Source organism: Collinsella tanakaei (assembly GCF_021531055.1).
In the GTDB taxonomy this organism is placed as follows: domain Bacteria; phylum Actinomycetota; class Coriobacteriia; order Coriobacteriales; family Coriobacteriaceae; genus Collinsella; species Collinsella tanakaei_B.
In genome coordinates this window covers 57,672-173,014 of sequence record NZ_JADYTL010000003.1, presented here as the reverse complement: position 1 = coordinate 173,014, position 115,343 = coordinate 57,672, and the positions used below count along the sequence as shown (strand labels likewise).

At 64.2% G+C, this 115,343-nt stretch carries 90 protein-coding genes, 8 tRNA genes, 1 other RNA gene and 1 riboswitch (2 of these 100 cut by a window edge); of the genes, 79 read left to right on the top strand and 20 right to left on the bottom strand.

Going from position 1 to position 115,343, the window contains the following annotated elements; translation table 11 throughout:
• The 3 genes in view from gatC to gatB are tightly spaced (each overlapping or abutting the next) and all read left to right on the top strand, a layout consistent with a single transcriptional unit that may run on beyond the window.
• Positions 1 to 154 carry the final stretch of an Asp-tRNA(Asn)/Glu-tRNA(Gln) amidotransferase subunit GatC gene (gene gatC, locus I6E04_RS04385; RefSeq protein WP_235421946.1) on the top strand. 158 nt of this gene lie to the left of the window's left edge, so 154 of the gene's 312 nt are visible here — the last part of the coding sequence; its start codon lies off the left edge, out of view; its stop codon occupies positions 152 to 154.
• Positions 154 to 1,668, top strand: coding sequence for an Asp-tRNA(Asn)/Glu-tRNA(Gln) amidotransferase subunit GatA (gene gatA / locus I6E04_RS04380; RefSeq protein ID WP_235421945.1), 1,515 nt, complete (start codon positions 154 to 156; stop codon positions 1,666 to 1,668). Before gatC ends, gatA begins: the two co-directional genes overlap by 1 nt.
• Entirely contained in the window at positions 1,665 to 3,350 is a 1,686-nt protein-coding gene (gene gatB, locus I6E04_RS04375) for an Asp-tRNA(Asn)/Glu-tRNA(Gln) amidotransferase subunit GatB (RefSeq protein ID WP_235421944.1), read from the top strand. Before gatA ends, gatB begins: the two co-directional genes overlap by 4 nt.
• A gap of 87 nt (positions 3,351 to 3,437) precedes the next feature.
• Here gatB and I6E04_RS04370 read toward each other — a convergent pair whose 3' ends face one another.
• Both I6E04_RS04370 and ssrA read right to left on the bottom strand, forming a co-directional pair.
• The gene (locus I6E04_RS04370) at positions 3,438 to 3,890 is read right to left on the bottom strand and encodes a hypothetical protein (RefSeq protein WP_235421943.1); all 453 of its coding nucleotides are present in this window, start codon (positions 3,888 to 3,890) and stop codon (positions 3,438 to 3,440) included.
• A gap of 968 nt (positions 3,891 to 4,858) precedes the next feature.
• Positions 4,859 to 5,227, bottom strand: a transfer-messenger RNA (tmRNA) gene (ssrA, locus tag I6E04_RS04365).
• A 242-nt stretch (positions 5,228 to 5,469) separates the two neighbouring features.
• On the opposite strand from ssrA, the gene I6E04_RS04360 reads away from it, so the two are divergent.
• From I6E04_RS04360 to I6E04_RS09855, 11 genes are all read left to right on the top strand, one after another.
• Positions 5,470 to 6,312 carry a tyrosine-type recombinase/integrase gene (locus I6E04_RS04360; RefSeq protein ID WP_235421942.1) on the top strand — a complete coding sequence of 281 codons (843 nt, stop codon included), beginning with the start codon at positions 5,470 to 5,472 and terminating at the stop codon, positions 6,310 to 6,312.
• 455 nt (positions 6,313 to 6,767) lie between these two features.
• Positions 6,768 to 10,109, top strand: a complete 3,342-nt coding sequence (locus I6E04_RS04355) for a DUF7601 domain-containing protein (protein WP_235421941.1) — start codon at positions 6,768 to 6,770, stop codon at positions 10,107 to 10,109.
• Between the two features lie 61 nt (positions 10,110 to 10,170).
• On the top strand, positions 10,171 to 11,583 hold the full coding sequence (locus I6E04_RS04350; RefSeq protein ID WP_235421940.1) for a SpaH/EbpB family LPXTG-anchored major pilin: 1,413 nt from the start codon (positions 10,171 to 10,173) through the stop codon (positions 11,581 to 11,583).
• Between the two features lie 124 nt (positions 11,584 to 11,707).
• Positions 11,708 to 12,526 carry a class C sortase gene (locus tag I6E04_RS04345; RefSeq protein WP_235421939.1) on the top strand — a complete coding sequence of 273 codons (819 nt, stop codon included), beginning with the start codon at positions 11,708 to 11,710 and terminating at the stop codon, positions 12,524 to 12,526.
• Between the two features lie 11 nt (positions 12,527 to 12,537).
• Positions 12,538 to 13,194, top strand: coding sequence for a hypothetical protein (locus tag I6E04_RS04340; protein ID WP_235421938.1), 657 nt, complete (start codon positions 12,538 to 12,540; stop codon positions 13,192 to 13,194).
• Positions 13,195 to 13,606: 412 nt separating this feature from the next.
• Positions 13,607 to 14,476: a patatin-like phospholipase family protein gene (locus I6E04_RS04335; protein WP_235421937.1), complete on the top strand. Its 870-nt coding sequence runs from the start codon at positions 13,607 to 13,609 to the stop codon at positions 14,474 to 14,476.
• A 489-nt stretch (positions 14,477 to 14,965) separates the two neighbouring features.
• Positions 14,966 to 15,409, top strand: coding sequence for a 50S ribosomal protein L13 (rplM, locus tag I6E04_RS04330; RefSeq protein WP_235421936.1), 444 nt, complete (start codon positions 14,966 to 14,968; stop codon positions 15,407 to 15,409).
• A 2-nt stretch (positions 15,410 to 15,411) separates the two neighbouring features.
• Positions 15,412 to 15,807: a 30S ribosomal protein S9 gene (gene rpsI, locus I6E04_RS04325; protein ID WP_235421935.1), complete on the top strand. Its 396-nt coding sequence runs from the start codon at positions 15,412 to 15,414 to the stop codon at positions 15,805 to 15,807.
• A 223-nt stretch (positions 15,808 to 16,030) separates the two neighbouring features.
• Complete coding sequence (locus I6E04_RS04320; RefSeq protein ID WP_235421934.1) at positions 16,031 to 16,528, top strand: PTS sugar transporter subunit IIA; 498 nt, start codon at positions 16,031 to 16,033, stop codon at positions 16,526 to 16,528.
• An 89-nt stretch (positions 16,529 to 16,617) separates the two neighbouring features.
• On the top strand, positions 16,618 to 17,361 hold the full coding sequence (gene nagB, locus I6E04_RS04315; protein ID WP_268830324.1) for a glucosamine-6-phosphate deaminase: 744 nt from the start codon (positions 16,618 to 16,620) through the stop codon (positions 17,359 to 17,361).
• A gap of 617 nt (positions 17,362 to 17,978) precedes the next feature.
• Positions 17,979 to 20,912 (top strand): AfsR/SARP family transcriptional regulator, encoded by a 2,934-nt coding sequence (locus tag I6E04_RS09855; protein ID WP_235421933.1) that lies wholly within the window; start codon positions 17,979 to 17,981, stop codon positions 20,910 to 20,912.
• Positions 20,913 to 20,929: 17 nt separating this feature from the next.
• On the opposite strand, the gene yhbY is transcribed toward I6E04_RS09855, so the two are convergent.
• Entirely contained in the window at positions 20,930 to 21,229 is a 300-nt protein-coding gene (gene yhbY / locus I6E04_RS04305; protein WP_235421932.1) for a ribosome assembly RNA-binding protein YhbY, read from the bottom strand.
• A 341-nt stretch (positions 21,230 to 21,570) separates the two neighbouring features.
• On the opposite strand from yhbY, the gene I6E04_RS04300 reads away from it, so the two are divergent.
• Positions 21,571 to 22,233: a hypothetical protein gene (locus I6E04_RS04300; protein WP_235421931.1), complete on the top strand. Its 663-nt coding sequence runs from the start codon at positions 21,571 to 21,573 to the stop codon at positions 22,231 to 22,233.
• Positions 22,234 to 22,241: 8 nt separating this feature from the next.
• Here I6E04_RS04300 and I6E04_RS04295 read toward each other — a convergent pair whose 3' ends face one another.
• The 7 genes from I6E04_RS04295 to gltB all read right to left on the bottom strand — a co-directional run bounded on the left by I6E04_RS04295 (position 22,242) and on the right by gltB (position 35,263).
• Entirely contained in the window at positions 22,242 to 22,724 is a 483-nt protein-coding gene (locus tag I6E04_RS04295) for a hypothetical protein (protein ID WP_235421930.1), read from the bottom strand.
• A 170-nt stretch (positions 22,725 to 22,894) separates the two neighbouring features.
• Complete coding sequence (locus I6E04_RS04290; RefSeq protein ID WP_235421929.1) at positions 22,895 to 24,259, bottom strand: PFL family protein; 1,365 nt, start codon at positions 24,257 to 24,259, stop codon at positions 22,895 to 22,897.
• 147 nt (positions 24,260 to 24,406) lie between these two features.
• Positions 24,407 to 26,929, bottom strand: coding sequence for a homocysteine S-methyltransferase family protein (locus tag I6E04_RS04285; RefSeq protein ID WP_235421928.1), 2,523 nt, complete (start codon positions 26,927 to 26,929; stop codon positions 24,407 to 24,409).
• A 40-nt stretch (positions 26,930 to 26,969) separates the two neighbouring features.
• Positions 26,970 to 27,782 carry a hypothetical protein gene (locus tag I6E04_RS04280; RefSeq protein ID WP_235421927.1) on the bottom strand — a complete coding sequence of 271 codons (813 nt, stop codon included), beginning with the start codon at positions 27,780 to 27,782 and terminating at the stop codon, positions 26,970 to 26,972.
• Positions 27,766 to 28,641 (bottom strand): methylenetetrahydrofolate reductase, encoded by an 876-nt coding sequence (locus tag I6E04_RS04275; RefSeq protein ID WP_235421926.1) that lies wholly within the window; start codon positions 28,639 to 28,641, stop codon positions 27,766 to 27,768. Before I6E04_RS04275 ends, I6E04_RS04280 begins: the two co-directional genes overlap by 17 nt.
• Positions 28,642 to 29,160: 519 nt before the next feature.
• A complete protein-coding gene (locus tag I6E04_RS04270; protein ID WP_235421925.1) occupies positions 29,161 to 30,651 on the bottom strand; it encodes a glutamate synthase subunit beta in 1,491 nt (496 codons plus the stop codon).
• Entirely contained in the window at positions 30,644 to 35,263 is a 4,620-nt protein-coding gene (gene gltB, locus I6E04_RS04265) for a glutamate synthase large subunit (RefSeq protein WP_235421924.1), read from the bottom strand. The genes I6E04_RS04270 and gltB overlap by 8 nt, the downstream gene beginning before the upstream one ends.
• Before the next feature lie 742 nt (positions 35,264 to 36,005).
• Here gltB and I6E04_RS04260 point away from each other — a divergent pair.
• Complete coding sequence (locus I6E04_RS04260) at positions 36,006 to 38,102, top strand: glutamine synthetase III family protein (protein ID WP_235421923.1); 2,097 nt, start codon at positions 36,006 to 36,008, stop codon at positions 38,100 to 38,102.
• Between the two features lie 172 nt (positions 38,103 to 38,274).
• On the opposite strand, the gene I6E04_RS04255 is transcribed toward I6E04_RS04260, so the two are convergent.
• The 3 genes from I6E04_RS04255 to I6E04_RS04245 form a co-directional block, all read right to left on the bottom strand.
• A complete protein-coding gene (locus I6E04_RS04255) occupies positions 38,275 to 39,681 on the bottom strand; it encodes an amidohydrolase family protein (RefSeq protein WP_235421922.1) in 1,407 nt (468 codons plus the stop codon).
• A gap of 27 nt (positions 39,682 to 39,708) precedes the next feature.
• Positions 39,709 to 41,022, bottom strand: coding sequence for a uracil-xanthine permease family protein (locus tag I6E04_RS04250; RefSeq protein WP_235421921.1), 1,314 nt, complete (start codon positions 41,020 to 41,022; stop codon positions 39,709 to 39,711).
• Between the two features lie 407 nt (positions 41,023 to 41,429).
• Positions 41,430 to 41,506, bottom strand: a tRNA-Glu gene (locus I6E04_RS04245).
• Positions 41,507 to 41,662: 156 nt separating this feature from the next.
• Between I6E04_RS04245 and I6E04_RS04240 the strand changes: the two genes are divergently transcribed.
• Positions 41,663 to 42,205 carry a biotin transporter BioY gene (locus tag I6E04_RS04240; protein ID WP_235421920.1) on the top strand — a complete coding sequence of 181 codons (543 nt, stop codon included), beginning with the start codon at positions 41,663 to 41,665 and terminating at the stop codon, positions 42,203 to 42,205.
• A 567-nt stretch (positions 42,206 to 42,772) separates the two neighbouring features.
• On the opposite strand, the gene I6E04_RS04235 is transcribed toward I6E04_RS04240, so the two are convergent.
• Positions 42,773 to 43,864: a hypothetical protein gene (locus tag I6E04_RS04235; RefSeq protein WP_235421919.1), complete on the bottom strand. Its 1,092-nt coding sequence runs from the start codon at positions 43,862 to 43,864 to the stop codon at positions 42,773 to 42,775.
• Positions 43,864 to 44,955: a hypothetical protein gene (locus I6E04_RS04230; protein WP_235421918.1), complete on the bottom strand. Its 1,092-nt coding sequence runs from the start codon at positions 44,953 to 44,955 to the stop codon at positions 43,864 to 43,866. The genes I6E04_RS04235 and I6E04_RS04230 overlap by 1 nt, the downstream gene beginning before the upstream one ends.
• A 386-nt stretch (positions 44,956 to 45,341) precedes the next feature.
• Between I6E04_RS04230 and I6E04_RS04225 the strand changes: the two genes are divergently transcribed.
• From I6E04_RS04225 to I6E04_RS04180, 10 genes are all read left to right on the top strand, one after another.
• Positions 45,342 to 46,556, top strand: a complete 1,215-nt coding sequence (locus I6E04_RS04225) for an iron-containing alcohol dehydrogenase (RefSeq protein WP_235421917.1) — start codon at positions 45,342 to 45,344, stop codon at positions 46,554 to 46,556.
• Positions 46,557 to 47,152: 596 nt separating this feature from the next.
• A riboswitch (FMN riboswitch) is annotated at positions 47,153 to 47,340 on the top strand.
• 7 nt (positions 47,341 to 47,347) lie between these two features.
• On the top strand, positions 47,348 to 47,938 hold the full coding sequence (locus I6E04_RS04220) for an ECF transporter S component (protein ID WP_235421916.1): 591 nt from the start codon (positions 47,348 to 47,350) through the stop codon (positions 47,936 to 47,938).
• Positions 47,935 to 49,788 carry an energy-coupling factor transporter ATPase gene (locus tag I6E04_RS04215; RefSeq protein WP_235421915.1) on the top strand — a complete coding sequence of 618 codons (1,854 nt, stop codon included), beginning with the start codon at positions 47,935 to 47,937 and terminating at the stop codon, positions 49,786 to 49,788. Before I6E04_RS04220 ends, I6E04_RS04215 begins: the two co-directional genes overlap by 4 nt.
• Positions 49,785 to 50,576 carry an energy-coupling factor transporter transmembrane component T family protein gene (locus tag I6E04_RS04210; protein WP_235421914.1) on the top strand — a complete coding sequence of 264 codons (792 nt, stop codon included), beginning with the start codon at positions 49,785 to 49,787 and terminating at the stop codon, positions 50,574 to 50,576. The genes I6E04_RS04215 and I6E04_RS04210 overlap by 4 nt, the downstream gene beginning before the upstream one ends.
• 86 nt (positions 50,577 to 50,662) lie before the next feature.
• Positions 50,663 to 51,100: a pyridoxamine 5'-phosphate oxidase family protein gene (locus I6E04_RS04205; protein WP_235421913.1), complete on the top strand. Its 438-nt coding sequence runs from the start codon at positions 50,663 to 50,665 to the stop codon at positions 51,098 to 51,100.
• Between the two features lie 45 nt (positions 51,101 to 51,145).
• On the top strand, positions 51,146 to 51,565 hold the full coding sequence (locus tag I6E04_RS04200; RefSeq protein WP_235421912.1) for a pyridoxamine 5'-phosphate oxidase family protein: 420 nt from the start codon (positions 51,146 to 51,148) through the stop codon (positions 51,563 to 51,565).
• Positions 51,566 to 51,836: 271 nt separating this feature from the next.
• Positions 51,837 to 52,907: an N-acetyl-gamma-glutamyl-phosphate reductase gene (gene argC / locus I6E04_RS04195; protein ID WP_235421911.1), complete on the top strand. Its 1,071-nt coding sequence runs from the start codon at positions 51,837 to 51,839 to the stop codon at positions 52,905 to 52,907.
• Positions 52,908 to 52,997: 90 nt separating this feature from the next.
• Positions 52,998 to 54,269, top strand: a complete 1,272-nt coding sequence (argJ, locus tag I6E04_RS04190; RefSeq protein ID WP_235421910.1) for a bifunctional glutamate N-acetyltransferase/amino-acid acetyltransferase ArgJ — start codon at positions 52,998 to 53,000, stop codon at positions 54,267 to 54,269.
• 108 nt (positions 54,270 to 54,377) lie between these two features.
• The gene (gene argB, locus I6E04_RS04185) at positions 54,378 to 55,331 is read left to right on the top strand and encodes an acetylglutamate kinase (protein WP_235421909.1); all 954 of its coding nucleotides are present in this window, start codon (positions 54,378 to 54,380) and stop codon (positions 55,329 to 55,331) included.
• A gap of 62 nt (positions 55,332 to 55,393) precedes the next feature.
• On the top strand, positions 55,394 to 56,677 hold the full coding sequence (locus I6E04_RS04180) for an aminotransferase class III-fold pyridoxal phosphate-dependent enzyme (RefSeq protein ID WP_235421908.1): 1,284 nt from the start codon (positions 55,394 to 55,396) through the stop codon (positions 56,675 to 56,677).
• On the opposite strand, the gene I6E04_RS04175 is transcribed toward I6E04_RS04180, so the two are convergent.
• Entirely contained in the window at positions 56,674 to 57,696 is a 1,023-nt protein-coding gene (locus I6E04_RS04175) for an acyltransferase family protein (RefSeq protein ID WP_235421907.1), read from the bottom strand. The genes I6E04_RS04180 and I6E04_RS04175 overlap by 4 nt on opposite strands.
• 163 nt (positions 57,697 to 57,859) lie before the next feature.
• On the opposite strand from I6E04_RS04175, the gene I6E04_RS04170 reads away from it, so the two are divergent.
• The 19 genes from I6E04_RS04170 to I6E04_RS04080 all read left to right on the top strand — a co-directional run bounded on the left by I6E04_RS04170 (position 57,860) and on the right by I6E04_RS04080 (position 76,423).
• Positions 57,860 to 57,935: transfer RNA gene (locus tag I6E04_RS04170), tRNA-Val, on the top strand.
• Positions 57,936 to 58,288: 353 nt separating this feature from the next.
• Positions 58,289 to 59,194 carry an HAD family hydrolase gene (locus I6E04_RS04165; protein WP_235421906.1) on the top strand — a complete coding sequence of 302 codons (906 nt, stop codon included), beginning with the start codon at positions 58,289 to 58,291 and terminating at the stop codon, positions 59,192 to 59,194.
• A gap of 18 nt (positions 59,195 to 59,212) precedes the next feature.
• A complete protein-coding gene (murI, locus tag I6E04_RS04160; RefSeq protein WP_235421905.1) occupies positions 59,213 to 60,097 on the top strand; it encodes a glutamate racemase in 885 nt (294 codons plus the stop codon).
• 153 nt (positions 60,098 to 60,250) lie between these two features.
• Positions 60,251 to 60,991 (top strand): ribonuclease PH, encoded by a 741-nt coding sequence (gene rph / locus I6E04_RS04155; RefSeq protein ID WP_235421904.1) that lies wholly within the window; start codon positions 60,251 to 60,253, stop codon positions 60,989 to 60,991.
• A 32-nt stretch (positions 60,992 to 61,023) separates the two neighbouring features.
• A complete protein-coding gene (gene rdgB / locus I6E04_RS04150; RefSeq protein WP_235421903.1) occupies positions 61,024 to 61,668 on the top strand; it encodes an RdgB/HAM1 family non-canonical purine NTP pyrophosphatase in 645 nt (214 codons plus the stop codon).
• Positions 61,665 to 62,114 carry a D-aminoacyl-tRNA deacylase gene (gene dtd / locus I6E04_RS04145; protein ID WP_235421902.1) on the top strand — a complete coding sequence of 150 codons (450 nt, stop codon included), beginning with the start codon at positions 61,665 to 61,667 and terminating at the stop codon, positions 62,112 to 62,114. The genes rdgB and dtd overlap by 4 nt, the downstream gene beginning before the upstream one ends.
• 246 nt (positions 62,115 to 62,360) lie before the next feature.
• The gene (locus I6E04_RS04140; RefSeq protein WP_235421901.1) at positions 62,361 to 62,657 is read left to right on the top strand and encodes a Veg family protein; all 297 of its coding nucleotides are present in this window, start codon (positions 62,361 to 62,363) and stop codon (positions 62,655 to 62,657) included.
• 1 nt (position 62,658) lies between these two features.
• Positions 62,659 to 63,555, top strand: coding sequence for a 4-(cytidine 5'-diphospho)-2-C-methyl-D-erythritol kinase (gene ispE / locus I6E04_RS04135; protein WP_235421900.1), 897 nt, complete (start codon positions 62,659 to 62,661; stop codon positions 63,553 to 63,555).
• A gap of 37 nt (positions 63,556 to 63,592) precedes the next feature.
• Positions 63,593 to 63,669: transfer RNA gene (locus I6E04_RS04130), tRNA-Pro, on the top strand.
• 508 nt (positions 63,670 to 64,177) lie between these two features.
• Entirely contained in the window at positions 64,178 to 65,374 is a 1,197-nt protein-coding gene (locus I6E04_RS04125; RefSeq protein WP_235421899.1) for a M20 metallopeptidase family protein, read from the top strand.
• Positions 65,375 to 65,494: 120 nt separating this feature from the next.
• Positions 65,495 to 66,955 (top strand): YfcC family protein, encoded by a 1,461-nt coding sequence (locus tag I6E04_RS04120; RefSeq protein WP_235421898.1) that lies wholly within the window; start codon positions 65,495 to 65,497, stop codon positions 66,953 to 66,955.
• A 254-nt stretch (positions 66,956 to 67,209) separates the two neighbouring features.
• Entirely contained in the window at positions 67,210 to 67,470 is a 261-nt protein-coding gene (tatA, locus tag I6E04_RS04115) for a twin-arginine translocase TatA/TatE family subunit (protein ID WP_235421897.1), read from the top strand.
• A 124-nt stretch (positions 67,471 to 67,594) separates the two neighbouring features.
• On the top strand, positions 67,595 to 68,068 hold the full coding sequence (gene greA / locus I6E04_RS04110; RefSeq protein ID WP_235421896.1) for a transcription elongation factor GreA: 474 nt from the start codon (positions 67,595 to 67,597) through the stop codon (positions 68,066 to 68,068).
• Between the two features lie 81 nt (positions 68,069 to 68,149).
• A complete protein-coding gene (gene lysS / locus I6E04_RS04105; RefSeq protein WP_235421895.1) occupies positions 68,150 to 70,132 on the top strand; it encodes a lysine--tRNA ligase in 1,983 nt (660 codons plus the stop codon).
• 217 nt (positions 70,133 to 70,349) lie between these two features.
• Positions 70,350 to 71,429 (top strand): helix-turn-helix transcriptional regulator, encoded by a 1,080-nt coding sequence (locus tag I6E04_RS04100; RefSeq protein ID WP_235421894.1) that lies wholly within the window; start codon positions 70,350 to 70,352, stop codon positions 71,427 to 71,429.
• A 425-nt stretch (positions 71,430 to 71,854) separates the two neighbouring features.
• Positions 71,855 to 72,754 (top strand): L(+)-tartrate dehydratase subunit alpha, encoded by a 900-nt coding sequence (ttdA, locus tag I6E04_RS04095; protein ID WP_235421893.1) that lies wholly within the window; start codon positions 71,855 to 71,857, stop codon positions 72,752 to 72,754.
• Complete coding sequence (ttdB, locus tag I6E04_RS04090; protein WP_235421892.1) at positions 72,751 to 73,371, top strand: L(+)-tartrate dehydratase subunit beta; 621 nt, start codon at positions 72,751 to 72,753, stop codon at positions 73,369 to 73,371. Before ttdA ends, ttdB begins: the two co-directional genes overlap by 4 nt.
• A gap of 220 nt (positions 73,372 to 73,591) precedes the next feature.
• Positions 73,592 to 74,959 carry a citrate:proton symporter gene (locus tag I6E04_RS04085; RefSeq protein WP_235421891.1) on the top strand — a complete coding sequence of 456 codons (1,368 nt, stop codon included), beginning with the start codon at positions 73,592 to 73,594 and terminating at the stop codon, positions 74,957 to 74,959.
• A 201-nt stretch (positions 74,960 to 75,160) separates the two neighbouring features.
• Positions 75,161 to 76,423, top strand: a complete 1,263-nt coding sequence (locus I6E04_RS04080; RefSeq protein ID WP_235421890.1) for an MFS transporter — start codon at positions 75,161 to 75,163, stop codon at positions 76,421 to 76,423.
• 465 nt (positions 76,424 to 76,888) lie between these two features.
• On the opposite strand, the gene I6E04_RS04075 is transcribed toward I6E04_RS04080, so the two are convergent.
• Both I6E04_RS04075 and I6E04_RS04070 read right to left on the bottom strand, forming a co-directional pair.
• Entirely contained in the window at positions 76,889 to 77,203 is a 315-nt protein-coding gene (locus I6E04_RS04075; RefSeq protein WP_235421889.1) for a hypothetical protein, read from the bottom strand.
• Positions 77,204 to 77,404: 201 nt separating this feature from the next.
• Positions 77,405 to 81,874, bottom strand: coding sequence for an acyl-CoA dehydratase activase (locus I6E04_RS04070; RefSeq protein WP_235421888.1), 4,470 nt, complete (start codon positions 81,872 to 81,874; stop codon positions 77,405 to 77,407).
• Between the two features lie 257 nt (positions 81,875 to 82,131).
• Between I6E04_RS04070 and I6E04_RS04065 the strand changes: the two genes are divergently transcribed.
• The 23 genes from I6E04_RS04065 to I6E04_RS03955 all read left to right on the top strand — a co-directional run bounded on the left by I6E04_RS04065 (position 82,132) and on the right by I6E04_RS03955 (position 101,130).
• Positions 82,132 to 83,052 (top strand): ribokinase, encoded by a 921-nt coding sequence (locus I6E04_RS04065; RefSeq protein WP_235421887.1) that lies wholly within the window; start codon positions 82,132 to 82,134, stop codon positions 83,050 to 83,052.
• Positions 83,053 to 83,321: 269 nt separating this feature from the next.
• Positions 83,322 to 85,949 carry an ATP-dependent Clp protease ATP-binding subunit gene (locus I6E04_RS04060; RefSeq protein ID WP_235421886.1) on the top strand — a complete coding sequence of 876 codons (2,628 nt, stop codon included), beginning with the start codon at positions 83,322 to 83,324 and terminating at the stop codon, positions 85,947 to 85,949.
• A gap of 381 nt (positions 85,950 to 86,330) precedes the next feature.
• Positions 86,331 to 87,368 (top strand): DNA integrity scanning diadenylate cyclase DisA, encoded by a 1,038-nt coding sequence (gene disA, locus I6E04_RS04055; RefSeq protein WP_419179987.1) that lies wholly within the window; start codon positions 86,331 to 86,333, stop codon positions 87,366 to 87,368.
• A gap of 1 nt (position 87,369) precedes the next feature.
• Positions 87,370 to 88,071, top strand: coding sequence for a 2-C-methyl-D-erythritol 4-phosphate cytidylyltransferase (ispD, locus tag I6E04_RS04050; RefSeq protein ID WP_235421884.1), 702 nt, complete (start codon positions 87,370 to 87,372; stop codon positions 88,069 to 88,071).
• 97 nt (positions 88,072 to 88,168) lie between these two features.
• Positions 88,169 to 88,660 carry a 2-C-methyl-D-erythritol 2,4-cyclodiphosphate synthase gene (gene ispF / locus I6E04_RS04045; protein WP_235421883.1) on the top strand — a complete coding sequence of 164 codons (492 nt, stop codon included), beginning with the start codon at positions 88,169 to 88,171 and terminating at the stop codon, positions 88,658 to 88,660.
• A 254-nt stretch (positions 88,661 to 88,914) separates the two neighbouring features.
• Positions 88,915 to 90,384: a cysteine--tRNA ligase gene (gene cysS / locus I6E04_RS04040; RefSeq protein ID WP_235421882.1), complete on the top strand. Its 1,470-nt coding sequence runs from the start codon at positions 88,915 to 88,917 to the stop codon at positions 90,382 to 90,384.
• A 170-nt stretch (positions 90,385 to 90,554) separates the two neighbouring features.
• Positions 90,555 to 91,448 (top strand): 23S rRNA (guanosine(2251)-2'-O)-methyltransferase RlmB, encoded by an 894-nt coding sequence (rlmB, locus tag I6E04_RS04035; protein ID WP_235421881.1) that lies wholly within the window; start codon positions 90,555 to 90,557, stop codon positions 91,446 to 91,448.
• 38 nt (positions 91,449 to 91,486) lie between these two features.
• The gene (locus I6E04_RS04030) at positions 91,487 to 92,170 is read left to right on the top strand and encodes an NYN domain-containing protein (protein WP_235421880.1); all 684 of its coding nucleotides are present in this window, start codon (positions 91,487 to 91,489) and stop codon (positions 92,168 to 92,170) included.
• A 96-nt stretch (positions 92,171 to 92,266) separates the two neighbouring features.
• Positions 92,267 to 92,341, top strand: a tRNA-Thr gene (locus tag I6E04_RS04025).
• A gap of 550 nt (positions 92,342 to 92,891) precedes the next feature.
• Positions 92,892 to 92,976 (top strand) — tRNA-Tyr (locus tag I6E04_RS04020).
• 6 nt (positions 92,977 to 92,982) lie between these two features.
• A tRNA-Thr gene (locus I6E04_RS04015) sits at positions 92,983 to 93,058 on the top strand.
• A 4-nt stretch (positions 93,059 to 93,062) separates the two neighbouring features.
• Positions 93,063 to 93,139: transfer RNA gene (locus I6E04_RS04010), tRNA-Met, on the top strand.
• An 88-nt stretch (positions 93,140 to 93,227) separates the two neighbouring features.
• Positions 93,228 to 94,418 carry an elongation factor Tu gene (gene tuf / locus I6E04_RS04005; RefSeq protein ID WP_235421879.1) on the top strand — a complete coding sequence of 397 codons (1,191 nt, stop codon included), beginning with the start codon at positions 93,228 to 93,230 and terminating at the stop codon, positions 94,416 to 94,418.
• 206 nt (positions 94,419 to 94,624) lie between these two features.
• Positions 94,625 to 94,774 (top strand): 50S ribosomal protein L33, encoded by a 150-nt coding sequence (rpmG, locus tag I6E04_RS04000; protein WP_079989048.1) that lies wholly within the window; start codon positions 94,625 to 94,627, stop codon positions 94,772 to 94,774.
• Positions 94,775 to 94,786: 12 nt separating this feature from the next.
• Positions 94,787 to 94,862, top strand: a tRNA-Trp gene (locus tag I6E04_RS03995).
• A gap of 75 nt (positions 94,863 to 94,937) precedes the next feature.
• Entirely contained in the window at positions 94,938 to 95,321 is a 384-nt protein-coding gene (secE, locus tag I6E04_RS03990) for a preprotein translocase subunit SecE (protein WP_235421878.1), read from the top strand.
• Between the two features lie 3 nt (positions 95,322 to 95,324).
• The gene (nusG, locus tag I6E04_RS03985) at positions 95,325 to 95,861 is read left to right on the top strand and encodes a transcription termination/antitermination protein NusG (protein WP_235421877.1); all 537 of its coding nucleotides are present in this window, start codon (positions 95,325 to 95,327) and stop codon (positions 95,859 to 95,861) included.
• Between the two features lie 121 nt (positions 95,862 to 95,982).
• Positions 95,983 to 96,411, top strand: coding sequence for a 50S ribosomal protein L11 (rplK, locus tag I6E04_RS03980; protein WP_235421876.1), 429 nt, complete (start codon positions 95,983 to 95,985; stop codon positions 96,409 to 96,411).
• 113 nt (positions 96,412 to 96,524) lie between these two features.
• Positions 96,525 to 97,232 carry a 50S ribosomal protein L1 gene (gene rplA / locus I6E04_RS03975; RefSeq protein WP_235421875.1) on the top strand — a complete coding sequence of 236 codons (708 nt, stop codon included), beginning with the start codon at positions 96,525 to 96,527 and terminating at the stop codon, positions 97,230 to 97,232.
• Positions 97,233 to 97,818: 586 nt separating this feature from the next.
• On the top strand, positions 97,819 to 98,169 hold the full coding sequence (locus I6E04_RS03970) for a PadR family transcriptional regulator (RefSeq protein WP_235421874.1): 351 nt from the start codon (positions 97,819 to 97,821) through the stop codon (positions 98,167 to 98,169).
• Positions 98,166 to 99,353, top strand: a complete 1,188-nt coding sequence (locus tag I6E04_RS03965) for a permease prefix domain 1-containing protein (protein WP_235421873.1) — start codon at positions 98,166 to 98,168, stop codon at positions 99,351 to 99,353. The genes I6E04_RS03970 and I6E04_RS03965 overlap by 4 nt, the downstream gene beginning before the upstream one ends.
• A 254-nt stretch (positions 99,354 to 99,607) precedes the next feature.
• Positions 99,608 to 99,961, top strand: a complete 354-nt coding sequence (locus I6E04_RS03960) for a PadR family transcriptional regulator (RefSeq protein WP_235421872.1) — start codon at positions 99,608 to 99,610, stop codon at positions 99,959 to 99,961.
• Entirely contained in the window at positions 99,958 to 101,130 is a 1,173-nt protein-coding gene (locus I6E04_RS03955) for a permease prefix domain 1-containing protein (protein WP_235421871.1), read from the top strand. The genes I6E04_RS03960 and I6E04_RS03955 overlap by 4 nt, the downstream gene beginning before the upstream one ends.
• Before the next feature lie 83 nt (positions 101,131 to 101,213).
• Here I6E04_RS03955 and I6E04_RS03950 read toward each other — a convergent pair whose 3' ends face one another.
• Positions 101,214 to 102,257 (bottom strand): threonine aldolase family protein, encoded by a 1,044-nt coding sequence (locus I6E04_RS03950; RefSeq protein ID WP_235421870.1) that lies wholly within the window; start codon positions 102,255 to 102,257, stop codon positions 101,214 to 101,216.
• Between the two features lie 779 nt (positions 102,258 to 103,036).
• On the opposite strand from I6E04_RS03950, the gene I6E04_RS03945 reads away from it, so the two are divergent.
• The 9 genes from I6E04_RS03945 to I6E04_RS03905 all read left to right on the top strand — a co-directional run bounded on the left by I6E04_RS03945 (position 103,037) and on the right by I6E04_RS03905 (position 113,274).
• Positions 103,037 to 104,572: a 2-isopropylmalate synthase gene (locus I6E04_RS03945; protein WP_235421869.1), complete on the top strand. Its 1,536-nt coding sequence runs from the start codon at positions 103,037 to 103,039 to the stop codon at positions 104,570 to 104,572.
• A gap of 93 nt (positions 104,573 to 104,665) precedes the next feature.
• Positions 104,666 to 105,931: a 3-isopropylmalate dehydratase large subunit gene (gene leuC, locus I6E04_RS03940; protein ID WP_235421868.1), complete on the top strand. Its 1,266-nt coding sequence runs from the start codon at positions 104,666 to 104,668 to the stop codon at positions 105,929 to 105,931.
• A 92-nt stretch (positions 105,932 to 106,023) separates the two neighbouring features.
• Positions 106,024 to 106,524, top strand: coding sequence for a 3-isopropylmalate dehydratase small subunit (locus I6E04_RS03935; RefSeq protein ID WP_235421867.1), 501 nt, complete (start codon positions 106,024 to 106,026; stop codon positions 106,522 to 106,524).
• A gap of 109 nt (positions 106,525 to 106,633) precedes the next feature.
• On the top strand, positions 106,634 to 107,746 hold the full coding sequence (gene leuB / locus I6E04_RS03930) for a 3-isopropylmalate dehydrogenase (RefSeq protein WP_235421866.1): 1,113 nt from the start codon (positions 106,634 to 106,636) through the stop codon (positions 107,744 to 107,746).
• 157 nt (positions 107,747 to 107,903) lie between these two features.
• Positions 107,904 to 108,344, top strand: a complete 441-nt coding sequence (locus I6E04_RS03925; protein ID WP_235421865.1) for a helix-turn-helix domain-containing protein — start codon at positions 107,904 to 107,906, stop codon at positions 108,342 to 108,344.
• Between the two features lie 127 nt (positions 108,345 to 108,471).
• Positions 108,472 to 110,253: a serine/threonine-protein kinase gene (locus I6E04_RS03920; RefSeq protein WP_235421864.1), complete on the top strand. Its 1,782-nt coding sequence runs from the start codon at positions 108,472 to 108,474 to the stop codon at positions 110,251 to 110,253.
• Between the two features lie 477 nt (positions 110,254 to 110,730).
• Positions 110,731 to 111,579: a hypothetical protein gene (locus I6E04_RS03915; RefSeq protein ID WP_235421863.1), complete on the top strand. Its 849-nt coding sequence runs from the start codon at positions 110,731 to 110,733 to the stop codon at positions 111,577 to 111,579.
• 12 nt (positions 111,580 to 111,591) lie between these two features.
• Positions 111,592 to 112,146: a hypothetical protein gene (locus I6E04_RS03910; RefSeq protein WP_235421862.1), complete on the top strand. Its 555-nt coding sequence runs from the start codon at positions 111,592 to 111,594 to the stop codon at positions 112,144 to 112,146.
• Between the two features lie 30 nt (positions 112,147 to 112,176).
• The gene (locus I6E04_RS03905) at positions 112,177 to 113,274 is read left to right on the top strand and encodes a DUF6591 domain-containing protein (RefSeq protein WP_235421861.1); all 1,098 of its coding nucleotides are present in this window, start codon (positions 112,177 to 112,179) and stop codon (positions 113,272 to 113,274) included.
• Positions 113,275 to 113,276: 2 nt separating this feature from the next.
• Here I6E04_RS03905 and I6E04_RS03900 read toward each other — a convergent pair whose 3' ends face one another.
• A complete protein-coding gene (locus I6E04_RS03900; protein WP_235421860.1) occupies positions 113,277 to 113,492 on the bottom strand; it encodes a helix-turn-helix domain-containing protein in 216 nt (71 codons plus the stop codon).
• An 82-nt stretch (positions 113,493 to 113,574) separates the two neighbouring features.
• Between I6E04_RS03900 and I6E04_RS03895 the strand changes: the two genes are divergently transcribed.
• Positions 113,575 to 115,343, top strand: the 5' portion of a protein-coding gene (locus I6E04_RS03895; protein WP_235421859.1) for a DUF4839 domain-containing protein. Its footprint extends 124 nt past the window's final position; only the first 1,769 of its 1,893 coding nucleotides appear in the window; its start codon is at positions 113,575 to 113,577; the stop codon falls past the right edge of the window.

Here is a 115,343-nt window from a genome sequence, read left to right as displayed (position 1 = left end):
CCATCCGATCGGCGACCTTGCCAACGTCATGCGCGAGGACGCGGAGCTCGCCGCGCGCGACCTGCCGCTCGACGTGGCGCTTTCCAACGCCGCGAGCAGCCGCGACCGCTTCTTCCGCGTGCCCTCGATTCTAGGCGAGGGAGGTGAGCGCTGATGGCGACGAACCTCGACACCCTGACCGCCGCACAGATCGCCGCGGGTATCGCCGCTGGACAGTTCAGCGCGCGTGAGGTCGCGACCGCTTCGCTCGACGCCATCGCCGCACGCGAGGGCGCGGTCCAGGCGTTCTTGCAGGTATCGCCCGAGCTCGCACTCGCCGTGGCCGACCGCATCGACGCCGACCGCGCCGCCGGCAAACCCCTGCCACCGCTTGCCGGCGTGCCGCTTGCCATCAAGGACAACATGAACCTCGTGGGCACACGCACCACCTGCGCCTCACGCATGCTCGAGAACTACGAGAGCGTCTACACCGCCACCTGCGTGCAGCGCATGCTCGACGCCGGCTGCGTACCCGTGGGCAAGGCCAACATGGACGAGTTCGCCTTCGGTTCGTCCACCGAGAGCTCGGCGTTCCATCCCACCAACAACCCGTGGGACGTCGCGCGCATCCCGGGCGGCTCGTCGGGCGGCTCGGCCGCCGCGGTCGCCGCGGGCGAGGTCCCGCTCGCGCTCGGCTCCGACACCGGCGGCTCGATCCGCCAGCCTGCGGCGCTGTGCGGCGTGGTGGGCTGCAAGCCGACCTACGGCGCGGTGTCGCGCTACGGCGTGGTCGCGTTCGGCAGCTCGCTCGACCAGGTGGGCCCGTTCGGCCGTACCGTGGAGGACGTGGCGCTCGCCATGAACGCGCTCGTGGGTGCGGGCCGCGACCCCTATGACGGCACGAGCCAGGACTGCGCGGTGGACTTCACCGAGCATCTGGCCGATTCCATCGAGGGCCGCCGGGTGGGCATCATCCCCGCCTTCATGGAGGCCGAGGGCCTGACCGACGAGGTTCGCGACGCGGTCCAGCAGGCGGCGCGTGCCCTCGAGGCCGCCGGTGCCGAGCTCGTCGAGGTCGACCTGCCGCATCTGGACGCCGCCATCGCCGCATACTACGTCATCGGCCCGGCCGAGGCGTTCTCCAACCTCGCGCGCTTCGACGGTATCCGCTACGGCTACCAGGAGCCCGACTGCCCCAACCTCGACACGCAGAGCTCGCTGTCGCGCGCCCACGGCTTCGGTGACGAGGCCAAGCGCCGTCAGCTGCTCGGCGCCTACCTGCTGTCCAGCGGCGTGTACGACAAGTACTACTACGCCGCGCAGAAGGCCCGCACGCTCATCACCGCCGACTATGCGGCGGCCTATGAGAAGTGCGACGTGATCCTCATGCCGGCGAGCCCGCGCACCGCGTGGCGCCACGGCGAGATCTCCGATCCCACGCAGATGTACCTGTCCGACCTGTACACCATCTCGATCAACATCGCGGGTAACGGCGGCATCTCGGTGCCGCTGGGGCTGGGCGCCACCTCGCGCCTGCCGGTGGCCGCGCAGCTCGTGGGCCCTGCGTTCAAGGATCGCATGCTGCTCATGTTCGCCGCCGCGCTGGAGCGCGCCTTTGCCGGCGCCGACGGTACGCCCGCGCTCGGCGTCGCACCCGATTGTGCCGGGAAGGGGGGTGAGCTGGCATGAAGGAGCTTTCCGAGGTCCTGCGCGACTGGGAGGCCGTGATCGGTCTCGAGATCCATACCGAGCTCACGACGCTCGATACCAAGATGTTCTGCAACTGCAAGCTCTCCCACGATGACGAGCCCAACGCCAACGTCTGCCCGGTGTGCCTGGGCTTGCCCGGCGCGCTGCCCGTGCCCAACAAGCGCGCCATCGAGAGCATCGTGAAGGCCGGTCTTGCCACCAACTGCGAGATCCAGAAGCGCTCGATGTTCTACCGCAAGCACTACTTCTATCCCGACATGGCCAAGAACTTCCAGACCACGCAGGGTCCGGTTGCCTTCTGTATGCACGGTCGTCTGGACCTGGAGGTCACGGGTCGCGGTGCCGCCGAGCGCCCCGATTGCGCCTTCGGCGAGGCCGAGGCCGCGAGCTTGGCGAGCGCGTCGGCCAACGCCGAGGGGCTCTCGACCGCCATGGCTCAGCAGATGCGCGCGGGCGGGGAGTCCGCGGGCGCACTGTCGGCCATGAGCGGATACGACACCGCCAACCTCGCCCTGCCCGAGCGCCACGAGGACGGCTCCTACACGGTGCCCATCCGCATCCTGCGCATCCATATGGAGGAGGACGCGGCCAAGATGGTGCACGTGGGCGGCGAAGAGGGCCGCATCGCGGCGGCAAGCGAGTCGCTGATCGACTACAACCGCTGCGGCACGCCGCTGATCGAGCTCGTCACCGAGCCCGACCTGCGCACGCCCGAGGAAGCGCGCCTGTTCATGGAAAAGCTGCGCCGCATCTTCCTCACGCTCGGTATCTCCGACTGCTCCATGGAGCACGGTTCCATGCGTTGCGACGGCAACGTGAGCCTGCGTCGTCGCGGTGAGACCCGTCTGGGTACCAAGACCGAGCTCAAGAACCTCAACTCCTTCAAGGCCCTGCACGACGGCCTTGCCTACGAGATCTGCCGTCAGGCCGAGGTGCTCGAGGAGGGTGGCATCATCTACCAGGAGACCCGCCATTGGGAGCCGGGCCGCAAGCGCACCGTGGTCATGCGCGTCAAGGAGACGGCCGACGACTACCGTCTGTTCCCCGATCCCGACCTCGCGCCGTTCGATCTGACCGACGAGTTCATCGAGCACTGCCGCGCCGAGATCCCCGAGCTGCCCGACGCCAAGCGCGACCGCTACGAGGCCGATTTCGGCATCAAGCGCGCCGACGCCGAGCAGATCGCCGGCGATCCCGAGACGGCGGCGTTCTTCGAGTCGTCCGCGGCGGGGCTTTCGGGCAAGCCGGCGCAGGCCGTGGCGAACCTGATCGTCAACGAGCTCGCCGCCTACCTCAAGGGTGTGGACGGCGGTCTGGCCGACAGCGGCATCGCGCCCGCGCAGGTGGCATCGCTCGCCAAGCTGCTCGCCGAGGACGCGATCAGCTCCAACCAGGCGCACGAGGTCTTCGGCCTCATGGCCGAGAGCGGCGAGGACCCCGAGAAGATCGTCGACGAGCGCGGCATGCGCCAGGTGAGCGACGCCGGTGCCCTGCAGCCGATCGTGGACGATGTGCTTTCGCGCTGCGCCGATCAGGCCCAGCAGTACCGCGACGGCAATCAGAAGGTGCTCGGCTTTTTGGTGGGCCAATGCATGAAGGCGAGCCGAGGTCAGGGCAACCCCAAGCTGTTTAATGAGCTGTTAAGGCAAAGCCTGTCATAGGCGAACGCTCCAAGATACGGAAAAAGGGCGGCACCGTGCACGTTGCGCGGCGCCGCCCTTCCATCAAGAGGGGTATCCGGGTAGAGGCTACAGCGTTTCCACGGCGGCCTTGATGGCGCGGACCTCGGCCATGCGCGCGGCGGCGTCCAGGTTGCCGTTGCGCTCGATGGCGGCGAGCGAACGGTACATCCAGGCGTTCACGCTCGGATTGGTGTCGGTCTTGGGCTTCATGGCGATCGCGAGATGCTTGAGCTCGTCGAGCAGCTGCGTCTTGATGCCACCGAGCTCGAGCACGTCGGCGATCTGATGCGCCGGCACGCCGCGCTTCTCGCTCACGTGGTCGATCAGGCCGGTCACCGAGGAGACCTGCTCGGCGCGCTCATCGTCGGACAGGGAGTCGTCGAGCGACGCGAGGCCGTTGATGACGACCGACGCGGGGTGGCCGCAGGGGACGAAGTCCTCGATCTGATCCATTGCCTGCGTAATCGTAGCGCCGAGTCCGACCAGGGCACCGGCGAGCTGTGCGTTCTGCGTGTTCATGTGTAACCTCCTTATGAGGGCAACCAAAACGTTGGATGCACCTTAGCGACTGGTGTGCCCCTTCGGCAAGGCTTTTAGACGTTTTTTCACGAGTGTGGAGATGTCCTGAAACGGCCAAAACGATAGACTTTTGGCAAAACTGCTGGTGGAGGCAAGTAAATACGGAATCGATTCCACATACCGTTCGCCGATTAAACATCTACGTCGACCGGACATGTTCATCTTTCTGAGTGGTTTGACATGCACAAATGCTATACGCCGTTATGCCTGTTGCGATACCGTCCGGCGGCCGATCGCGCCTGGTGGTCTTCTGCCGCATCGATCTCGTTGCGGGTGGCAGGCGGATAGGCGCGGACGCCTTCTTTGGTAACGGCAGGCCCCCTTTGGTGGCCACGAGCGTCCCCCTAATGAACGTTGCATAATTCCGTGCATCATCGCAGGAAAGTGATGCGGCGGTGCATAAAAAACGGAAACGGCACCCCGCGAAAAACATGCAACCCTTCTAGGGCGCGATTTTTCGGTGCCCTTTGCCACCTATGGCTATATACCTCGATAACGCCGCAGGAAACAACTGGGGTTTTGCAAGGGCTCTTCGGACGATGGGGGAATCGCACCGAAAAATCGCGCCCTAGAGCGATACATGGTTTTCGGGCGTAGCGGGCTGTCAGCTCTGTCCGTTGCGTCGAGTGCATCTCGCTCGAAGGCCCGCGCTTCGCGCGGCAAAAATGCGGACGTGGCAGCGTATGCCATCGCCCGCATCAGAATAGGTGGTGGAGGCGCGGAGAATCCCGCGTGCCCGCTTCGCGAACACGCATCCGCTGCGGCGGCTTTGCCGCCTTGCGCGCTGCGCTGGAAAAGACGCTTGCGCGCTTTTCTCAGCTTCGCGCCCCGCTCGGAGTTCGATTCTCCGCGCTAAGAAACGAAAATGCGGACGTGGCAGCGTATGCCATCGCCCGCATGGGAATAGGTGGTGGAGGCGCGGAGAATCGAACTCCGGTCCACGAAAGCCCCCTGATCGGCATCTCCAGGCTCAGTCGCTGTTTTGGTCTCGGATGCGTTGCGCGCAGCGACACGCTCGCGGCATCCCAACCGGTTCGATCTTAGCCCGCGCCATACCGATTACGTGCGCGGGAGCATTCCCCTCAAATGACATCGGACCCGGGTCGGGGAACCTCCCGAGTGCGACGTGCTGCTAATTAATTAAGCAGCAAGAGCCAGCTGGGGCTCGTAAGAAGAATTCTTGTCAATTCATTTTGACGGTACCCCTGTTTAACGTGGCGAGGAGACCACGGCCTGCTTCCTCTCTCAGAGCTATCGTGTCGAAACCAGTCGCCCCCGAATGGGAGGTCATGGGCGCATGAGCGCTCGACCTGTCAAGGTTCACACGGCGCGCGGCCGTGGGATAGGTATTCTACCACGTCGGTGCATTCTTAAACACACGTATTATCTGGGGAGATTGCGCGCACGCGCACCGGTCGGACATAGACGCGCCCGTGCGCGGGCATGGCTAAGACGGCGACGCGTCCGATGCGGACGCGTCGGGCCATCCGCCGTACACCACGATCCGTAAGGAGGAACCATGGCCACATGCGGAAAACTCAGCGCGACGGTGCTCGCGCGTTTTGAAGAATACCTGGTTCGTGACGTGAAGAGCGAGGCCACGATTGAAAAGTACCTGCGCGATGTGCGCGCCTTCCAAGTGTACCTCGCGCATCGAGCCGTCTCAAAGCCGCTGGTCATCGAGTACAAGCGATACCTGATCGAGCGCGGTTACGCGATGCGCTCGATCAACTCCATGTTGGCAGCCGTCAACAGCCTGCTGCGGTTCATGGGTCGCGAGGACTGCCGCGTCAAAAGCCTCAAGATCCAGCACAAGCCGTACTGCGCCGAGGACCGCGAGCTCACGCAGGCCGAGTACCGGCGCCTGCTCGAATCGGCGGGCGGCAAGCCGCGGCTACAGCTTGTGCTGCAGGCGATCTGCGCGACGGGCATCCGCGTGTCCGAGTTGCGCCACTTCACGGTCGAGGGCGTGCGACGTGGCGAGATCACCGTCCGGTGCAAAGGCAAGGTGCGCACGATTCTCGTGCCGCACAAACTTCGCGTCAAACTGCTGCGATATGCGCGAGCGCGCAATATCGAGCACGGGATGATCTTCATCACCAAGCATGGTCGTGCGCTCGACCGCAGCAACATCTGGGCTCAGATGAAGGCGCTCTGTCGCGCGGCGTCGGTGCAGGCGAGCAAGGTCTGCCCGCATAACCTGCGCAAGCTGTTCGCCCGCGCGTTCTACGCGGTCGAGCACGACATCGCCAAACTGGCCGACATCCTGGGGCACAGCAGTATCAACACGACGCGCATCTATATTATGAGTACCGGAGTGGAGCACCGACGTCGGATCGAACAGCTCGGATTGGTGCTGTGAGTCTGTCGGTGAACGAGCGTTTGAGGGGATGACTACATAATTTTCATTATGTGGTTGGCGGATCTTCGAAAGGAGACGACCGTGTGATTCGAACCGTTCCAGCACGATAACGCTATTGTCGCCACCGCCCGCCGACGGCACCGAGTGCATCGACCCACCTACCGCCGAACAATTCCTGCTTTTGATTACCCCCCGGACGTGATACATTGTAGGGGTTGTTTTGTATGCAGCTGGAAAGGCAAACCATAAGCTAGCCATATAAGACGACAGGTCGGCTCGCGGGACGGGAAGCGGAGTCAACTACATAATGAAAATTATGTAGTGCAGCGGCGGTGCCATATTCGGGAAGCACCCCCTGCGGACACGGCGCTTTGGAGCTTCATCCGAGGTCGGAGACGTTTCTCGCCTTGATCCTGCCGATTGGTACACAAGGTCGAGAAAGGTCGGTGACGCGCATGAGAAACGCGTTTCCCAAGCGCAAACGTGCTGGCGCCTCCCGCATAAAGAGCCGCTGGATCGCAGCGGGCGCATGCTGCGCCGTCGCGGCGACGCTTTTCGCTGCGTATTCGTTCACATCCCCCACGTTCACCGTCGCGGAGGAATCCGCGGACGCCGCCGGGGCCGTCGACACCTGGACGGCTTCGCTGCCCGCCGATATGCCCACCGCGTGGGACGAGGCGGTCGTCGCGGTCGCGAACAGCCAGCTGGGATATCGCGAGAGCGCCGACGACGTCGTGATCCTCGATGGCGGCGAGCAGCGCGGCTCCACCCGCTACGGCGAGTGGGCCGGGGATGCGCATGCCGCGTGGAACGCGCTGTTCGCGTCGTTCTGCGTGGAGAATGCCGGTGTCGAGGGCATGTCCTCCGACGCGGATGCCCAAGCGTGGCTCGAGACTCTGCAGACGAGCGAGGACGGGCTGTACGCGGCCGCGGCCGAGCATGTGGCGGAGCCGGGCGACCTGGTGTTCACGCAGGCGGTCGAGGATGATGAGGACGCCGTCGAGGCGGACGCGGCCGTCGAGGACGAGGCTGTTGAGGCCGATGCCGAGACCGAAGCTGAGGCCGACACCACCGAGACTGTCTCCGACACTGCCGACAAGATCCGCGTGGGCGTGGTAACCGAGGTCGCCGCTGCGACCGAGGAGACCCCCGCGCAGCTCACGGTCGTCGAGGGCGATGTCGATGGCGAGGTCGCCAAGGTGACCTATGCCGCCGACGACGAGGCCATCGTGGGATACGGCCTGCTGCCCGAGCAGCCGGTCGACGATGAGGCCGCCGAGACCGAGGATGCCGACGTCGTCGACGAGGCGACGGGCGCCGTCGCCCTCGACGATACGTTCACCTATGAGACCGAGAACTACACGATCGACGTGACGGTGTCGGGCGATGCCGCTCTGGCGGACGCCTCCGAGGATGCCGTTGCCGACACCGATGCGAGTGATGCCGCCGAGGCGGAGGCCGCGACCGACGCCGAGGGCCTCGCGATGGATACGACCGAGCTCGGTGCCGACGACGCCGCTTATCAGGCTGCCGAGGCTTACGTCGACGACAGCGATCCGGAGAGCGTGCTCAACATCTCCGCGCTCCGGTTCGCCTTCACCTACAACGGTCAGGCGCTCGATGTCTCCGGTTGCGAGGTGACCGCCGAGGTCACGCCAGGCGATGCGCTGCAGAATGCCGCCAATGCCATCGAGACCGATGACGATACGGTCGAGGATGCCGAGGTCGGCGTGACGCTGACCGCGCTTCAGAGCGTCGAGGACACCGAGGCCGAGGAGCTCGACACCGTGCTGGTCGAGAAGGACGCGACCGAGCGCCCGACGATGACGCTCGCGCTCAACGCCGCCGCGCCCGCGCTGCAGCTCGTTGCGCGCGACGCGCTGAACCCCCACTTCACCGTGCAGTACTATGCGAATCTTGAGGTCACCGATCGCGATTCCGGTGGATATCTTGAGATCCTGAACACCGACAACGGTGGCAACAATCAGGGCGGAAAGCTCCCCACCAACGGAGGCAACACGCCGACTACCGGCCTGTATCTCGTCGATGCCGGCAACGGCAAGCGTGAGATTCGCACGCACATGGAACTCACCGAGCTCTACACCGCGAACGAGTACGACTACTTCGAGGCACCGAGCCTTCCGTACGTGAACATCTTCCGCGAGAACGGTAACTACACCGCCAACGAGGTGTGGGTGCTCAAGGAAGGAAAGGAGGACGCCTCGAGCACGAACGAGGCCGACTGGGAGGTGCACAAGGGTATCGTCGGTGCGACCGAGCTGCACTTCACCAACAACCCGAACAAGGCCGATGAGCCGAACACCATCCTCATCGAGGAGGGGACCGTCATCCGTCTTGTCGCCAACCAGACGACAAGCGACTACGACAACGCTGCGACGTTCTATGACTACAACATTACCGATGACGGTAAGACGACGTGGGATGCTACGAATGGATCGCATGGCATCAACAGCGGGAGCAACTACGAGGACAAAGAAGGTGCCAAGCTCGCCTTTGGTAACGCCAATACGGGCATGGGTCTTCACAATGAGTCTTGGAACGGCAATACGCTCAACCAGTACAACCGCTCCGGTGGCGGGCTTCAAGGTTGCACGTTTGGACTGGTAACGGGCCTCGATAGTGAGGGACATATTGTCTACGCCGATGGTGTTGCCGCTCCCAACCTGTTCGATGACGGGTCTGCAACGGGTAAGGTTACGTATACGGACATGTCGCTCGATTTCAATCGCGCCGGCGACACCTATACGTTGAGTTCTGTTAAGGGCGCGAATCTCGACGGTCTAGAGTACTTCAACAATCCGCAGACTCCTGGTAAGGATCCTTATACCCACATCTGGACCAACAACTTCTGGCCGATGGACGGGCGTCCTAGCACGGATGGTCTTACCGGCTACTACAACGATCGCGGAGACTATTCCGGCTACGATGGCAATAAGCTTTACCCGGTCAGCGATGATGGCCAGGATCACAACAGCATGTTCGGCATGCAGTACACGGTCGAGTTCGAGCTGACTGAGGACTACGTCGGCCCGCTGGAGTACTACTTCTTCGGCGACGACGATATGTGGGTCTTCCTCGACGGTCGTCTCGTCTGCGACATCGGTGGCGTCCACAGCTCTGTCGGTGCGTACGTGAACCTCTGGGATTACATTGCCAAGGGTGATGCGGGCAAGCACACGCTCAAGTTCTACTACACCGAGCGCGGCCTTTCCGGCTCCACCTGCTATATGCAGTTCACTCTGCCGTCTGTTTCCTCCGGCACGCCGCAATACCAGAACGGCCAGCTTAAGGTGCAGAAGCAGGTTGTGGGCACCGCCGATCCCGACACCGAGTTCAGCTTCGACATCAACATCTGGTCCGATGACGGTTTGGCGCAGGGTTCCGACTACTCCATCGTCCGCTACAACGCCGACGGTACCCAGCGGATCGAATCCTCGCTGCTGACCGATGGCTGGGGCACGTTCAAGCTCAAGGCCAACGAGTACGTGATCATTGATTACCTGCAGCACGGTACCCACTACACCATCAAGGAAACCAACGTAGATGGGTTTACCGTCAGCAATACCATCGATAACGGCACTCCTAACCAGTCGGCTGAGGTGACGGGCACGACTCCGATTGGTAAGAGCAGCATCGTACTATTCACCAACACAGCTCGACCAAAGCTGCCCGACACTGGCGGGCCGGGTACAGTCGCCTTCACCTTGGCGGGCGGCGCGCTCGTGGCCACTGCCACCTACCTTGGATTCCATCGGCGCAAGAGCACGTCACGCTGATTTTGAATCGTCTGTATCTGCAAGTAAGTACCAAATGGGAACGAACGAGAGGATGTAACCCATGAGGCATTTGAAGAAGCTGCTTGGCCTGGTCATGGCCACAGTCATGGTCTTTGCCATGACGGCAACCTCCGCCTTCGCGGCGCAGGGCGCCAATGACAACAGCGGCTCGATCACCATCAGCAACGCTGAGGTCGGCCACACCTACAAGGCCTATCAGGTGCTCGTGCTCGAGAGCTACAACACCGATGCCAAGGCCTACTCCTACAAGGCGAACGACGATTGGGCCGAGTGGCTCAAGTCCCAGACCCAGTACGTCAGCATCGACGACCAGGGCTATGTGACGTGGGTCAAGGATGCCGATGTCGCCGCCTTTGCCAAGGCCGCGCTCGCGTACGCCGAGGCGAACAGCATCAGCCCTGCCGCCACCAAGACCGCAGATAACGCTACGGTCCAGTTCACCGGCCTGAACCTCGGTTACTACCTCGTGGACACCACGGTCGGCTCCCTCTGCTCGCTCGACACCACGATTCCGAACGTCGAGATGAAGGAGAAGAACAAGGTTCCGCCCGTTGAGAAGCAGGTCCAGGAGGATTCTAACGGCAGCTGGGGCGACAGCAGCACCGCTGAGATCGGTGATACGGTTCCGTTCAAGACGACCATCACCGCTAGCGAAGGCGCGCAGAACTATGTTCTGCACGACGATTTGTCCGCCGGCCTTACGCTCAACAAGGATTCCATCAAGGTGACCGGCCTGACCGAGGGCGAGGACTATACCGTTACCACCGAAGGTCTCAACGACGGCTGCGACTTCCACGTCACGTTCACCCAGGCTTACCTCGACTCCATCAAGACTGAGACCAAGATTGAGGTCACCTATACCGCCGTGCTGAACGAGAACGCCTTGATCGCTGACGAGGACAACCCCAACAAGACCCGACTCGAGTACGGTGACGGGATTTACACCGAGTGGGACGAGACCAAGACCTACACCTATAAGGTCGACGTCGTGAAGACCGACGGTAGCAACGTGGTCCTCGACGGTGCCCAGTTCAAGCTCTTCAACGCCAAGACCGGTGGCAACGAGATCGCCCTCATCAAGGTGTCCGACGGCGTGTATCGCCTCGCCAAGGACGGCGAGAAGGGTGTCGAGTACATCACCACCGTCAACGGCCAGCTCAGGATTTATGGCTTTGATTCCGACACCTACTGGCTCGAGGAGACCAAGGCTCCCGACGGATACAACAAGCTTGCCGAGCGCGTTGAGATCACTATTAAGGATGCCAACAACGAGGCAACTGTCGATGGCGGTATTTGGGATCACGGCGGCGTCCACGTCGTCAACAAGGCCGGTTCCCTCCTGCCCACCACTGGTGGCATGGGCACCACGATCTTCTACGTGGCCGGCGGCATCATCGTCGTTGCGGCTGCCGGCACGCTCGTGTACCGCAAGCGTTCCGCGAACATCAAGTAGTTTCGTCCATCCGCCCATAGGGGCATGGCGTCCCAGTCGGGAGGGCGAGCGTATCGCCCGCCCTCCCGGTTCGGGGACACGACCAGACACGTGCCGCTTGGCACAGCGGCAAGGAGAGCCCAGCGTGAGAAAGACCAACCGGATCAAGGCATCCAACATCGTCCTGATCGCGCTGCTCGTCGTTGGGTTGTCCTTGCTGCTGTATCCGACAGTCAGCAACTTGTGGAACTCGTTCCACATGTCGCAGGCGATCGTCGACTACACCGAGCAGGTGTCGGAGCTTGACGAGGAGCGCTACGACGAGCTCTGGGAACAGGCGGAGCAATACAACGCCGAGCTTGCCCAGGACCCGGACCGCTTCGAGATGAACAACTCGGAGCGGGCGCTCTACGAGAACGAGCTCAGGGTTTCCGACACCGGCATCATGGGGTATCTCGACATCCCGCGGCTCGGCGTTTCGATGCCGATCTACCACGGTACGGAGGAATCCGTCCTGCAGGTGGGCGCCGGTCACCTCGAGGGCAGTTCGCTGCCCACCGGCGGAGTGGGGACGCACTGCGTCTTGTCGGGCCATCGCGGCCTGCCGAGCGCGGAGCTGTTCACCGGCCTCGACAAGCTCGAGGAGGGCGACACGTTCACCCTGACGGTTCTCGACAGGACCATGACCTATGAGGTCGATCAGATCCTCGTCGTCGATCCGTACGACATGGACGCGCTCGCCATCGATCCCGATCGGGATCTGTGCACGCTCGTCACGTGCACGCCCTACGGGATCAACTCCCATCGCCTGCTGGTGAGGGGGCATCGCGTCTCCGGCGTGTCCGCCGAGGTCGCGACATCGCCCATCACACCGCAGACGGTGGCGCTCGTCGCGTTGCTACTCGGCGTCGCGGCGATAGGAACAGGAATCGCGTTGCGCGTCCGTGCGCGCAACAGGAAGTAGGAGGGCATCGCATGAAGCTTCTCAAACGTGCGTCTCTGCTTGCGTTCACGCTCGTCGTGATGTGCGCGGGCGCCGTGAGCGCCTATGCGCACGATGTTCCCGACACGTCGCGCACCGGTACGATCGCTGTCGATATGACGTATGACGACGTGGCGGTTCCCGGCGGAACGCTGGCGCTGTACCGTGTGGGCGACGTCGTGTCCGATGACGGCAACTATCTGTTCGCGCTCGGTGACGACTACCGGGGCAGCGGCGTGATTCTGGACGATCTGCAGTCGCCCGAGGCTGCCGAGGCGCTCGCTGCGTGGGCGGACGATCACGGCTTGCGCGGAACCACTGTGGCCATCGATGATGAGGGGCACGCGGTGTTCACCGATGTGGAGCTCGGCCTGTACCTCGTGGCCCAGCATGAGCCGGCCGATGGCTACATGGCGATCGATTCGTTCCTGATCGGTATGCCCAACACCGTGGACGGCGCGTACGTGTACGACGTGGACGCTACGCCCAAGCTGGAACTCGTGCAGGCTCCTGAGCCGCCCGTGACGCCCGAGGAGGACATCCCGCAGACCGGTGACAACATCCTGCCGTTCGTGATGGTCCTCGCCGGTGGCGTGCTCGCCTGCGGTGCCGGTTTGGCGCTGCGTGCTCGCGCCCGTCGTGCTTCGTAGAGTGCGCGGGTTTTGATGACCCGTTTGCAGTGACCCCGATATGTTCGGCGACCTTGCATGGCGCACGTCCGGCGCCGATGCATGTCGTCCGGCCTGTAATCCATAGTGGCCATTCCGGACTTTTGTCCGAATGAGCTGCGTCGCGTCTTTCATCTCCGACTCAGATAGGCGTGACGTACGGTACCTGTCACGACTTCGACCCTGCTGACAGGCACCCTTCGCCCGGATCCAGCCTCGACCCCTGGATCCGGGCACTTTTTGTTTTGATGCGGTTCGCGGGCGTCGTGCGAGGTGCCGTGTCGTTGTGCGGCTCGCGTATTCGTATGTTTGCATGCCGGTCCTTTGTGGTAGAAGAACAGAAGCAGCAGCCGGGCGTCGAGGCGTTCGGTGGTTATTCGAGCGGGGGCGGCGTATGGACGAACGGGCACGCAACGCGGGCAAGACGGCGATCATTTTGGAGGGCGGCAGTTTCCGAGGCCAGTTCACGGCTGGCGTGCTGGATGTGCTGCTCGAGCATCATGTGCAGCCCGATGCCTGCTACGGTGTCTCGGCGGGCGTGCTGAACGCGCTGAGCTACAAATCGCGTCAGATCGGTCGGCCCAACCGCATCAACCTCGCCTTCTGCAATGACAGCCGCTACATGGGCGGCAAGTCGCTTGCTCGCAACGGCAGCGTGATCGGCTATGATTTCATGCTCAACGACGTGCAGGATCGACTCGATCCCTTTGATAACGAGACGTATCTGGCCAATCCCATGCCGCTTATCGCCACCGCGACCGATATCGTGTTCGGCACGGCCGCCTACATGGAGGTCAAAAACGCCGTGCTCGATATCGACGTCGTACGCGCCTCGACCTCGCTGCCGCTCATGGCGCCGCCGGTTGAGATCGACGGGCATCTGTATCTGGATGGCGGCGTGGCCGATTCGGTACCGGTCGAGCATGTACTTGAGGATGCCGGATTCGACCGTGCGCTCGTGGTGCTCACGCAGCATCGTTCCTACAAGAAGGGCCCGTACGAGCTGATGGGGCCCGCGAAGGCGCGCTACGGTGCGTATCCGTACCTGCTCGAGGCGATCGCGAGCCGACATGAGCGCTATAACGAGCAGCGTGAGCATATCTGGAGCTATGAGGAACAGGGGCGTGCCCTCGTGCTGGCGCCACCGCGGCCGGTGGAGGTCGGGCATATCGAACACGACGCCGCCAAGCTGCTCGACCTGTACATTCAGGGTCGCCAGGAGTGCGAACGGCATCTGGCTGAGATCGAGGCCTTCTTAGGCTGACGCCCACGTCTTGCAACATGGAATCGCCGGGAAGCGTCCGCCGGATTTCGGCGACGTTTGAGGGTGGATCGAGCCGGTAATCACGGCGCCACAGCGCTGGTTTGGGCAATCTGTTCAGATATGAAGGTTTCAGGTGGCAAACTGATATCGTCTGGTATTGTCTCGTCGCTTGGATGCTCGCGTTGGTAGTTGAAATAAGGCCAAATCGGACAGCTTGAGTTGCGTTTTTCAGGCCTGCGACCCGATTCTTCCGCTTAAAGCTCAGGCGAAACCTTCATATCTGAACAAATTGCCCACGTTGAGCCGAATGTCCCAAAAAGGGCCAGGAGAAAATTGGGACATTACTCGTGGGTCGCGACATGTGCAGAAAGTCTGGGAGAAGCAAAAAGCCGCGTTGACCTTGCAGGCGGGCGCGCTATAATTCTACGGTCATTTGCAGAGCCCCGTGAATCTCTGTTAAGACACACGTACTGTACATGGAGGAGTCAAGTGATTCAGAAGTCGACTCACTACGCCAAGCAGGGCGAGGTCGCCCGTAACTGGGTCCTCGTCGATGCCGAGGGTGCTGTCCTGGGCCGTCTGGCCACGCAGGTCGCCATGATCCTGCGCGGTAAGAACAAGCCTCAGTTCACCCCGAACTCTGACTGCGGTGACTTCGTGGTGGTCATCAACGCCGATAAGGTCCAGCTTACCGGCAACAAGGCCGACCAGAAGGTCTACTACCGTCACAGCGGCTACAATGGCGGCCTCAAGGCCGAGAGCTTCCGCCAGGCCATGGCCAAGCACCCCGAGCAGGTCATCGAGCGCGCCGTCCGCGGCATGCTCCCCAAGACCACCCTCGGCCGCGCTCAGCTCAAGAAGCTCAAGGTCTATGCGGGTCCCGAGCATCCGCATGCTGCCCAGAACCCCGTTAAGATCGAGCTGGAGGCTTAAAGATGGCTGAGAACACCGTTGTTTACTACGGCACCGGCCGTCGCAAGAACGCCGTTGCCCGCGTCCGCATCGTCCCCGGCACCGGCAAGGTGACCGTCAACAAGCGTGACGCCGCTGAGTATTTCGGCCGCAAGCAGCTGGTCGATAACGCGCTCGCTCCCTTCAAGGTGACCGACACCGCCGGTACCTTCGACGTCATCGCCCTGTGCGACGGCGGCGGCATCACCGGCCAGGCTGGCGCCCTGCGCCTGGGCATCGCCCGCGCGCTGCTCAACGCCGGCGATTACCGTGCCGACCTCAAGCGCGCCGGTTTCCTGACCCGCGACGCCCGCGTCGTCGAGCGCAAGAAGTACGGCCTCAAGAAGGCCCGTCGCGCTCCGCAGTTCTCCAAGCGCTAATCGCTTCGAGTCATATGTACGCGCAAGCGGGGCCTACCTTCGGGTGGGCCCCGCTTTTCCTTTGCCGCGGCGTTTGTCTGAGGCGAAACGGTGCCTGACGCATTCCACGTGCGCGTGGAATATACCGTCGTGCGACACGAAATAGGACAAAACGACACTCTCTCATCCTGTCGTTTGCGGTACGATACAGACGTGGAAGCTTCTACATGCCACAAGGGGGAACATGTTCAACAGGCTTATCAGTTCGTTTGGGTTGCGCAGGCGCTGCAACGTGCTGCTATCGCCTATCGCGGGCAAGGTCATCCCCCTGTCCGATGTCAACGACCAGACGTTTGCCGCAGGCCTGCTGGGACAAGGCGTCGCGATCGAGCCGTCGGGCAACAAGGTCGTCGCGCCGTCCGATTCCAAGATCGAGGCGATCTTCCCGACCGGGCATGCGTTGGCCCTTCATACCAAGGAGGGGCTCGACGTGCTGATCCACATCGGATTGGATACCGTCAAGCTTGATGGGCGTCACTTCAACGTGAAGGCCGAGGTCGGCCAGACCGTCAAGAAAGGCGACGTGCTGATCGAATTCGACCGCGACGCCATCCAAAGCGAGGGCTATGACGTGACCGCGCCGATTTTGATCTGCAATTCCGTCGAGTACGCAAGCATCAAGGGGAACGTGGGCGATACCGTGTCCGAGCTCGATCAGCTCATCACGGCACGCGAGCGATAACGTTGGTAAGGCGGCCTTTCCGCGCGAGCGGGAGGGCCGTTTGTATGGGAGACCGGGAAAAGGGAAACCGGAAAGGAAAGAGGTCCACTATGATCACGATCGTCAAGGCACGCGACTACGATGATATGAGCCGCAAGGTCGCCAACATCATCTCCGCGCAGGTGATCCTGAAGCCCCGTTGCGTGCTGGGTCTTGCGACGGGCTCCACGCCGATCGGCGCCTACAAGCAGCTGGTCGAGTGGTACAAGAAGGGCGATATCGACTTCTCGCAGGTCGTGAGCTACAACCTCGACGAGTATCGCGGCCTTTCCGGCGACAATCCGCAGAGCTACCGTTACTTCATGAACGAGAACCTGTTCGACCACGTGAACATCGACAAGGCCAACACGCATGTGCCCGATGGCATGGCCGAGGATTACGAGGCCGCCTGCGCCGCCTACGACGAGGCCGTCGCTGCTGCCGGGTACCCGGATCTGCAGCTGCTGGGCATCGGCAACAACGGTCACATCGGCTTCAACGAGCCCGACGACCACTTCTCCAAGGGCACCCACTGCGTCGATCTGACCGAGTCCACCATCCAGGCCAACAGCCGTCTGTTCGACAGCATCGACGATGTGCCGCGCCAGGCCTTCAGCATGGGCGTGCAGACGATCATGTTCGCCAAGATGATCCTGGTCGCCGCGAACGGCGAGAAGAAGGCTCAGGCCGTTCACGATATGTGCTTCGGACCGGTCACGCCGTCCTGCCCCGCCTCGATCCTGCAGCTGCACCCCAACACGGTCCTCGTGGCCGACGAGGCCGCGCTGTCGCTGTGCGGTGACGAGCTCGCATAAGCGAGGTTCGAGCACGCCTGCGCGCGATGATGCAGGTTGCCTTTGATGAGCGCCCCGGGCTTTGCCGCCTGGGGCGCTTTCGTGTGTACGGGTGGGGTGGGACGCTATACGGGTGTTGGGCGACGGTCTGAGTGTCGCGGTTCGATGCGGCAGCGCACAGGAGGACCGGACGTCCGACAGCGTGCGGACACGGAGCTCGGGGGCATCCGACAACGGGGCGTAATGTACCGAATAGGACTTGAAATCGGAAAGTCCATATCTGAAAAGTATTTAAGAACAATATAAAACAGCTAGAAATGTAAAGTATAGTCGACACCATGCCTATGAACCCGTGGGAGAATGAGCTATGGGCGGAGCGATTGTCCCCAACGGGAGGCGCTGCGGTGCTGTTTTGTCGCGAGAGGTCGCAGGCTCCGACAGTACGTAAGGCAGACGCTTACCGCGATCCGACAGCGCGGACGAATCGGAAAGATTCGCCGTCGTCGAGGTCGCATCCGTGCGTATCGTTGGGAAGCAACCGACGGAAGGTGGGCGAGACGATGGCGGTCGGGCGGCATATCGAAACGGATCAGGTCGATCGACTGGAGACAGCCGATCACGAAAAGGCAGCAATCGGCGTGTACGCAGGTCTTATCGTCAAGCGCGATCGGCTGCTGCACGATCTTGCCGCGAAGGGGAAAAGCGCGGGTATCACCATCATCAGCGCCCCGAAGGGGTTTGGGAAAACGGCGCTCGTGCTCCAATACATCGCGGTCGTGCAGACCGATCCCACGCGCGGATATGCCCAGATCATCGATGCGGACGGCATGACGAAGCATGAGCTTGTGCGTCGTCTGGACGAGATCGGGCAATCCGCTCCGTCGGGCGTGGGGCCGTTGGTCGTCATCGACAATCTCCCGCTGTACGGGACGGCGAAGATCAAGGAGGTCGTCGAGGTCCTACGCGCGATGCGCGGGCAGGGGTTCGAATTCGTCGTGACCTGCCTTCCGACGAATCGCGGCTTCGTGGCGGCTATGGGCGACTCGGCGCTGGTATCTTCTCAGGCTCTAACGGTGCAGCCACGCGAGTATCCGGATTGGGTCAGGGTGTTCACGATCTCGCGTCGTTTGGACGTCTATGCGCTGACGCAGGGCGTTCCGGCCCTCGTTGCCCTGCTGCATGCGGCGACGGAGCGGCAAAACGAGGTCGATCTGCTCGAAGCGGGCATCGTGGAGCTGTACGGGAGTATCTTGCGGGAACTCCGACGGGAGCGCGACGCCCTGTATCGGATCGTGTGCACGCTGATCCTGATGGGATCGGGCAATCTGGGGGATTTGGAGCGAGGCGGCATCAGGTTGCGACGCGATACCATGTCGCGCCTGATCAAAGCCTACCCGGTGTTCGGTATCGACAGTGCCGATCGGGCGTTTACGTGCCTTGGGGCGACCGGGCGGGCACACGATCGGCTATGCAGCGATATCGCTGCCAGGCGGCCGGCGTTTGCCGATCGGGCCGTCCGCATCCTCATGAAGAGCGGACGTACGGACGATGCGGTCGAGTTGGCACGACTTACGCTGTCGCCTCGGGATTCGCTGGTGTTGGCGACGGACTACCCTGTGCAGTTCGCGCTTGCCGGTCATGCGACATTCATCACCGAGGTGTTCGCGGACGGAGGTGCCACGCCGACGGCGGGGATCGAGGTCGGTGCGCTGCTGGCTGTCTACGTGGCGTCGCTGACGCTCGGCAACTACCGTACGGCGCGGACGAGCGCCCATGAGCTGAGGAAGCGCGCAGATGAGATCTCCCAGCAGGTCGATCCGAGTGATTGGGATTGCGCCTGCGCGGTTGACGAGATGTGGGCGTCGTGCAGCGGGGTGAGGCTTCCGGAGATGCCGCCAAGCTTCACATCCGGCAAACAGCGGCGCGATGCCGAACTGTTGCGTCGCCATGTGTCCGTGTACGGAAAGCTGATCGGTGGGGACGGGCGCGTATCTTGGGAAGGCGACGACAGGCCCCCGATGCTCCATGGTTCCGAGATGGACATCCCCGCTTTGCTGCTTCATGCGGACCGCTGCCTCGATCGGGCGCTCCATGGGAAACAACTCGAGCGGGCGGAACTTGACGACTTGGAGGATATGACCGAGCGGTTGCTGCGCAGAAGGCTCTTGCCCATCGCGGCGCGGATGCGCATGACGGTGAACACCTGTCGGCTTTCCATGGGGTTGCCGATCGTGGACGAACGGGGCTTCATCGACGCGGGGACGATCGCGGTGCGCGAGTCCGATCTGCCGACGCAGCTGTATTGCCTTGCGGCGGAAGGCTGGCAGGCGCTCACCTTGGGACAGACGGCGAATGCGCGTTTCCGCGGTCAGCAGGTGCTCAAACTCACAGGGGATGGCGAGGGCTTTCTGCGTACGTGGGCACACCTGCTCGAGCGGACGGCGTACCTCCGTGAGACTTCCCGTGTGAAGATCAGGCAGGATGCCGAGGCTCTCGACCTCACACAGGAGGGGTGCGATGCGGCGGACGCGTGGTCGGTCGCGCTGCACCTGTCCGCGGCGCGATTCGACTCGGAACTCGCCGCGTGGTATTCGCTCAACAAGACCGTGATGCTCGATCCGTGGATCATGCCGACCATACGGCGGGTGATGGACCTTTTGGGTCCGCGATGCGAATCGCTGCGGCAGATCGTGCCGCGCGAGCGAGGTTCGTTTGCCGAACCGAACGGTCGGCAAGAGCCACCTTCCGAGACGTTGCGCGAGCTGCTGGCGGGCGAGCGCATAGCGGAGGCGGGGGAGGTGATCATCAACCTGTTCGGTGGCTTCCATGCCGAGCGCAACGGGCATGTCTTGACCGAGTCGGCGTGGCGGCGCAAGAAGGCGGCGGTCATCGCGGCGCGACTGGTGCTCAATTTGGGGACGTTCGTGAATCGGCGGACGATCATAGACGAGTTATGGCCGACTGCGGAGTACGCGAACGGGAGGGAGTGCCTGTACGTGACCTTGTCGTCGCTGCGGCAGGCGCTCGGCCAACATGGCGACGGCCCGCAGTATCTGCTTGCGCAGGGGGAGGGCATCGCACTCAACGCGGAATACGTCTACACGGACATCCGGAGCTTCGACGTTTTGGCGCGAACCATCCTGTTGGGAGGTGAGGAGTCATCGGCGCAGCGCACGATCGAATCCTGTCTGAAGCTCGAAGAGCTCTATAAGGGTCCGCTGTATATTCCCGATTGCGGAAACACGTCGTATTTCGTGCGGATGCGCTCGCTGTTCGCCACGCGCTTCATCGACTGCATGATCCGGGGGATCGACGCGGCATTGCACGTGGACAACCTGGCATGTGCGTCATGGCTTGTCGAGTCCGCGCTACGGCAGGCGCCGACGCGCGAGGACCTCTTGCGACGGGCTATGGACGTGTACAACCGCAGCGGGCGCAGACGAGAGGTGGTCGCGCTGTACAACGGGCACCTTCACTATCTCAAGCGCGAGGGAGGAGGTCTTCCGGAGAAGGAGACGGCGGCGGTCTATGCGCGGATCATCGACGAGAGGAGCGATCCGGTGATGCTGTGACGTGAGGGGAGATGATGCTAGACGAGCTTGATCTTCTCGACGTCGGTGCGGGAGGTCTCGCGATACAGCGCGAAGCGATGACCGATGACCTGCACGACGTCGGCGCCGGTGCGCCCGGCGAGCTGCTCGGCTGCCTCACGGCAGGTGAGGTCGGAGCCGTCCTGGACCGCGCACTTGATGAGCTCGTGCGCCTCGAGGCTCTCCTCGGCCTGGGCGACCACGCCGTCGTTGACGTCGCCGCGGCCGATGTGGACGACGGGCTCGAGGTGATGGGCGAGGCTGCGAAGCTGACGGACCTGTTTGCCGGTAAGTGCCATGGAGGAAAGCTCTCTTTCTGGAAATGAGGTGATATCGCCGGTCAACGATATAGCACGGGGCTGGTAAATGCCACCCTTTGCGTCGGCTTCCCCCGTTTTTTCATGGAGGCGTGCGATCGCGGTGAGAAGGTCGCACGCGACGGGCATACGGTAGGATGATTTGCGGCGGTGCATGCGCCGCCGGGTCGACCGTGGATATCGGAGGGTGTTTCGTGGCGGGAAATCGAGATGACCGACGTACGGCGACGACGAATGGGCGCCGACTCGCGAATACCCGCATGGGAACGGGCCATGGCGGTCGAGATACGACGTCACCTACGGTACGGCGGCCTCTGAACGCGGTGGACGCCGCGAAGCGGGCCGCCCGCGCCGATAATGCTGCCGACGAGGAGCGATTCCGCAGTGCTGCCGCGGGCACGCATGCGCGTCGCGTGACGCATGCGTCGTCCGACGCGCGAGCGCAGCGGCGTATCCGTGTGGCAGCATTGTCGATCGGGGCGATGCTGGCGGCGCTCGCCTTCTATGCGGTAAGCCAGGCGGTCGTTCGCGTGATGATCTATTCCGACAGAGGCGAGGCCGCCGTCGAGGAGGCGACTGCCGTGGCAGGCGATGCGACGAGCGCCCGCGCGGTGACCTTCGATGGGGGAGCTTCTGACGGGCAGCTGCGCGTTGGGCGCTTCGTCTATCGCGCACAGTCCGATGGCGACGGCCGTGTCACCATCGTACGCGGCGATGTGGACTCAGGCGCCGCTGACGGTATCGGGATCTTCGAGGTCATCGGTGATGTCGTCGGTATGGCGTATGCCCATGGTGTGCTGTACGTGGCTGCCAACGCGGACGACGGCTACGAAGTCTGGTCCTACATCGATAGCCAGGGAACTTCGGCCGAATCGGTGCTCTCGGGCGAAGGGGCGATCGATGCCATCGAGTGCGGGGAGCATGCGATCGAGGTGATTACCGAGGACGGTGGCCGAGCCGTCGTGGTCCGGCTCGACGAGGAGTAGGGGGCCGTTTACAGATAGGACAGGAACGACAGGTAGGACTGCGCGCTGTCGGGTACCGAAAGGGTCATGCTCTGGCCGAGGGCGTCGATGGTGACGTAGGAGGGGTCGTCGTAGGTGGTGACGGTGGCATCGGTCTGCTGGTAGGTGGTGTGGACGCTGCCGGTCGCCGTGGCATCCTCGGGCAGCTCGGTGACGCTCCATGAGGAGATGGCGAGCTCGTCGATCGCCTGGTCGACCTGCTGCTCGGACATGCCGGTCGTCGCGGCGATGGCGTCGACGTTGTCGCGCAGGGAGTTCTCGACGATGCCTTTGACGCCCGAGGCATCCAGCGCGGCGTTTAACGCGGCGTATTTCGCGTTGCCGCCGATGCCGAGTAGGGCCTGCGAGATCGGAGTGCCGGCGAGCACCGTGTTGCAGAGGGCGGACAGGATGCCGAGGATGATGACGATCACCGCGAGCGTTCCTGCGATCGCGCGCGTGAAGTTGTTCATGGAAAAGCTCCTTTGCGATGGTGGAGGATGACCACCATATGCCCGACCTGCCGGTAAACAACGCGGCAACGTCCCGTTCGGGCGTTCTCCACAAGCTGCCCAAAACAGCGGCGGGGGTCGTCCGGATATTCGAACGACCCCCGCACGGCGGCTTTGATGCTGTCTGTCGGCTAGTTCTTGAGCGAGTTGAGCGGGGCGGGGAAACGGCCTCCGCGGTGCGCGAACACGGTGCCGGCGTGCGGGTTCACCGGCATGATGGGCGCGCGGCCGAACAGGCCGCCGTAGTCGACCGATTCGCCCAGGCCCTTGCCGATGGCCGGGATGATGCGCACGGCCGTGGTCTTGTTGTTGATGACGCCGATGGCCATCTCGTCGGCGATGATGCCGGCGATCGCCTCGACGCTCGTGTCGCCGGGGATGGCGATCATGTCGAGGCCGACCGAGCAGACGCAGGTCATGGCCTCGAGCTTTTCGAGCGAGAGCGCACCGGCCTCGACGGCGGCGATCATGCCGGCGTCCTCGGAGACGGGGATGAAGGCGCCGGACAGGCCGCCGACGCTGGAGCTCGCCATGACGCCGCCCTTCTTGACCGCGTCGTTGAGCATCGCGAGCGCGCAGGTGGTGCCGGGACCACCGCAGGTGCCCACGCCGATGATCTCGAGGATGCGCGCGACGGAATCGCCGATGGCGGGCGTCGGGGCGAGCGACAGGTCGACGATGCCCTTCTCCACGCCCAGGCGACGCGCAGCCTCGCGGCTCATGAGCTCGCCGGCGCGGGTGATCTTGAAGGCGGTCTGCTTGATCTTCTCGGCGACCTCCATCATGCTCGCGGAATCGGGCAGCTGCTCGAGGGCGGCGGCCATGACGCCGGGGCCGGAGACGCCCACGTTGATGACGGCGTCGGCCTCGCCGGAGCCGTGCGTGGCGCCCGCCATGAACGGCGAGTCCTCGACCATGTTGGCGAAGACCACGAACTTGGATGCACCCACCGAGTCGGCATCGGCGGTGAGGCGCGCGGCGTCGAGGATGGTCTGGGCGACCATGAGCACGGCGTCCATGTTGATGCCGGCGCGCAAGCTGGCGACGTTGACGCTCGAGCACACGCGGCTCGTCTGCGCGAGGGCATCGGGGATGCTGGCGATCAGGCGGCGGTCGCCGTCGCCGATGCCCTTATGGACCAGGGCGGAAAAACCGCCCAAGTAGTCGATGCCGAGTGTCTCGGCCGCACGGTCGAGCGCATGGGCGAGCGGCGTGAGGTCGGCGTCGGGGCAGGCCGCGGCGATCTGGGCGACCGGCGTGACGGAGACGCGCTTGTTGACGATGGGGATGCCGTATTCGCGCTCGAGGGATTCGGCGGTGGGCACAAGGCGCTCCGCGGTGGTGGTGATGCGGTCGTAGACCTTCGTGCACATGCGCTCGAGGTTCTCGTCCGCGCAGCCCATGAGCGAGATGCCCATCGTGATGGTGCGGATGTCGAGGTGTTGCTCGGAAACCATGCCGCGTGTCTCGGCGATTTCGGCAGGCGTGATTGCCATGGGCGCTCCTTCGTTCGTTGCGGTGCATGCGATGCTTGCATCATTCTAACCAACTGGCCGCGTTCGCGTGCGAACGCGGCGTGAATGTGGACGGTTGCTGCCGCGCGCGGGGCGTGCGCGCCGAGCATTCCGGCAGGGGCGATTCGCTTAGCTCCCGAAGACCTCCTCGGCGATGCGCGCCGCGGCCGCCGCGTCCTTGGCGTAGAAATCCGCGCCGATCTGCGCGGCGTAGTCGGGCGTGAGTACCGCGCCGCCCACGATGACCTGCGCGTCCGGTGCCTCAACGCGCAAAAGCGCGATGGTTTCCTCCATGGCGCGGACCGTGGTCGTCATCAGAGCGGACAGGCCGACGAGCTTGACGCCGCGGCTCCGCACGGTGTCCACGATCGTGTGGGGATCGACGTCACGCCCCAGGTCGTAGACGGTGAAGCCGTAGTTCTCGAGCAGCATCTTGACGATGTTCTTGCCGATGTCGTGGATGTCGCCCTTGACGGTGGCCAGGCAGATCTCGCCCTTGCGTGCCATCCGCTGGGATCCCATGCGCTCGCGGATGGTGTCGAAGCCCACGCGCGCCGCCTCGGCCGACGCCATGAGCTGCGGCAGGAAGTACGTGCCCTTGTCGAACAGGATGCCGACCTCGTCGAGCGCGGGGATGAACCGCTCGTTGATGAGGTCGAGCGGATCGTGGTCGGCGAGCAGCGCCGTCGTCGCGGCGGCCATATCGCCCTTGCGTCCGGTGAGAATGAGGTGGCGGATGGGGTCGGCGGCGTCGGCATCGTCGTCGGTCGGGGAGACGCTCGTGCTGCCGTCCTGCCCGGGCGCCGGTCGCGCATCGCGCTTGTACGGGTCCGTCCAGGCGCCGAAGCGCTCGATATACGCCATCGACTGCTCGTCCTCCGCATTGAGGACGCGAAACGCGCGGACAGCATCCATGTAGCGCTCGGAGCCCGGGTTCATGATGGGGGCGTCAAGACCCGCGCCGAAGGCGGCGGCGAGGAAGGTCGCGTTGAGCAGCTCGCGGGCGGGCAGGCCGAAGCTGATGTTGGACACGCCGAGGGCGCATTTGACGCCCAGCCGCTGCTTGCAGGCGGTTACGGCGTCGAGGATCTCGAGCGCCTGCGCTTGGTTGGTCGATGCGGTCATGACCAGACAGTCGATGAGGATGCGCTCGGGCCCGATACCGTAGCGCGCGGCTTCGCTTACGATGCGCTCGGCGATGCGCACGCGCGCCTCGGCGGTCTCGGGGATGCCGCTCTCGTCGAGGGTGAGGCCGATGATGTTCGCGCCGTAGTGCGCGGCGATGGGCAGCACGGCATCGAGACTCTCGCGCTTGCCGTTGACCGAGTTGATGATCGGTTTGCCGGCGTAGCGGCGGACGGCCGCTTCGATCGCACGCGGATCGGTCGAATCGATCTGCAGGGGTAGCGAGGTCGCCGCCGAGAGTTGCTCGCAGAGGCGGGGCAGCACATCGACCTCGTCGATATCGGGCATGCCGACGTTGACGTCGAGGACGTCGGCGCCCTGCTCCTGTTGGGCGATGCCCTGGCCGACCGCGTAGTCTAAGTTGCCTTCGCGCAGCGCCCGCTGCAGGCGCTTCTTGCCGGTCGGGTTGATGCGCTCGCCCACGACGGCGATTGCGCGGCATGCGGTGGGAAGGCTCACGGTGCGCTGGGCGCTCGTGACGGTGAGGGCGGGCGCGACGCGGTGCGCGGTGGGGGTGCGGTCGGCGACGATGTCGGCGAGTAGGCGGATGTAGTCGGGATTTGTGCCGCAGCAGCCGCCGATAACCCCGACGCCGTCGTCGACCATGGCGCGAACCGCCTGCGCGTAGGCGTCAGGCAGGATATCGTAGACGGTGGCGCCGTCCTCGACGCGGGGAAGTCCGGCGTTAGCTTGCACCATGACGGGCTTTTCGGTCACGGCGAGCATGCGCGCGGCGAACGGGCGGAGCTCCGCGGGTCCGAGCGAGCAGTTGATGCCTACGACATCGGCGCCGAGCGCATCGAGCGTGATGGCCGCCACCTCGGGCGAGGTGCCCAAGAACGTGCGGCCGTCCTCCTCGAACGTCATGGTGGCGAAGATCGGCAGGTCGGTGTTCTCACGACAGGCGAGCACGGCGGCGCGGATCTCGGCGAGGTCGGTCATGGTCTCGATGATGAAGAAGTCGACGCCGGCGCGGGCGGCGGCGCGCGCCTGCTGGGCGAACAGCTCGTAGGCCTCGTCGAACGTCACGGTGCCCATGGGGCGCAGCAGCGCGCCGAGCGGGCCGATGTCACCCGCCACGTAGCGCGCGCCGCTCGCGCGGGCGCACCGCACCGCCGCATCGAACACCTCCTCGACCGTCGCCGTGTCACCGAGCTTTCGGGCGTTGGCGCCGAAGGTGTTCGTGGTCACGGCCTCGCTGCCGGCGGCGACGTAGGCGGCGTGGATCGCGGTGATCGCCTCTGGGTCGGTGAGGCACAGCAGCTCGGGCAGCTCGCCGGCGGCCAAGCCCGCCGCCTGCAGCATGGTACCCATGCCGCCGTCGAGCAGGAGGTGGCGCGTGCCTTCCAGCACACGGTGCAGATCGTCGTCGGCGATGCGCAGTGCGTCGAGCGTGCGTGGGCAGTAGGTGCCGCCGGCTGCGAGCGCGGCGGTCACGGGGGCGATCGGGTCGAGCGTGTAGTCCATGGCGGTCCTTCTCAGCGTGGGAAACGTGCGGCTGGCCTCATCATAGTGCGGAATAGCAGGTGGTGTCGCGCTCGCGGAACGGGCAGGCGCCGTGCAGGCGGCAAATCGAGCACGACGGGCGGTCGTTTGCCGCGTGCGGCTCGCCATCGAACAGGCCGAAGACGGCGGTGACGCTTTTGGAGGGGAGCAGCAGGTCGTCGTCGGTGACGGTGAGGCCGATGAGGCGCCCGGCGTTCAGCGCCGCCACGATCGGGCCCTGCGCGGAAAGCGGGCAGTCCCCGTAGCCCGGCGAGAAGCGCCAGTTGGCGGACAGGCCGCACGCTGCCGCGTCGCGCATCGCCTCGCTCTCCATGGCGCGCACGGTCGCCTCGATCGCGGCCGAAGCCGCAGCGTCGAGCAGCGTCGCATCGAGCGGTCGTTGGCCGGCGAGCGCGCGCAGGCGCCGCTCGCTTTCCATGCCGAGCGTGCAGGCGAGCACGACGCACAGGCGGGCGTCTTTGAGGTGGCGGAAGATGTCGCTGCCGTTCAGCTCCACCGTACTGCCGGCAAGGCGGATGCAGGGCATACCGTTCTCGTTGCGTGCCGCGGCGTCGATTGGGAAGACCCGCCGCACGCCGCGCGGAGCGAGCGTGCCTTCGAGTTCGGCTGCGGTGCTCTCGATGCGTTCGGCGAGCGCGTCGTCGATCGACTGGCCGGCATAGCCGAGGTAACGCAGCATCTCGGCGCGATCGATGGTCGGGCCCTCACCGGGAGCGGGCCGGTAGAGCACGGGGCTTGCGAGTTCGGCCGGCACGGCGGCGGGGGCCCCGGACGCCCTCGCGTCGGTTTGCGGGTTGCTAGCGGCGCAGGACATGCATGGCCGCCTGGGCGACGTCGGCGCGGTTCATGGTGTACACGTGCAGGCCGTCGGCACCGTGGGCGGCGAGGTCCTCGAGCTGGCGGCAGGCGTATTCGATGCCCGCCTCGCGTAGGCTCGCCGGGTCGTCCTCGTAGCGCGCGAGGATCTTGATGACGGGCGCGGGCAGCGACGCGGCGCAGGTGAACACCATGCGCATGATCTGCTGTTTGCTCGTGAAGGGCATGATGCCCGCGGTGATGGGGACGGTGATGCCGGCGGCGTCTGCGAGCTCGCGGAAGCGGTAGAAGTACTCGTTGTCAAAGAAGAGCTGCGTGACGAAGAAGCTCGCACCGGCGTCCTGCTTTTGCCGCAGGTGCTTGACGGAGGTCGGCAGGTCGTCGCAGGTGAGGTGCCCCTCGGGGTAGGCGGCGCCGCCCACGCAGAAGCCGGCGTCCACGAGCGCCGGCACGAGGTCCTTGGCGTAGGGGAAGGCGATGTTCTCGGCATCGGCCTCGCTCATGCCGGCGGGAAGGTCGCCGCGAAGCGCCAACACGTTCTCGATGCCCGCGGCGCGGAACTCGTCGATCTTGGCGGCGAGCGTATCAGGTGTGAGCGAGATGCAGGTGAGGTGCGCGACGGACGGGATGCCGAACTCCGTGCTGATCATCTGCGCGATCTGCGCGGTTGCCGCGGAGTTGCCCGAGCCGCCTGCAGAGTAGGTGACGCTCACGAAGTCGGGCGCGAGCGGCGCGAAGCCCCCTGCGACCTCGCGTGCCCGCTCAAGCGTGAGCTCGCCTTTGGGCGGGAACATCTCAAACGAGACGGGCTGGGCGCCTGCGGCGCGGGCATCGGCGAAGATCTGGTCGACTCTCATGGCGTCCCCCTTCGGTGCGCAAGGTACGGTGGGGGCATCATACACCGCTGACGGTGGGAGTCGATCGAGTGGTCAAGTCGAAACGTGTTGTTCACGGGATGCGCGGGATGCTCGGAAGCCGGTGGGACTGGCACGTCGCCAGGGTGATGAAGCGCTCAGCCGTTTCGCCGGATTCGTTTCATGGAGCGGGCTGTTTTGATCATGCGGGAGAGGTCGTTTTGACCGTTGTTTTGGCCCGCGCCTGCGTGCCCGCTGCTAATGTGGACAATCTGTTCAGATATGAAGGTTTTGCCGGAGCTTCGAGCGGAAGAATCGTGCCGTAAGCCGGGAATTCGGAGTTAGAGCTGGCCGATTTGGCCGAATTGCAACGCTGCACTGGAGTTTCTGAGCGACGAAGTAATACCAAACGATATTAGTTCGCCATGTAAAACCTTCATATCTGAACAAATTGCCCAAAATCGTGCCGAAGTCCCGAAAAACAAGGCGGGATGGGGGGAGCGGACCCCCATCCCGCCGGTGCTAGAGCCTGCAGGCTGCTGCGAGTTCGCGAGCGCAGGCGACGCCGTCGGCAATTGCGTTCACGACGAGCGAGGCACCGCCTCGAGCATCGCCGCATGCCCAGATTCCGCCGCTTGGCTCGTGTGCAGCTCCCGTGCATACACAGCGGTGCGCAGGCTGCGTACCCATAATCGGCAGGGGCCGTCCTGCGCCCGGTTCGGGCATGGCCACGCCTAGGGCGTCGAGTGCGCCGCGCTGGGGCCCGGTAAAACCGCAGGCGATCAGGACGAGCTGAGCGGGAACCTCACGTTCCGTCCCTAAAACGGGTGCGGGCGAGCCGCTGGACCAGTCGACGTCGACAATCTGCAGCGCACGCACCCGCCCATCGTCGTCAACCAGCACTTCGCGCGTGTCCGCGGACCAGGTGCGCACCTCGCCATCCATGAGGTTGATCGCTTCCTGCTGGCCGTAATCGGTCTTCTTGACGTTAGGCCACTGCGGCCAGGGGTTGTCCGGCAGGCGATGCTCGGGCGGTTCGGGCATGATCTCGAGCTGGCGAACGCTCGCCGCGCCCTGTCGCACCGCGGTGCCCAGGCAGTCGTTGCCTGTGTCACCGCCACCGATTACCACGACGTCGAGCCCGCGCGCATCGATTGCAGGTTTGCTGCCGCTCAACACCGCGCGCGTGCTCGCGGCAAGGTAGTCCACGGCAAGCACGACGCCGTCCGCGTGCGCGCCGGGGACCCGGAGCGTGCGGGCCTCACCGGCACCCGTCGCGATCACGATGGCGTCGAACGTGGCCGCCAGCTCCGCTGCAATCGCAGAGCTGGCGGCATCGGTGTCCAGCATGAAGGAGATGCCGCGCTCCGCCATGAGCTCGCATCGGCGTTCGACGACGTCTTTGGGGAGCTTCATGTTGGGGATGCCGTACATGAGCAGGCCGCCCGGTCGATCGGCGCGTTCGACGACGGTCACACGGGCTCCGCGGCGTGCAAGCTCCCACGCACAGGCGAGCCCCGCCGGCCCCGAGCCGATCACGGCGATGCGCGGCGCGTCGGCGGCTGTCTGCGGGAATGCCGCCGGTCCGCCGTGCGCCCATTCCCAGTCGGAGATGGCGCGCTCGGTATCGTGGATCGCCGTGGGCTGTCCCTCGACCGAACCCAAATTGCAGGCGGCTTCGCACGGCGCCGGACACACGCGGCTTGTGAACTCGGGCATTGGGCTGGTGAGCGCAAGACGTTCGGCTGCTTCGCGCCAGCGACCGCGCCAGACCAGGTCGTTCCACTCTGGGATGAGGTTGTGCAGCGGGCAGCCGCTCGAGCGCGCATGCCCGAAGGGGTGTCCTGCCTGGCAGAACGCCACGCCGCACATCATGCAGCGGCTCGCCTGGATGCGCCGCTCATCCTCGTCGAGTTCCCGGTAGAGCTCGTCGTAGTCGCACACGCGCTCCTCGATGGCGCGCAGCTCGTGCGTTTTCCGTCCATACGTCAGAAACGCGCCCTGCCTACCCATGGCGCTTCACCTCCTTCGTGCCCGTGACGACGGCGAACGCCGTCTCGAGCGCCTCCTCGTGCGTCGCGCCGCCACGCTCCTCATCGGCCACGATGGCCATCACGCGTTCGTATTCCACCGGAACCACCTTCACGAAATGCGCCGCGATGGCATCGAAACGGTAGAGCATCTTGATGCCGAGTGGGCTTTGCGTGGCGCGCGCATGCTCGACGATGAGCTTGCGGATCTGGGCGAGCTCATCGTCGGTCGGCTGGCGCAGCGCCACGGTGTCGAGGTTGCAGCGGCCGGCGAGCGTCCGGTACTCGTCGTACACGTAGGCGACGCCGCCCGTCATGCCGGCGGCGAAGTTGGGTCCCACCTCGCCCAGGATGAGCGCGCAACCGCCCGTCATGTACTCGCAACCGTGCGCGCCGACGCCTTCGACCACCACGGTGGCGCCGGAATTGCGCACGCAGAAGCGCTGACCGGCGCGGCCGTTCACAAAGCCGCGGCCACCGGTGGCGCCCATGAAGGCGACGTTGCCCACGATGACGTTCTCGTCGAATTTGTAGCTCGCCGTCTCGGACGGGCGGACCGAGACGGTACCGCCCGAGAGTCCTTTACCGAAGTAGTCGTTCGCGTCGCCTTCGACGTTGAGTTCCACGCCGCGCGGCAAAAATGCCGCGAAGCTTTGCCCCGCCGAGCCCGCGCAGTCGATGGTGATGAGCCCCTCGGGCAGGCCATCGGGGTGCGCCGCGGTAACGGCGTGGCCCAGCATGGTGCCCACGCAGCGGTTGACGTTGGCGATGTCGGCATGGAAGCGCTGGCGGGTGAGGTGCCGGCGCGCGTCGGCGGTGTAGGGGATGAACAGCGTGGCGTCGAGCGTGCGGTCGAGCTCGACGTCCGCGGCCATCTCGGGCAGGAAGTGCGGGCAGTCCGCGCCCGGTACCTGCGTGCCGAACTCGCACGTGGCGGGGGCGAGCACGCAGGACAGATCGATGCATCCGGTCTTCCAGTTGCCGTCGACCTCGACCTGACGGAGGTATTCGGGGTGGCCCACCATCTCGTCGACGGTGCAAAAGCCGAGTCGCGCCATGACGTGCCGCAGCTGCTCGGCCACGAAGAGCATGAAGCGCTCGACATGCTCGGGCTTGCCGGCGAAACGTCCGCGCAGGCGGCAGTTCTGCGTGGCGATGCCTGCCGGGCAGGTGTCGCGCTGGCAATCGCGCTGCATGAGGCAGCCCATGGCGATGAGCGGCATGGTGGCGAAGCCGAACTCCTCGGCGCCCAGCAGACATGCCACCGCGACGTCGGTACCGTCCATGAGCTTGCCGTCGGCCTCGAGCACCACGCGCGAGCGCAGGCCGTTTCGCAGGAGCGTCTGCTGCGTCTCCGCCAGGCCGAGCTCGAGCGGCAGGCCGGCGTGCCAGATGGAGTCGCGCGGTGCCGCGCCCGAACCGCCGTTGTGTCCGGAGATGAGGATCTTGTCGGCCGCGCCCTTGGCCACGCCGGTGGCGATGGTGCCCACGCCCGCCTCGGACACGAGCTTCACGCTCACGCGGGCGTCGGGATTCGCGCACTTGAGGTCGAAGATGAGCTCCGCCAGGTCCTCGATGGAGTAGATGTCGTGGTGCGGCGGGGGAGAGATGAGTCCGATGCCCGGCGTCGACTGGCGCACGCGGGCGATCCAGGGGTACACCTTCCTGCCGGGAAGGTGTCCTCCCTCGCCGGGCTTGGCTCCCTGGGCCATCTTGATCTGCAGTTCGATGGCCGAGGAGAGGTAACGGCTCGTCACGCCGAAGCGCCCGCTCGCCACCTGCTTGATGGCCGAATTCGCCGAGTCTCCGTTCGCGAGCGGGGTCTCGCGCCGTGGGTCTTCGCCACCCTCGCCGGAATTGGAACGGCCATGCAGGCGGTTCATGGCGATGGCCATGCACTCGTGCGCCTCCTGGCTGATCGATCCGTAGCTCATGGCGCCGGTGTTGAAGCGCGTGACGATGCTCCGCGCGTCCTCGACTTCGTCGAGCGGCACGGGTGTGCATCCGCGGTCATCGAAGTCCAGCAGGTCGCGCAGGCGCACCGCGCGCCCGGGCCGGCGAAGGTGCGCGCTGTAGGCTTCGAACGTCTCGTACGAATCGGTACGCACGGCCTGTTGCAGCAGGTAGATGGTATCGGGATCTATCAGATGGTCCTCGCCGTCCTGCGGGCGCCACTTCGTGAGGCCGAGGCTCGGCAGCGCGCCAGGGACGGCTGCGGCGAGCTGGGCGCAGGCGGCGTCGTAGCGCTCGTTCAGTTCGCGCTCTACGCCGTCGACCGCAAGACCGCCGACGCGCGAGACGGTGCCGCCGAAATAGCGGTCGATCATGCTCGGCGCCAAGCCCACCGCCTCGAAGATCTGCGCGGAGTGATAGCTCTGGACGGTCGATATGCCCATCTTGGACATGATCGACACGACGCCCGCCAATGCGGCGCGGTTGTAGTTGTCGATCGCCTCGCGTGCGTCGAGCTCGTGCCCGTCGGCGGCGATGAGGTCGCGCTCGTCGGCCATGCGCGCTACGAGTGCGTGGGCCATGTAGGGGTAGATGCCGCTCGCCGAGTAGGAGATGAGCGCCGCGAAGTCGTGGGCCGACAGCGCGTCGCCGCACTCGACGACGATGTCGGCGAACGTGCGCAGGCCAGCGCGCATGAGGGCGTTGTGGACGGCTCCCACGGCGAGCAGCGCGGGTATGGGCACCTCGCCGGTCTGGGTGCGATCGGACAGCGCGACGATGTTCACGCCTTCCCGTACAGCCTCGATGACCTGCGAGGACAGATTCTTCAGTGACCGTTCGAGGGAACCCGGGGCATCGTCGCGTCGGTAGGCGGCGCGGAAGGTGCGCGCCTCGAAGCCCGCGCGGTCGACGTTGCAGATGCGGCGGAAGCCGTCGCGGGTGAGCAGGGGGGATTCGAGCTTGATGAGGCGGCAGGAGGCGCGACAGTCCTCGAGTAGGTTGCCGTGGTTGCCCAGGTACAGCACGGTCGAGGTGACCAGATGCTCGCGCAGCGCGTCGATGGGCGGGTTCGTCACCTGCGCGAATAGCTGGAAGAAGTAGTCGTAGAAGGAGCGGGTTTTGAGCGAGAGGCAGGCGAGCGGTGCGTCGATGCCCATCGAGGCGAGCGGGGTCGACCCGGTTGCCGCCATGGGGCGCAGCACCTCCTGGATGTCGTCCCAGTGGTAACCGTAGCGCATGGCGTCCGCGGGGCGGGGCGCCGGTTCGAGATCTGCTGTGCCTTCTTCGTCCGCGTCGAGATCGTCCAGTTCGAGGGTCTCGTCCGCGATCCAGTCGGCGAAGGGCTTGAGCTTGGCGAACCCGTTGCGGATCTCGTCGTTGTAGCGGATGCGCGCATGCTCGAGGTCGACCTCGAGCATCTCGCCCGGACCCAGACAGCCGCTTGTGAGCACGTTGGCAGGGTCGATTTCGAGTGCGCCGACCTCGGAGCACAGCAGGAAGCGATCGTCGCGCGTGACGATGTAGCGAGCGGGGCGCAGGCCGTTGCGGTCGAGTGCGGCGCCGAGCGTGCGACCGTCGGTGAAGGCGATCGCGGCGGGTCCGTCCCATGGCTCCATGAGCATCGACTGATAGGCGTCGTAGGCGCGTCGCGCGGGCGTGAGGGTGTCGTTTTCGTCCCAGGGCTCGGGCATGAGCAGCGATACCGCTCGGGTGAGCGGGCGGCCGTTCATGACTAGGAACTCGAGCACGTTGTCCAAGATGGCTGAGTCGGAGCCCTCACGGTTGATGATGGGCAGTACACGCTCGAGGTCGTGCTGGAAGATGGGCGAGTACAGGTTCGGTTCGCGGGCGCGAATCCAGTTGACGTTGCCTTTGAGCGTGTTGATCTCGCCGTTGTGGATGATCAGGCGATTAGGATGCGCGCGCTCCCAGCTCGGGGTGGTGTTGGTGGAATAGCGCGAGTGGACAAGTGCCACGGCGGTTTTGACAGCGGCGTCGTTGAGGTCGATGAAAAAGCGACGCATCTGCGTTGCCACGAGCATGCCCTTGTACACGATCGTGCGCGCGCTCATGGAACACACGTAGAAGATCTTGTCCGCGAGCGCGTGTTCGGCGGCGGCGCGCTTCTCGACGGTGCGACGGCACACGTACAGGCGTCGCTCGAAGGCGTCCCCGGGCTCCGTGTCGGTGGGTCGACCCAGAAATGCCTGCTTGATCGTGGGCATGCACGCGCGCGCGGTCTCGCCCAGGTCGTGCGCGTCGACGGGTACGTCGCGCCAGAAGAGCACGGGGATGCCTTCCTGCGCGCAACCTTCCTCGAAGGCGCGAACGGCTGCGTGGACACCTTGCTCATCCTGCGGGAAGAAGAGCATGGCCACGCCGTAGTCGCCTTCGGCGGGCAGAAGCTGGCCGCACCGCTGCGCCTCCTTGCGGAAGAAGCGATGGGGGATCTGGAATAGGATGCCCGCGCCGTCGCCGGTGTTGCGCTCGAGACCGGTGCCGCCGCGGTGCTCGAGGTTGACCAGCACCGAGAGCGCATCGTCCAGGATCTGGTGACTGCGCGTGCCGTCGATCGAGGCGAGCGCGCCGATGCCGCAGGCGTCGTGTTCGAATTCGGGTCTGTAGAGGGTCTGTTCGCCCATGCGTCCTCCCCTGTCGGATCGAGGCGGGAATACATGCACGCGTGTGACGGTGCGCACGGGTGCGGCGACCCATGGTAGACAGCTGCGGTTGCCGCGGGTTTTCCCGCCGGTTTCCGTGTGGTTTCGATTTGACGGCCAAACGAAGTCGCTGCAGGACAGGTGGCGAAACGGGGCGGATCGCGTGTGATTGCGCGCGACAACGGGATGCGCCGCTTTGCGGTTTTGGCGCAGTGTCGGTCTGGCGGAACGGCAAATGTGCCGGATTGTCCGGCCTTCATATGTCGCGCGGCAGCAAGGTGGGCAATTTGTTCAGATATGAAGGTGTCGACGGAGCTCCGAGCGGAAAAATGGGGGCGCAAGCCCGAAAAGTGGAGTTCAAGCTGACCGATTTGACCGCATTGCGACCTTAAGCTGGGTTCTTTGAGCGGCGAGATAATAACAAACGCTATTAGTTCACCAAGTGTAACCTACATATCTGAACAAATTGCCCAAGTCGGTCTCGGGACGAGGAAATACGAGGCCAAATCCGTCGCTAACCGGTCGCTGAACGCTGCCCGTCGCCCATTTTGGCAGAGCCGTCATGCTTTCCGGCGGCTCCCGTTGGCGGCGTTCGTGGTGTTTTTCGTTTCAACCTAGCAACACGGCGGTAATTCCGACGAAACGCACGCCGCGTAACCTACAATGCGTTCGTTGGGATAACGCGTCGATGTGTTCCGTCGGCGCGCATATGAAGGGAGTCCCTATGGCCGATACCGAACTCACCAGTCGCTTCGGCACCATGGTGTTCTCGGAGGACGTGATGCGTAAGCGTCTTCCCAAGGACATCTACAAACGCCTGTCTGCGACGATCGATCGAGGCGCCCCCCTCGACTTGGACGTGGCGAACGCCGTGGCGCACGCCATGAAGGAGTGGGCGATCGAGCACGGCGCCACGCACTACGCGCACTGGTTCCAGCCGCTGTCCGGCATCACGTCCGAGAAGCACGACAGCTTCCTGGAGCCCAACCACGACGGCACCGCCATCACCAAGTTCACCGGCAAGGCGCTCATCCAGGGTGAGCCCGACGCGTCGAGCTTCCCCAACGGTGGCCTGCGCGCCACGTTCGAGGCCCGCGGCTACACCGCCTGGGACCCCACGAGCCCGGCGTTCATCAAGGACGAGGTGCTGTGCATCCCCACCGCGTTTTGCGGCTACAACGGCGAGGCGCTCGATAAGAAGACGCCGCTCCTGCGCTCGATGAAGGTGCTCGACACGCAGGCCAAGCGCGTGCTGGCGCTGTTCGGCAAGCACCCCAAGCGCGTCGTTCCGAGTGTGGGCTTGGAGCAGGAGTACTTCCTCATCAAGAAGGACGCCTATCGCCATCGTCGCGATCTCGTCATCTGCGGCCGCACGCTGTTCGGTGCGCCGCCCTGCAAGGGCCAGGAGCTCGAGGAGCATTACTTCGGCGCGATCCGCCCGTCGGTGTCCAAGTACATGAAGGCTCTCGATGACGAGCTGTGGGCGCTCGGCATTCCCGCCAAGACCAAGCACAACGAGGTCGCGCCCTGCCAGCATGAGCTCGCCCCGGTCTACACCGAGCTCAACGAGGGCGTCGACAACAACATGCTCGTCATGGAGAAGATGAAGCTCGTCGCCTCGCAGTTCGATCTCACCTGCCTGCTGCACGAGAAGCCGTTCGAGGGTATCAACGGCTCGGGCAAGCACAACAACTGGTCGATCGGCACCGAGGACGAGAACCTGTTCGATCCGGGCGACACGCCGCTCGAGAACCTGCAGTTCGTGGTGTTCCTCACCGCGGTCATCGAGGCGGTCGACAAGTACCAGGGTCTGCTGCGCATGTCGGTGGCCGGCTGCGGCAACGACCATCGCCTGGGTGCCAACGAGGCGCCTCCCGCGATCATCTCCATCTTCCTGGGCGACATGCTCACCGAGGTCGTGCAGAAGATCATGGACGGCAAGGCGTCGGTGCACGCGCGTCACGGCGTGCTCGATCTGGGTGCCGACGTGCTGCCCAACCTCGAGCAGGACAACACCGACCGCAACCGCACCTCGCCGTTCGCCTTCACGGGCAACAAGTTCGAGTTCCGTGCCGTCGGTTCCGAGCAGAATCCGTCCGATGCCAACCTGGTGCTCGACACGGCGGTGGCCGAGTCGCTCAAGGCGTTCGCCGATGCGCTCGAGGGCGTGCCCGCCGATGAGTTCGCCGATGCGGCGCTCGAGTACTGCAAGAAGACGCTGAACGAACACCGTCGCATCCTGTTCTCGGGCGACGGCTACTCCGAGGCGTGGGAGCAGGAGGCCGAGAAGCGCGGGCTGCTGAACCTGCGCACGACCGCCGATGCGCTGCCGCAGATGGTCGCGCCCGAGAGCATGGCGCTGTGGCGGGGCATGGGCGTGCTGACCGAGACCGAGGCGTTCAGCCGCTATGAGGTCAAGCTCGAGAAGTACAACAAGCTCATGAACATCGAGGCCACGACGATGGTTCGCGAGGCGCGCCGCACGTACCGCCCCGTGATTACCGCGTACGCCACGAAGGTCGCCAAGGGCCTGGAAACCATCCGCGCCGCCGGCGCCGAGGCCGCGATGACCTGCGAGCAGAACACGCTCAACAAGCTGTGCTGCGGCATCACGGAGATCAACGAGGCGATCAAGGCACTCGACGCGCTGCATCAGAAGGCCGAGGCGCTGGTCGATCCCCAAGAGCAGGCGAACTGCTACGCGCACGAGGTGGCTCCCGCCATGGAGACGCTTCGCGGTGCCGTCGACGCTATGGAGGAGATCGTGGCGGCCGACTACTGGCCGGTGCCGACCTACGACGAGATCCTGTTCTACGTGTAGAACGGCGGCACCTGGCTTCATGTCCCAAAAGGGGCCAGGAGAAAATCGGGACATCGCGCGACTGTTCGTCGCGAAAACCGAAAGCCCGGCTGCCAGTGCGGCAGCCGGGCTTTTATCGTTGTGACCTGGGCAACATCGGGGCGGAAGCGCTGTCCGCCCCGCCGTGCGACCGCTAACGCTCGATCACGAGTTTGCCCTGGCACCAGACCTGACGGATGTTGTCGGGGGTCGCCAGGTAGAGGATGCGGGCGAGCTTGTCGCCCGGTTCGTCGAAGACCCCGAAGCCCGTGAGGTCCGCGTACGGGCGACGCGTGTCGATGGCCTGCGCGTCGAAGGCGCGACCGACCTCGAAGGAGCCGGTCGCCAGGCCGAGTCCCTCCGCGCCACCCTTGGTCGCGAGGTACAGCGCCTCGGGTGCCGAGATGCGCGACGGACGCCCGGCGCCGCGGCGCTCCTGCGGCACGAGCGCGTCGACGCCTTCCTCGAGCATGCGAGACGTCATGACGGCCTGGCGGATGTCGTCGTACATGCTCGGTGAGAACCCGCCCGAGATGTCGGTGCCCATGCCGATGCGCACGCCGGCCTCGTGCATGCGGCGCACCGGGCAGGCGCTGTTGGCGAAGTACGCGTTGGAGATGGGGCAGTGCGCCACGACGGTGCCCGTCTCGGCGAACAGCGCGGTGTCGCCGTCGTTCATGAACGTGCAGTGCGCCATGATGGACTTGGGTCCCAGCAGCCCGAAGCTCGCGAGCGCTTCGGCGTCCGTCTTGCCAAAGCGCTCGATCGCCACGCCGTGTTCCCACTGGCCCTCGTTGCAATGCGACTGGATGTAGGCGTCATGCGCGGCGGCGATCTGGCCCAGGCCGGCGAGTGCCTCGTCGGTGCAGCTGGGGATGAAGCGCGGCGTCACGGCGGCATAAGCGCCCGCGAAGCGCGGATCGGCCGCGCGGCTTTGCGCGTCGAGCGTCTCGACGCGCGTGAGGAACTCCTCGGTATCGACGAGCGCCTGCTCGGGCGTGGCGTCGCGGTAGAAGTCGTGGTTGGCCGCCGGGTCGTCCATGACGACCTTGCCCACGATGGCGCGCTGGCCGGCTTCGGCGCAGGCGCGCGAGACGGCGTAGCTGCCCTCGAGGTGCGCGCTGGCAAAGTACAGCACCGTCGTGGTGCCGCGCGACAAGAACGTGCGGGCCAGGTCAGCGCCGACGGTGTAGGCGAACTCGGGATCGGCGAAGCGCGCCTCGAGCGGGAATGTGCGCTGGTCGAGCCAGACGTTCAGCGGTTCGTCGAGGGCGACGCCGGCCTGCGGCCACTGGGGCGCGTGGACGTGCAGGTCCACGAAACCCGGCAGCATATAGGTGTCGGGTGCGAGCTCCATAAACGAGCCGGGCTCGCGCTCGCCCGCCGTGCGGGCGGCGGCGACGTGCTCGGCGTAGGCCGCGTCGTCCGGACGGGTGATGCGCTCGATCACGCCGTCGTCGTCAAGCTCGATGAGGGTGCGCTCCAAAAGCTCGAAGCCGCCGTAGACCGGCGTGTGGAAAAACGAGCCGAGGACGGCTTTCAGGTTGGAGACTGTGGACATGGCTGCTCCTTTCCGAGGCGCGATTGGCTACTCCTCGCCGTTTGCCGCAGGGTCTGCCGGCAGCAGCAGGTTGAGCACGACGGCGATGATGCCGCCGACGGCGGTGCCGCTGCTCACCAGGTACTGCAGCATGACGGGGAACTCGGCCTTGACGTCGGCGGACAGCACGAGGCTGCCGACGGTGAAGATGAGCGACAGGCCGATGACCAGCATCTTCTTTTGGTCGAGCTGGGAGTTGATGATGATGCGCAGGCCGTTGACCACGAGGATCTGGCACACGACGAGCAGCACGCCGCAGATGGCGGCCTCGGGCACCGAGGAGATGACGGCCATGAGCTTGGGGCACATGCCGAGCACGACGAGGATGATGCCGGCGACCATGACGACGACGCGGCTCGCGACCTTGGTGATGGAGATGATGCCGGCGTTGGTGGAGTAGCCGGTGAGCGGGGTGCCGCCGAACAGCGAACCCACGAGGCAGCCCAGGCCCTCGCCGATGACGGCGTGGTTCAGGCGCTCGTCGGTGAGCTCCTCGTTGGTGACGTCGCCGACGGTGAACCACACGCCGGTGGTCTCGATGAGCACGATGAAGTAGATGAAGGTCATGAGCACGATCGAGGGGATGTCGAAGACCGGCATGCCGAAGTGGAACGGCATGGGCATGGCGAACCACGCGGAGGTGGCGACGGTCGAGAAGTCGAGCACACCCACGATGGCGGCGGCGACGCAGCCGACAGCGAGCGAGCACAGGACGGACAGGACGCTCACGAGATGGTGCTTGTAGCCGGTTTTGTACGCGATGACGTTCATGATGACGAGCGTGATCATGGCGGCGAGGCCGGGCGCCAGGTTGGCGGCGAGGCCGCCATCGATGCTGAAGACGCCGCCCGCGGCGGTCGGGGTGAGCGACAAGCCGACGATCACGATGATGAGGCCGCCGATGTAGGGCGGGATGCAGCGACGAACGATCTTGGCGAACAGCTTGGTGACGCCGAGCAGGATGAGGATGATCGCGCCGGGGATGATGCTGCCGACCATCATCGCCATGCCGCCGTTCGCGCCGATGGTCGCGAGCGCCGACAGCGCGACGAAGCTCGCGCCCTGGACGACGGGGAGCTTGATGCCCAGACCCGTCTGGATGAGGGTGGCGATGCCCGCCGTGAAGAAGCAGATCTGGATGAGCTGGTTGGTGCCCTCGGTGTCGAGACCGAGCATCGCCGACAGGACGATGGGGCATACGTAGAGGTCCATGGCGAGGACGTGCAGGAATGCGAGGCCCACCGCCTTTAGCGGCTCAACGCGATCGTTGACGCCCAGGACGAGGTTGTTACCGGATGCCATGTGTTTCCTTCCCACGCTTTTGACATGACAGGTATGAGCATAGTTCAAGGAGCGGGCCATTGTAAGGTACGTTATGTCATGTTCCACAAGGCCGATGCCCCTGCCCCAAAAGGGGCCAGGGGAAAATGGGACGTTTGCGCAGCCTCGCGACCCCACCGGGTTCGAATCCCGGCGCGCGGCAGCAAAAAGCCCGGCACGCAGGCGTACCGGGCTTGGGAGGTCGATGGTGCCCCCAACGGGATTCGCGTCCGCCTGCGGCGTCCGCGGCTTCGGGCGCTGGCGCGCCCTCGCACGCTCGCTGGCAAACGCTCGCGCGTTTGCGCAGCCTCGCGACCCCACCGGGTTCGAATCCCGGCGCGCGGCAGCAAAAAGCCCGGCACGCAGGCGTACCGGGCTTGGGAGGTCGATGGTGCCCCCAACGGGATTCGAACCCGTGATCTTCGCCTTGAAAGGGCGACGTCCTAGGCCGCTAGACGATGGGGACAGCGCAGTTGAGTATAGCAGAAAAATACCCGTATGCCGCGCGCACGCTGGAACACGGGGAATACACGAATCCGCCGGCCCCGCACCGTGGCCGTTGCTATACTGGGCGCGTCGCGCCGTCTGCCGACGGCACCGCCGTCTTCCATGGGAGGAAATCATGAACACCCGCCAGATCGCATACGTTGGCGTCTCGGTTGCACTGCTCGCCGTCTCGGCGTGGATCACGCTACCCATCGGTCCGGTGCCGTTCACGCTGCAGACGCTCGCCCTCGCCATGCTGCCTGTCGCCCTCGACCGCACGGGCGCATGTGCATCCGTCGCCGTCTACCTGCTGCTGGGAACGATCGGCCTTCCGGTGTTCTCGGGCTTCTCCGGCGGAATCGGTTCGATCTTCGGACCGACCGGCGGCTTTCTGTGGGGCTTTTTGATCGGCATGCTGGTCGCCACGACCGTCAAGGGCCTGTTACCTGAGCGCCTGCCCCTGTTCACACGTGCACTCATCGCCGACATCATCCTGCTGCTCATCTCGTATTGTTGCGGAACGTTCCAGCTCATGGTCGTCGGCTCGATGGATGTCGTCGCCGCACTGCTGATCGCGGTCGTGCCCTTCGTGGTTCCCGATATCGTCAAACTTGCCGTGGGCGCGCAGGTCGGTTGCGCCGTCGCTCGCGCCACAGGCCGTCTGTCGCCGCACGCCTGATCGCAGGTTTGCTCAAGCTCGGGCATTGCTTTTCGTGTCGCCGCATCGGTTTTGTCATCGATGAGGCGACACTCTTTTGTTTTCGTCCTTTGCCCTCACGCGTCATGATTGGGACTCAAGCGAGCGGATACCCTCATCGCTACGGTTTCCGCATGGCTGCGATGGCGGATGGGGCCGCGCTTTGAGCGCTTTCGTCTGAGGCAACTTGCTAAATTTGCACTTTTAGGGGGTTTCAAGTCCCGTCTGTGACAAGTCCGTTTTGGCAAGTAATAAAACCGCAGGTAGATGGCAGCGGCAAAAACGTCAGAACTCCAGTAATCCGTCGCGCTCTTCCAAAACCCCCGAAAAGTGCAAATCTAGCAAGTTGGCGTCTTCGGCCGTCGCGACACCTCCGGATAGGGCACTTCAAAATCCGAGCGCCTTGCCACGTCGGTGATCGCAACGTCTGCCGAATCGGTAGTCGAGTCGCCGGCCGGACCGGCGCTCGGATCGCCGGGCAAAGCCGGTGTTGTCAGGTTGAACCTTTGCTGACGGACAAAACCCGCGCCGCCGCCCCGTGCCGCCGGGCTAGAACCCGTATTGGCGTGCGAAGTTCTCGGAGATGTCCTCGATGCCCTCGACCTGCGCCGCCCAGGTGCAAAAATCGGGCGTGTCCACGATGATGCCGTCGGCTTCCCACACGGCTTGATGCGAGAGCTCCCATACCTCGCGCACCGGTGGCCTCACGGGCAGATACGGCGTCAGGTACGTAGGGTTGAGCAGGAAGAACGCGCCGCCTTCGCAGCGCGCGGCAAAGTCCTTGAGCGCACGGCGGGCGTTTTTGCGCCGGCCGAGCTTGAACAGCAGCAAGGTGCGTCCCAGCAGGTACCACGGGGAATCCTCGACACTGTCGGAAAGTCCCGGCTCGCGCGACGCCACGTCGGTCGAGCCTGCGTCCGCATCGGCGCCGGCATCCGCGGCTTTGTCCGCTTGCCGTGCCGCGGCGAAAAAGCCGTCCTCGTCCTCCAAGCGCGCCAACGCCAGAAGTACGGTGCCGTATGCGCGGTTCGCGTACCCTCGAGCACGCATGACCTTTTGCGCGTACTCGGCGGACGCCCGGTAGCGCGCGCTCGCCATGGCGAGCTGCGAGATCGCCTCGAGCGTGTGCAGCCAGCCGATCATGACGGGGTCGGTGCGCGTGCGCTCGGCACAGCTCATGCCGCCCAGGCGATCTTCGCGCCAATAGCCGGGGGCGTCATCGTCGAACGCGGGGTCGGCGGCAAGATGCTCGTGAATCTCGCCCTCGAGCTTCATCAGGTCGTTCAAGCACGCATCGATCGGCACGTTGGCGAGCATGATCTCGACCAGCCGCGCATCGATGCACAGCCGATCGGCGCGGGCGATGTCGTGCAGCGCGCTGCGGGTCTCGGCGAACAGCCGGTCGCGACGCTTCTCGAATTCCTGGTCGGTCAGTTCCTCCATGCGTTCGAGCTCGAGCATCAGGTGCTCATGGGCGCGTGCATAGGCGACAAGCGCCTGCGCGTGTTCGGTCGTGGCATAGCGTGCCGGGTCGCGTTGGATCTCCTCATGCACGAGGGAGCGCGCCGCGGGCGTGAGCCCTTCGTGCGAGGCGAGGTATTCGCGCTCAAGATAGGCGGGGATGTAGTCGCGCGGTTCCATCAGTTGTCGCCTCCCGCGGTACTGCGTCCGGGGGCACCGGCTGGCCCGGAGGTGCTTGCCGCGCGCTCCTTTAAGGCGCGCTGCACGAGCTCATGGCCGGCGAGCCACGACGAGAAGCAGGCGTTATCGGGCGTGCCGATACCCTCTTGCAAAAGCGGGGTCGCCTCGCTGATGGCGAGGATGAGCTCGTCTTGGCTGCCGGGCTCCACGTTCACGCGCGCGTAGATGCCGTCGGGGAACTCCGCCTGATAGAACAGGGCCTGCGCGGCATCGGGGTAGACGCGCATGAGCATGTGCAGGGCGCGGTCGGCGCCATGGTAGTCGAAGGAGCGGTACGCGACGCACATCTCGGCCAGCAGCGTCCAAGCGTCCGGCGACTTGTCGGCCACATGGTGACGGCGACGCAGGGGCCCCGCGATCTGGTAGGCGATGGCGTGGCGCGAGCGGTACTGCTTGATGTCGTGGGCGTTCGCCTCGAGTTTGGCCATGGCGAGCATGCCGGTGTGACGGATGTCGGCGGGGTCGGCCGGTGCGATGCCTAGGCTTTCCTCGGTGACGGTGAGGGCGAGCCGGTACTGCCCAGCGATGACCGCACGCGACGCCAGCGCGGCGAGCCAGCGCAGCAGCGGGCGATAGGCCAGGTCGCTGGCGTATTCGCGGCTGTAGACGTCGTCGGCCGCCTCGATGGTGGCCATGACGTCACGCTCGACGGCCTCGCGGTTGTCGAGCAGGTAGCTCACGTAGGCATCGTTGGAGGGCGCCCGAAGCGCGTTGAGCATGCGGTGCGCGTCCCAGTTGCGCTCGTCGAGGGCGGCAGCCTCGCGCAGGTAGTTTTCCGCACGGGCCTCCTCGTGCTCGATCGCGGCTTCGTCCTGTAGAAACGGGACGCGATAGTCCAAGATCTCGGTTGCGCGCGCCATGAGGTGGAACGAACGGTCCACGTCGCGGGTGATGAGCTGCGCGGGGTCCTCGCGGAAGCGCTCCATGCCCCGCTCGATGAACAGTGCGTCGTCGAGCGGGTAGACGCGCTCGCGGCGCATGGCCTCGAGGATGAGGCGCAGGCAGTCTTCTTGTATGGGGTCGAACGCCACGGCGCCTCCTTTCCGATGCGAATGGAATCTCTACAGTGTAGCGCTCATCGTGTACGTGGGGGAGTGCCTGCGCGAAGGGATGAAACGCACACGGGCGGCGCGGGCTGCCGGCGGCGTTCCGAGCATGCGCACTCGGCGCCGCGGACGCCCCGAAAATACCGACACCCAGGACGTCGCACGCGCTGTCGTTTTGTCCGCCTCGTCGAGCGAAAAATGCGCCCAAACTGTTTCGAAGATGTTTTCAAAGCGTTAAAATAACGACGAGCTTTCGGGCTCCGCGCCGCGGCCTTCGGGTGCGCGACGGCTCCTTTGGTCCTAACGGGGACATCGGGTGCCCCGTTGTATGTGCAGGCCGAACGGTCGACCTGCAGATTTGGAGGCAAAGAATGGGACGTTTTACCAATCCTCGCGATCTGTACTTCGGTGAGGGCGCTCGCCACGAGGTCAAGAACCTCAAGGGCTCCCGCGCCATGATCGTCACCGGCGGCGGTTCCATGCGTCGCGGCGGCTTCCTGCAGGACGTCGAGGCCGACCTCAAGGAGGCCGGGTTCGAGGTCCAGATCTTCGAGGGCGTCGAGTCCGATCCTTCCGTCGAGACCGTGAAGCGCGGCGCCGAGGCCATGCTCGAGTTCCAGCCCGACTGGATCATCGGCATTGGCGGCGGCTCGCCGATCGACGCGGCCAAGGCCATGTGGCTGTTCTACGAGTATCCGGAGGAGACCTTCGAGCAGGCCATCGTCCCGTTCAGCTTCCCCGAGCTGCGCACCAAGGCCCACTTCTGCGCCATCGCCTCCACCTCCGGTACCGCTACCGAGGTCACCGCGTTCTCCGTCATCACCGACTACGAGAAGGGCATCAAGTACCCGCTGGCCGACTTCAACATCACGCCCGACGTGGCCATCGTCGACCCCGAGCTTACCTACACCATGCCGCAGAAGCTCTGCGCTCACACCGGTATGGACGCCCTGACCCACGCCATCGAGGCCTACGTCTCCACCGCCGGCTCCATGTACACCGACGGCAACGCCCTGCATGCCATCCGCGAGATCGTCGAGTGGCTGCCCAAGTCCTATCAGGGCGATCATGAGGCCCGCCAGCACATGCACGACGCGCAGTGCATCGCCGGCATCGCCTTCTCCTCGGGTCTGCTGGGCATCGTGCACTCCATGGCCCACAAGACCGGTGCCGCCTTCACCGGCGACCACATCATCCACGGCTGCGCCAACGCCATGTACCTCGGCAAGGTCATCCAGTTCAACGCCAAGGACGCCCGCGCCAAGAGCCGCTACGCGTTCATCGCCAAGGACATCCTGCACCTCGAGGGCGAGACCGAGGATGAGCTCGTGGCCGCGCTCGTCCAGTGCATCCGCGACCTCAACGACAAGCTGGACATCCCGCAGGGCATCAAGAACTACGGCAAGGGCGGCGTGAAGGCCGACGAGTCCATCATCGACTACGCCGAGTTCGAGGCCAAGAAGGCCGACGTGGCCGCCAACGCCATCCTCGACGCCTGCACCGGCTCCAACCCGCGTCAGCCGTCCCAGGAGGAGATGGAGAAGCTGCTCGAGTGCGTCTACAACGACCAGGACGTCGACTTCTAATCTCGCGCGCGACATCGCACGCGTGACATCACGTCAGACGTATTTCACGTTCGTGAGAAAGGCCCCCGATCTGTTCGGGGGCCTTTTTGCGTTTACGGTTCGGTTTTAGGGGTGCGTGCCGAGCAGGGCGGCTCCCGTGTGCATGAGAACGGCAGGTAGACGGCTTGGCCTTTTCGGGTCTACTCGGATGGGCCTCTGAAAAGCGAACCCTAAACCGCATCTTGCTCTCCCGGGCGCCTCAGGCGGAAAACGCCGGACGTGATTCCGCGAATCGGGTGGGCCGGCGCCATGGACGGGCAATTTGTTCAGATATGAAGGTTTGGGACCCCGGAATCGGGTTCCAGGAAATAGCATCCGCCGCAAGCGCTTTCGCAAAACGACAAGAACATATCCTTCTATAATGCGCATCAAAGACCGGTGCGCGCAGACGGCCCGATTGCCCCGGATTTCGGCCTTCCGAACCTTCATATCTGAACAAATTGCCCACCTGCGGTTCCAAACCGTCGCCACAGCTGAAATAACGTCACGTAGGTGAAGAAACGTCAGTCGTATTTTCACGCCCCGGCGCGATGCGGGCAAAACGTGCTAGGATGAAGTCGCTGTTTCAGGGCGAGGTGGAATTCCTCACTGGCGGTGAGCCGGCCGGGCGTGTGCCCGGGCGCCGGGCATGGGGCCCGAGCGCGGACCGGTGAGCCCGCGAACCTGTCAGGCATTGGGTTGTCTGCAGGCCGATCCGGTGGAAATCCGGAGCCAACGGTCACAGTCCGGATGGAAGAGGCAGGTGATTTCCCATGGCGGAGCAGCCCACGCATATCCATTTCGAGAATACGAACAGGTGGAGCACCGAACAGCTGGTGACCATGGCGCTTATGTGCGCCGTGAGCGCCCTGCTCATGTTCCTCCAGATCCCCATCATCCCCGCGGCGACGTTTTTGACCTACGATCCGTCGCTCGTGCCGGCGATGGTGGCTGGCTTCGCGTACGGACCGGGCTCGGGCATCGCGGTCGGCGTGCTCGCGGTGGTCATCCACGCACTCACGACCGGCGATTGGGTCGGCGCGCTCATGAACATCGTGGCGACGGTCTGCTACATCCTGCCCGCGGCGCTGGTCTACCGCAAGCTGCACACGTATCGTGGCGCCATCATCGGCCTCGTGCTCGGCGTCGCGCTCGCCACCGCCGCCTCGATCGTGTCCAACCTGACGATCGGCGTGTGGTTCTGGTACGGGTCGGCCGATGCCATCCTGCCGCTCATGTTGCCTGCGGTCATCCCGTTCAATCTGGTGAAGACCGTGCTCAACTCGGCGCTGACGCTCGTGGTGTACAAGGTGGTCTCCAACCTCATCGCGCCCGAGAAGGACCAGGTGAAGGGCCGTCCATGATCACGTGCGAGAACGTCTGCTATTCGTACGACGGCCGCACGCGCGCCCTCGACGGGGTGAGCTTATCGGTTGCCGCAGGCGAGTTCGTGTGCCTGTTGGGCGGAAACGGCTCGGGTAAGTCGACGCTCGCCAAGCATCTGAACGCCCTGCTTGTGCCCGACGAGGGCCGCGTCGTGATCGACGGGCTCGATACGCGCGACCCCGAGTACGTGTACGACATCCGCGCCCGCGTGGGCTTCGTGTTCCAAAACCCCGACGACCAGCTGGTCGCCACCCTTGTCGAGGACGATGTGGCCTTTGGGCCCGAGAACCTCGGCGTGGAGCCCGAAGGACTCGTCGAGCGCGTGCGCGAGGCGCTCACCGCCGTGGGCCTCATGGACTTCGAGCGCCGCGAGACCCACGCGCTGTCCGGTGGTCAGAAGCAACGCGTGGCGATCGCCGGCGTGCTTGCGATGCGTCCGCGCGTCCTCGTGCTCGACGAGGCGACCTCCATGCTCGACCCGCGCGGACGCAGCGGGCTTATGCGCGTATGCCGCGAGCTGCGCGACCAGGGCATGACGATCGTCATGATCACGCACGATATGGAGGAGGCTGCCGCGGCCGACCGCGTCCTCGTGCTCGAAGCCGGGCGCGTGGCGCTCGAGGGAACGCCGGAGGAGGTCTTGACGCAGGTCGAGGTGCTCGAGCGGTTGAACCTCGAGGTTCCGCCGGCGTGTCGGCTGGCGCTGGCACTGCGCGCGCGTGGCGTCGATGTGCCGGTGCACGTGGACGAGCGCGCGCTGCTGGACGAGGTCGCCGGCGCGGTGACGGGAGCGGGGGCGCATGCCGGCTCGGATGGCGCCACCGACCTAGGCACCGCTGTCGGCTCGGATGCCGTTGAGAAGGAGCGCGCCGGAGCCTCATTCACTTCGCAGCCGCGGACGGACGAGGTCCTCCTGTCCTTCGAGCATGTGAGCTACAGCTACGAGCGTTCCGTGCGCGAGCGCGCCCGCAAGCGCCGACGTGCACGTCGCGCACGGCAGGCGGCGTGGGGCAACGACCCCGACGAGGTCTGGGCGCTCCACAACGTCGACCTCGCGATCCGGCGCGGCGAGTTCGTGGGGCTCGCCGGGCATACCGGTTCGGGCAAGTCGACGCTTATCCAGCACATGAACGGGCTTGTGCAACCGACCATGGGGCGCGTGCGTGCCTTCGGCCGCGATCTGGCCGACCGTGGCGCGGACGCCTCGGTCAAGACGAAGGTCGGCCTGGTCTTCCAGTATCCCGAGCATCAGCTGTTCGCGGCCACGGTGTTCGAGGATGTGGCGTTCGGTCCGCGCAACCTCGGATGTTCCGCCGATGAGGTGGAGGAGCGCGTGCGTCGGGCGCTCGATGCGGTCGGGCTTTCCCGTGCCGATATCGCCGACAAGAGCCCGTTTTCGCTGTCCGGCGGCCAGCAGCGCCGCGTGGCGTTCGCCGGCGTGCTCGCCATGGAGCCCGAGGTGCTTGTGCTCGACGAGCCCGCCGCCGGGCTCGATCCCGCGGCCCGCCGCGACTTTCTAGGGCTCATCGCGCGGCTGCATCGATCGGGCCTGACGGTGGTCATGGTGTCGCACAGCATGGACGACCTCGCGGCGCTATGCGACCGCGTCGTCGTGCTCAACGAGGGCGCGGTGCTGCTCGACGGCACACCCGCCGAGGTGTTCGAGCGCGGCTCGGAACTCCATCGCGTGGGCCTGGGTCTGCCTGCGGCGGCGCGGATGGCCCGCGAGCTGGCGGATCGCGGTGTGGCGTTGCATAGCGATCGCCTGTACGACATCGACGGTCTGGCGGCCGAACTCGCCGGCATGGAGGAGGGGGACGCGCGATGAACGAGGTGTTCTCCTTCGGAAGCTATTATCCGGGCGACGGTGTGCTCCACCGGCTCGACCCGCGCACCAAGTTGCTGGGCGGTCTGGCGTTTTTGATCATCTCGCTGCTCGCGGGCTCGTTTGCCGCACTCGGCGTCATCGCGGTGTTCGTCGGCGTGCTGTACGTGCTGGCGGGTGTACCGGCGGGCCGCGCCGTGCGGTCGCTGGCGCCGCTGCTCGCGATCGTGGTGATCGTGTCGCTGCTCAACCTCTTCACCGATCAGGACGGTGCGGTGGTGGCGCAGTTCGGGTTCATCCGCATCTACGAGGGCGGTATCCACGCGTTCGCGTTCATGGGCGCGCGCATGCTGCTCATGATGTGCGCGATGAGCCTGGTGACCATGACGACCATGACGCTCGATCTGACGCATGCCGTCGAGCGGTTGCTCGCGCCGTTTTCGCGTGTGGGGTTGCCCGCCCACGAGCTGGGCATGATGCTGGGGATCGCCCTGCGCTTCATGCCGCAGTTCGCCACGGAGCTGCAGGTCACCTACCGCGCGCAGGTGAGCCGTGGCGCGCGCGTGGCGTCCGGTCCGCTGGGCGCGGTGCGTATGCTGTCGAGCGTGTCGATCCCGCTGTTCACGAGTATCTTCCGGCACGCCGAGACGCTGTCGGCCGCCATGGATGCCCGCTGCTACCATGGCGAACAGGGCCGTACGCGGCTGCACCCGCTGGCGTTCGCCCGCCGCGACGCGATCGCCGCGGCCGTCTTGACCGAGCTCGCCGTCGCCGTCGTGGCGTGCGGTTAGGGGGCGACAAGATGGTGCCGGGTACAAACTTGTCGCCGTCCGGGGCATTGCGGCGGGCGTCCCCTTTGCAAGATAAGGAGAAATGTATGGAGCGCATCGTATACGGAGAGGCCTCCGAGGGTCTGCTGACCGCCCTGGAGTACCTCACGTCGATTCCCGCGTGGTACCTCGCGACCAGCGTGGACGGTCAGCCGCATGTGCGGCCGTTCTCGTTCGCGGCGGTGCAGGATAACAAGCTGTGGTTTTGCACGGCGACGACCAAGGACGTGTGGGACGAGCTGCTGATAAACCAGCGTTTCGAGGCGACCGCATGGTGGCCGGGCCACGGCTGGCTCATCCTGCGCGGCGTGGCGGGGCTGGAAGACCGTGCGTGTCCCGAGATCCGCGAGGCGGGGTGGCGACACCTCGAGGGGTTGAGCGAGCGGTACGAGGGGCCCGACGACCCGACGCTCGTGTTTTTCAGCGTCGAGGAACCGCATGCCTGGATCTGCGACCACGACGAATGGAAGCCCCTCGATCTGTAACGGACCGAAGCCCAGACCCGACGCTGGGACCGAAAGGAGCGGACTATGGACGAGATCGTCGCCTACCTGCGGGGGATCCCCGCGTGGTACCTTGCAACCATCGATGAACACGACCCCGGTCAACCCCGCGTGCGGCCGTTCTCGTTTGCCTGTGCCGATGCCGGCAAGCTGTGGTTTTGCACCTCGCGCGACAAGGACGTCTGGCGCGAGCTTTCCGTGCATCCCAAGTTCGAGCTGTCGGGCTGGAAGCCCGGCGCGTACTGGATCGTCGTGTCGGGCGAGGCCGATCTTGCCGACGACGCGCAGGTGAGCGAAGCGGTTCGGCAGGCGGGATTCGAGCACATGGTGGGCATCGGCGAGCATCACGACTCCGCGCATGACGGACGCCTCGCGTTCTTCAGCGTGAGGTGCGGCCAGGCGCGTTTCTGCGACATCGACGGCAGCGAGCGCCGACTCACGTTCTAGGCTCCGCGCGGGCAGATCGGGGGACGGGCACCGGGAAAATGGGGACAGGCGCTATTTTCCCAGGCCTGGGAAAATAGCGCCTGTCCCCATTTTCCCGGTGCCTGTCCCCGGTTTCCCGCGGGGGGTCCGTGTTTCGGGTTGGGGCCTTTCGCGAATAAGGCTTGCATCTGTATATCAAGAGGGGTATTCTCTCAACCTGTTCAATGAATCGGCTCAATCGTGCGTCTGTATGCATGATTGAGCCGAAAAAATACAAATGGGAGATGGAGCTATGTCTTATCGCGTCGGAGTCGTCGGAGCTGCCGGATATGCGGGCGTCGAGCTCGTTCGGCTGCTGCTTTCCCATCCCGAGTTCGAACTCGTCGCCATCACGTCCAACGCCGATGCGGGCCAGGCGCTCGCGAGCGTCTATCCGTCGTTTGCCGGCGTGAGCGACCTCGTCTTCACGACGCACGACGATCCGCAGCTCGCCACCTGCGACGCCGTGTTCCTCGCGGTGCCCCATACCGCCGCGCTCGCCGCGGCGCCCGGGCTCCTGGCCGCCGGGGTGTCGGTGTTCGACCTGTCCGCCGACTACCGCCTGTCGGATCCGGATGTCTACGAGCGCTGGTACAACACGCCGCATACCTCGCCCGAGCTGTTGGCGACGCGCGCCTTCGGTCTGCCCGAGCTGTTCGCCGACGACCTGGCAGCCGCTGCGTCTCGGCGCGACGAAGGATCCTCGGTGCTCGTCGCCTGCGCGGGCTGCTATCCCACCGCCACCTCGCTCGGCGCCTACCCCGCGATCGATGCCGGCTGGATGGCCGAGGGCGGCGTCGCCATCGTCGACGCCATCTCGGGCGTGACGGGCGCCGGTAAATCGGCCAACGCGCGTACGCACTACTGCAGCGCCGACGAGAACGTCGAGGCCTACGGCGTGTGCAAGCACCGCCACACCCCCGAGATCGAGCAGATCCTGGGCCTGCCCGATCATGTCGTCTTCACTCCGCACCTGGCGCCGCTCAAGCGCGGTCTGCTCTCCACGGTTACCATCCCGCTCGCGCTCGAGGTCGCCTCGACCCTCACGGCCGAGCAGGCGGTCGAGCGCTACCGCGCCTTCTACGCCGGTCGTCCCTTCGTCCGCGTGCTCGACGCGGGGCAGCAGCCCAAGACGAGCTCGGTCGCCGGCTCCAACGCATGCCAGATCGGCCTTGCCGTCAACGCGCGTGCGGGCATGCTGGTTATCACCTCGGCCATCGACAACCTGTGCAAGGGTGCCGCCGGCCAGGCGATCCAGTGCGCGAATATCGTGTTCGGCCTCGACGAGCGATGCGGCTTGCCGCTGTTCGCCATGCCGGTGTAGTCGCGGGTGACCCCGTCCGGCGCGCCCGTGTATCCGGGCGCTGCGCTACACTGTTCCAACACGTATCCGCAAACTTCCAGGGAGCATCCGATGGACATCGAGGCCTTTGATACCAAACTCCGCGCCGTCGCGGACGGCGGCGTGACCAGCGCCCGCGGTTTTCGCGCGGCGGGCATTCACGCCGGTTTTCGCAAGAACCCCGAGCGCGCGGACTTCGCCCTCGTCGTGGCCGATGAGCCGGTGAGCGCGGCGGGCGTGTTCACGACCAACCGCTTCTGCGCGGCGCCGGTCACGGTGTGCCGCGAGCATCTCGGCGGCGCGTCGTGCGGCTCCGGTCGCGTGCAGGCGATCGCCATCAACTCCGGCAACGCGAACGCCGCGACGGGTGAGCCCGGCTTGGCGCTCGCGCACGAGACCTGCGACATCACCTCGCAGGTCGTCGGGTGCGCACCCGAGGAGGTGCTCGTCGCCTCGACGGGCGTGATCGGCCAGCAGATGGAGATCGCGCCGTTCGAGACGGGTATCCCGGCCGCCTATGAGCAGTTGTCGCACGAGGGCGGCTCGGATGCTGCCCGCGCCATCATGACCACCGATACCCATCCCAAGGAGTTCGCCGTCTCGTACGAGAGCGGCGTGCTCGACTATGTGGGCTGCCGCTTCACCGTGGGTGGCATGTGCAAGGGCTCCGGCATGATCATGCCCAACATGGCCACGATGATCGCCGTGATCACCACCGACGCGCCGGTCGAGCCGGCGACCCTCCATACCCTGCTCAAGGCGTGCGTCGACACCACGTTCAACAAGGTCACCGTCGATTCCGATACGTCAACCAACGACACGTGCATCATGTTGGCGTCCGGTGCGGCCGCGACCGACGAGGCGCCCATCTGCGAGGGCACCGAGGCCTACGAGGAGCTCGCCTATGCGGTCCACGTGGTCTGCGAGGCCCTCGCGCGCGCCATCGCCGGCGACGGCGAGGGTGCATCGCGCCTGGTGACGGTCACGGTGACGGGCGCCCCCTCCGACGAGGATGCCGATACGGCGGCTCGCGCCGTGGCCAACTCGCCGCTCGTCAAGACCGCCATCGCGGGGCGCGACTGCAACTGGGGACGCATCGCCATGGCGCTCGGCAAGTGCGGTGTCGTGTTCGACCAGAACGACGTATCGATCGACATCATGGACATCCCCGTGTGCCGCGACGGCCTGACGGTCCCCTTCGACGAGGATGACGCCCTGCGCCGCTTCGAGGCGCCTGAGATCACCATCTCGGCCGACCTTGGCGCCGGCGAGGGCATCGCTCGCGTGTGGACCTGCGACCTCACGCACGACTACGTCTCGATCAACGGGGATTACCGCACGTAATCGCCAGTGTGGAGCCGTGCCGGAGTCCGAGTCGGCGCGGCCCGCCTGCCGCTGGTTGACGCACCGCGGCTGCTCCGATTCGTTCCGCGTTCTCGAAAGGCGCCTCCCATGAAGTACGCACGCGACTCGCGTTCCCCTCAATCCACCGAGCAGACCGCCAAGCTGCTGTTCGAGGCGCTGCCGTGGATCAAGAGCCTGACCGGCAAGACGGTCGTCATCAAGTACGGCGGTGCCGCCATGGTCGACCCTCGGCTGCGCGCCGACGTGATGAGCGACATCGTGCTGCTCAAGATCATCGGCATGAAGCCGGTCATCGTGCACGGCGGCGGCAAGGACATCAACGCCGCGCTCGCGCACTACGACATCCCCGTCGCGTTCAAGGACGGCCAGCGCGTGACCGATGACGCGACGATGGAGATCGTGCGCCAGGTGCTCGTGGGCAAGGTGAACGAGGACCTGGTCGCGGCGATCAATGCGCACGGCAATCTGGCTGTGGGCGTGGCCGGCGCCGACGCGGGCACCATCGTGGCCGAGCAGCTCGACCCCGACCTGGGGCGTGTGGGCAAGATCAGCCGCATCAACGCCGATTACCTCAACAGCCTGATGGACAACGACTACATCCCCGTCGTGGCGACGGTCGCCCAGGGCGAGGACGGCGGGTTCTACAACATCAACGCCGACGTCGCCGCCGGGCATATCGCCGCCGCGGTGCGCGCGCACAAGGTGATCTTCCTGACCGACGTCGACGGTCTGTACGAGGATTTCGCGGACAAGGATTCGCTCATCTCCAACCTGACGCTCGAGGAGACGCAGACGATGCTCGACGAGCAGAGCGTCGACCGCGGCATGATCCCCAAGCTCGAGAGCTGCGTGCACGCGCTCGCCGCGGGCGTGTTCCGCGCGCACATCATCAACGGTACGACGCCGCACTCGCTGCTGCTCGAGCTGCTGACCGACGCGGGTGTGGGTACGGTGATCCACTCCACCCAGTACGCCTACGAGCAGGACACCCATCCCCACCCGCTGACGACGTTCGCCGCGCGTCTGTCCGAGAACATCTAGCGCACCCGCACCCACACGGCGCCTTTGCGCGCGCCGTGAACCGACGAAAGGATCTGATCGCCATGTCCCTTGCCCTGCAGCAACAGCTCGAGTCGTCCTATGTGATGCACACCTTCGGCCGTTCGGCGGTCGACTTCGTGGGCGGGCACGGCATGACGCTCGTCGACGACGAGGGTCGCGAGTACCTGGACTTCCTCGCCGGTATCGGCGTGTGTTGCCTGGGACATGACGATCCGGTGCTGAGCGCGGCGCTGCACGATCAGGTGGACCGCCTGCTGCACGTGTCCAATTACTTCTACATCGAGCACCGCGGCGAGGTGGCGGCGATGCTGTCCAAGCTCGCGAGCGGCGATATGGCCGGCGCGCGCGCCGTGGCCGAGGCCGTCCGTGCGGGCGATCCCGAGACGGCGGCTGCCGCGGCCGTGCCCGCCGAGGATGAGCAGGTGTGGGAGACGTTTTTCGCCAACTCGGGCGCCGAGGCCAACGAGGGCTCCATGAAGCTCGCCCGCCTGTACGCCAGGCGTGTCGGCAACGGCGGCAACACCATCGTGTGCCTGCGCGGCGGTTTCCACGGGCGCACGCTCGAGACCATCGCCGCCACCATGCAGGATTGGCTGCAGGACAGCTTCAAGCCGCTGCCTGGCGGCTTCGTGGCCTGCACGCCCAACGACGTCGACGAGCTGCGGGCGATCTTCGACCGGCTGGGTGGCGAGATCTGCGCCGTCATGTTCGAGCCCATCCAGGGCGAGTCGGGCGTGCATCCGCTCACACCGGAGTTCATGCGCACCGCCGCCGAGCTCGTGCACGGTGTGGGCGGTCTGCTGATCGCCGACGAGGTACAGACGGGCATCTTCCGCTCCGGCAAGCCGTTCGCGTTCCAGACGGTCGGCGTCGAGCCCGACATCATGAGCCTGGCCAAGGGTATCGCCGGTGGCGTGCCGTGCGGCGCATGCATGGCCAAGCGCGAGGTCGCCGACGTGTTCCGCCCGGGCGACCATGGCACGACCTTCGGTGGCAGCTGCTTGGCCGTCGCCGCGGCCTCGGCGGTGCTCGCCGAGCTGATCTGCGGTGCCTACGACGAGCATGCCGCCGAGGTGGGCGCCTACTTCGCCGAGGCGCTGGCAGGTGTGCCGCACGTGGTGGAGGTGCGCGGTTCGGGTCTCATGGTGGGCTGCGACGTGGATGACACGGTCTCCGATGCGCACGATGTCGTTGCCGCGATGCTCGACGAGGGCTTCGTAATCAACGCGACCGGCGCTCACACGCTGCGCTTCCTGCCGCCGCTCATCTGCGAGCGCGAGCATGTCGACGCGCTTGCGGCGGCGCTTACGAAGGTGCTGTCCTAGCGCTTGGACTGCGGCTGCAGCTGCGGGATCCAGGGGCGGCGCATCAGGAAATCAAGGGGCTTATCCAGCGGGATCGCCATGCACAGCAAGGTGATGGCGATGCTCGCGACGATCGCGATGAGCATGCCCCACAGCGGGTCGAGCAGGATCGGTAGCTTGTAGAAGCCGAGCCGGTAGACCATCGCGGCACGGATCAGGCGATGCAGGATGTAGACCTTGAGGGTCGCCTGCCCCAAACGGCTCAGAGGCAAGACCCCCCCCTGTGGGGTGAGTTTGATGGCGGCGACCGAGAAGACGACGGCGATCGCGGTGGCGACGGTCTTCTCGACCATGCCGTTCACAAACCCGTGCTGATAGGGGGCATCGCCGTAGGCGCGCTGGAAGAACCAGTCGAATACGCGGGGATCGGCGATGCGCGCCGCCGCGATGACGGCTGCGAGTGCGACGGCCGCCCACGCCCAACGTTTTGCCTTGATGTGCGTGACGCGCATGGGATCGAGGTAGTAGCCCGCGGCGAACCAGGGCAGAAACTCGATGGCGCGGCTGATGGCGAACAGGCCGTTCGAGAGGTCGACCGGACCCCAGAGCAGGGCGACGACGTAGCTTGCGCCGATGCCGACCGCCGGGTGGACGCGGGCGAGCAGCGGCGTTGCCGCGTACCACCACGCCATGGCGATCATGTACCACGGTGCCGAGCTGAACAGGAAGATCTTCTCGAGCATCTTCGATGAGCCGTTGACCGCCAGGATCGCCTCTTGGAAGACGATGCCGAGTAGCACGAACGAGATGATGCGGTTGATGTCGAGCCGGCCGTTGCGGTAGGCGCCTTTGGCGAACAGGCCGGACATGAACACGAACAGCGGCATATGGAACAGGTAGATGAGGTCGAACACGGTGCTCATGGCCGGGTTGTCGTTTTGGATGGGGATCATGACGTGGCCGAAGACCACGAGGAAGATGAGCACGCCTTTGATGTTGTCGAACAGCTCGATGCGCGGACGCGGGGTGGTGGATGGCATACGCAGGTCAGCTTTCCCATGGAAGGTGCGGTACGGGCGCCCCATTGTACTCCTGCGTCGTCGCTCGCGCGACAGGTTTCAGGGGGTGGGTAGACAAGAATCCGCCCATCGCGAACCTGTCCTGTGCCTCGCGCGGCGCTTTACGCTATACTTGTCCGCGCAAGGGCGATTGGCGCAACGGTTAGCGCAGGTGCTTTACACGCACAAGGCTGGGGGTTCGAATCCCTCATCGCCCACCATTGAACGATTTACGGCACCGGCAACGGTGCCGTTTCTTGTCAGCGCCCAGTGCAGAGGGATTCGAACCCCCTGGGGCGCGAAGCTGAGAAAATGCGTTGAGCATTTTCCAGCGGAGCACGCAAGGATGCCGAAGGCATCCGCAGCGTCACCGGCGCGCGCAGCGCGGCGGTGATATCCCTCATCGCCCACCATTGCTTAGGTAACGGCGTCGCGGCGGTACCGTTTTGACAAGAATGAACCCGGGCCCATCTTGTCACGGCGACAAGAATGTACCTGGCACCATCTTGTCGGGCGATTCGCGCGGTTCGGGCTACAATGGTGCGCGACGGTTCCCCGCGACCAAGGAGGGCCCATGCCCCATACCGTGCTGCCCGATATTCCCACCGGCGAGCTCCGTGAGCGACTCTCCCGCGTGCGCTACGTGTTCACTGACCTCGATGGCACCATGCTCGCGCCGGGTTCCTGCGCGCTCACCGATGCTGCGGGTAACCCGAGCCTCGATCTGGTCGCCACGCTCGTCGACCTCAAACGCGCCGGCGTCGAGGTCATCCCGTGCTCGGGGCGCAACCGCTCCATGCTGCACGAGGACTCGCGCGTGTTCGGCCTCAACTCCTATATCGGCGAGATGGGCGGCCTGCTCATGCTCGACCGCGGCGACTCGCGCTGGGAGTACTTCTGCGCCGACATGCCGTTCAATCCCATTTGGGGTTATTCGCCGCACGAGTGCATCGAGGCCACCGGCATCCTCGACGAGTTCTCCAACCGCTGGCCCGGCCTGCTCGAGTACCACAACGACATGTCGACGGGCTACAAGCACCGCGAGGTGACGGTCGGCCTGCGCGGCGAGATTCCCGACGAGGAGGCGTGGGAGATCATCCGCGCATCCGGTGCGGAGCTCGATTGGGGCGACAACGGGTATCTCAACTACATCTCCGCTCCCACGACGCTCAAGCTGCCCGAAGGCGTTAAGGGCCGGGCGTTCAACATCATGCCGCGTGGCCTCAACAAGGGGCGCGGCATCGAGCGGTTCTGCGAGCTGCGCGGCATCGACCTTGCGCAGACGCTCGCCATCGGCGACGCGACGTCCGATTTTCTCATGGCGGATTACGTGGATACGTTCTTCTTGGTCGAAAATGGTCTCAAGAACCCGACGGCCGAGGAGTTCCTGGCGGCCCACGACAACGCGTTCGTCACGCGCGGGCGTATCGTCGACGGTTGGGTTCAGGGCATGCGCTGCCTGCTCGCGGCGCTCGCGTAGGAAGGGGCGACGGGGTCTATGGCGGATTTGGGAGACAATCGGCCCATCGGCGTGTTCGATTCGGGCTTGGGCGGCCTGACGGTGGCGCGCGCCATCGCGACGACGCTGCCGCACGAATCCATCTACTACGTGGGCGACACCAAGCGCTGCCCGTACGGCGTCCGCACCGAAAGCGAAGTGCGCTCGTTCGTCCTGCAGGCGGGACGGTGGCTCGCCGCGCGTGACATCAAGATCATGATCATCGCATGCAACACCGCGACGGCCGCCGGCCTGCGCATCGCCCAGCAGCTGCTACCGATTCCGGTCATCGGCGTGATCGCGCCGGGTGCCCGCGCGGCCATCAACAGCACGCGTACGCGCAAGGTCGGCGTGCTCGCCACCGAGCTCACGGTCCGTTCCGGCGCGTACACCCGTGCCATCCGCGATCTGGATGCCGGCGTGTCGGTCTACGGTTGTCCCGCGCCGAGCTTCGTCGAGATCGTCGAGAACGAGCTTGCGACCGGCGCGCACTTGCAGGAGCGCTGGCTGCAGGACGGCGACGTGTTCGACACGCCCGAGAACCGTGCCGAGGTGGCGCGCACGCTCAAGCCGATCATCGAGTCCAACGCGCAGGTCGATACCGTCGTGCTGGGCTGCACGCATTTCCCGCTGCTCGTGAACCCGATCCGCCATGCGCTCGGACCGTCCGTCCGCGTGGTGTCGTCGGCCGAGGAGACCACGCGCGAGCTCATCGACATCCTCATGCGCCGCGAGCAGCTGGCGGGCGACGACGTGGTGCCCGAGCATCGCTTCGCCACGACGTCGGACAACATCGCCGAGTTCGCCGCGGCGGGCAGCTTCATCTTCGGGCAGCCGCTCAAGAGCATCGAGCACATCAGCCTGGACGAGCTCGACCGGTCCTAATGGGTTGGTTGGGGACGAGTTCCATCCAACCCATGGCTGGTTGGGGTTGGTTGGGGACGTGTTCCATTCAACCCATTCAACCCATCAGATGGGTTGAATCGAACACGTCCCCAATCAACCCATCGAGATTCACCGCAAAGGAGTAGACGGATTATGGAGCATATGGAGATCAACCGCGCGAACGGGCGCGCAGCGGACAGGCTGCGCCCGGTCAAGCTCACGCGCGAGGTCATGAAGCACGCACTCGGATCGTGTCTGGTCGAGTTCGGCGACACCCGCGTGCTGTGCGCGGCGACGATCGAGGAGGGCCTGCCCGCATGGCGTCGTGCGAGCCGCCAGGGTTGGGTGACGGCGGAGTACGCCATGCTGCCTGCATCCACCAACCGCCGCAGCAAGCGCGAGACGGGCTCGCGCAAGGGCCGCTCCATGGAGATCGAGCGCCTGATCGGCCGCAGCCTGCGCACGGTCACCAACCTGCGCGCGCTCGGCGAGTACACGGTCACGGTCGACTGCGACGTGATCCAGGCCGACGGCGGCACCCGCACGGCGAGCATCACCGGCGCCTGGGTGGCGCTGCACGACGCGCTCATGACCTGGGTCGAGGCCGGCAAGATTCCGCGCCTGCCGCTCACCGGCCAGGTCGCCGCGGTGTCCATGGGCGTGGTCGACGGCGCCGAGCTGCTCGACCTCGATTACGTCGAGGATTCCCGTGCCGAGGTCGACATGAACCTCGTCGCCACCGACACCGGCGAGATCGTGGAGATCCAGGGCACCGGCGAGCGCACGCCGTTTTCGCGCGAGCGCCTGGGCCGCCTGCTCGATCTGGGCGACGCGGGTATCCGCGAGCTTATCGACCTGCAAAACCAGGTCACGCTGTTCCGCGACGACGACTAGACGCCGCCGCGCCGAAAGGAAGGGAGGGCGCGATGGCCCTGGAGAAGATCGATATCGATACGCTCGACCCGGCGCGCACCATCGTGGTGGCGACGGGCAACATGCACAAGCTCACCGAGATCGAGGAGATCCTGTCGCGCGTTCTGCCCGATGTGGCGTTCGTTGCCTTGGGGCAGCTCGGCGAGTTCGACGACCCGGAGGAGACGGGCACGACGTTTTTGGAGAACGCGCTGATCAAGGCGCAGGCGGCGGTCGAGGCGACGGGCCTTCCCGCCATTGCCGACGACTCGGGCCTGGCGGTGGACGCGCTGGACGGCGAGCCGGGTGTGTACTCGGCGCGCTACGCGGGCGTGCACGGCGACGATGCGGCCAACAACGCCAAGTTGCTCGACAAGCTCGCCGACGTGGACGATTCCGAGCGGACCGCGCGCTTCGTGAGCGTCGTGGCGCTGATCGACGTCGACGGTCTGGTGACCTACGGCGAGGGGACCTGCGAGGGCACGATCGCCCATGAGGGACGCGGCGAGAACGGCTTCGGCTACGATCCGCTGTTTTTGCCCGATGACACGCCCGGCAAGACGATGGCCGAGCTCACCCCGGACGAGAAGAACTCGATCAGCCATCGCTTCCATGCGCTGCAGGCGCTGTCCGCCAAGCTTTCGGGCGAGGACGCATGAGGGCGGTCGTCCAGCGCGTCACGCGTGCGAGCGTGACGATCGACGGCGAGGTGACCGGCCGGATCGGCGCGGGATACGTCGTGCTGCTTGGCGTCGGGCAGCACGACACGCGCGTGCAGGCCGATACGCTGTGGGGCAAGCTGCGCGGCTTGCGCATCAACGAGGACGATGCGGGCAAGACCAACCTGTCGCTTGCCGACGTCGACGGTGAGGTGCTCGTCGTGTCGCAGTTCACGCTGTACGCGAACTGCCGACGCGGGCGGCGGCCGTCGTTCACCGATGCGGCGGACCCCGCACTCGCCAACGAGCTGTACGAGTACTTCGTGGGTCTCGTGCGTGCGGACGTGGAGCGTGTCGCGACGGGGACGTTCGCGGCGAACATGCAGGTCGAGCTGGTCAACGACGGGCCGTTCACCATCGTGCTCGATACCGATCAGCTCGCGTAGCGCAGCGCCCGGCGCCCTCCATGGGCTTGCCGTCCGCACGCGTGAGATTCGAGAACAAAGCGGCGTGCCCCCGTGTCGGATGCGGCACGGGGGCACGCCGCTTTGTCATGGCGTGACGGAGACCTGGGGTTATTGCGTGCTCCGTCGCGCTGTCGTGCAATATCGATTTCAGCCTGCTATACTCGGTGCGTTTGTGAATACAGTGGGGTTATTCTGTGCATTTCCGCCCACGCACGAGGAGGCGCTATGGAAGAGCTCGAAGTCAATCATGTGGACGAGATCCACGAGAAGCTGTCGGATATGATCGGTCAGCGTGTCAAGGTCAAGGCCAACATGGGCCGCACGCGCGTCGTGGAGCGCATGGGCTGCATCAAGACCGTCCATCCGTCCGTGTTCATCGTCGAGGTCGACGAGCGTCGCGGCCGCAAGTCGCGTCAGTCCTACCAGTACGTCGACGTGCTGACCGGCACCGTGGAGCTGTTCGATCCCGAGTCGGGCGAGCACCTGTTCACACCGCTCGGAAACCAGCTCGAGGAGCACTAGTATGGATCGCGCCGCGCGCCTGCAGGTGACCGCGCCCGCCAAGGTCAACCTGTACCTGGGTATCCATACCGTAAAGGATGCGCGCGGCTACCACCGGGTCGATACCGTCATGACGGCGCTCGACCTGGCGGATACCTTGACGTTCACGCCCTCCGGTGCGCTCGAGGTGACGACCGTGCCGGATGCCGGCATTCCCATGGAGCGCCACAGCGTGTACCGCGCCGCGCTCGCCATGGGCGAGGCATTCGGGCGCGCGGTGGATTTCGCGATCACCGTGGAGAAGAACATCCCGCTGCAAAGCGGCCTTGGCGGACCTTCCGGCGATGCCGCCGCGGCGATCGCGGGCATCTGCGCGTATTGGGATGTCGAGCGTACCGACCCGCGCGTCGTCGATGTCGCCCGCGGCATCGGCGCGGATGTCCCGTTTTTCCTGTACGGCCCGCCCGCCTACCTCGCCGGTGCCGGCGATGAGCTCGTCGAGGTGTTCGAACCTGCAGGGGAGCTTCCCGTGGTGCTCGTCAAGCCTCGGAGTGGGGGAGTGTCCACGGTCGAGGCCTACCGCACGTTCGATGCCACGCCGCAGCAGCTCGGCGACCTGCCGCGCATGCTCGATGCGATGCGTTCGCGCGATCGGGATGCGATCGTCGCCGGTGTTTTCAACAACCTTGCCCCCGTTGCGATCGAGATCCTGCCCGTCATCGGTGAGATCCGCTCATGGCTGCGCGGACTGCCCGGCGTGCGCGCAGCGGAGGTGTCCGGTTCGGGCGCGACGGTCTTTGCCATCTGCGAGACCCGCGAGGATGCCGAACGTATCGCGTGCCAGGCGCGCGACCGACACGATTGGTGGTCCTGCGCGACAAAGATGGAGAAGTCGGGACCGAAGGTAACTGTGTGCTAGCTTTCGCGCGCGGAGTGTGTTAGGATAATCGAGCTTTCGGGTTGTGGCTCAGTTTGGTAGAGCACCGCGTTCGGGACGCGGGGGTCGCTGGTTCAAATCCAGTCAACCCGACCAGTGAATGTGAACAGGCCAGTGCGGCTTCCGCACTGGCCTGTTTTGCTATGTAGCGCGAGGAATCACGTCTGACGCTCTTGCACATGGGCCCACGCGCGGGGCAAGGTGGGCAATTTGTTCAGATATGAAGGTCGGCAACTGATTTGGCTTGAGAAAAAAGCTAACTTAGCAATAGCTTGTTTTGTGCACTCTGGATAGCGAGTCGGCAGAGTTCGCTGAGAAGCCGCAAGACGGTCAAAACGACAGTGTTTTAAGGGTCCGCACAGGGCCGAAACCTTCATATCTGAACAAATTGCCCTAAAGGGGTGGCTGCGTTCCTCACAATGCGGTCCGAATCGCCGCGGAGGCCGTGGGAATCGCCCTTTTGCGCCGCGCGCCCGGGCAAGAGGATCCCCTTGGCATACCGAAACGGTGTGAAGCAGAAGGCCGCCGCCCCACGCGTTTTGCTCTACCATAGTACCGTGTACGAATCGAGCCGTCACACCGCGACACGATGGGAGCGTGAACCATGAAGACCATCATCGACGAGGCGAAAGCCCTACAGGAGACGATCGTCGAGGACCGACGCTGGCTGCACAGGCATCCGGAGATCGGTTTCGACCTGCCCCAAACCCAGACCTATGTCCGCGAGCGTCTGGAAGCCATGGGCTACGAGGTGAGCGTCCCGTGCGATGGTGGCCTGCTCACCCAGGTCGGCGACCCGGCGAGCGGTCCGTGCATCCTACTGCGTGCCGACTACGACGCGCTACCCGTCGAGGAGGAGACGGGCCTGCCCTTCGCATCCGACAACGGCAACATGCACGCGTGCGGTCACGACACGCATGCCGCCATGCTGCTCGGCGCCGCGCGTATCCTCAAAGATCACGAGGCGGAGCTCAAGGGTTGCGTCAAGCTGCTGTTCCAGCCCGACGAGGAGGGCTGCGCGCCGGTGGACATCTGCGGCGGCGACGCGGTGCTCGCCGGCGGCGTGCTCGAGAACTCGCACGTCGATGCCGTAACCGCCCTGCACGTCCAGGCGATCGATTTTGAGAGCGGCGCGCTGTACACGCGCGAGGGCACGATCTTCTCGTCCATCGACGACATCGACGTCGAGATCACCGGCAAGGGTGCACACGGTTCCACGCCCCATATGGGCATCGATCCCATCAACATCGCCTGCCATATATACGAGGGCTTCCAGAACCTCATCGCCCGCGAGGTCGACCCCACGCAGGTCTGCGTGGCCACCTTCGGCAAGATCGAGGCCGGCCGCGCCGCCAACGTCCTGCCCGAGACGGCGCATATGCTCGGCACGCTGCGCACGCAGGACGCCGAGGTCCGTCAGGGCTTCAAGGAGCATGCCGAGCGCATGGTCGCGGGCATCGCGGACGCCTTCGGCGGCGAGGCGACCGTGCGCTTCCTGCGCGGCGTGCCCAACACCTACAACGATCCCGAGCTTACCTGTGAGCTGTCCGGATACGCCGACGAGCTGTTCGGCGAGCCGGTGCAGACGCTTGCCAAGCCGTTCTCGGGCACCGACGACCTGGCGATCCTGTCGCAGGTCGTGCCCACGACGTACTTCATCCTGGGCACGGGCACGCTGCCCGGCCACGAGGGCTGCGGCATGCACCATCCGAACGTCGACTTCGACGAGTCGGTCTTCTGGAAGGGCGCGGCGTTACTCGCCAACAGCGCGATTGAGTACCTCTCGCATCGCACCGAGTAGATCGCTACCGCCGATGCCAAGGCGATGCGGCGCCGGCCACCACGTCCGAGTTTCGGGACGCGTCCGTCGCGGGCATCTTGCCCGCACGTGGCACGTCCCCTTTAAAGAGGGAGGAACCTTATGGCGGAGAAAGCGAAGAAGAAACGGGGCATGCCCACGTCGTTTACCATCCTGTTCGGCTGCCTTGTGTTCGTGGCGCTGTGCACGTGGGTCGTCGCGGCGTTCACGCCCGACGTGACGGGCGCCACGCTCGCGCAGGTCATGCAGGCGCCGTTCGCGGGCTTCAAGAACGCGATCGACGTGTGCCTGTTCGTGATCGTGCTCGGTGGCTTTTTGGCTATGGTCAACAAGACCGGTGCGCTCGACGCGGGTATCGCCACGCTCGTGCGCAAGCTGGGCGATCGCGACACGCTGCTCATCCCGGTGCTCATGCTGGCGTTCGGCATCTGCGGGTCCACGTACGGCATGATGGAGGAGACCATTCCCTTCTACATCCTGCTCGCGTCGGTGACCTACGCCATGGGCTTCGACTCGATGGTCGGTGCGCTCGTCATCCTCATGGGTGCCGGCCTGGGCACGCTCGGCTCCACGGTGAACCCGTTCTCGGTCGCCATCGCGTCGGCCGCGCTCACCGACATGGGCATCGAGGTCAACCAGGGCATCAACATCGGCGTCGGCTTTTTGCTGTTCGTGATCGCCGAGGCCATGGGCATCGTGTTCGTCATGCGCTATGCCAAAAAGGTCAAGGCCGACCGCGCCGCCTCCGCGATGACCTCCGAGGAGCTCGCGCGCATGGATGCGGCGTATGCGGAGGGCTCCGAGCACGCCTCCGACCTCGCGGGCGCCACGCTCACCGCCAAGCAGAAGTTCGTGCTCGTGCTGTTCGCCCTGTCCTTCGTGGTCATGATCGTGTCGTTCATCCCGTGGGAGAGCTTCGGGATCGGCGTGTTCGCCATCGGCGGGACCGCCGACGACCCGAGCACCGCGTGGAGCGCCGTGCTCACCGGCTTGCCGCTCGGCCAGTGGTACTTCACCGAATGCGGTATCTGGTTCTTCGTGATCTCCATCGTGATCGGCATCGTGGGCGGCTTGTCCGAGAAGGAGATCGTCAACACCTTCATCGACGGCGCCTCGACCATGATCTCGACGGCGCTCGTGATCGCCGTGGCGCGCGCCATCTCGGTGCTCATGTCCGAGACCGGCTTGGACGTGTTCGTGCTCAACGCCGCCGCGAGCGCGCTGGCCGGCGTGTCCGCCGTGGTCTTCGCCCCGGCGAGCTACGCGTTGTACTTCGTGCTGTCGTTCCTCATCCCGTCGAGCTCCGGCATGGCGACGGTCTCCATGCCTATCATGGGCCCGCTGGCCGACAGCCTGCATTTCTCGCCCGAGATCATGATCATGATCTACGTGGCGGCGCACGGCGTGGTGGCCATGATCACGCCGACCAACGGCGTCATCGTGTCCGGTCTGGAGCTCGCGCATACGAGCTACACGAGCTTCCTCAAGCTCACGCTCAAGTTCTTCGTGGCGCTCACCGTCGTGACCGCCGCGGTGCTGACGGTGCTGATGCTGTTCCTGTAGCGGCCGTCTGAGACAGCGATTCCGTTCGGTCACGTTATGCAGCCGAACGGGACGGGGCGGAGCGGATCGGGCATGGGACCCGTCCGTTTCGCCCCATGTTCGCGATGCCGACCCGCGAAACTCGCGTGTATAATATGGCGATGTTGTCCGTACCGAATCGGCGTTGTATACTCGTTCGAGCTGGAATGCGCCCCGCGGGCCGCCCGCGGCCGGTGCTTCCCGTCGAGTTTGCCATGTAACATGGGAGGAAAAGTATGTTCCCTAAGGGTTTCGAGTGGGTTGTCATCCTCATCGTCGCGCTGCTGATCTTCGGCCCCAAGAACCTTCCGAAGCTCGGTGCTTCGTTGGGTAAGACGGTGAAGAACATCCGCGAGGGCATGTCCACCGACGACGTCGAGTCCGAGGAGGAGCCCGAGTCCGAGGAGGACAAGGAGATCCGCGAGCTCGAGGCCAAGCTCGCCGAGGCCAAGGAGGCCAAGGCCAAGAAGGACGAGGGCCCGATCGACGAGGACTAGTCCCGCCTCGATACGGGGTGAGCGATGACCGGCTTCCCCGGTGGGGCGAGCCGGTCATTTTGTGTTTTGGAGTACCCGGCGCCGCGCGGCGCCGATGACGGAAACGTTGCAAGGAGAAGCACGCATGGATGCAAGCGAGATCGTACTGACAGCTGAGGGCCGCCAGAAGCTCGTCGAGGAGCTCGAGTGGCGCGAGGGCGAGAAGACCCGTGAGATCGTCGAGCACATCAAGGAGGCCCGCGCCTTCGGCGACCTTTCCGAGAACGCCGAGTACGATGCCGCCAAGGAGGAGCAGGCCAAGAACGCCTCCCGCATCGCCGAGATCCAGGCCATCCTCGCCAACGCGCGCGAGGTCGAGGCGGGTGCCCACGGCCTGACCGTCTCCATCGGCTGCACGGTGTCGCTGGTCGACGGCGACGGTGTGGCCACCGACGTCACCCTGGTGGGTACCACCGAGACCAACTCGCTCGAGCACAAGATCTCCAACGAGTCCCCGGTCGGCCGTGCCATCATCGGTCACGGCGAGGGCGAGACCGTCGAGGTCATCACGCCGTCCGGCAAGTCCCGCGTCTACACCATCACCAAGATCACGCGCTAGGCCATAAGGTCCCGCGCCACGCAGTTCGCTCGCTCCCTGGGACCTTGGGCCTCGGGGAGCGTTTTTCGTAGAGGAGAAGCCATGGAAGCCAACCAGAACGCCCAGACGGACGCCGCGTCCGCCTCGACGCTCAACGACGAGCGCGCCCGTCGCCTCGCCGACCGCGCCGCGATGCTCGAGGCGGGCAAGAACCCCTATCCCGAGCACTCCGACGTGGAGCACCACGTCGCCGACATCGAGGCGGCCTATGCGGAGCTGCCCGCGGGCGAGGACACCGACGACGTCGTGAAGATCGGCGGCCGCGTGGTCGCCAAGCGCGGTCAGGGCAAGATCATGTTCGTGGTCCTGCGCGACCCGACCGGCGACATCCAGCTGTTCTGCCGCATCAACGATATGCCCGCCGACGCCTGGGAGCTGCTCGGCGAGCTCGATCTGGGCGACATCGTGGGCGCTGAGGGCGTCGTCGTGCGCACCAAGCGCGGCCAGCTGTCCGTCGCCCCGAAGAAGCTCACCCTGCTGTCCAAGGCGGTCCGCCCGCTGCCCGAGAAGTTCCACGGCCTGTCCGACAAGGAGACCCGCTACCGCCAGCGCTACGTCGACCTGATCGTCAACGCCGACGTGCGCGAGACCTTCGCCAAACGTTCCCGCATCGTGAGCGCCTTCCGCCGCTACATGGAGGACAACGGCTACATGGAGGTCGAGACGCCCATCCTGCAGACCATCCAGGGCGGCGCCACGGCCAAGCCGTTCATCACGCACTTCAACGCGCTCAACCAGGAAAACTACCTGCGCATCGCCACCGAGCTGCACCTCAAGCGTCTGCTCGTGGGCGGCTACGAGCGCGTGTTCGAGCTGGGTCGCATCTTCCGCAACGAGGGCATGGACCAGACGCACAACCCCGAGTTCACCACCATGGAGGCGTATCGCGCCTACTCCGACCTCGAGGGCATGAAGGAGCTCGCCGAGGGCGTCATCAAGGCCGCCAACGCCGCGGTGAACGATTCGGAGCAGATCGAGTACCAGGGCACCGTGATCGACCTGTCCGGCACCTGGCCGAGCCGCCCCATGACCGAGATCGTCTCGGAGGTCATGGGCCGCGAACTCAACCTCGACACGCCGATCGACGAGCTGCGCGCCGCCGCCGAGGAGTGCGGCATCGAGGTCAAGCCCGAATGGGGCCCCGGCAAGCTCATCGCCGAGATCTACGACGAGCGCGGCGAGGACTCCATCGTGAACCCCACGTTCGTGTGCGACTATCCGGTCGAGGTGAGCCCGCTCGCCAAGCGCTTCGAGGACGATCCGCGTCTCACGCACCGTTTCGAGCTCGTGATCGCCGGCCATGAGTACGCCAACGCCTTCTCCGAGCTCAACGATCCCGTCGACCAGGCCGAGCGCTTCGCCCGCCAGATGGAGGAGAAGGCCGGCGGCGACGACGAGGCCATGGAGTACGACGAGGACTACGTGCGCGCGCTCGAGTACGGCATGCCGCCGGCCGGCGGCATCGGCATCGGCATCGACCGCGTGGTCATGCTGCTCACCGATTCGGCGTCCATCCGCGACGTGCTGCTGTTCCCGCACATGAAGCCCGAGCGCGGCAGCGCCAACGGTGCCGCCGCCGCACGCGCCAAGGATGCTAAGGCCGCCGGCGCCGCCGCATCCAACGTCGCGCCCAACCGCAAGCCGACGATCGACTTCTCCAAGATCGCCGTCGAGCCGTTGTTCGCCGACTCCGTGGACTTCGAGACGTTCAGCCGTTCGGACTTCCGCGTGGTCAAGGTCAAGGATTGCGTGCTGCCGCCCAAGAGCAAGAAGCTCCTGCAGTTCACGCTCGACGACGGTTCGGGCACCGACCGCACCATCGTGTCGGGTATCCACGACTACTACGAGCCCGAGGATCTGGTCGGCCGCACCTGCGTGGCCATCACCAACCTGCCGCCGCGCAAATTCATGGGCATCGAGAGCTGCGGCATGCTGATCAGCGCCATCCATCAGGAGGGCGACGAGGAGCGTCTGAACCTCCTCATGCTCGACGACGCCATCCCGGCGGGCGCCAAGCTGTACTAAGAGGCTGCGACTGCGATATACCGCACGCTAACGCAGGCCGCCCGGTCTCCCGTGGGAAAATGGGGACTGTCCCCATTTTCCCACGGGAACCGGGCGGCCTGTTTGTCCTGTCGATGGGAAAAGAGTGTCTGTCCCTATTTTCTTGTCCCTATTTTCCCGCTGTCCCCATGTTCCCTTTCGCTGCGCTACCATGCAGGGGTGGGGAGGTGCCGCAGATATGCAGGACGGACAGCTTCATTATCGCTACGAGAACGCGAGTGCGAATCTCAGGCTCGAGCACTACGTATATCGAATCGGTTCGTACCACTACAACTGGCACACCGATTTCGAGCTGCTGGTGGTCGTGAAGGGTTCGGTCGAGCTGTGCGCGAGCGGTGCGCGTTACGTGCTCGACGAGGACGATATGATTCTCATCAACCCCAATGAGGGCCATGCGACGCTCGGCTTGAGGCAGGACAACACCGCCATGGTCCTCCATATCGACCCTGCGTTCTTCCGTGGGTATTTCGGTACCGATGAGATGGTGTCGCTGCGGCTCGTGTCCGATCCCGCGCGGCGATCCGACCCGCGTTTGGCGACCATCCGCCGCTGCCTGGCGCAGCTGATGGTGCTGAGCGCTCGGAGCGACCCCGCATCGCGTCTTCACTACGACGCATCGTTCTATCGCCTGATGTCGGCGATCGTCCCAGAGGGGTCCGGGCGCGAAGACGCCGATACGTTCCGGATCGACCATGGTGGCAACGACGTGGTCAACAAGTTGGTCGCTTATATCGAGAGGAACTATCGTCGTCGCGTCACCTTGGCCGATCTTGCACGCAAAACCGGCTACAACACGAGCTACATCTCCCAATTGTTCAAGGACAAACTCGGCATCAATTTCTCGGATTACCTCACGCGCGTGCGCCTGGCGGCGGCGACTGCGGCGTTGAGCTCGAGCGATGCGCGTGTGAGCGATATCGCCGCCGAGTATGGATTCGCCGACCTCAAGGCGTTCAATGCCGCGTTTAAAAAGACCTTCGGGAAGTCGCCTACGGAATACCGCGGGTTGCTGTCCGCTGACAATCGAGCGACCGATACGGTCTTTAAACAGGTATTCGTCTCCGCCGATGATGAATACGTCGGCATGAAGCTGGCGGGATACATCGCCGGGCGATCGGATGGGGACGCCGCGGCCGTTACGCGGAAAACGACTCCCTTCGATGACAAGGCGTTGGACGATTTGCGGCGTTCGCTCGAGGAGATGCGCTCCTCGCTCGAGCAGGCGACGGCGATTGCCGCCGAGCTTACAACGCACTGAACGGTCGCCGACATTCTAGCCCGCATCGTGCATCTCCGCTTACCGGCGCTTGTCGACCGTTCGCCGCGTGTCGCCTGACGTACGGGGAATTCTGTTTTCCAATGAATCGACATGCGGCACATCTTTAGCTCCCGTGCATGTCGAATCTCCCGTCCTCATCGACAATAATACCAAATAATCGCAGCTAGATGATGCTTTGCGTCGAAAGGCGCCCTTTATATCCAGGGTGCTGCGTCGTGGTGTCGCACCGTTCGCCCGGCGCATCGCCGTGACGGGAGAGCGCCTGCAAAATTGGAAGGAACCTCGCTTCCCCACGCCGTAATCTTCAAATCGTCGAAGCCCGAAAAAACCCGACGACAGCAGATAACCTGCAGGTCACGGCATGCGGGCAATCAAATCCCATCCAGATAAGGGAGGTAGAGCAGGTGGAGAACAACGAGAGCTTGGAGCGGTTGACGAACATCGTCGCCGACTTCACCAGTCTGGTGGGCAAGCGTCTGCCCGACGACGTCACGGCGAAGCTCAAGGAGCTTGCCGACGCGGAGACGGTCCCCATGGCGCAGATGATCTACAAGACCATGGCCGCCAACCAGGAAAAGGCGTGGGAGCTCAACCGTCCGTCGTGCCAGGACACGGGCCTCATCCAGATGTTCGTGAGCGTGGGCAGCAAGTTCCCCTACATCGACGAACTTGCCGACGTGCTCAAGGAGGCGGTGTTCCGCGCCACGCAGAAGGCCCCGCTGCGCCACAACACCGTCGAGACCTTCGATGAGAAGAACACCTACACCAACGTCGGCACCAAGTCCCCGTGGCTGTACTGGGATATCGTCCCGGGCGATGACAAGGTCAAGATCCACGTGTACATGGCGGGCGGCGGTTGCTCGCTGCCCGGTTCCGGCAAGACCTTCATGCCGGGCGAGGGTTACGAGGCGGTCGTGAAGTTCGTGCTCGACCTCATGACGTCCTACGGCCTGAACGCCTGCCCGCCGCTCATGGTCGGCATCGGTATCGGCACCTCGATCGATTCTGCGGCCTACATGTCCAAGCTCGCGCTCATGCGCCCGGTGGGCAGCCGCAACGGCAATCCGCTGGCCGCGCAGCTCGAGGAGGAGCTCATCGACGCCATCGACAAGGTCGGGCTCGGTCCGCAGGGTCTGGGCGGTTCCGCTTCGGTCATGGACGTGCATATCGAGAACTCCGCGCGTCATCCGTCGGTGCTGTCCTGCGCGGTCAACGTGGGCTGTTGGTCGCATCGCCGCGGCACCATCGTGATCGATTCCGACCTCAACTACGAGCTTCTTACCCACAAGGGGGTTGAACTGTGAAAAAGGTACTCCACACGCCGGTTTCCGCTGAAGATCTGAAGGACATCCACGTCGGCGATGTCGTCTATCTGACCGGCCACATCACCACCTGTCGCGATGTCGCGCATCGTCGCCTCATCGAGCTCGGTCGCGAGCTGCCCATCGACCTTGAGGGGGGTGCCATCTTCCACGCCGGCCCCATCGTGCGCAGCACGAAAAACGAGGATGGCACCGAGACGCACGAGATGATCTCGCTCGGACCCACCACCTCCATGCGCATGGAGAAGTTCGAGAAGGAGTTCATCGAGCAGACCGGCGTCAAGGTCATCGTCGGCAAGGGCGGCATGGGTCCGAACACTGAGGCGGGCTGCAAGATCGGTCCCGCTATCCACTGCGTGTTCCCTGCCGGTTGCGCGGTGCTCGCCGCCACCGAGGTCGAGGAGATCGAGGATGCCAATTGGCGTGAACTCGGTATGCCCGAAACCCTGTGGACCTGCCGTGTGAACGAGCTCGGTCCGCTGATCGTCTCCATCGACGCCGAGGGCAACAACCTGTTCGAGCAGAATAAGGTCACGTACAACGAGCGCAAGGAGGACGTGCTCGACGAGCTGTACGACAAGGTGCACTTCATCAAGTAGCGCCTCGCCTTCGGAGACGAAATCGCCTTCCCTTCAGCGCTGAGATACCCGTGTGCAGACGAGCAGCGCTTCTTTCCTTTGCCGGGCGCGGCGAGCCATTGCGTCGATCATCATCTCGCCGCGCCCACTCCTCATTTCCGAGGCATGACGCTCCGGATCGGAGCGGATCCCATGTGTTTCGACAATTCGATAGCTCGCTGTTATAGGAGGTGCTTTCCCCTTGCTGACCGTTTTGGCTCTCGCCATGATCGTGTGCTTCATCGTGTTGCTGTCCATGAAGAAGCTCTCGGTTTTCAACGCGCTCACCTTGGTCCCGCTCGTCTTCGGCGTCATCGCGATGTTCGTCACCGGTGCGAGTTTCTCCGATCTGTTCACGTGGATCAAAGAGGGCATATTCTACACGGTTGACTATGAGACGCAGAGCGCGTCGATGGGCGTCATCTCGCCCGGTTTGACCATCCTGTTCTCGATCCTCTACTTCGACCTTATGCTCGGCGTCGGCCTGTTCGATCCCGTCGCCGCGTTCTTTATCAAGATGGCCAAGGGCGACCCGCTCAAGGTGCTCATGTCCACCGTCATGGTCTCGTCGGTCGTCGCGTTCAACGGCGATACCACGACGACGATCATCATCTGCGTGTCGGCGTTCATCAACCTGTACAAGCAGTTGGGTCTCAAGTTGATCTACCTGGCGATCATCATCGTGGCGCCCATCGGCATCTGGAACCAGCTTCCGTGGGGCGGCCCGACCATCGCGGCGGCCACCGCGCAGGGTATCGAGGTCAACGAGCTGTTCGCCACGCTGCTCCCCGGTCTTATCGCCGCGCAGGTCACCGTCATCGCCATCACGTACTTCATCGGTCGTAAGGAGCGCAAGCGTCTTGGTTGGTCGCCTGATGACGCCAAATCCGTCTCGCCCGAGCAGCTCGATCGCATGATCGCCGCCGTGCGCGACAAGGATGTCGAGCTCAAGCGCCCGAAGCTGTTCGTGTTCAATCTCGTGCTGACGCTTGTCGCGGTCGTATTGCTCATCCAGGGTGAGATCCACGGCTCGATTATCTTCATGCTCGCCTCGGCCATCGCGCTCGTGGTGAACTACCCGAACGTCGATGAAAGCTCGCAGCGTCTCGAGGACCTCGCCGCCGATGTGCTGCCGACTGCGGTGATCACGCTCGGTGCAGGCGTGTTCTCCGGCGTGCTGACGGGTTCCGGCATGGCGACGGCACTGGCGAATTTCATCGCCGGTATCATTCCGACGCAGCTTTCGAGCCACATGGCGCCCATCTATGCCATCATCGCCACGCCTGCCATCTGCTTCCTGCCGCAGGATGCGTTCTATTTCGGAATTGCGTCGGTCATGAAGGATGTCATGGCGCAGTTCGGCATCACTGCCACACAGGCCGCCGTCGCCTCGATGGTGGGCCAGGCGTTCCGTCTGGTAAGCCCGGTTATTCCCGCCCTGTACATGCTGTGCGGCGAGTGCAAGCTCAACTTCGCCGAGTTCATGAAGGAGTACGGCAAGTATTACGGCCTGATTCTGCTCGCTGTATACCTTGTGGTCTACGGCGCCGTCGGTTCCCTGCCGTACTAGGGCCGAACAACGTCATCCTCTCTTTTCTTACGCAAGAAGCGGGTCGCTTGGGAAACCGGGCGGCCCGCTTCTTTTGCGGCGGTGGGAAAAAGGTGCCTGTCCCCATTTCCCCACGTGGGAAAATGGGGACAGGCACCTTTTCCCACCGCCGCTAGGGGGAGCGTGGATATGGAACATGGAACGGATGGTGTTTCACAGCACATGGCTGCCGGATTGACATCGGTGCAGTTGCGCGTCGTGGCGACGCTGGGGTTTTGCGGGCTCGTGTCAGCGGCAGACAACTGGTTCGTGTCGCCGGCGCTGCCCGCCATCGCCCAGACGCTCTCGGTGGCGCCCGTGGCGGCGACGATCATCCTGACGGCGTACATGCTGCCCTACGGCACCTTGCAGCCGGTATGCGGCTCCATCGCGGACCGCATCGGGCGGTTGCGCCTACTGCGCATCATCGTGGCGGGGCTGTGCGCCGGGACGTTTCTGTGCGCCGTCGTGCCGAGTTTGCCGTTGCTGGTCATCGCGCGCATTGTGACCGGCTGCTTTGCGGCGGGCATCATCGCGGTGTCGCAGGCGTTCGTGAGCGACGTGGTGGCACTCGAGCAGCGTGGGGGAGCGGTGGGCATCCTCATGGGGATCACCTTTACCGGCCAGGGACTCTCGGCGGGACTCGGCGGTATTCTGACCGACGTCGTGGGCTGGCGTGCCGCGTTCGCGACGTTCGGCGTGCTGGCCGCCTTGGCGTGGGTAGGGCTGTTGGGTTTGCGCGAGCCGTCGCACCGTGCCGCGGCAGATGACGGTTCCACGCGTGCGGACGCTGCATCCAGTGTCTCGCATTCCGAGCCCGCGCGCCCGGCCGCCGCGTCGGATGCCTCTCGTGCGGGTAACCCGATCGCGGTGTTCCTCCGGTCGGCGGTGCGCATCTTTTTGGGGACGCGCCGGACGGTGTATCTGCTCGCCTGCTCGACGGGCCTGTTGTTTTTGGGCGTCTACGGGCTCATGGGCACGTTTTTGAACCAGGTATGCGGCCTGAGCTCGACCCAGGCGGGGCTCGTCATGATGTTCTACGGCGTGTGCTGCCTGCTCGGGGGATCCGTGTCGGGCAAGCTCGGGGCGCGTCGAGGGATCGTCGGGGTCATTCGAATCGGCGAGCTGTCGGGTGTGCTGGCGGTCTGTGCGCTCATGGTTTCGACGGCCACGGGCTCGTGGGTCCCTGCCCTCGTGGCCGCGGCGTGTTTAGGGTTCGGCTACATATCGGTGCAGCCCTCGCTGGTGACGCTGTCGATGGACGCCGACCCGTTGCAGGTGGGGCTTTGCACCGGCCTGATCGGTTTCGGCGTCTTCGCGGGTGGCGGCGTGGGGTCCGCCCTCGGCGGTGCCGTGTTGACGGCGGGCGGCTACCTCGCGCTGTGGGCCGTGGCGGCGCTGGGGTTGCTGCTGCAATTCTTCGCAAGCATCCGCCTCAAGGGCTGATGTCCCAAAAGGGGCCAGGAGAAAAGTGGGACACCGGTGTCCAAAAAGGGCCAGGAGAAGTTTGGGACATTCGGACCGCCGTCGCCCACTGTGCATCTGCGGAGCGTTTTAGCAAATAAAACGTTCCGAAACTGCACAAGCGAGCGTCAGGGCGCGTCCGGCCCCTCGGGGCACGTGAGAACCATCGAGTGTTCCGTCACCCTTCCGTCTCGCCGAACACGGGAACGGAACATGCGGGTTTTGCGATGTGAGTGTTTTATTTTGAAAACCCTTTGTATGCCGTTGCGATAGCAATTCGCTGAGCAGGGCTTTTGCGATGCACGCCGCGCCGTATACTCGGCAGTCACGGAATAAAACACTCACTTTGTAAAACAGTTGTATAAAAAGCGCACCGGACGCAGTGAAGCTGTGCGTCCGGTGCGCTAGAAACAATACGCATCGATATATCGCCGAAAAGCGACAATCCTACTTCTTGCCGAACAGGCCACCCAGACCCTCGGCGATGCCGGAGAGCGGGGAGTCGCCGAGGATGCCGCCCAGGTTCTCGGCGATGCTGCCAAGATTAAGGTTGCCGAGGTCGAGCCCCTCGGGTAGCTCGATGCCGCCACCCATGACGGCGTCCTTGACGTGGTCGACGACGCCGGAAAGATCGGCGCCCTCGAGCTGATGGCCCGTGATGCCCTCGATGGCGCCGGCGGGATCGGAGAGAATGTCCTTGATGGTCTCGGGGCTGTTGCCGAGGTGCTCCATAACCTGGTCCGTGATAGCCTTGATGTCCATGATGATCCTTTCAGGGTCGGTATACGGGCTAGAGCCCGTCTGAGACTATACCGGCTTGTACCCACGTTAACCAGTCCATTAACGATTCGATGAGCACCCTACCATGACATATGAAATTAAAAACACCCCAGGGGTTATTTTGCATGGAGCCATGTCGACATGGCTCCATGCAAAATAACCCCTGGGGTGTTTTTACGCAGGCTATCCCTGCTCGCGGGCCTCCATGATGAGCATCTGCAGGCGGTTCTCGATGTTTGCCTGGCTCGTGTCGGGATCGTAGTCGAGCGGCAGGATCGTCACGTCGGGGTAGCGCTCCTTCAGGCTTTTCACGATGCCACGTCCGACGATGTGGTTGGGCAGGCATCCGAACGGTTGCAGGATGATGAACGCGCGGCAGCCGTTCTTCGCATGATGCAGGATCTCGGCGGGGATCAACACGCCCTCGCCGGCGTCGAACGTGTGGTGCACGATATCGTCGCTCGCTCGCACGAGTTCGCCCATACGCTCGGGCGGCTCGTAGAGCGGATGGCGGCGGGCGATCCGGTCGGTCGCGCTCTGTGCGAACTCGAACACGTCGTCGGACACCGCCCACTCGGTCTTTTGCGCAAGCGGCTTGTGGATGCCGAACTCGCGCACCTGCGCGTGCTTGTAGAAGTACGTCTTGCGGATGACATCGGTCATGCGCGCCTCGATGACCTCGAATCCGTTGCGCTCGAGGTACAGCTCGATATCGCGGTTGGCTCCGGGGTGGAAGTTGAGCAGGTACTCGCCTACGATCAGCACACGAGGGCGGCGCACGCTGCGATCGATCTTCACGTCGGCCATCACCTGGATGCCGCGCTTGAACCCGGCGATGCCGCCGCGCACGCCACGGTGCTTGAAGCCGCTGATCACGTGGTCGAGTGCGATCTCGAACGCGCGGTCGGAAGCGCCCATCTCCAGCTCGTAGGGACGCATCTTGCGCAGCAGCTCCTCGAGCGCATCGATCATCGGCAGGCCGTAGGCGATGCGCATGGCGGTGAGCAAGCTCATCTTGAAGCCGGGATGCAGGTTGTGGTCGTCGGTGAGATCGTTTGTGATGATGGGCACGTGCGCAAAGCCGGCGTCGTCGAGCGCCTTGCGCAGCAGGGCGGAGTAGTGCGTCAGACGGCAGTCGCCCACGTACTTGGCCATCATGACCGCGGTGTGCTCGAGGTCGTAATCGCCGTTGATGAGCGCGTCGAGCACCTCGCCGATCACGATCTGCGCGGGGAAACAGATGTCGTTGTGCACGTAGCGCTTGCCCAGGCGGATGGCGTTCTCGCGGCCGACCGGCAGCGAGACGGCGTTGACGCCCTGTTTGGTGAAGGCGGCGGCCATGAGGCGCGAGAAGGCGTGCGAGGTGTTGGGCACGAGCACCGTGTAGGTGTCGCGCTCGTCGCGGGTGAATTTGACGGGGTAAGGGTCACCGAGCTCCCGGATGCCCTCAGCGTCACCTGCGTCCTCGCCGCGCTCGCGGCGGATGCGTGTCGTCTCCAAAAACGAGCGGACGCGGATGCGCAGGGCGCCCTCGGCCGCGCTCTCGTCGACCTTGAGTAACAGGGGCCGTTTGGCCGAGACTTCGTGCATGAGGCGGGCGGCCTCGTCTGCCAGATAGGCGTCGTGCCCGCAGCCGAAGCTCGCGATTTGCGCGAACTCGAGTCCCTCGGTGCGCGCGGCGATAAGCGCGCACGACAGGATACGCGCGTGGTAGTTGTTGGCGATATCCAGGCGGCTGCGTGTGAGGTCGACCTCGCGCATGCCCGGGACGGCGTCGGCGGTGAGCACCGGAACACCTTGCTCCACGAACATGCCCGGTAGGTTGTGGTTGACGAGCGGGTCGGTCTGGTAGGGGCGCGCCGCGAGTACGACGGCCGTGCCGCCGCTCGCCTGGACCTGCTCGAGCACGTCGGCGCCGCGGCGCTCGAGCGCGTCGGTGAACGCCTGCCGGGCTCGATCGGCCTCGACGAGCGCGGCGCGGGTCGCGTCGGCGGGGATGTCGAACGTGGAGGCGAGGTACTGCACGAGCTGACGCTCGCGGTCCTCGACGGTGTACCAGTGGAACAGCGGCGAATCGAAGGGGATGCCGAAGCGCTTGGTCGGGTTGTCCGACGAGCGGATCACCATGGGGTAGCCCTTGACCACCGCGCACATGGACTCGGCGGTCTCGGCCGTGCCCTCCGGCGCGACGGTGGTGATGATCGGCATGAAGATGCGGTCGACGCGCTTGCCGGCAAGGTCGCGCAGGTGCCCGTGGACGAGTTTGGCCGGAAAGCAGATGGTGTCGGAGCATACGGCCGACAGTCCTTGCTCGTACATGCGGTGCGAGCTCATGCCCGACAGCACGACGGTAAAGCCGAGCGACTCGAGCAGCGCCGTCCAAAACGGCGCGGAATCCCAGATGGCGAGCACGCGGGGGATGCCGATGCGGATGCCCCGGTCCGGTAGGACCTGCGCGTGGTCGGGCTTGGCGAACAGCAGGCGGGTGCGCTCCTCGAACAGGTTGGGAACGCGGTTCGCCTCGGCAGCTGCCTGTTTGGCGCGCCGGCGGACCTCGTCGTCGTGCGGGTCGCCGATGACCTCGCCGCGCGAGCAGCGGTTGCCCGTGACGAAGCGCTCGCCGGTGGAGAAGCTCACGATCGTGCGCGCGCAATGGTTGGTGCAAAACGGGCAGGTCACGTTGCCTTCGCGCGAGAAGCTGAGCTGTCGTGCGGCATCGAAGCCGATGAAGGAGGAGGCGGTCGCCGCGAAATCGTCGCTCGCGTTCGTCGGATTGCCCCCGCCTTCCCGCGCGCCGGCGTCGCCATGCCGTTCCAGCTGTTCTTTGGCGAGCAACGCCGCTCCGATCGCACCCATGAGGCCAGGGTAGGGGCTACGCGTCACCCTGCGGCCAACGTGCTGCTCAAAGGCGCGCAGCACAGCGTCGTTGGCGAACGTGCCGCCCTGCACCACGATGTGCTCGCCCAGCGCGTCCATGTTGGGCACGCGCACGACCTTGGTGAAGACGTTCTCGATGATGGAGCGGCAGAGCCCCGCCATGATGTCGGCGGGCGTCTTGCCGTCGCGCTGTTCCGAGATCACACTGCTCGTCATGAAGACCGTGCAGCGGCTGCCGAGTACGGCGGGGCTTTTCGACGAGAAGGCGGTTGCTGCGATATCCTTGACTTTTATGCCGAGCGAGCGCGCGAAGTTCTCCAAAAACGAGCCGCATCCCGATGAGCAGGCCTCGTTGACGATCACATCGGTGATGACGCCGTCGTCGACCCACATGGCCTTCATATCCTGGCCGCCGATATCAAGGATGAATGTGGCGTTGGGGCAGAAGGCGAGGGCGGCACGGGCGTGGGCGACCGTCTCGACGGTGTGGTAATCGGCGCCGAAGGCGCGGGCGAACAGCTGCTCGCCGTACCCGGTGGTGCCGAGCGCGCGCACCTGCAGGGTTACGCCCTGCGCGGCATAGCGGTCGCATAGTTCGACTAGGGCATCGCGGGCGACGTCGATGGGCTCGCCTTGGTTGGAGGAGTAGAACGAGTCGATGGGCATACCGTCCGTATCGAGCAGCACGAGCTTGGTCGTGGTGCTGCCGGCGTCGATGCCCAGGTACACCGGCAGCGTGTCGCCGCGGTGCAGGGCAGGCGGCTCGATCGGCTTGAGCGCGTGCGCGGCCTCGAAGGTGCGGCGCTCCTCGTCGGAGGCGAAGAAAGCGGGGGCGGAGGCGTGCTGCTGCCGAGGGGCGGCGGCCATGGCGTCGAGTTCGCGGGCGACGGCTTCGAGATCGTGCTCGCCCGTGCCCTCCTCGGACGTGTAACCGGCAAGCCACAGGGCAGCGCCGCGCGCGACGATGGTCTCGGGATGCTCCGGGATGATGATCTGGTCGGGATCGAGCCCCAGGCGCTCGGCGAACACGCGGACGAGCGTGTGGTTGAACGTGAGCGGACCGCCTTGGAACACCACGGGCGGGTTGATGTCGAGGCCCTGCGCCAAGCCGCCGATCGTCTGCTTGACCAGGGCATGGAAGGTCGACAGGGCGATGTCCTCCTTGGAGGCGCCTTGGTTCAGCAGCGGCTGGATATCCGTCTTGGCAAAGACGCCGCAGCGTCCAGAGATCTCGTGGACCGTGGTGCCCCGGGCGGCGAGCGCTTCGAAGTCCTCGGTTCCCACGCCCAGCACCGAGGCGATCTCGTCGATGAACGCGCCGGTTCCGCCCGCGCACGTGCCGTTCATGCGCATGTCGTCGACGCGCGACGCGCCGCGGTAGGGGTCTTCGGTGAGAAAGATCATCTTGGCGTCCTGGCCGCCCAGCTCGATGACGGTGCGCGCCTGCGGGTACAGGGTCTGTACCGCCTTGGCGCCGGCGACGACCTCCTGCACGAAGGGGGCATGGCATGTCTCGGCGATGGGCGCGGCGCCCGAGCCGGTCACGGCGATGCGGAAGCGTCTGCCGTCGAACTCGCGCCCCACCGCACGCAGCGCCGCTGCGGCGCAGGCAGCCTGATGCGCATGGTGTCGCTCATAGCTCGTATGGAGTACGGAACCGTCCGCGGGGTCGATCACGACCGTCTTGACCGTCGTCGATCCGACGTCGAGGCCGACGAGCAGGGAGGCGGTCGGATTGGGGACGGACGACGAGGGGGTGTTGAGCGAATCGGGCATGACGCGGGGACCTATTTTCCACGAACGGTTGAATGACCTGTACACGATACCCAATCGCGCTGGAAATAGAAGTAGTTTTCAAAAACATTTAGGTACATTACAAATTTCCCGCCGACAAGATGGTGACAAGATGGTGCCAGGTACAAACTTGTCGGCAGCGACAAGATGGTGCCAGGTTCAAACTTGTCGGTGGGAGGGTATGCTACCGATGATCCGACGTAACGCGTGGCGGGCGCGGGCATGAAGGCAGGTGCACGATGGGCAAGGTAATCGTTTTCGGCAGCCTCAACATGGACCTGACGATCGAGTGTCCGCGGCAGCCGCGCATGGGCGAGACCGTCACGGGAAGCGGCTTTCTGCTCAACCCCGGCGGCAAGGGCGCGAACCAGGCCGTCGCCGCGGCGCGTCTCGGGGCGGACACGGTCATGATCGGTGCGGTGGGCGTCGACGTGTTCGGCGATGCCCTCGTGGCGTCGTTGGAGGGAGCGGGGGTCGCCTGCGGGCGCATCCGTCATATCGACGGAGTCTCGACCGGCGTGGCCTCCATCACGCGCGTGGGCGGCGACAACTGCATCGTGCTCGATCCGGGCGCGAACCACGTGCTCACGGGGCACGACGTCACGGTCGTGCTCGACGAGGTCGCGGCTGCCGGCGACGTGTTCGTGACGCAGCTCGAATGCGACCTTGCCGCCACGTGGGAGGCGCTCGCCGCGGCGCATGCCCGCGGGCTGTACACCATCCTCAACCCGGCTCCGGCCGTCCCGATCCCCCGCGAGGTCTGGGCATCCGTCGACGCGATCTGCCTGAACGAGACGGAGTGCGAGATCGTGACGGGGGTGTTCCCCGGCGATGAGCTGGCAATCGAGCACGCGCTGGAGCTGCTGGCGGACTGGGGCGTCGGGATGGTGGCGCTTACGCTCGGAGCCCAGGGCTCGCGTGTGTTGTGCGAGGGCCGGACGATCGACTCGAGGCCTCCGGCGGTGCGCGTCATCGACACCACGGGCGCTGGCGACACCTACATCGGCGCACTCGCCATGGGCCGCGCACGAGGGCTGTCCCTCGACGAGACCGTGGAGTGGGCGACCTGCTCCTCGGCGCTCGCCACCGCCCGTCTCGGCGCCCAGCAGGCCGTCCCCGCCGCCGACGAGGTCGCCGCGCTCATGGTCGTGCGCCGCTAGGCGACGGGCGGCAAGGCGACAAGTTTGTACCTGGCACCAACTTGTCAGGCGACAAGGCGGCGAGACCGACAAGTTTGTACCTGGCACCAACTTGTCGTGGCACCAACTTGTCGCCAACTTGTCGGTCTCGGCGGGGCTGGCGCCGCCCCGATCGCGGTGATACGTGTGTTTCGTGCGTGAATGCGGCGCGTTCGGTTAAGATAATTCTCTTTAGGGTAGAGGTTGTGCGAAACGACGCACCACATCTATAGCACGTAAGAGGTATGCGCATGCTAGATCGATTCACCGACCGCGCGCGCCGCGTCATGTCCCTCGCCAAGGAGGAGGCGCTCGCGCAGCATTCCTCCAAGGTGGGCACCGAGCATCTGCTGCTCGCGCTCGCCAAGGAGCAGGAGGGCATCGCCGCCGAGGCGCTGCGCTCGCTCGAGATCACCTACGACGACATCCAGTCGCAGCTCGAGGAGATCCGCACCACGGTTCCGCAGGAGGAGCCGGCCGAGTCCGCCAAGCTCGCGTTCACCCCGCGGGTCATCTCGGTCATGGAGCGGAGCTTCCGGCTCGCGCGCGAGAACAACCAGACCTACGTGTCCACCGAGCACCTGCTGCAGGGCATCGTGGACGAGGGCGACGGCATGGCCATGGACATCCTCCAGCGCCTGGGCGTGTCGGCCGCCTCGGTCCGCGGCGCGGTGGACAAGCTCACCGCCAAGGACCAGGGCAGCAAGCGCCCCATGGCCGGCTCGGCCTCGGGTCGTCCCGGTGCGGGTCTGCCGTTCTTCTCGGGCGAGTCCGCCCGCGGGCAGGATTCGTCGGCGAGCACGCTCGAGCAGTTCGGCACCAACCTGACCGCCGAGGCGCGCGAGGGCAAACTCGACCCGGTCATCGGCCGTGAGCACGAGATCTCCCGCATGATGGAGATCCTGTCCCGCCGCACCAAGAACAACCCGCTCATCCTGGGTGACCCGGGTGTGGGCAAGACGGCCATCGTCGAGGGCTTGGCGCAGAAGATCGCCGCCAACGACGTACCCGAGAACCTGCTCAACATGAACATCTGGTCGCTCGACCTGCCCGGTCTCGTGGCCGGTGCCAAGTATCGCGGTGAGTTCGAGGAGCGCCTCAAGAACGTCATCGCCGAGGCGACCGAGGCAGACGACATCATCCTGTTCATCGACGAGATGCACACGCTGATCGGCGCGGGTTCCGCCGAGGGTTCCATCGACGCGAGCTCCATGCTCAAGCCGGTGCTCGCCCGCGGCGCCTTCCAGATCATCGGCGCGACGACCGCCGAGGAGTTCCGCAAGCACCTGCAGAAGGACCCGGCGTTCGAGCGTCGCTTCCAGTCGATCGACATCGACGAGCCGAGCCCCGAGGACACCATCAAGATCCTGAACGCCCTGTTGCCGCGCTACGAGGAGCATCACCACGTGCGCTACACGCCCGCGGCGGTCGAGGCGGCGGTCAACCTGTCGTCCCGCTACATCCAGGATCGGTTCCTACCCGACAAGGCCATCGACCTCATCGACGAGGCCGGCGCTCGCGCCCGCATCGCCGCCAACCGCGCGCCGGAGCCGGTGCGCACGGCCGAGAACCGCGTGGCCGAGCTCAAAGCGTCCGTCGAGGAGGCGACCGAGGCCGACGACATGAACCGCGCCGCCGAGCTCAAAGAGCAGCAGCACGCCGCCGAGATCGAGCTGTCCGAGGCGCGCGCCGCGTGGAACGCCGACATGGAGGCGAGCCCGCTCACCATCGACGTGCCGCAGATCGCCGACATCGTGTCCGTGGCGTCCGGCGTGCCGGTTTCCTCGCTCACCGAGGACGAGTCGCGCCGCCTGCTCGCCTGCGAGGACGTGCTCAAGACCCGCATCATCGGCCAGGACGAGGCCGTGCGTGCCGTTGCCAAGGCCATCCGCCGCTCGCGCTCGCCGCTCAAGGACCCGCGTCGCCCCGGCGGCTCGTTCATCTTCCTCGGCCCCACCGGCACGGGTAAGACCGAGCTCGCCAAGACGCTCGCGGAGTACCTGTTCGGCAGCAAGGACGCTCTGATCAGCTTCGACATGTCCGAGTTCTCCAGCGAGTACGAGGTCTCCAAGCTGATCGGTTCGCCTCCGGGCTACGTCGGCCACGAGGAGGGCGGCCAGCTCACCAAGGCCGTGCGCCGCCATCCGTATTCGGTCGTGCTGTTCGATGAGATCGAGAAGGCGCATCCGGATATCTTCAACATCCTGCTGCAGGTGCTCGATGAGGGCCGTCTGACCGACGGTCAGGGCAAGACGGTCGATTTCCGCAATACCGTGGTCATCATGACGTCCAACGTCGGCGCGCGCGAGATCGCGCAGGACGCCAGCGTGGGCTTCGGCACCACCGGCGAGGCGGGGCTTTCGACCGACGAGATCCGGACGCGTGCGATGGGCGAGCTCAAGCGCCTGTTCCGCCCCGAGTTCCTGAACCGCGTGGACGACATCGTGGTGTTCAGCAAGCTCACGGGTGAGTCGCTCACCAAGATCGCCGAGCTGCTCGTGGACGACCTGCGCCAGCGTCTGATCGCCAACGGCATGAACATCGAGCTCACCGACGCCGCGATCGACAAGATCGTGGCCGAGGGAACCGACCTCACCAACGGTGCCCGTCCGCTGCGCCGCGCCATCCAGCGCCTCATCGAGGACCCGCTGTCAGAGGAGCTGCTGGCAGGCGAGTGGCACGAGGGCGACACGGTGCTCGCCGACATCGCCGACGGGCATTTCGTGTTCAGCCACGGCACGGGCGAGATCCCCGCGCCGCGCGCCAAGGGCACGCTCGGTGCTTCGTTCGAGCCTGCGCCGCGCAACGCCGGCGGAGCGCCCGCGCTTGCCGGTGGCGGTTCGGGCGGCGTGGCACAAACCGCGTCGGGCGCGCACTAGTCCCGAGGATTACAGTCCCGCTTTCGACGGGCCGGATGCACGTATGCATCCGGCCCGTTGTTTTGCTGCGGTTTTGTGTAGGTTGATGCATGTCCTGCCGCGACAAGATGGTGCCAGGTACAAACTTGTCACTGTGACAAGTTTGTACCTGGCACCATCTTGTCGCGGCAGGGCCTCTGAACGCGGTGCAAAGAGGCGTTCGACGCCGGATGACCGTCCCGTTACCGCCGCATTTCAATATGTTGTCAGCCCCACGTCAGTTTTTCTTTGAGTTTCAAATCGTGTGAATATGTGCGTGTTCGGCATGAGACAATACATCCATGACTGGGAAAACGGAGCAGACGGAGTAGCACATTGGATAAGGAAGAGATTCAAAAGCGTATGGACAAGGCGATCAGGTTGACCGCTCCCGGCCAGCCGATCAGAACCGCCCTCGATATGATCATCGCGGGCCATCTGGGCGCCTTGATATGCGTCGGCGATACCGACAACGTGCTCGCGGCCGGCAACGACGGCTTCCCGCTCAACATCTCGTTCACGTCCAACCGTCTGTTCGAGCTGTCCAAGATGGACGGCGCCGTGGTGATCGACGAGGATATGTCGCATATTCTCCGCGCGAACTTCCACCTGAACCCCGATTCGTCGCTCGCGACCAACGAGACCGGCATGCGCCATCGCACCGCAGCTCGCATGAGCGTGCTCACCGACGCCATCATGATCTCGGTGTCGTCGCGCCGCTCGGTGGTGAACGTGTACGTCAAGGGCAAGGCCTATGAGCTGCAGCCCGTGTCGACCATCATGGGTTCGGTGAACCAGCTCATCGCCACGTTGCAGACCACGCGCAGCACGCTCGACCGTTCGCTCGTGCGCCTGACCGCGCTCGAGCTCGACGATTACGTCACGCTCGCCGACATCACCGATATCTTTTCGAGTTTCGAGATCATGCAGCAGGCCAAAACCGAGCTCAAGCGCTGCATCGTCAAGCTTGGTAACCAGGGCAAGCTCGTCCAGATGCAGATGGAGCAGCTCGCCGGTACGAGCATGGACACCGAATACGACCTGATGATCCGCGACTACGCGAGCGACTCCTCCGAGGACAACGCCCAGCGCATCCGTAAGCGTTTCAGCGAGATGACGCCCGAGGAGCTGTCCAACCCGTCGCGTGTTGCCTGCGCTCTGGGCTTCGACGACCTGGACGAGGACTCCATCATGACGCCGCTCGGCTTGCGCACGCTGTCGCGCGTGTCGGTCGTCCGCGACGGCGTGGCCGAGAAGATCGTGGACGAGTACGGCTCGCTGCAGGAGCTCATGGGCGACATCCAAAAGGACCCGGCGCGCTTGGGCGATTTCGGCGTCAACAACCCTGCGATCCTGGCGGATTCGCTCGCACGGATGCAGGGCAAGCGCGAAGGAGCCTAAGGTGGCCGCCGACGTTTGCGCCGTTATCGTCTCCGGTGGCAGCGGGTCGCGCTTCGGTAATCCCGGTGGCAAGCAACTCATGGAGGTCGCCGGCCGACCGCTCATGTCCTGGTGTATCGAGGCGTTCGACCGTGCGCCTTCGGTGGGCCATATCGTCGTGGTGTGTCCTGCCGCACAGACCGATGAGGTACGCAGCCGCGCGATCGCGCCGTTCGGGTTCGCAACGCCTATCACCTTTGCGCCTGCAGGTGCCACGCGTCAGGATTCCACGCGCGCCGGGCTCTGCGCGACGCCGGCGTCGATGCGCTACGTGGCGGTGCACGACGGCGCGCGCCCGCTGATCGCGGTCGAGACCATCGAGGCGGCGATCGCTGCGTTGCGCGACGACGAATCGCTCGACGGGGTCGTCTGCGGCCAGCCCGCGGTCGACACGCTCAAGGTCGTGGAGGACGGTGCGATCACAGACACGCCCGATCGCGCGCGGTTTTGGACGGTGCAGACCCCGCAGGTCTTTTCGGTGGAGGCGCTGCGCCGCGCGTACGACGTGGTCGACGCGACGGGATTCGTGGGGACCGACGACGCCTCGCTCGTGGAGCGTGCCGGCGGGCGCGTCCGCGTGGTGGAGAGCCCGCGCGACAACCTCAAGGTGACGTTGCCGGAGGATCTGGTGCCCATCGAGGCCATGCTGCGGGCGCGCGGATAGGGTTTCCGCACGTTTTCCGCCCGCTGCGGGCATTGGGCACCGTGTGCGGCGCATGCTATGATGCTGGTTTGAGAATCGCGATCGAAAGAGGCTCCTCATGCAGCTGCCTGCATTGCGCATAGGACATGGCTACGACGTGCATCGACTCGTCGAAGGACGACGCTGCATCATCGGTGGCGTGGACATCCCGTACGAGAAGGGCCTGCTCGGCCATTCGGATGCCGACGTGCTCGCGCACGCGCTCGCCGACGCCATCCTCGGCGCCTGTCGCGGAGGCGACATCGGCAAGCTGTTCCCCGACACCGACCCCGCCTACGAGGGCGCGGACTCGCTCGTGTTGCTCGAGCGCACGATGGCGTTCGCCCGCGAGCTGGGTTTTGAGCTCGTGGACGCCGACTGCACGATCGCCGCGCAGGCACCCAAAATCACCCCGCACCGCGATGCCATGCGCGCCAACCTGGCCCGCGCGCTCGGCGTGGATGTCGAGCAGATCGGCGTGAAGGCCACCACCACCGAGCAGCTCGGCTGGGAAGGCCAAGGCGAAGGCATCGGAGCCTGGGCCGTCTGCCTCCTCACACGATGTATCTAGTATTGGGAATTCAGCTCCGCTGAATTCGCCATCTTCCTCTCCGCCAAGGAGCTGCCCTCCTCGATGAGCCTGCAAGGTTCATCGAGGAGGGCGGGGATTAGTCGCCTTTATCGATTCGACATGCAAGGAGGTCTGCTGGATTCGCCCGCCGCGAGTTCCGCACGAGCAGAAGGCGCCAGCGGCGCCTTCGTCGCGAGTCAGGACTGCCCGAGCGCCGGGCGAATCCAGCAGACCTCCCCAGAAGGGTTCCAGTCATGAAGATCTACAACAGCAGCACGCACAAGAAGGAAGACTTCCAGCCCATCGAGGAGGGCAAGGTCCGCATGTACGTGTGCGGCCCTACCGTCTACGACAACATCCACATCGGCAACGCGCGCACGTTCATCAGCTTCGACGTGATCCGCCGCTGGCTGATCGCCGCCGGCTACGAGGTCACGTTCGCGCAGAATCTCACCGACGTGGACGACAAGATTATCAACCGCGCCAACGAGCAGGGCCGTACGGCCGAGGAGGTCGCGATCGAGTTTTCCGACAAGTTCATCGCCGTCATGCACAAGGCCAACGTGATGGACCCCGACGTGCGCCCGCGTGCGACCAAGGAGATCGGCCCCATGATCGGCATGATCAAGACGCTCATCGAGCAGGGTCACGCCTATGCGGCCGACAACGGCGACGTGTACTTCGCGGTGCGCAGCGACCCGAGTTACGGTGAGGTGTCGGGTCGCAAGATCGACGACCTCATGGTGGGCGCGCGCATCGAGGAGAACGAGGACAAGAACGATCCGCTCGACTTTGCCCTGTGGAAGGCGGCCAAGCCCGGCGAGCCCATGTGGAACTCGCCGTGGGGCAAGGGTCGTCCCGGCTGGCACACCGAATGCGCCGCGATGGTCCATCGCTATCTGGGCACGCCGATCGATATTCACGGCGGCGGCTCCGACCTCGCGTTCCCGCATCATGAGAACGAGTGCGCTCAGGCGACCTGCGCCTGGCACGAGGGCTTCGCCAACACCTGGATGCACACGGGCATGCTGCTGGTCGACGGCGAGAAGATGAGCAAATCGCTCGGCAACTTCTTCACGCTCGAGGAGGTGCTCGAGAAGCACTCCGCGGCGGCGCTTCGCCTGCTCATGCTGCAGACGCACTACCGCTCGCCGCTCGATTTCTCGTGGGAGCGCCTCGAAGGCGCCGAGAATTCGCTCGCGCGCATCGCCGGCACGGTGCAGAACCTGCGCTGGGCGGTCTCGCATGCCGAGGGCGAGCCGGATGCCACCCTCGCGGCGAAGCTCGACGCTGCCGTCGATGCGGCGAAGGCCGAGTTCGAGGCGCAGATGAACGACGACTTCAACACGGCGGGCGCGGTGGCTGCGTACTTCCAGCTGGTGACGGAGGCGAACACGTATCTCGATCAGGCGGGTTCGGCGGTCGACACGGATGTCGTCGCCGGTGCCGCCGTGAGCATCGCCGGTGCGTTTGCGGTTCTGGGCATCGAGCTTCCGGAGCCCGAGGAGGAGCTGCCGGTCGGGCTGCTCGGCGTGGCTGCAGGCCTGTGCGCCTACACGGGCGACGACGTCAACAAGGCCGCCGAGCGCATCCTTGCCGCCCGCGCCGAGGCGCGCGCCGCCAAGGATTGGGATACGGCCGACGCCATCCGCGATCAGCTGCGCGATATGGGTCTCATGATCGAGGACACCGCCGCCGGCTCCCGCATCAAGCACGTAAAATAACCCCAGGGGTTTTATTACATCGCAAGACAAGCCGCCGTTCCAGCAGGAAGGGCGGCTTTTTGCATACGGAGTACCCGTAAAAATACCCCAGGGGTTTTATTACATTGCCCTCGTAGGCTCATCGAACCGCTCACGCTATACTGGGTGCGGCAACGAGAGAAAGAGAGTCCATGGCAGAGAGACGGAAGAATCAGGGTCGCCCCACCGCAAAGTCGGGCCAGCCTCGCACCGGCAGGCCGAATCAGGCACGCGGGCCCAAGGGTGACCAGAAGCGTTCCAGCCGCGACGTGCGCGGCGGGCAGTCACGTGCGCGGCAGGAGGCACCCCGTCCCGTGGGCAACTTCATCGAGGGACGCCGCGCGGCAGCCGAGGCCCTGCGCACGGGCTTTCCGATCAAGCGGGCGCTCGTGGGCGAGGGCGCGTCCAAGGACGTGACGCTCAACCAGCTGGTCGAGGCGCTCTACGCGGCGAACATCCCCGTGCAGTTCGTGGGGCGCGATCAGCTCGAGGCCATCTCGAGCCATGGCGCGCACCAAGGCATCGCGCTCGAGGTCGGTGCCTATCCGTATGCCGACCTCGCCGACATCATCGCCCGTGCGGGCGACGGACCGGCGCTCGTGGTCGTGCTCGATCACGTGACCGACGCCGGCAACTTCGGTGCCATCGTGCGCTCGGCCGAGGTCGTGGGCGCGGCGGGAGTTGTCATCGCGTCCAAGCGTGCCGCCGAGGTGACCGTGGCCACCTACAAGACGAGCGCCGGCGCGGTCATGCACCTGCCCATCGCGCAGGTCCCCAATATCGCGCGCGCCCTCGAAGATCTCAAAGAAGCCGGCTTCTGGGCCTGCGGTGCCTCGGAACACGCCGAGCAGGTGTGCTGGGACGCCCCGATGCAGGGACGCATCGCGCTCGTCATGGGCTCGGAGGGCGACGGCATCTCGCGCCTCGTGCTCGAGAAGTGCGACTTTCTGACCAAGCTTCCGCAGCGCGGCGAGACCGAGAGCCTGAACGTGGCGCAGGCGGCGACCGCCCTGTGCTTTGAGTGGATGCGCCAGAATGTAAAATAACCCCTGGGGTTATTTTATATTTCACGCGAGAGGATGAGATGACCAAGAAGAACCGGGCCAAGTCCAAGGCGAAGCGCTTTGGCGAGGGCTCCGCGCAGAAATTCGTCGACGCCAGCACCTACGGCGTGGGCAACGCGTTTTCCGCCGCGTTCTCCACGCCGGACGTTCCGCGCGGCTCCAACGTGAGCGGTCAGCGCGAGCTGCTGGTGGTCGACGGCTACAACGTGATTCACGCGACGCCGCGCTACGAGCGGCTCATCTTCGACCACTCGGACGATCCGTACTCGGGCGACGTGTACGATCGCGCCCGCACCTCGCTGATCGCCGATGTAGCGGCATTTGCGCAGGGGCGCTACGAACCCGTCATCGTGTTCGACGGGGCCGGCAACGTCTCGGCCGATCGTCCCAACCTGCCGCAAGCGGGCGTGCGCATCGAATTCTCGCCGACGGGCGTGTCGGCCGACACGGTGGTGCAGCGCCTGTGCACCGAGGCGCGCGAGGCCGGCCGCGCTTGCACCGTGGTCACGAGCGACGGCACGATCCAGGCGACTGTGATGGGGAAGGGTGTGGCGCGCATCTCGGCGCGGATGTTCGTGGACGAGATACGGCAGGTCGACGCCGACGTGGCGGAGGCGGAGGAGGCCCCGCAGGTCAAGATGACGCTCGGCAGCCGCCTGTCGCCCGAGAGCCTGGCCAAGCTCCAGTCGCTTCGCAACGCGTAACCCCTACATATATAGAAGGGCTACGCTCGGCGGCGTCTTGCAGACGCATCCGCGTTTCAGTATCCTGTAGAAGCTTCGCGCGCAAGCGCCAAGCGTGCCAGCGTGGCTCAACGGTAGAGCAAGTGATTTGTAATCACTGGGTTGCGGGTTCGATTCCTGTCGCTGGCTCCATAGGAGGGTCTCGGGCCCGGCGCCGTCGCGGTGCCGGGCCCGGTTCGTTAAGAGGCCGACAGGGATCGAACCCGGTTCCGGGTGCGGAGCGAAGCCAACGGCGCGAGCCGTTGGCCGCACAGCACGCAAGGGCGGCGCCAGCCGCCCGCAGCGCACGCGCGGCGTCAAGCCGCGCGGATTCCTGTCGCTGGCTCCATAGGAGGGTCTCGGGCCCGGCGCCGTCGCGGTGCCGGGCCCGCTTCGTTAAGAGGCCGACAGGGATCGAACCCGGTTCCGGGTGCGGAGCGAAGCCAACGGCGCGAGCCACCCGCTGGATCCCCCGACGAGGGTGTCGGCCCGATTCAAGGACACCGGCGTCCTTCCATAGTGTTTTCACAGGACATCCATGGCATCAGGTGGTGAAACCGCAGCTCAGAAGCGGTGCGGTAGGGAATAGGATACGCCCGGCACCGTGTATTTGAGGATTCTGGTTGACATCCGGCCCTCGCGCGTCGTAATATCCTTTTGCTCGTGAGCGCGGCTGAGCCGAGCAAGCGAGTGAGGACACAGTGGGAGTTTGCCCGAGTGGTTAATGGGGACGGGCTGTAAACCCGTTGGCTATGCCTACATAGGTTCGAATCCTATAGCTCCCACCAGTTCTTGCCTGTATAGCTCAGTCGGTAGAGCACTTCGTTGGTAACGAAGAGGTCACCAGTTCAAGTCTGGTTGCAGGCTCCAGTACGGCGGTGTAGCTCAGCTGGTTAGAGCACACGGTTCATACCCGTGGCGTCACTGGTTCGAATCCAGTCACCGCTACCAGGTAACACGGTGGCTTTCCTAGAATCTAGGGAGGCCACTTAGGTTTAAAGGCATGTCCCACCGGGGACGACCTTAAGGAGGAGGCTTCATGGCCAAGGAAAAGTTCGAGCGCACTAAGCCGCATGTCAACATCGGCACCATCGGTCACGTCGACCACGGCAAGACCACGCTGACGGCTGCCATCACCAAGGTTCTCTCCGAGACCGACGGTTGCAAGGCCGACTTCACCGCGTTCGAGAACATCGACAAGGCTCCCGAGGAGCGCGAGCGTGGTATTACCATCTCCGTCGCTCACGTCGAGTACGAGACCGCTACGCGTCACTACGCTCACGTCGACTGCCCGGGCCACGCCGACTACATCAAGAACATGATCTCCGGTGCTGCCCAGATGGACGGTGCTATCCTGGTCATCGCCGCCACCGACGGCCCCATGGCCCAGACCCGCGAGCACATCCTGCTCGCCCGTCAGGTCGGCGTTCCCTACATCGTCGTCTTCCTGAACAAGTGCGACATGGTTGACGACGAGGAGCTCATCGACCTCGTCGAGATGGAGACCCGTGAGCTCCTTTCCGAGTACGACTTCCCCGGCGACGACATCCCCGTCATCCGTGGTTCCGCTCTCGGCGCCCTCAACGGCGAGGAGAAGTGGTATGACTCCATCCGCGAGCTCATGAACGCTGTCGACACCTACATCCCGACCCCCGAGCGTGACGACGCCAAGCCGTTCCTGATGGCCGTCGAGGACGTCATGACCATCTCCGGCCGCGGCACCGTCGCCACCGGTCGTGTCGAGCGCGGTCAGCTCAAGCTGAACGAGCCCGTCGAGATCGTCGGCATCAAGGAGACCCAGTCCACCGTCGCCACCGGCATCGAGATGTTCCGCAAGACCATGGACTTCTGCGAGGCTGGCGACAACGTCGGCATCCTTCTCCGTGGTATCAAGCGCGAGCAGATCGAGCGCGGTCAGGTTCTGGCCAAGCCCGGTTCGGTCACTCCGCACACCAAGTTCACCGGTGAGGTCTACGTCCTGACCAAGGAGGAGGGCGGCCGCCACACGCCGTTCTTCGACGGCTATCGTCCGCAGTTCTACTTCCGCACCACCGACGTGACCGGCTCCGTCAAGCTGCCCGAGGGCACCGAGATGGCCATGCCTGGCGATCACATCACCATCGAGGGTGACCTCATCCACCCGATCGCCATGGAGGAGGGCCTGCGCTTCGCTATCCGCGAGGGTGGCCACACCGTAGGCTCCGGCGTCGTCAGCACCATCATCGAGTAACTTAGCTACTCGTAGCTGATCGCTTGTATGCACCCGGCTCCTCTTCGGGGGAGCCGGGTTTTTTCTGCCGATTCCCATTTGTTGAGGTTGTGTAACGAATCTGCAGATGGAGATGGGAATCCGTGCGGGCTTGACACGTCCGCCCGCTCAATGATATTGTGTTCCACCGTGCCCGCATGGGACGGTAAATGGAGGTTATTAGACACATGCGTACTCTCGTTACACTTGCCTGCACCGAGTGCAAGCGTCGCAACTATACGACGACCAAGAATAAGGCGAACATGCCCGATCGCATGGAAATCAAGAAGTATTGCCCCTGGTGCCGTCGTCATACCGTGCACAAGGAGACCCGCTAGTCTCTTGTACATACGCCAGTAGTTCAATTGGTAGAGCATCGGTCTCCAAAACCGAGTGTTGAGGGTTCGAGTCCTTCCTGGCGTGCCAGTCTTGTATCCGTAAGCCTCCTCGCGAGGCTTACGGTTTCTAATGTATAGGTGGTTTAGGCCGGAGGTAAGCATCATGGCCAACAAGAAGTCCAAGAAGAAGAGCGCTCAGTCCGCGCCCGCTTCTGCGGCAACCGAGACCAAGAAGGTTGCGCCCAAGAAGGCTTCCGCCAAGAAGGCCGACGCCTCCAAGAAGGGTGCCGATCTTAAGAAGGCATCTGCCAAGAAGGCCACCAAGGGCAAGAAGAAGGACGCCAAGCCCGGCTTCTTCGCCCGCACTAAGAAGTATTTCGCCCAGGTCCGCTCCGAGATGAAGCGTGTCGTGTGGCCCTCCAAGAAGGAGCTGGTCAACTACTCCGTCACCGTCGTCATCTCGCTGCTCGTCGTCGGCGTGGTCATCGCCGGTCTCGACGCGCTCATCAGCGAGGGCCTGGTGCTCTTCTCCGGTCTGAGGGGGTAGTCCATGTCCAAGCGTTGGTATGTCGTCCACACCTACTCCGGCTATGAGAATCGCGTCAAGTCCGATCTCGAGCATCGCATCGAGACCATGGGCATGTCCGATCGCATCTTCGATATCCAGATTCCGACCGAGCGCGTGACCGAGATCAAAGAAGGCGGTAAGCGCGAGGTCAAGGATTCCAAGATCTTCCCCGGCTATGTGCTCGTCCGCATGGAGATGGACGATGACGCGTGGACCTGCGTGCGCAACACGCCCGGCGTCACCGGTTTCCTTGGCGCCAACGGCAAGCCTGCGCCGCTGTCCCGCGACGAGTACAACAAGATGATGCGCAAGACGGACAAGGGCGGTACGCCCAAGCGCACGTCCGTCAGCATCGAGGTCGGAACGCCCGTCAAGGTCATCTCCGGCCCGCTGTCCGATTTCGACGGCAAGGTGTCCGAGGTCAATGCCGAGGCCGGCAAGGTCAAGGTCACCCTGCTCATCTTCGGTCGCGAGACCCCGGTCGAGCTTGCGTTCGACCAGATCGCGGTCATCAGTTAGGTTGTCGTATCCGCGCGTCCACGCTGCGCCTTCCGGCTGCTCACCGGACCGGCATGCTTCTAACGTGCTCGCGCTGACGATATGGATTGTTCGACACGTTCGTGTTTAGGAAGGAATGACAATGGCTGAGAAGAAGGTTGCCACCGTCATCAAGCTCCAGATTCCCGCTGGCGCTGCGAACCCCGCTCCTCCCGTCGGTCCCGCCCTGGGTGCCGCTCAGGTCAACATCATGCAGTTCTGCCAGGCGTTCAACGCCGCCACGCAGGACAAGTCCGGCGACATCATCCCCGTCGAGATCACCGTCTATGAGGATCGTTCGTTCGACTTCATCTGCAAGACCCCGCCTGCGGCTCACCTGATCAAGAAGGAGCTCAAGCTCAAGAGCGGCTCCGCTGTGCCGCAGCGCGACAAGGTCGGCCAGCTCACCGACGAGCAGCTCACCAAGATCGCCGAGATCAAGATGCCGGACCTCAACGCCAACGACATCGAGGCCGCTAAGAAGATCGTCGCCGGCACCGCCCGTTCCATGGGCGTCACCATCGCCGAGTAGCGATATCCGTTCGTTTTCTTCGGGCGCGGGAAGGTCTTGCGCCCGATCGTGTGCAATCCGGCACACATCGTTGTGGGAGGGCGCTGCCCGTTTGACCACAGGAGGTATGTATCATGGCTAAGCATGGAAAGAAGTATCTCGACGTCGCCAAGAAGGTTGACCGCTTCAACCTTTACACGCCGCTCGAGGCCGTGAAGCTCGTCAAGGAGCTCGCTCCCGCTAAGTTCGACGAGACCGTCGAGGTCCACTTCCGCTTGGGTATCGATACCCGTAAGGCCGATCAGAACATCCGCGGTTCCATCTCCCTGCCCCACGGCACCGGCAAGACCGTTCGCGTCGCCGTGTTCGCCGATGGTGCCAAGGCCGATGAGGCTCGTGAGGCCGGTGCCGACATCGTCGGTTCCGACGAGCTGATCGCCGACATCCAGAAGGGCGAGATCAACTTCGATGCCGCTATCGCCACCCCCAACATGATGGCTAAGGTCGGTCGCATCGGTAAGATCCTCGGCCCCCGTGGCCTCATGCCCAACCCCAAGCTCGGTACCGTCACCATGGACGTCGCCAAGATGGTCGGCGAGCTCAAGGCCGGCCGCGTCGAGTACCGTGCCGACCGTTACGGCATCTGCCACGTGCCCCTGGGCAAGTGCTCCTTCGACGATCAGAAGCTCGTCGAGAACTACGCTGCGCTCTACACCGAGATCCTGCGCGTCAAGCCTTCTTCCGCCAAGGGTCGCTATGTGAAGAGCATCACGCTGACCTCCACCATGGGCCCCGGCATCAAGGTGGACTCCGCCATCCAGCGTAACTTCATGGAGGAGTAACGCAGGTACCGCATAATCCGGTGTCGCATGAAAACCCGGCTTCGCGCTCAGCGTGAAGCCGGGTTTTTGCATAAGCTGACAGATTATCGGTCGTTTTATACGCACCCGAGACGACGCGATTTGTTCATTCGGTAGTCGAGTCACACAATCGAACGTTTTGTAGTTAAACTGCGGACACCGCGGAGCGTTTGTCGTTGTGATGCAGAGAACTCATCTGCATGTGTGTCTGATATGACCGTTACGACCGTATAAGACGGCCAACATATGTGATCTACAGCAATTTGAGCCGTACACGTCTCTGCATACGCTTTCAGCCAACTAACAACCGTTCATTTTCGTCACTTACCGGCAGAATGAACGTTTCAGGCATCCATATCAGATCCGGTTCTACGGCGGGTTCTGTCGTTCTATGCGGGACGTAGCCATTCATAATGCCCATCGAGCTGCGCAAACAATAATAACCCACCGCTCACCTTGTTATTTATACCGTTCATCTCTGTCAGCAAAAGTACTCTAACACACATAGTACTTTGTGTTACAGTAGCAGTGTCAAGAAGAGACGAGCACTGATCAGGAGGTGACAACGATGTCCACACGGGATGCGGTGAGCGATCTGATCAGAGGAAACATCGATGCCATCATCCTGTGCACGCTTTCCGGAGGCGACAGTTACGGCTACGAGATCCTCAAAGCGATCGCAGCCACGAGCCGGGGCGAGTACGAGATGAAGGAGCAGTCGCTCTACACCTGCCTCAAACGTCTCGAAGGGCAAGGGTTCGTCAAGAGCTATTGGGGGGACGAGACCCAGGGCGCTCGACGCAAGTACTACCGGATGACCGATGCGGGAGCTGGGGAACTTGGGGAAGCCACCGAGCGCTGGGTACGCGTCCGGAACATCATCGATCGTTTGCTGACACAGGAAAGGGGAGACCGATGAACGAACTTCGTATGTACGTCGAGCAGCTCTTCCAAAACAGGGTTCTTACGTCCGACACCATCGAACTCAAGGAAGAGATCTACGGCAACCTGATCGCCCGCTACGAGGATTACGTTGCCCAGGGCCTGAGCCACGAGGAGGCGCTGCGGCGTACGAAGGAAAGCATGACCAGTATCGACGACGTGATGAGTGGTGAGGAAGCAATGAAGAACGAGAACCTGAACGCCAACCAGAACCCGAACGCGAACGTAACCGAGCAGATGCCCATCGCAGTCTCCCAGCCCGGAGCAGCACCTCCCGCCGGCGATCCGGCGCCGAAGCGCCGCAAGCCCTGGGTGATCACAGCGGCCGCAGCCGCCGTCATCCTCGTGCTGATCTGCGGCGTGGCGATCGGCATGAACATCATGCCCAAGCAGACGCAAGGGCAGGTGCCCGAGGCGACGGTGACCGTCGATGACACGACCGTCGACGACACGGCTCAGGATGTCCAGAAGACCGAGGCCGAAGCCGCGACCGTCGAGCAGGAGCCCGCAGAGGAACAGGCGACCGAGCCGGCGACGTCCACGGACGACCAGACGGCGGAGGCCAAGACCTCGACCACGCAGAAGACCACCACGTCGAACACGACGACGCTGCGCTCGATGCCGCGCCTTACCGACGACGACGGTCCGCGCGAGCGTCAGGCGACCGAGGCCCTGGCCGACGAAGTGCTGAACAGCCCGCTCAGCACCCTGACCAAGTACGCGAGCACGAAACCGAGCAGTGCCGATAACCGCGCCGCGTTCGTCCGCGCGCTTCCCCTGGGCGACTATGTGACCGCCAGCAGCTTCAGCAACGGTACGCTCGCCATCGATTACTCCTCGGTGAACCACAACATCGATGGCGATGCGATCGACCTTGCACTTGCCTACGACGTGGTCGCGATCATGGCGACCTACGGCGACAGCGTCGACACCGTCAAGATCGAGCTGCACGAGAGCGACGACCATTCCTACGACGTCGACACCTACATCTTCGATCGCGCGATGGTGGAGGACATGCTCGCCAGCGTGAGCTCCAACGAGTACACGAAGATCACGGGAAGCATGCTCGAGTCCAAGAACGCGTGGAACAAGGTGTTCAACAACGTGGCGACCTATCGCTTCTTCGACAACGTGACCGACTACGCGGAGCTCGACTACTGATCGCGACGGCACGTATCGACCGGAACGGATGATCGCGCCATAGCCTCGCCGGACGCCCGCCGCAAACGGGCGTCCGGCCGACTGCGAAACAGCGCGACGCGTCGCCGGACGGTCTGTTCGGCGACGTTGCTTTTCGTTGAGGACCCGGGGTGCTGCCCGCGCGCATCCTCTCGAGTGAAGTATTGCATCGACGCACGGAGTACTATGGAAGACAGATCGGGTATGATGCCGAAAGGATACCGGGAGGTGATGGGATGGCGACACGCGACGCCGTGAGCGACCTGATCAGGGGCAATATCGACGCCATCATCCTGTGCACGCTTCTTGACGGAGACAACTACGGCTACGAGATCCTCAAGGAGATCGCCGAGACAAGCGGCGGTGAGTACGAGATGAAGGAACAGTCGCTCTACACGAGCCTCAAGCGGCTGGAGGGCCAGGGCTTCGTCGAGAGCTACTGGGGCAACGAGACACAGGGTGCCCGTAGGAAGTACTATCGCATCACGAAATCGGGTACAGTTGAGCTGACAGAGGCGATCGACCGGTGGATCCGGGTCCGCAACATCATCGACCGCCTGCTGATCCGTCAGGATGGGGGAGCACGGTGAACGAACTTCGCATGTATGTGGAGCGCCTGTTCGAAGGCAAGATGCTGACTGCCGAGAACATCGAGCTCAAAGAGGAGATCTACGGCAACCTCACGGCGCGCTATGAGGATTATCTCGCGCAGGGCCTGAGCGAGGCGGAGGCGCTGGCGCGTACCAAGGCGAGCATGACGAGCATCGACGATATGCTGGACGAGGGCGCTGACGATGCCGGTGCCGCGGCGACAGCGGATGCGACTCCCGCCGGAACCGCCGCCGAGACGACGCAGATCCCGCCGGTCGCCCCGACGCAGCAGATGCCCGCGGCGGCGCCCGGCGTGCAGCAGGCGCCGACCCCACCTTCGTATGCGGCGGCCACGCCCAGCCAGCCTGCGGCGCAGCCGCGCAAGAAGTGGCCGATCGTCGTGGGCATCGTCGCGGGCGTGCTCGTGCTGCTCGCGCTCATCGCGTTCGGCATGAGCCTGCTGTTCGTCGGTGCGACGACGGGCGGGACCACGCAGGGGCAGAACCAGGCGCAGTCGTCGACGGACGGTGGCCGATCCGATGACGCGAGCATCACCTTCGACAAAGACGGCCTCAAGCTCGATGACGGTAAGGGCTCCAGCGTGGAGATCGGGTCGTCGGGCATCCATCTGGAGAGCGGCGAGGACGAGATCTATCTCGATGCCGACGGCAATCTGCGCATCGACGGTGACATCGCCGACGAGCTGCTCACCGCCGTGGTGAACGATCCGTACAGCGACGTGTCGTCCTATGCGGGCATGGCCCTTGCCGATACGTCGCAGGTCGACGAACTTGTGCGTTCGCTGCCCATGGGCGAGTGGGTGAGCCAGGTCGACACGACCGGCAACGCCGGTGCGCTCGGCATTTCCTACGAGGCGGTGCCCGAGCGCTATGACGGCGATTCGGTCGACGCTGCCCTGGTGTACGATGTTGCGGCCATCATGTGCGCGGTCTCCGACGTCGACGAGGTCCAGGTGCGTCTGAGCGAGAGCGACGACCCCTACGACGAGGAGCACTATGTTTTCACGCGCCAGATGATGGAGGAGATGTTCGGCGTGACGCTGAACGCCGATCTGGTGAGCGAGGATGGCTGGAACACGCTGAAGGTCAAGAACATGTACCGCAACGACTTCATCGAGCATGTGGTCGATCGTGCGGAATGGGACTAGCGGCGGATAGCGGCTCCATTACCACAAGATTGCTCTTCATGCGGGGCGTCGGGACACCGGCGCCCCGTCGCATGTGGGCGGGGCTAGCGTGCGAACGCGCTCTCGAGCTCGCGCACGATGCGAGCGGCTTCGAGGGCGTCATCATGCGTAATGCCGAGGTAGAAGACGAAGCGGATGTAGCGCTTCATGACCGGGCGGATGATCAGGCCGTGTTCGGCGGCGCGCTCGCAATAGGCGAGCGGGTCGTCGGTGATACCGCTGACGTCGACGACCACGATGTTGGTGACCACGTCACCGACGATGCGAGTGCACGCGAGACCGGCGATCGCGTCGGCGAAGGCGCGCGCGTTGTCGTGATCTTCCTGCAGGCGCTCGACGTGATGGCGCAAAGCGTAGATGCCCGGGGCGGCGATGATGCCAGCTTGGCGCATGGCGCCGCCGAGCGCTTTGCGGATCCGCCGTGCCGCGAGAATCGTCTCCTGATCGGAGCAGATGACGGAACCGACTGGCGCGCCGAGGCCCTTGGAAAGGCAGAACATCAGGCTGTCGACATGCACGCAGATGTCGGCGGCGGGCACGCCGAGCGCGGTCGCCGCGTTGAACAGGCGTGCGCCGTCCATATGGACTGGGACGCCGTGCGCCTGCGCGAGCTCGTGGACAGCCGCCAAGCGATCGCACGTGACGACGGCGCCGCCCGCGTAGTTATGGGAGTTCTCGACGCAGATCAGGTCGACGCCGCCGGCATCCAGGGCGGCGGCGATGTCATCGAGGTTCGGCTGGCCGTGTTCATCGTGCCGATAGGTCTTGAGTTGCATGCGTCCGAAATCGGGATCGAACAGGTACTTTTCGCTGAGTAGAAGATGCTGCTGCTCGTCGACGAGCAGGGTGCTGCCGGGTTTGACCTGGGCGAGTACTGCGGCGGTGTTGGCCATGCAGCCGGAAGGCACGAGCACGGCTGCCTGCTTGCCGGTGATCCGGGCGGCAAGGTCCTCGAGCTCGTTGACGGTCGGATCCTCGCCGCGGCCAAGCTCGTGGGTGCGGTCGTCGTCGCCAAGCGAGGCGGTGAGGATGGTCTGCAGCATGTGGGGGGTCGGCTTGGTGAGGGTGTCGCTTCTCAGGTCGATCATGGCTCGCTCCTTCGCGGGAAAATGGTGCCTGTCCCTATTTTCCCGTGGGAAAAAGGGGACAGGCACTATTTTCCCATACCTGACAAATGGGCAGGGACGCGGGGCGCTGTTGCCGTGCCGGGAAAGAAAAGCCCGTTTATGGTTCGGTTTTAGTGGGGCTCGGCGAGTAGCACGCAAAACGGCAAGCGCTGTACCTGCGCTTTCCTTGAAGCGAGCGCCACTTGTACTCAGGGGGTGCCTTCAAAACCGAACCGTAAACGCAACCATCGGCTTCCAGCACCGGAGAAACTCAATTTGCGGCAATAAACCAGCCAAAACAGTCAGGTACACAGGACAGCGGTCTGCCGAAAACGACCTACCTCCCGTGCTGCGGGGCCGATTCCCGTGCAAGGCGGCCACCGATTGGGGGTTGGCTGGGTCGCTTTAGCATGCTAAACTGCATTACATTGCAGTGGCGGCCCGTACCGGGTCGCGTGCACGAAAGGACGGAACGCATGGTGCGCGGGGATCACAGCACGGTCGAGCAGGTCATGGTGCCTGTACTCGGCATGTCGCTGAACCTAACCCTAGCGCTACTAGCCGCCGATGCGCGCTAGGGTTCTTCGTTCCACGTACGGCTCAAGCCAACTTTCCAGAAGCACCCCACCGCGCATCTGACCGACGCCTTGCAGGGCGTGACGCGCGACGGGGTGCTTTTATCCGTAGAGCTGCAAATCGGCAACGCCACCTCCTGCAAGCCTGACACGCAACGACCACGTCACGAGCAACAGGAGGACCCCATGACCAGGAAGATCGCCATCTTCGACACCACCCTGCGCGACGGCGAGCAGTCGCCCGGCGCCAGCATGAACACCGAGGAAAAGCTCATCATCGCCCGTCAGCTCATCCGCATGAACGTCGACGTCATCGAGGCGGGCTTTCCCATCTCGAGCCCCGGCGACTTCAAGAGCGTGGCCGAGATCGGCCGCATTGCGGGTGACAAGTGCACCGTCTGCGGCCTGACGCGCGCCGTCGACAAGGACATCGAGGTCGCGGCAGAGGCGCTCAAGACCGCCAAGCGTCCGCGCATTCACACCGGCCTGGGCGTTTCGCCCTCACATCTGCGCGACAAGCTCCGCCTGACCGAGGACCAGGCCATCGAGCGCGCCATCCATGCGGTCAAGTACGCCCGCAACTTCGTGGACGACGTCGAGTTCTACGCCGAGGACGCCGGTCGCGCCGACCAGGACTTCCTCGTCCGCATCATCGAGGCCGCCGTCAAGGCGGGCGCCACGGTCGTGAACATCCCCGACACCACGGGCTACAACATGCCGTGGGAGTTCGGCGCGCGCATCCGCGACCTGCGCGAGCGCGTCGACGGCATCGAGGACGTGACCATCTCGGTCCACACGCACAACGACCTGGGCATGGCCACCGCGCTCGCGCTCGAGAGCGTCCGCAACGGCGCGACGCAGATCGAGTGCACCATCAACGGCTTGGGCGAGCGCGCCGGCAACACCTCGCTCGAGGAAGTCGTCATGGCCATCCGCATGCACGAGGCCGAGCTCGACGCGCACACCGATATCGTCACCAAGGAGCTGTGCCATGCCAGCAAGCTCGTGAGCTCCATCACCGGCATCATGGTCCAACCCAACAAGGCCATCGTGGGTGCCAACGCCTTCGCGCATTCCTCCGGCATCCATCAGGACGGCGTGCTCAAGGCCCGCGACACCTACGAGATCATCGACCCGGCCGACGTGGGCGCCGCCGGTTCCCAGATCATCCTGTCCGCCCGTTCCGGTCACGCCGCGCTGCGCCATCGCATGGCCGAGCTCGGCTACACCTTCAACGATGAGGAGTTCGAGGGCATCTACCAGGCCTTCCTCGAGGTTGCCGACAAGAAGAAGGAAGTCTACGACGAGGATCTGGAGTCCATCGTGCACGAGCGCGAGCGCGTGAGCTCGGCCATCTGGACGCTCGGCGCGGTGCAGGTCTCCTGCGGCTTCCCGCTCACCCCGACCGCCACGCTCACCCTTGTGGACGAGGACGGCGAGGAGCACACCGTCGCCGCGTATGGCACCGGTCCGGTGGACGCCGTCTACAAGGCGGTCGACCGGATCGTGGCGGTGGAGAACGACCTGTCCGAGTTCTCGATCAAGTCCATCACGCGCGGCATCGACGCGCTGGGCGAGGTGACGGTGCGCGTGACGGCCGCCGGCGGTGAGGTGTACATCGGCCGCGGCAGCGATAACGACATCATCGTGTCCTCCACCAAGGCCTACATCAACGCCCTGAACCGCCTGATCTCCGATCAGCGCGAGGCTGCAGCCAAGTAATCCGACAAGCTTGAACCCGGCCCCATCTTGTCACTGCCGACAAGTTTGAACCCGGCCCCATCTTGTCACTGAGCAATCGAAGGAGAACAACCCATGCCAAGACCCATGACCGTTGCCGAGAAGATCCTGGCCGCCCATGCGGGCCTCGATGAGGTGCGCCCCGGACAGCTCGTCGAGTGCGACCTCGACATCGTGCTCGCCAACGACATCACGGCGCCCATCGCCATCGACGTGTTCCGCGAGCTCGGCGCCACCGAGGTGTTCGACCGCGACCGCGTGTGCCTCGTGCCCGACCACTATGCGCCCAACAAGGACATCAAGAGCGCCGAGCAGACCAAGAAGATGCGCGAGTTCGCACATGAGCAGAAGATCACCCACTACTGGGAGCAGGGCTGCGCGGGCATCGAGCACGCCCTGTTGCCCGAGACGGGTACCGTCGTGCCGGGCGACCTGATTATCGGCGCCGATTCGCATACCTGCACCTACGGCGCGCTGGGTGCGTTCTCGACCGGCGTGGGTTCCACCGACGCGGGCGTGGGCATGGCCACCGGCCGCTGCTGGTTCAAGGTCCCGCCGACCATCAAGTTCGTGATCGACGGCGAGCTGACCGACGGCGCGACGGCCAAGGACGTCATCCTGCACATCATCGGCATGATCGGCGTGGACGGCGCACTGTACCAGGCCATGGAGTTCACCGGCTCGGCCATCCACAGCATGTCGATGGAGGGTCGCATGACCATCTCCAACATGGCGATCGAGGCCGGCGGCAAGGCCGGCATCATGGAGGTCGACGACGTGACCCGCGCATGGCTCGAGGGCCGCAACCAGCGCGACTATGTGGAGTACCATGCCGATCCGGATGCCGAGTACGCGCAGGTCATCCATATCGACGCCGCCGACATCAAGCCGTGCGTCGCTTGGCCGCACCTGCCGGGCAACACCCATCCGGTGAGCGAGAGCCGCGACATCGCGATCGACCAGGCCGTGATCGGCAGCTGCACCAACGGCCGCATGGAGGACATGCGCGCAGCTGCCGAGGTCCTGCGTGGCCGCACGATCGATCCCAACGTGCGCTGCATCGTGATTCCCGCGACGCAGGCGGTCTTCAAGCAGTGCATGGCCGAGGGCCTGGCGGACATCTTCATCGATGCGGGCTGCGTGTTCTCCACGCCGACGTGCGGACCGTGCCTGGGCGGTTACATGGGCATCCTGGCCGCCGGCGAGCGCTGCGTGTCCACCACGAACCGCAACTTCGTGGGCCGCATGGGCGATCCGGCCTCCGAGGTCTACCTGGCGAGCCCCGCGGTCGCCGCGGCGAGCGCCGTGGCGGGCCACATCGCGGCTCCGTCCGACCTGTAGTCTTCGCGCGGCCCCGCTGCCTGCAGGGCCGCGTGGCACGGCTAAGCGGCGCATCGGCTTAGCCGGGATCGAACACCGAGAAAGGAAACCTCATGCATTTTGAAGGCACCGTGTTCCGCTATGGACGCGACATCGATACCGACGTCATCATCCCCGCCCGCTACCTCAACAGCTCCGATCCGGCATATCTGGCGTCCCATTGCCTCGAGGATCTGGATGATACGTTCGTCGAGCGCATGAAGCCCGGCGACATCATCGTGGCCGAGGAGAACTTCGGATGCGGCTCCAGCCGTGAGCACGCGCCGCTCGCCATCAAGTCGGCCGGCGTGTCCTGCGTGATCGCCAAGAGCTTCGCGCGCATCTTCTACCGCAATTCCATCGACATCGGCCTGCCGATCCTCGAGTGCTCCGAGGCGGTCGACGCCATCACGGACGGCGCGAAGGTCTCCGTGGATACCGAGACCGGCGTCATCACGAACCTCGATACCGGCGAGACCTTCGCCTCTGAGCCGTTCCCGCCCTTCATTGCCGAGATTATCGAGGCAGGCGGCATCGTCAACCGCACGAAGGCGAATATCGCCGCCGGCAAGTAGCGCGGGAAAATAGGGACAGGCACTTTTTTCCCATCGCGGAAGGAGGGCGGTCGTGCCTCTCGACAACCCGTTCGCATCAGGTCCGAGTTCGATGAGTTGGAGTTGCAACGTGAAGAAAACCTACCGTATCTGCACCCTGCCCGGTGACTGCATCGGGCCCGAGATCATGGCCGAGGGCAAGAAGGTCCTCGACGCCGTGGGCAAGCACTTCGGCTGCGCGTTCGAGTGTGAGGACGCCCTGATCGGCGGCGCCGCCATCGATGCGACCGGCACCGCGCTGCCCGACGAGACCCTCGATGCCGCCCGCGCGTCTGACGCCGTGCTGCTGGCGGCGGTGGGCGGCCCCAAGTGGGACACTACCGATCCCGCGGCGCCCCGTCCCGAGCAGGGTCTGCTCAAGATCCGCAAGGAGCTCGGCCTGTACACCAACCTGCGTCCCGTGCAGATCTTCTCGGCCCTGTCCGGCGCCTCGACGCTCAAACCCGAGGTCATCGATGGCGTGGACATGATGATCGTACGCGAGCTCACCGGCGGCCTGTACTTTGGCGTCCGCGAGCGCTTCTACGACGAGGAGGGCGCGGGCGCCGATGGCAAGCCCGGCCAGCGCGCTTACGATACGCTCGAGTACCGCGAGTACGAGATCGAGCGCATCGCCCGCCAGGCCTTCGAGGCCGCCCGCAAGCGCCGTGGCAAGGTGGCGAGCGTGGACAAGGCCAACGTGCTCGAGACGAGCCGCATGTGGCGCGAGATCGTCCATCGCGTGCACGATGCCGACTACGCCGACGTCGAGCTCGAGGACGTGCTCGTGGACAATGCCGCCATGCAGCTCATCAACCGCCCGGCGGACTTCGACGTCGTGGTGACCGAGAACATGTTCGGCGACATCCTGTCCGACGAGGCGGCGCAGATCACGGGTTCGCTCGGTATGCTCGCGAGCGCGAGCTTGGGCGACGGCGTGGCGCTGTACGAGCCGAGCCACGGCAGCGCGCCCGATATCGCCGGCAAGGGCATCGCCAATCCGTTGGCGCAGATCCTGTCCGTCGAGATGATGCTGCGCTATAGCTTCGACATGGCCGAGGCTGCCGACGCCATTCGCGCCGCGGTGACCGCCGTGCTCAACGACGGGCTGCGTACACGCGACATCGCCGACGCCGACACGCCGGAGGACAAGATCCTCGGAACCGTCGCCATGGGCGACGCGGTGGTGGCGCGCCTGCGGTAGGCGTGCGACGGTCAGGGCCGTAGCGCCCGAGGCGCATATGCCCCGCGCAGAGGGCGCGCCGGTGCATCCCACGAGTTGGTGATGCGCCGGCGCGCTCTGTTGATGGTATGGTGGTGCGCAGGTAGTGCCTAAGATGCGGGTGAGTGGGGGAGTGACCATGGCCGAGGAGCGCTTGACGGAGGACTTGCTGGAGCAGTTGCTCGCCGCGGGCCGTCCCGAGGACTATCTCGACCACGAGCGTCTGGTTTCTCAGGAACTTACGGACTATCTCGAGCAGCTGCGCGCCGCACGGGGCATGTCGAAGGCGGACGTGATCCGCGAATCCGAGCTCAACAGCACCTTCGTGTACGACATGTTCAAGGGCAAATGCAAGCCGGGGCGCGACAACGCCATCAAGCTCGCGTTCGGCCTGCGCTGCACGCTCAAGCAGACCCAGCGGCTGCTGCGCCTGTCCGGCATGGCGGAGCTATGGCCCAAAAAGCGTCGCGATGCCATCATCATCTGGTGCATCGAGCAGGGTAGAGACCTCGTCACCTGCGATGACGAGCTATGGCGTCTGGGGGAGACGACGCTCATCGACCCCGAACTCAACTTGTGAGCGGGCTCGCCTGCTCTCGATAGGGAACATTGTCGGCATGGCTCCCGACTACATTCCTGTACGATATCCTATGACGGGTCGGGTGGTCCCGTCCCGATGCGACGTGATGGCTGAAGGGTTTGCGACGATGGATGACGAGCGGGTCATGCATGGGATAGGGCTCGACGAGGCCTACCATGTGGAGCGCGTGCTTGCGAGCAGGCGCGGGACCGTCACGGAGCGTGTGACGCTCGACGGCTCCGGTCCGTTCATCCGCAAGAAGATCCCGCTCGACGATGTGGACCGGGCGGTATGGGCAAAGCTCGCCGCCTGCGACAGCCTGCGCCTGCCCCAGATCTCGGCGACTTACGAGCTACCCGATACGTTCGTCGTCGTGTACGCCTACGTTCCCGGCGAGACGCTCGAGACGCGTATCGAGCAGCGGGGCGCTCTGGACGCTTCCGAGGCAGCCCGCATCGTGCTCGACCTGTGCGAAGCCGCTTCCGCTCTGCATACGCACGACATCGTGCACTGCGACATCAAGCCGAGCAACATCGTGTTGGCGGCTGACGGCGCCCATCTGATCGATATGGACATCGCGCGCATGGCGTCGGATACACCGCGCAAGAAGCGGTCCGGTCATAAGGGGACGGTCGGCTTCGCCGCACCCGAGCAGTTCTTCGGTCGCGCCGATGCCCGCAGCGACGTGCATGCGATCGGATGCGTGCTGGGCTACATGCTGACAGGACTCGTCCCGGATGACGAGGCGTACGAGGCGAAGCTTGCGGACGAGTCGCGTGTTCCCCACGTGCTACGCGAGGTCGTCGAGCAGGCATGCGATTTCGAGCCGAGTCGGCGTTTTGCGAGCGCGGAGGCGTTGGAGTGTGCGGTGCGCTGTTGTTTGGGGAACGCGGATGTCGGGGAGGGGCGGGTTTCGACGGGCACGCCGCAGGATGCCTCCGACGGTACTGTCGCGGGCGATCGACCCGGTATGGGGCCGTCTCGTCGATGGCAGGTCAAGCAGGGCGACAGGCATGCTTCGGACGATTCCGAGCGAAAGGCCCGGTCGCGCGACCGTCGCATCATCAAATATGTGCTGTTGGCGCTCGCCGTCGTCATGGCGCTGTGCGCGACGGGCATCATCATCTTCGAGATCGTGACGAGGGCGTCTGTGCCCGCAGCGGAAACCGTCCAGCAGGATGCGGGTGCCGGCGCAGGTGCGGCGACCGACGATGCGGGCGATACGGCTGCTCCTTCAGGCACGGGCGATATCGTCGAGGACAAGATCGGCGGCGACGATGTACCGGCAGGCGGGAGCGGTGCCTTGACGGCGACCGACATCGACCCGCTCGATTCGCTGGAGCTCGTCGAGACGTGGTGGGAGCGCGGAACCGACGGACTGTTCCACTATGCCTACGGCATCAAGAACACGAGCAAGGACCTCAAGATCACCTTCACGAAGGTGACGCTGACCGGCAGGGACGCTTCGGGTGGCATCGTGTCGGTCGACTCGCAGTACATGAGCGATATCTTCCCCGGCGAGGTGCAGTATTTCGGAGGCATCGCGGGCAACGACACTGCGCCCGATTCCGTTGAGTTCACCATCGCGCGCCCCGAAGCGCAGGACGCCGTGCGCACCGATGAGCGGCAAAGTTCGTTTACCGTCGACAACGTGGCGGTCGTCCCCGATTCCATCGGCAATGACAGCGTGGTCGGAGAGGTAACGCTCGAGGAAGCCGGCGGCGATATGTGGCTTGACCCCTCGACTGTATCGCTGTGCGTCGTGCTGCGTGATGCCCAGGGCGCCATCGTGTTCGGCCAGACGGGTTATGCGACGCTGCCGGACGAGGGCGAGACGTTGACCTTCGAGGTGACGCTCGACCGTTCACCGGCATACGAGAGCATCGACGTGTACGCCATGCCTTGGTAAAGGGGATGCGGTACGCGGAATAGATTTCCGAGAGATTCTTCAGGTCGAATGCCGGCTCGTTTGCCACCATGTGATGAATCCGAATAGAAGCCGACCGGCCCCGCGTGGATAGGCTACCACGCGGGGCCTTTTGTGCGCCCGTCGGCCCTCCCATGCACAAATCCCCGTCGGATTCCTCAGTTGGGAACTGAGGAATGCCGCGCTATCGTTCGCGAAAATCGCAAGCACCGTTCTGGAAGGGCCCGAGTGGATCTTGGGCCGAGATGATCCAGGAAGGGGCTGCATATGGGCAGGCTCGACAACCGTGGTGCGGCAGGATGGCCGCACCGTCAGACGCATCGCCAACCGACGGGCGATGCGCGTCTCCGCCGCGGCATTCTTGCCGTCCTGTTACCGGACGGTACAGCATGTGATGGGAGGGAGGCGACGATGTGGGAACGATCGCAGGTTGAAAAACTGACAGGGCTGAGCCGGCATATGATCCAAGACCTGTGCTATCACAACACCAAAAGCGGTGGCCTGGGCTTTTGGGAGCCGGCGGTATCCAAGCCCGGGTACTCGCGTTTCGACGAGGGCGACCTGTACATGTTCTATCTCGTCGGCCAGCTCAAGCGTGCCGGCTTCACGCTGGCGGAGGTCGAATCGGCGGTGTCGGACATCCTCGAGGATGGCGATGCACTCGATCGGACCGTGCGCGCGAAGGCGCGCTCGCTTCACGCTCGACGTGCGGAGTTCGATGGCAAGTTGGCAGCGCTCGAGTGCCTGGCGGATGCCGTTGCCGCTCAGCCGACGGAGCGCCTGTTCGCGGTGATGGAGGCGGCACTGGAGCGCAGCGTGGAGCGTGCGGTACAAGCGGCGGCGTTCGTGCAGGACACGGATATCGAGGTCGCCGAGCGTGTGCGCACGGGGCTGTCCACCGCGGTAGACTGGCTGCTCGCCGTGTTGCGCGGCGATGCGGATGCGGCGGATGCGGGCGAGCCGTCGGTCTCGGGACAGCGATGCCGGGCGCTTGTCGAACGCGTTGCTGAACTCGTTTCCGACGAGGTTGCGCCCACATGCGCTGCCGCCAAACAGGTGGTATGGGATATCGCGGATACGGTGGCGAACGGGCGGATGCGAGCGGTTGATGACGGTGCGATAGCCGACGGTGCGCCCGGATATGCCGGAGCTGATGGCGGTGTCACGTTCGCCGTGCGTACCCTCGCAGCATTTTTATCCGAGGCGGAAAACGGCGTGCCGATCGAGCTCGTTTTTGGAAACGGCGCGTTTTCATTTCTCGCGCAGGCGGCACGTGCCTGTGCAGCGGATACGGATGGATGTCGATAGGAAGGTTGGAAGATGGAAAACGTACGGACGACGGATGGCGGGGGAGGCGTTTCGCAGGCGCTGGCGGCATGGATCGTGATGGTCGTTGCTGCCGCGGTGTTGCTGGCGGTCTTCTTCCTGCCGTGGGGTTCGGCTGGTGAGGACTTTCGGCAGGCTGCGGCGCAGATGCCAGATGTCTGGTTTGCCGAGGAAGCGGGAATCACCGCGGCGGATGCGGTCGATCTTTCGTTGCTGGAGTACGCACGCGCCTATCTGGCGATTGGACAGATGGGAAGCGGGAACGCATTCGTCATTCTCGTGCCGATCATCGGGTCCGTAGCGGTTCTGGCTGCGTTTGCGCTATTGCTCGCCGCTTTGGGTAAGCCCATCGGCTCTGCGGTGTTCGGCGTGCTCACGCTCGCGGTTTCCCGTCTTATCGTGTGGGACTTCACCGATCGTGGCGTGCTACCCAACGCGACGCACGAGTGGGGCATGGCGCCTGTGGTGTACATCGTGGCAGGCGTGGTGATTGTTGCCGCTGCCGTGTGGATGGTGGTGCTGAAAAGGCAAGACAAGAAATCGGTCTGACAGGCAAATGGAACCTGTAGAGGAGGATAAATGAAAAAGCACATTATTGCAGGAATGGTTGGAGTACTGTGTTTTGCCCTTGCTGGTTGTGGCGGGCAAGAGGCGTCGAACGCCAGTGAGAGTACCGATAAGACTGTCCAGCAGACGCAAGCGACGGAGCAAGACTCCTCGAATCCTTTGGAGTCGATAATCGCTAAAGCCCAAGCTGATTTTTCAGACACTTCGCAGATGCTTCTCGATGAGCAGGAGAAGGTCTTTTCTGAAGTAGGTGATACGTTTGATGATTATCTGGCGAATGCAGATCGCCTGCAGGACTGGTATGACTTGGCAGTAAGTGAAACCGAAGGTCTTGCTGAGCGTGCTGTCAAGTACGGACGTGAATACTATCAAGCGGTTGTCGATAATGTTGATCTGAGCGAAGACCGAAATTGGGATAGGGCGACAGAAGATTTCTACGACGCAATCTATGACGATGCATTCGATGACTATTACGACGCAATATATGAGGATGCATTCGATGAAGCATACGACGTATACTACGATGGTATCATAGCAGATGCTTACGATAGCGTTCCCTATGATGAATGGTCGGATGCAAGCGGCGATGCATATGACGCATGGTCGGATGCACACAGCGATGTGTACGAGGCTTGGTCCGATGGACACTCTGACGTCTATTCCGATTATTCTGACGTCCGCGGTGCATTTTACGGCAATGACTTCGACGTTGAGGGAGTGTTTGCGCCCGTAGAGATTGTGGATAAGTCGGAATCTGACAAGTCTGATGAAGCTACCGAACAGAGTGATGATGGCGGGAATACGTCGTCCGAGAGCACTGCGGGAGACGGTGAATCGGAAGCCGTGGATGGTTCTACGGGTGACTTCAAAGCAACTATGGACGAATACGAAGCGTTCTTTGATGAGTACGTCGAATTCATGGAGGAGTATAACGAAGACCCGACGTCTCTGGAGCTTGTTGCGAAGTACGGGGACATGATGACGCAATACTCCGATACTATGGAAGCGCTCGAGTCAATTGATGAAGACAGCTTGTCTGCCGAGGATCAGGCCTATCTTCTCGAGGTCCAGACACGCATCAATCAAAAGCTCTTGGAAGTAACGCAGTAGCCCTAGAAATCGATAAGTTCGCGCACGGGCACATCAAGTGCCTTGGCGATGCGGATAAGGACATCGATGCCGACGTCAGCCGCTCCCATCTCGATCTTCCAGAGATAGGAGCGGCTCGTCCCTGTCATGAGGGCGAGTTGCCGCTGCGAGATGCCGCGTTCGGCGCGAGCGGCTTGGATGCTGGAGCCGAGGGCTCGCTTTTCGCGCACGTTGTCCATGCTGCAAGCATACGTGCGGTAAGATGAGGAAGTGCTCTCTGTAGAGAGCATGTAGGGACTGCGACCTTGCTCTGGGGGAATGATGGGGCTTTTTGATAACCTGCGTTCTCAGCTCGATAATGCCAAACAAGAGTTTGTTGAAATGTCGGGCATAGATGAAGAGACGGCAAAGAAGAGCTTTGACAACCTTAAGCAGGGCTTCTTGGGTCTCGGTTCACAGGTGACGACAGCAGGGAAAAACGTCGCCAAGCACGTTAAGGAATCGCATGTTGCTGATGAGGCGAGGAAGAAAGAGCAGGACGATAGAATACGTTTTGCTAAGCAGGAACTCGCTGAGGTTAATTCGGAAATCGCTTCATTGGAAAGAAGACTCGCAGAAATAAAAGGCGCAGGGGATGCTGAATCTGAAGACCTCGATCTTGCGATTGAGTTTGAGGAATCGTCCAATGAAGATATGAGCGAGCAGTGCGATTCCTCTTTCGTATGCGGCGATGAGGATCAAGGTGATTCTGGGATTAAAACCAGTAAACGCCTTGAGCACACTGGAAATACTTCTCGTGTTGCGGGGATGACAGTTCTTTTTGGCGCGGTTTTAATCGTCTTGGTCGGCGCCATTGTCCTGTTCCCCCGTGAGGAGGCGTCGGATTCGTCGGGCGCCCATAGCATGTCTTCGATTCCTGCGAGGCAGGATATCAATTCGGTCAACGACGATAGCAATGCCGCAGAACGAAAGAGCGAGGATGGCGGTCAAGAAGATGAGAAAAAAGCCGAGAAGGGCGAACCGATTACCATATCAATCGAGTGCGATGAGAACTGGCTATTTAATACTTACGATTTAGATGTCTATATCGACGGGGAGTATGTAGCCGCTCTTGAGCATGGCGAAACAGGGGAATACGAAGTGAATCTCGAGCGAGGCGACCATCGTCTTAAACTCGAAAACGAAGAGGATTCGTCGGTAGACGGAATGGTTTCATTCAGCAGCAAAGGCGAATCCAAGTACCGCTTCACTGCGCATTGCTCCTCTGAACAAGTAGATGTTCAAGAAATTGAACATGTGAGGGCGCCTTTTGCATCATCCGACATGGATGGCAAAACTTACAAGGAAATCGAAGCGGCATTTCGTAGGGCTGGATTTGACCGAATCGAGTTGACGGCAAACGAAGATCTTGATGTTGCCGACAAGGATCGGGAAGGGACAGTCAAATCGGTTTCCGTTAACGGATTAAAGGCATTTTCTCAGGACGAGGATTTCTATACGGACGACAAGGTTGTAATCGTGTATCACCGACTTGGAAAGCTGTATCCACCCGATGATGCTAAAAAACTAATCGGGAAAAGTCGGAAAGAGGTTAAAGAAGCTTTCGAAAAGGCTGGCTTTACGAATATATCCATTGTGGAAGTTGCAGCGGATTCATCTGATGAGGCGCTTGGCGTAAGCCGTGTTTCAATCGGATGGGGATGGTTTGCGAACTCCAGTTTTTCAGCGGACGACTCGTTCGATTCGGATGACGAAGTAACGATAGAGGTAACGGTAGAGTCTGGTGCGGAAGATGCAGCCTCTTCAACGGATTCCGTTCAAAATGAGTCGAGTCAGAAGCAAGATACCGAAATCATCACGACTAAAAACTCGAAAGATTTTAGAAAGCTGATGTCAAAATCAACCGATGATGCGTCGGAGTTCGTTTCCAAATACGCAGGCAGGACAATCCGGTTCAATGCCTACATCGGAAATATCATGAATCATGATACCTATAAGACACGCTACGATGTGCTCATTTTGGCGGGGAATGTGGAGAAACAAACGACGGTCGGTCCGATGTTTCACTTTACCGATGTCAATAGGTTCGA

Coding starts and splice junctions, on each gene's coding strand:
- gatA (WP_235421945.1), top strand. CDS start 154: ATGGCGACGAACCTCGACACCCTGACCGCCGCACAGATCGCCGCGGGT.
- gatB (WP_235421944.1), top strand. CDS start 1,665: ATGAAGGAGCTTTCCGAGGTCCTGCGCGACTGGGAGGCCGTGATCGGT.
- I6E04_RS04370 (WP_235421943.1), bottom strand. CDS start 3,890: ATGAACACGCAGAACGCACAGCTCGCCGGTGCCCTGGTCGGACTCGGC.
- I6E04_RS04360 (WP_235421942.1), top strand. CDS start 5,470: ATGGCCACATGCGGAAAACTCAGCGCGACGGTGCTCGCGCGTTTTGAA.
- I6E04_RS04355 (WP_235421941.1), top strand. CDS start 6,768: ATGAGAAACGCGTTTCCCAAGCGCAAACGTGCTGGCGCCTCCCGCATA.
- I6E04_RS04350 (WP_235421940.1), top strand. CDS start 10,171: ATGAGGCATTTGAAGAAGCTGCTTGGCCTGGTCATGGCCACAGTCATG.
- I6E04_RS04340 (WP_235421938.1), top strand. CDS start 12,538: ATGAAGCTTCTCAAACGTGCGTCTCTGCTTGCGTTCACGCTCGTCGTG.
- I6E04_RS04335 (WP_235421937.1), top strand. CDS start 13,607: ATGGACGAACGGGCACGCAACGCGGGCAAGACGGCGATCATTTTGGAG.
- rpsI (WP_235421935.1), top strand. CDS start 15,412: ATGGCTGAGAACACCGTTGTTTACTACGGCACCGGCCGTCGCAAGAAC.
- I6E04_RS04320 (WP_235421934.1), top strand. CDS start 16,031: ATGTTCAACAGGCTTATCAGTTCGTTTGGGTTGCGCAGGCGCTGCAAC.
- nagB (WP_268830324.1), top strand. CDS start 16,618: ATGATCACGATCGTCAAGGCACGCGACTACGATGATATGAGCCGCAAG.
- yhbY (WP_235421932.1), bottom strand. CDS start 21,229: ATGGCACTTACCGGCAAACAGGTCCGTCAGCTTCGCAGCCTCGCCCAT.
- I6E04_RS04295 (WP_235421930.1), bottom strand. CDS start 22,724: ATGAACAACTTCACGCGCGCGATCGCAGGAACGCTCGCGGTGATCGTC.
- I6E04_RS04290 (WP_235421929.1), bottom strand. CDS start 24,259: ATGGCAATCACGCCTGCCGAAATCGCCGAGACACGCGGCATGGTTTCC.
- I6E04_RS04285 (WP_235421928.1), bottom strand. CDS start 26,929: ATGGACTACACGCTCGACCCGATCGCCCCCGTGACCGCCGCGCTCGCA.
- I6E04_RS04280 (WP_235421927.1), bottom strand. CDS start 27,782: ATGTCCTGCGCCGCTAGCAACCCGCAAACCGACGCGAGGGCGTCCGGG.
- I6E04_RS04275 (WP_235421926.1), bottom strand. CDS start 28,641: ATGAGAGTCGACCAGATCTTCGCCGATGCCCGCGCCGCAGGCGCCCAG.
- I6E04_RS04270 (WP_235421925.1), bottom strand. CDS start 30,651: ATGGGTAGGCAGGGCGCGTTTCTGACGTATGGACGGAAAACGCACGAG.
- gltB (WP_235421924.1), bottom strand. CDS start 35,263: ATGGGCGAACAGACCCTCTACAGACCCGAATTCGAACACGACGCCTGC.
- I6E04_RS04260 (WP_235421923.1), top strand. CDS start 36,006: ATGGCCGATACCGAACTCACCAGTCGCTTCGGCACCATGGTGTTCTCG.
- I6E04_RS04255 (WP_235421922.1), bottom strand. CDS start 39,681: ATGTCCACAGTCTCCAACCTGAAAGCCGTCCTCGGCTCGTTTTTCCAC.
- I6E04_RS04250 (WP_235421921.1), bottom strand. CDS start 41,022: ATGGCATCCGGTAACAACCTCGTCCTGGGCGTCAACGATCGCGTTGAG.
- I6E04_RS04240 (WP_235421920.1), top strand. CDS start 41,663: ATGAACACCCGCCAGATCGCATACGTTGGCGTCTCGGTTGCACTGCTC.
- I6E04_RS04235 (WP_235421919.1), bottom strand. CDS start 43,864: ATGGAACCGCGCGACTACATCCCCGCCTATCTTGAGCGCGAATACCTC.
- I6E04_RS04225 (WP_235421917.1), top strand. CDS start 45,342: ATGGGACGTTTTACCAATCCTCGCGATCTGTACTTCGGTGAGGGCGCT.
- I6E04_RS04220 (WP_235421916.1), top strand. CDS start 47,348: ATGGCGGAGCAGCCCACGCATATCCATTTCGAGAATACGAACAGGTGG.
- I6E04_RS04215 (WP_235421915.1), top strand. CDS start 47,935: ATGATCACGTGCGAGAACGTCTGCTATTCGTACGACGGCCGCACGCGC.
- I6E04_RS04210 (WP_235421914.1), top strand. CDS start 49,785: ATGAACGAGGTGTTCTCCTTCGGAAGCTATTATCCGGGCGACGGTGTG.
- I6E04_RS04205 (WP_235421913.1), top strand. CDS start 50,663: ATGGAGCGCATCGTATACGGAGAGGCCTCCGAGGGTCTGCTGACCGCC.
- I6E04_RS04200 (WP_235421912.1), top strand. CDS start 51,146: ATGGACGAGATCGTCGCCTACCTGCGGGGGATCCCCGCGTGGTACCTT.
- argC (WP_235421911.1), top strand. CDS start 51,837: ATGTCTTATCGCGTCGGAGTCGTCGGAGCTGCCGGATATGCGGGCGTC.
- argJ (WP_235421910.1), top strand. CDS start 52,998: ATGGACATCGAGGCCTTTGATACCAAACTCCGCGCCGTCGCGGACGGC.
- argB (WP_235421909.1), top strand. CDS start 54,378: ATGAAGTACGCACGCGACTCGCGTTCCCCTCAATCCACCGAGCAGACC.
- I6E04_RS04180 (WP_235421908.1), top strand. CDS start 55,394: ATGTCCCTTGCCCTGCAGCAACAGCTCGAGTCGTCCTATGTGATGCAC.
- I6E04_RS04175 (WP_235421907.1), bottom strand. CDS start 57,696: ATGCCATCCACCACCCCGCGTCCGCGCATCGAGCTGTTCGACAACATC.
- I6E04_RS04165 (WP_235421906.1), top strand. CDS start 58,289: ATGCCCCATACCGTGCTGCCCGATATTCCCACCGGCGAGCTCCGTGAG.
- murI (WP_235421905.1), top strand. CDS start 59,213: ATGGCGGATTTGGGAGACAATCGGCCCATCGGCGTGTTCGATTCGGGC.
- rph (WP_235421904.1), top strand. CDS start 60,251: ATGGAGCATATGGAGATCAACCGCGCGAACGGGCGCGCAGCGGACAGG.
- rdgB (WP_235421903.1), top strand. CDS start 61,024: ATGGCCCTGGAGAAGATCGATATCGATACGCTCGACCCGGCGCGCACC.
- dtd (WP_235421902.1), top strand. CDS start 61,665: ATGAGGGCGGTCGTCCAGCGCGTCACGCGTGCGAGCGTGACGATCGAC.
- I6E04_RS04140 (WP_235421901.1), top strand. CDS start 62,361: ATGGAAGAGCTCGAAGTCAATCATGTGGACGAGATCCACGAGAAGCTG.
- ispE (WP_235421900.1), top strand. CDS start 62,659: ATGGATCGCGCCGCGCGCCTGCAGGTGACCGCGCCCGCCAAGGTCAAC.
- I6E04_RS04125 (WP_235421899.1), top strand. CDS start 64,178: ATGAAGACCATCATCGACGAGGCGAAAGCCCTACAGGAGACGATCGTC.
- I6E04_RS04120 (WP_235421898.1), top strand. CDS start 65,495: ATGGCGGAGAAAGCGAAGAAGAAACGGGGCATGCCCACGTCGTTTACC.
- tatA (WP_235421897.1), top strand. CDS start 67,210: ATGTTCCCTAAGGGTTTCGAGTGGGTTGTCATCCTCATCGTCGCGCTG.
- greA (WP_235421896.1), top strand. CDS start 67,595: ATGGATGCAAGCGAGATCGTACTGACAGCTGAGGGCCGCCAGAAGCTC.
- lysS (WP_235421895.1), top strand. CDS start 68,150: ATGGAAGCCAACCAGAACGCCCAGACGGACGCCGCGTCCGCCTCGACG.
- I6E04_RS04100 (WP_235421894.1), top strand. CDS start 70,350: ATGCAGGACGGACAGCTTCATTATCGCTACGAGAACGCGAGTGCGAAT.
- I6E04_RS04080 (WP_235421890.1), top strand. CDS start 75,161: ATGGCTGCCGGATTGACATCGGTGCAGTTGCGCGTCGTGGCGACGCTG.
- I6E04_RS04075 (WP_235421889.1), bottom strand. CDS start 77,203: ATGGACATCAAGGCTATCACGGACCAGGTTATGGAGCACCTCGGCAAC.
- I6E04_RS04070 (WP_235421888.1), bottom strand. CDS start 81,874: ATGCCCGATTCGCTCAACACCCCCTCGTCGTCCGTCCCCAATCCGACC.
- I6E04_RS04065 (WP_235421887.1), top strand. CDS start 82,132: ATGGGCAAGGTAATCGTTTTCGGCAGCCTCAACATGGACCTGACGATC.
- I6E04_RS04060 (WP_235421886.1), top strand. CDS start 83,322: ATGCTAGATCGATTCACCGACCGCGCGCGCCGCGTCATGTCCCTCGCC.
- disA (WP_419179987.1), top strand. CDS start 86,331: ATGGACAAGGCGATCAGGTTGACCGCTCCCGGCCAGCCGATCAGAACC.
- ispF (WP_235421883.1), top strand. CDS start 88,169: ATGCAGCTGCCTGCATTGCGCATAGGACATGGCTACGACGTGCATCGA.
- cysS (WP_235421882.1), top strand. CDS start 88,915: ATGAAGATCTACAACAGCAGCACGCACAAGAAGGAAGACTTCCAGCCC.
- rlmB (WP_235421881.1), top strand. CDS start 90,555: ATGGCAGAGAGACGGAAGAATCAGGGTCGCCCCACCGCAAAGTCGGGC.
- I6E04_RS04030 (WP_235421880.1), top strand. CDS start 91,487: ATGACCAAGAAGAACCGGGCCAAGTCCAAGGCGAAGCGCTTTGGCGAG.
- tuf (WP_235421879.1), top strand. CDS start 93,228: ATGGCCAAGGAAAAGTTCGAGCGCACTAAGCCGCATGTCAACATCGGC.
- rpmG (WP_079989048.1), top strand. CDS start 94,625: ATGCGTACTCTCGTTACACTTGCCTGCACCGAGTGCAAGCGTCGCAAC.
- secE (WP_235421878.1), top strand. CDS start 94,938: ATGGCCAACAAGAAGTCCAAGAAGAAGAGCGCTCAGTCCGCGCCCGCT.
- nusG (WP_235421877.1), top strand. CDS start 95,325: ATGTCCAAGCGTTGGTATGTCGTCCACACCTACTCCGGCTATGAGAAT.
- rplK (WP_235421876.1), top strand. CDS start 95,983: ATGGCTGAGAAGAAGGTTGCCACCGTCATCAAGCTCCAGATTCCCGCT.
- rplA (WP_235421875.1), top strand. CDS start 96,525: ATGGCTAAGCATGGAAAGAAGTATCTCGACGTCGCCAAGAAGGTTGAC.
- I6E04_RS03970 (WP_235421874.1), top strand. CDS start 97,819: ATGTCCACACGGGATGCGGTGAGCGATCTGATCAGAGGAAACATCGAT.
- I6E04_RS03965 (WP_235421873.1), top strand. CDS start 98,166: ATGAACGAACTTCGTATGTACGTCGAGCAGCTCTTCCAAAACAGGGTT.
- I6E04_RS03960 (WP_235421872.1), top strand. CDS start 99,608: ATGGCGACACGCGACGCCGTGAGCGACCTGATCAGGGGCAATATCGAC.
- I6E04_RS03950 (WP_235421870.1), bottom strand. CDS start 102,257: ATGATCGACCTGAGAAGCGACACCCTCACCAAGCCGACCCCCCACATG.
- I6E04_RS03945 (WP_235421869.1), top strand. CDS start 103,037: ATGACCAGGAAGATCGCCATCTTCGACACCACCCTGCGCGACGGCGAG.
- leuC (WP_235421868.1), top strand. CDS start 104,666: ATGCCAAGACCCATGACCGTTGCCGAGAAGATCCTGGCCGCCCATGCG.
- I6E04_RS03935 (WP_235421867.1), top strand. CDS start 106,024: ATGCATTTTGAAGGCACCGTGTTCCGCTATGGACGCGACATCGATACC.
- I6E04_RS03925 (WP_235421865.1), top strand. CDS start 107,904: ATGGCCGAGGAGCGCTTGACGGAGGACTTGCTGGAGCAGTTGCTCGCC.
- I6E04_RS03920 (WP_235421864.1), top strand. CDS start 108,472: ATGGATGACGAGCGGGTCATGCATGGGATAGGGCTCGACGAGGCCTAC.
- I6E04_RS03915 (WP_235421863.1), top strand. CDS start 110,731: ATGATCCAAGACCTGTGCTATCACAACACCAAAAGCGGTGGCCTGGGC.
- I6E04_RS03910 (WP_235421862.1), top strand. CDS start 111,592: ATGGAAAACGTACGGACGACGGATGGCGGGGGAGGCGTTTCGCAGGCG.
- I6E04_RS03905 (WP_235421861.1), top strand. CDS start 112,177: ATGAAAAAGCACATTATTGCAGGAATGGTTGGAGTACTGTGTTTTGCC.
- I6E04_RS03900 (WP_235421860.1), bottom strand. CDS start 113,492: ATGGACAACGTGCGCGAAAAGCGAGCCCTCGGCTCCAGCATCCAAGCC.